Raw genomic sequence first — 112,857 nt, forward strand, 5'->3', positions numbered from 1 at the left:
GACAGCATCGACCACATCTTCACGATGGAGGCGTTCTACTACGCCAACGACCCCCACGAGGCCCTGCGAGAGGTCGCCCGCGTCCTCCGGCCCGGCGGCACCTTCTTCTGTGCGGTGAACTACTACGAGGAGAACGTCCACTCCCATTCGTGGCAGGACAACATCGAGGTCGAGATGACGCGCTGGTCTGCTCGGGAGTACCGCGAGGCCTTCCGCGAAGCGGGCCTCTACGTCGCCGAGCAGGACAACGTGCCGGACCGCGAGACCGAGATTCCGGACGAATCGGAGTTCCCGACCGACAGCTGGGAGACGCGCGAGGAGATGGTCGAACGCTATCGGGAGTTCGGGACTCTGCTGACGGTCGGCGTGGCCCCCTAAAACTCCGGATTCGGATTCTTCGCTACCCTTACTTCTCTTTACTCGTCTCGCGCGCGAAGTCGTAAAACTCGTCGTTCGGGCGCATGTCCGCCATCGAGGCCATCCGGTTGCTCAGGTTGAAAAACGAGGTCACGCTCCCGACGTCCCAAATCTCCTCGTCCGAGAGGCCAGCCTCTCGCAACTCGTCGAGGTCGGACTCGGTCACGCGGCCCGGTTGCTCGGTCAGTTTCACCGCGAAGTCGAGCATCGCCCGGCGGCGCTCGGAGAGGTCGGCGGCGCGGTGGTTCGTGGCGAGTTGGTCGGCCAACTTGGGGCGCTCGCTGTAGAACCGGCAGAGCGCGCCGTGGGCGACCACGCAGTAGAGGCAATCGTTGACGCCGCTGACGGTGACGACTATCATCTCGACCTCCTCGCGGTCGAGCGGCGTGTCCTCGACCAGCGCGTCGTGGTACTGGAAGAACGGCCGGAAGTGACTCGGCTTGTAGCCGAACGCGCGGAAGACGTTCGGCGTGAATCCGGCGCGCTCGGTCTCCTCCTCGATGCGCTCGCGGAGGTCCTCGGGCAGGTCGTCGGCGTCTGGTACCGGGAAGTTCGTCATGGGTTCGTCGGACATAGGTGTGACTGACGACGGGTCGGCAGATAGTTCTCACCCCGCGTCGGCGTGACGGCGCGTCGGTGAGTCGGCGCGTCTCACAGGTTTGCGCTCGGGTCTCGACCGGAAACCGAACCGACGACCGGTCCCGCGCTCAGATTCCCCGAACCGTCTCGATGACGCCCGTACTCTCCAGCGTCATCCACGCGAGAAAGACGAGATAGAGGCCGAGAAGGGCGTAGGCCTCGGCGTCGGTGAGTTCGAGGTGGGTGCGGGTGACGACGACGAACACGAGGGTCGCAAAGGCGAGGAACCCCATCATCGGGATGGCCGCGAGGAAGTTGACGGTCGCCGACCCGGCGAGGAGGACGCCGACCGGGATGGCGACCAACAGGTTGAACGTGTTGCTCCCGAGGACGTTCGTGAGGCTGGTGACGCTCTCGTCGTTCTTCGCGGCGTTGATGCTGACGAACGCGTCGGGCAGACTCGTCGCGGCGGCGATGACCGTCAGGCCCCACAGGAAACTCGGGGTGTCGAACACCGCGCCGAAGCCGAGCGCGGCCCGGACGATGCCCTCGACGCCGACCGCGATGAGGACGAGCGAGACCCCGAGGACGGCCCACTCCCGGCCGGAGTTCACGTCGACCTCCTCGGTCGGCACGTGGTCCTGCGTGTCCTGATACTGGAGGAAGACGTACACCCCGTAGGTTGCGAGGGGCATGACGGCCAGCGCGGGGGTGAGAATTGCCGCCGAGTTGGTGCCGCCGGGGACGTAGGTCGCGCCGAGCGCGAACGTGATGAACAGCACGAGGACGCTGATGATGTAGAACTGGGCGTCCTTGTGGACGATATCGCGGGTCACTTCGAGCGTCTCGCTGGCCAGCGCCGAGAACGCGGGGATGACGAGCAGATTGAAAATCGCGCTCCCGACGATGGCCCCGACGCCGAGGCCGAACTCGCCGTGCAGGAGCGTGCTGATGACGACCGAACTCAGTTCGGGGAAACTCGACCCGATGGCGACGACGACGGCCCCGTGGACCGCGACGGGGAGTCCGTAGTGCTTGCTGAGTCGCTCCGCGGAGCCTTCGAGGAGTTCGCTCCCCTTCCAGATGACGCCGGTCGAGACGACCGCCAGCAGGAGATACCAGAGGACGGGATTCATCGCGTGGATAGTGGGAGTCCTCGCTAAAGCCGTTGGTGGAAGGCTCCGAATACAGACTCGCTACGCCTTCTCTCCCGCGCGAATCTCGACCTCCAGCCAGTTCTCCTCGGGCGGAAGCGGGCAGGCGAACGTCTCGCTGTAGGCGCAGAACGGCGAGTACGCGAGGTTGAAGTCCAGCACCATCTCGTCGGTGTCGGCCAAATCTCCCTCGGCCTCGAACTCCATGTAGCGACCGTCTTTGTACGTCTGCTGGCCGGTCGTCTTGTCGCGGAAGGGGACGAACAGGCCGTCGTCGTCGGCCTGCTGGCGGTAGCCCGCGAGTTCGTGCGAGTCGGTGTCGTCCCCCTCGCCGAGGTCGAAGTGAAGCGTGGCGACGCGGAGGTACCGCTGGGGTCGCCCCGCGCTGACCTCCATCTCGACCGGTTCCGGCTGGTCGTGGTACTCGACGCTCGCGGTCACGCGGTAGTCCGGATCGGGGTCGAAGTAGTCGAGGCCCTCGAAGTCGTCGCGCTCCTCCGGCGGAATTGGCGACTGCGGATGGTCGGCGAAGAAGTCGTCTTTCTCCTCGCGGTGGGCTTCGAGCTGGTCGCGCCACTCCTCGGCGTCGAAGTCGTCCTCGGAGTCGTCGGAACCTGCGTGATTCGCGCTGTCGGTCATGGTCGGCCGTACTCGTTCGCGCCGGGTAACGCTTCTCATCGTGCGGTCCCTGAAGTTCGTCGTAAAGTCGAGTGATGCGCACACCGACCGCCCGTGACTGGCGTAGAGAAATATTTACTCATCTCAGGGAGACGTATAGATGCAGTAGAATGGCCTCTGCAATGCTCGAAGAAGGAACTGTCTGTATGTATAGATAGTCTGTGGTATGAAAACCAGCACGGTGCGGCAACACCGCGCGATACAAATGAAAGTCTGGATTATCTCTCTACTGTTGGTTGTGCTGATGCTGTCGTGTCTCCTCGGTCTTCGGTTAGTGCCGAGCCGTTGGGACTGTGTTGACCTGAAAGTCAGGCCTTGGGGTCTGACTGTGTCGGCGGAGGGTACCGACGACCCTGAGTAGGGGCGAGGGAAACCCGCCTTGGTGGGGTTGCAATTACAGTTATGTACTCCAGCAGTCGACAACGAGAACGCGGGCCTTTTCCCCTCGCTCCCCCTACCAGCGGTATGGCAAAACGCGAGCAGTTCCTCGCAGGCGAGCGCCCCGAGGACGTGGCAATCTTCCTCGCGGACTCGTTCGTGGACGGCGACGGCGACGGATTGGCGAAGCACGGCGAGGAGGTCGAGGACGGCGTCGTCCTCGTCGTCGAGGGCGACCAAGGGCGAAGCGTGTTCAAGACCGCGACTGGCATGGACGCGATGGGCTTCGCAAAGCAGGCGATGGGCACCGAGGGCGGCGAAATCGCGCGGGACCTCTCGGGCGGCGAGTGCCCCGACTGCGACGGCGGCGCGAAGTTCGTCTTCGCCTTCGCCGAGGAGCAAAACGAGGAGGTCGGCGACCTCTACGCCGAGGGCGACGTGATTCACGCCTACTCCTACTGCGAGTGCGGCACGGCGTACTCGGACAAGTGGGTCGCAGGCGACGAAGAGTAGATTTGGTTCGGCTCTGTCGAGCATACTCCCTTTTCGATGTCGTATTCAGATAGGCCACAAAACGGCGACTGAGGCTTCGAAAGCCCTCGCGCGGTTCGCGGTCGGTTCAGCGGGATATTCTCGGCTTCGCTCGCCTCGAATAGTGGCCTACTGCGCCGACCACGGCGGACGCGAACCGCGCTCGCCCTTTCAGTCCGCCAGGCTGTCGGCTGGATGGCCGAGCGTCTGCCGGTGGTGGTCGAAGAACGGCGTGCGCTCGGAATCGTGACAAGTGCTAGCCCAAGTCGTTTTCCCGTTCTCTCTCGCAGGGCCGTCATGGGGGACTACGAGCGAGTCGCAATCGAGAACTGGAAGGCTATCGTGAGCCACCTCCGCGAGTTCGCCGCGGGCGGCGAGGTTTCCGAGAGCGGCGAGGGCATCGAGATTACGGTCGGGAGCGCAACTTTCCTCGTCACGAGGGACGGCCGGGTCGCGGCCGGAATGGCCCTCCACGACTTCGAGGACGGCGGCGTCGAGGCGCTCTACTTCGACCACGACGCCGAGGCAATCCGCGTCGAGGGCGGCGACCTCTCCTACGAGTTCCGGAAACCGTGAGCCGCGGTTTCCGCCCTGCCGCCCACCCGACTCCCGGCCCGCCAGCCCGTCGTCGTAAGCGGTTCGTTCGTCCGGAGGTTGAAAAATGATAGCGCAGAATGCCCGGCCCATGAACGGTGGTCCGAATACGTCGGATGCACTCCCGCCGGACACGTCGGCGACCGAGGCGCTGGAGAACGCGGTCGAAGAGTCGCGCCGGGAGTACGACAAGAAGGTCGAGACGATGGAGGAAATCGACGACAAGGCGATGCGGAGCGTCCAGACCGCGGTGATTTTGGTCGGGTTAGTGGTGTCGGCGGTCAGCGTCGGTGGTCCGGGTGCTGTCGGGGAAGCTACGGTGTTACCGGTTCTCTTTGGAGCGCTCGGCGTCGTGGCCTTGGCTGTCTCGATTGTTTTCGGCATCGGTGTCTATTCCGTGACCGAATACCCGACTGGCATCAGTTCCGTGCATCGAGACGAGGCCACTACTGGTGGCTATACTAAAGACGAATGGGTGGTGAGTGTGCTGGACAACTACGACGAGTGGTCGGCTATCGTTGCCGAAGAAATCGAGCGAATGGCTACGTACTTCGAGTTCGTTCAGCTCTTTCTCTCGTTTGGCGTCGTTTCGCTTCTCGTTTCGGCGAGTATGGTTGTCTTCCGGATAGCATACGGAGTTCGGCCGTTCCTGATTTTCGTTGTCGCCATCGTCTTGGTCACGACAGTCCGAACCTATTTAGTCTATAAGGACTAAGAAGTCGGCATGGTTAAATCACGAAAGACGGGTAGAGAACTCGAACCCTCTTGGATTCAGAAAGGAACGCCACGTGCGAGAAAGTTCTTCGCCAAACTCGGCATCACGTCGGCGCGGTACGACCGCCAGCAGAAGGAAGCAGAGAAGGACCCCGAAGACGGGTAGTCAGTTTTCGTCTTCCGTCTCTGCTTCGTCTGCGCCCTCTTTGCCTTCCTCGTCCCGCGCCAGATTGTAGAACGCCTCGATGATGACCTGCTTGGCGGTCGCGCCGCGGGTCGTCCAGTGGTGGGCGTAGTCGAGCATGTCGTCGTAGATTCGGGGTTTGCAGCCCGCCGCCTTGGGGTGGCCGCCGCCGTTGACCTGCCGGGCGACTTCGTGGGCACGCTCGAACTCGTCGGTGCCGCGGATGGAGGCGCTTCCGGAGGGTTTGACGATTACTGCGGCGTCGGTGCCCTGCTGGCGGAGGGCCTCGGCGACCTCGTTCTGGGAACACCGGCCGTAGGTCACGCCGACGGTCCACGGGCCGATCTCCTCGATGTCGGCGCGGGCGACCGCCTTCTCGATGAGGGCGTCCTTCTCGACGCGCATCTCGGCGAGGAACTCCTCGACGTCTTCTGGCAGGTCCGCGCCGTGTTCGGCGACGGCGTCGATGTACTCCTCGGGTTCGGCCCAGTAGGAGAAGTCCGCGAGGTCGTCGCTTCGCTCGTCGTCTCGAATCCAGAGGTCGTGGTCGCGGGTGACTGCCGCGAGTTCCACGAGGTAGTCCGGAAAGTCGTAGTCGATGGAGCGGACCGCCACGTCGGCGGTACACTCCTCCTCGCTGTCGCCGACGACCAACTCGACGCCAGCGTCGCGGACCGCGTCGGCCACGGGGTCGGTCCACTGGTGGTGGTCGTACCAGAGGACCTCGCCCGCCTGCTCTACGAGGAGTTCCAGCGACTCGCCCACCTCGTCGTAGGTGTCGGGACAGAGGTCGCAGACGAAGACGGTCGCGCCGGGTTCGCTGTACTCCACGACCCGCTCCAGCGCGTCTTCGAGGTCGTGGGGCCCGGCGTCGATGAGCGCGCCCTCGCCGTAGGCCTCCCGGACCAGCGCGGTGCAGGCCAGTCCGTCGGCGTCGGGGTCGGCCACGACCGCCACGTCGGCCCCGGTCAGGGTCGCCTCGGCCTCGGCCTCCTCTTTGGCCTCCTCGACCGAGTCGGGCACGAAGAAGCCCTCGCCCGGCAGAATCGACTTGCGCTCGATAGAGAGGTTGTCGTCGTCGATGACGTAATCTTTCATGCCTTTCCTTCCGGGGGGAGCGCGGAAGAATCCTCGGTTGTCGGGCGACGCGAGGCGTGTGGCGTGGTAGCAGGCCAACCGCGGCGGCGGATGCGCTCGGTGGAGCAAACCACGGGCAAACGCTCGGTGGAACAGACCACCGGGACGCGCTTGACTGACCAAACCACGGGCAAACGCTCGGTGGAACAGACCACCGGGACGCGCTTGACTGACCAAACCACGGGCAAACGCTTGCCGGAACAACCACCGTGGGTGGGGTGAAGGGGCCGGTCGCTCGCGTTTAATTTAGTTGCTGGTCGGCCTCTATCCGGGCCGGGCGGTGTGGAGAGGCCCGGATATGCCGACCAGCGACCGCGAGCGGCCGGGGGCTTCAAGAAGACGAAAACACACTGGTTCTGCGGTTCACACCGGTTCTATTGTCGGCAGTTGCAGCCTCACGTCCTCCAAACCCACTACCCTTCGTCTTCCAGTTGCCGAACGGTCAACACAGGAACCGGGCAGGACCGGACCACCCGCTCGGCGACGCTCCCGATGAGGAACCGATTCTCGCCGTGGCGACCCCGCGTCCCGGTCGCCACCATGTCGGCGTCCTGCTCGCGGGCGTACTCCGTGATTTCGGCGGCGGGGCGACCCTCGCGGACCGCGGTCGTGACCTCGCGGTCGGCGTGGTCCCGGACGGCGTCGAGGGCCTCCTCTCCCTGCGATTCGAGCGCGCTGCGGAGTTCGTCGCGTAGCTCCTCGGGCGAGGAGTCGACTTCGCCGGTGTCCACGACGTAGAGGGCGTGAACCGAGGCGTCGAACCGCTGGGCGAGGTCGAGCGCGACTCGCACGGCGCGGGTGACGCTCTCCGAGCCGTCGGTGGCGATGACGACGGAATCTATCATGGCAGGTGCTACTGTCGGACGCCTCTTAAACCTCGGTGACGGGGCTGCTTCGGGGCCGGAGTACGATTCTATTGGGCTATAGATTTGTGTAGATTTCTTTAGCAAATGTATTTATTTCTTTAGTGAATTGTCTTATTTCTGTCGTCGGTTCGAGGAGTGAGTCTGAGAGTCGAGACAGAAACGCAAGGAGCTATCGAGACGCGGAAAAAGTGGCGAGGGAGCTAGCTTCAGGCTTGAGCCGAGGAGTCACCGCAACCGCCCCGCAACAGCGACCGCGGGCCTCACACCTCCCCAACCTCTTCCTTCACTCCCTCACTACGTTCGGTCGTTCAGTCATCCACCGGCAGAGACAAGCTCTGCCGAGCCTGCGGTCGCTACGCTCCCGCAGACCTCGCACGCCGATGGCGCGGCGACGAGACGCCGACAGACAAACCGCGTCTGTCGAGCCGTCGGTCGCTTCGCTCCCGACGACGCCGCGCCAGCGCGCGCCGACTCTATCATTCGACCGACTACCCAAAACACCCCACAGAAACCGACGAGTCGGCAGAGCTACCACGAGTTCGAGAGACGGCGCGGACCCGCGCCCCGGTCGAGTCTTCGACTGCTAGCCCCTCGCCGTCCCGCCGTCGCGTCCGCTGGAAAAGTGGAAAGGTATTTGCCCGCGGACCTACCACTTCCGACTAATTGTGAGTGACTTACTGTCAATCTCGAATCTGCGGACGCAGTTCAACACCGAGCGCGGTGTGGTCGAGGCGGTAGACGACTTCGACCTGACCATTCGGGAGGGCGAGACGGTCGGTCTCGTGGGCGAGTCGGGGTCCGGCAAGAGCGTGAGCGCGCTCTCGCTGATGCAACTCGTGGACGACCCCGGCCGGATTGCGAGCGGCGAGGCCGAGTTCTACCACGAGGAGCTAACGGCCGACTTCGCCGAGCGCTATCCCGGCGGCGTCGGCGACTTCGTCTTCCCCGAGGAGGGGTACCTCGACCTGCTCTCGGCTCCCGAGAACGCGATGCGCGAGATTCGGGGCGGCGAGATGAGCATGATTTTCCAGGACCCGATGACCTCGCTCAACCCCGCGCTGACCGTGGGTGAGCAGGTCGCAGAGAGCCTGCGCCTCCACCAGTACGGCGGGCGAAAGAAGGACTCGTGGTGGAACGCGGTCCGGGAAATCGCGCCGAGTCTCGGCGGGAAGGACATGGACGAGGAGGTCCTGCAGGATACCATCGACATGCTCGAAGAGGTCGGCATCCCCGAACCCACCGAGCGCGTCGACGAGTATCCCCACGAGTTCTCCGGCGGGATGCGCCAGCGCGTCCTCATCGCCATCGCGCTGGCCTGCCAGCCGAAACTGCTGGTCGCGGACGAACCGACCACCGCGCTCGACGTGACGATTCAGGCCCAGATTCTCGACCTCATCAACGAACTGCAGGACGAACTGGGCATGTCCGTCCTGTTCATCACCCACGACCTCGGCGTCGTCGCCGAGACCTGCGACCGCGTGGCCGTGATGTACGCTGGCGACATCGTGGAGGTCGGTCCCGTAGACGAAATCTTCCACAATCCGAGCCACCCCTACACCTACGCGCTCCTCGAGTCCATCCCGCGCGAGGACAAACAGCGCCTCACGCCCATCGAGGGCAACGTGCCGGACCTCATCGACATGCCCGAGGGCTGTCACTTCGCCGACCGGTGCCCGTGGGCCCAACCCGAGTGTACCGAGGGCGAGATTCCGAACCTCCAGCACGGTCCCGAGGAGGTGGACCACCGCGCGAAGTGCATCCTCGAAGACTTCGACAGGAGCGAGTACGGCGAGGACCGCGAGGGCATCACCACCTCGGACCACGACATCGGCGACCGACTCCTGCACGTCGATGGCATGAAGAAGCACTTCTCGCGGGCCGACGGCATGATAGACGAGTGGCTGGCCGACGAAGTCGAGAGCGTCAAAGCCGTCGACGGCGTGAGCTTCGACATCTACGAGGGCGAGACGGTCGGCCTCGTCGGCGAGTCCGGATGCGGCAAGTCCACCGCGGGTCGGACCCTGCTCCACCTCGAAGAGCCGACCGAGGGCAAAATCGTCTTCCAGGGCACCGACCTCTCGGAACTCGACCGCGAGGAGTTGCGCGACAAGCGCAAGGACATGCAGATGATTTTCCAAGACCCGCTGTCGAGCCTCGACCCCCGAATGACGGTCGGCCAAATCATCATGGAACCGCTGAAAATCCACGACCTGCCGGAGGAGGCCCCGCCGGAGGGAATGTCGAAGAAGCAACATCGCCGGAACCGGGTCACGGAACTCATGGAGGCGGTCGGCCTCGAACCGGGCCAGTACGACCGCTACCCCCACGAGATTTCCGGCGGTCAGCGCCAGCGCGTCGGTATCGCTCGCGCCCTCGCCGTGGACCCCGACTTTATCGTGGCCGACGAACCGGTTTCGGCGCTCGACGTGTCGGTGCAGGCCCAGATTCTGAACCTGCTGGAGGACTTGCAGGAGGAGTTCGGCCTGACGTACCTGTTCATCGCCCACGACCTGAGCGTCGTCCGTCACATCTCCGACCGCATCGCGGTGATGTACCTCGGCGAAATCGTGGAGGTCGCCGAGACCGACGAACTGTTCGCCGACCCCAAGCATCCCTACACGCAGGCCCTGCTGTCGGCGATTCCGGAACCCGACCCCCGCATCGACACCGACGACCGCATCATCCTCGAAGGCGACGTGCCCTCGCCCATCGACCCGCCGTCGGGGTGTCACTTCCGGACGCGGTGTCCCCAAATCATCCCGCCGGAGGACATCGACATCGACCAAGAGGCCTACCGCAGCGTGATGGACTACCGCGAGCGCGTCGAGGACGAGGCAATCGACCTCGACGCCGTGTGGGACCAGGCCGCCAGCGGCGACGGCGCGCAGGCCGAGACCGCAACTGCCGCAGACGGCGGGCGACCCGCGGCTTCCGAGCAGGCGTTCGAGCAGGTCCTCTGGGACCTCTTCTTCGACGTGGAACCAGAGGGCCGTCCCCGAGAAATCGTCTCTGAGTCGTTCGACCTCCTCGCGGAGGACGACTGGGACGGGGCGGCGTCGCTCCTGCGCGAACACTTCGAGAGCGTCTGCGAGCGCAAGAGTCCGGTGCTACAGGACGAGGCCCACCCCTCGGCTTGCCACCTCTACGACCAACCCGACTCGGTGTGAGTTCGGCGACGCTCCGCTAATTCTGTTTCCGGCAGTTTTCGCCCGCGATGGTTCCGGCCCGAGAGGAGTTTTGAACTAATCGAACCGCCCGCCAAACCCCTCCCGTACGCTTTTATCCAAAATCATTGATGATATAGTCGGATGACTTCAAACGACACATCCGTTTCAAGGCGGAGCTTACTGAAAGCGGCGGGCGGCGCGGCGGCGTCGGCCTCGGTGGCAGGGTACCTCGAAACCGACACCGAGGAGGCCCAACAGCAAGGGGGCGGCACGCTCACCTTCGCCCGGGGGAACGACTCGGGCACGCTCGACCCGCAGAACACCACCAGCGGCGAGGACGTGAAGGTCACCAACCAGATTTACGACCGGCTCATCGAGTTCCGGCCCGGTACCTCGGAACTCATCGCGGGGTTGGCGACCGAGTGGAACCTCGAAGGTCAGCAGACCACGGTGACGCTTCGGGAGGGCGTGACCTTCCACAACGGCGACGAGTTCACCGCCGACGACTTCATCGCCACGTATCGGCGGTTCACCGACTCGAACTACGAGTACTATCCGGGCGACGACTACGTCTCGTCGTACGGACCGTTCACGCTCGGTAACTGGGTCGATAGCATCGAGAAGAACGGCGACTACGAGATGACCATCCAGTTGCAACAGCGGTACGCGCCCTTCCTCCGGAACCTCGCCATGTTCGCGTCGAGCGTGCTGTCCGAACAGGCGATTCAGGAGCGCGGGACCGACCTCAGCACGAACCCGATGGGGACCGGCCCGTTCGTGTTCGAGAACTGGGACCAAGGCAACCAGCGCATCAGGCTGTCGGCCAACGACGACTACTGGGGCGAGGGGCCGAACGTAGACGAAGTCGTGTTCACCGCGGTCGGGTCGAACACGACTCGCGCCCAGACGCTCGTCTCGGGCGGCGCGGACATCATCGACGGCCTCGGCGCGCAGTCCGCCCAAATTGTCGAGGGGGCACAACAGGCGGAGTTGCTGGAGACCGAAGGCATCAACATCGGCTACATGGCGTTCAACATGGCCCGGGTCGAGGCCTTCCGCGACAAGCGGGTCCGACAGGCCATCAGCTACGCCATCAACACCGAGGCAATCGTCAACACCATCTACCGGGGCATCGCGGTGCAGGCCAGTCAACCGATTCCGTCGAACCTCTTCGGCTACAACGAGGAGTTAGACCCCTACCCGCACGACCCCGAACAGGCCCAGCAACTCCTGAACGATGCGGGGTACGGCGACGGCTTCACCTTCGAGTTGGCGACCTTCCAGAACCCGCGGGCCTACAACCCGTCGCCGATTCAGGCGGCCCAGACGGTCAAATCGAACCTCAGCGAGGTCGGCATCACGGTCAACATCAACCAGCAACCGTTCAACCCCTTCCTGAACTACACCAGTACCGGGAAACACGACGCCTGCTTCCTCGGGTGGATGACCGACAACGCCGACCCGGACAACTTCTACTACGCCCTGCTCCACCCCGGCGTCTCGCAGGACCAGGTGCCGCAGGGCCAAGACTGGGTGAGTTGGGATACTGAGGGCTTCAACACCCTCGACGTGGCCGCGTGGGCCAACACCGAGTTCATGGACGTGACCGAGCAGGCCCAGCGGACGTACAACCAACAGGAGCGCGCCGACCTCTACAAGCAGGCGGCCCAAATCGCCCACGAGGAGGCTCCGTGGGTGTTCATCGACCACGCGAAGGAACTCCGCGGCGTCGGTAACAACGTTCAGAACTTCGTTGTCGCGCCGATTGGCGGCCCCTTCCTCAAGCAGGTCAGTCTGTCGAACTGACCGGCCGACTCTAATTCTTCGACCGTTTTCCGAACAAAAACTCGATAGCGAGTTATAGCTCTATTTTTCTCCCCTTACAGGTCCGGCATACTTATGTGGGAGGTGTGAGCATGGTGGCCTATGGCGACAGATGACAATCTGAAGCGGCGCAGTTTCCTGAAAGCGGCTGGCGGTGCGACTGCCGCGGCCACGCTGGCCGGGTGTACCGGCGACGGCGAAGGCGATGCGACGACGACCGAGGAAACCACCGAGTCCGGTGGCACGACCGAGGAGTCCGACGAGACGACCGAGGAGTCCCAGAGCTCGGGCGGGACCCTCACGTTCGCTCGCGGGAACGACTCGGGGACCCTCGACTTCCAGAACACGACCAGCGGCGAGGACGCCAAGGTCACCAACCAGATTTACGACGGTCTCATCGAGTTCGAGCCGGGCGAGACCTCGCTCAAGGCCGGACTCGCAACCGAGTGGAACGTCGAGGGCAAGACGGTCAGCCTGACCCTCCGCGAGGGCGTCAAGTTCCACAACGGCGACGAGTTCACCGCCGAGGACTACGTGGCGACCTACCGACGCTTCGTGGACGAGGACTACAAGCACTACCCCGGTACCAAGTACGCCTCGGCCTACGGTCCCTACGCGCTTGGTAACTGGATTAGCTCGGTGAGCAAGGAGGGCACCTACGAGGTGGCTATCGAACTCAACAAGCCCTACGCGCCCATCCTGAAGAACCTCGCAATGTTCTGCTCGAAGGTCCACTCGCTTTCGGCCATCGAGAAGTACGGCAAGGACCTCGCAAAGAACCCGGTCGGGACCGGCCCGTTCAAGTTCGAGAGCTGGGACACCGGCAACCAGCGCATCCGTCTGTCGGCCAACGACGACTACTGGGGCGAGGAGAAGGCGAAGGTCGACGAACTCGTCTTCACCGCAGTCGGCCAGAACAGCTCCCGCGCCCAGACGCTCGTCTCGGGCGGCGCGGACATCATCGACGGCCTCGGCGCGCAGTCCTCGAAGGTCGTCGAGAACTCCGACAAGGCCGAACTCCTCGAGATGCCCGGCATCAACGTCGGCTACATGGCGTTCAACATGTCGAAGTTCGAGCCCTTCCGGAAGAAGAAGGTCCGGCAGGCCGTCAACTACGCCATCAACACGAAGGCTATCGTCAACACCATCTTCAAGGGCATCGCCTCCGAGGCCAGCCAGCCCATCCCCTCCAGCGTGATGGGGTACAACGAGAACATCGACCCCTACCCGCAGGACCAGGAGAAGGCCCAGAAGCTCCTCGAAGAGGCCGGACACGGCGACGGCTTCGAGTTCGAACTGGCGACGTTCAAGAACCCGCGGACCTACAACCCCTCGCCGGTTCAGGCGGCTCAGACGGTCAAGTCGAACCTCAAGGAAGTGGGCATCACGGTCAACATCAAGCAGATGCCGTTCAACCCCTTCCTCGACTACACTAACAACTACAAGCACGACGCCTGTTTCCTCGGCTGGATGACCGACAACGGCGACCCGGACAACTTCTACTACGCGCTTCTCCACCCCGGCGTGGACCGGAGCGCGGTGCCGGACGGGCAGGACTGGATCAACCCGGACAACCACGACAACGTCAACACGCTCGACGCCGCCGCGTGGGCCAACACCGACTTCATGAAGCTCACCGAGGAGGGCCAGTCCACCTACAAGACCAGCGAGCGCAAGCCCAAGTACCAGAAGGCCGCCGAAATCTTCCACGAGGAGTGCCCGTGGGTCGCCATGGACCACGCCAAGATTCTCCGCGGCGTCCGCGAGAACGTGAAGGGCTACACCGTCGCGCCTATCGGCGGTCCCTTCCTCAACCTCGTGTCGCTCGAACAGTAAGTCAGCCCGGCTGACCCCCGAACACCCGTTTTCGCTCGCCGGAAGTCGCCCGACGACGACACGGCGGTAGCGAGCCTTTTTTGACCCCTGCGGTCAATTCTGCGAGTGAATGATTTCCAAGCGGTTCGTTATCAAGCGACTCCTACTGCTGGTCCCGGTGCTGTTCGGGGTGGCGACGTTCGTGTTCGCCATCCTGCACCTCGCACCCGGTGACCCGGCACGGGTTATCGCGGGTCAGCGAGCGTCCGAGGAGTTCGTCCGGCAGGTCCGGACGGAACTCGGACTCAACGACCCCATCTGGGTACAGTACGGCCGGTTCCTGCTGGAGGCGGTCCAGTTGGAGTTCGGTAACTCCTACCAGATTCAGAAGGGCACGCCGGTCAAGCAGATTCTGCGCTACAAGCTCCCGGTCACGCTGGAGATGGCCCTCTACGGCCAGTTCCTCGGCATCCTGTTCGGGATTCCGGTCGGCCTACTGGGAGCCATCAAACAGGACGCCATCAGCGACCACGTGACGCGAATCGGCGCGCTGGCGGGTATCAGCGTCCCGATTTACTGGAGCGGCCCGCTCCTCATCCTGCTGTTCGCGCAGGTGCTGGGCTGGTTCCCGGCGAGTGGTCGCATCGCCTCGACGTTCGACATCAACCCAATCACGGGTGTCATCACGTTCGACACGCTCGTCCGGGGTAACTTCGCGGCGTTCGAGTCCGCGGCGATGCACCTGTTCCTCCCGGCGGCGGTCATCGGCATCTACTCGATGGCGCTCATCTCGCGGATGATGCGGTCGTCGATGCTGGAGGTCATCCGGCAGGACTACATGCGGACCGCCCGCGCGAAGGGCCAAGGCTCGAAGATTACCATCCTGAAACACGGCTTCCGGAACGCGCTCATCCCCGTCGTGACGGTCATCGGCATCCAGTTCGGCACCCTGCTCGGCGGTGCGGTCCTGACCGAGACCGTCTTCGGGATTGCGGGCATCGGCACGCTGCTGGTGAGCGCGATTCAGGTGGGTGACTACCCTGTCGTGCAGGGAACCGTCCTGATGTTCGCGGGCCTGTTCACGCTGGTGAACCTGCTCGTGGACGTGACCTACTCGTATCTCGACCCGAGGATTGAACAATGAGCACCGAAACCCAAACCGAGGACGTGGGCCAGCGCGGAATCGTCGAGCGACTCCGCGCCTCCCCGTTCCTCTCCGAACTGCTGTCGAATCGCCTCGCCGTCGCGGGACTGACGATTATCTTTGCGATGGTCGCAATCGCGCTCTACTCCCGGCTGTTCGTCGACCTCGGGTCGGTGACCCAGAGCCAAATCGGGACGAACCCGAACCTCGCGCCGCCGAGTTGGCTCTCGAAGAAGACCGCCATCACCGGCGAGTACGGCACGTTCGCCTACCCGTTCGGCACGGACATCCAGTCGCGGGACATCTTCTCGCGGGTCCTCTACGGGACGTGGCTGGCGATGAAGTACGGCACCATCACGGTCGGAGCCTCGACGTTGCTTGGGGTCGGCCTCGGCATTCTGGCGGCCTACTACGGTGACATCACTGACAACGTCATCATGCGGACGATGGACGTGCTGTTGGCCTTCCCGAGTCTACTGCTGGCGCTGGCGCTGGTCGCCATCTTCGGCACCGGCCTCTGGAAGGTCGTCATCGCGTTGACGCTGGTGTACACGCCGCGGTTCGCCCGCGTCGTCCGCGGTGCGGCGCTGAAGGTGCTGGAAGACGAGTACATCGAGGCCACCGAGGCCCTCGGGGCGAAAGACCCCCGCGTCATCGTCCGGCACATCCTGCCCAACTGCCTCGCGCCCATCACGGTCCAGTCCACGCTCAACTTCGGACTGGCTATCATCGACCTCGCGGCGCTCTCGTTCCTCGGGTTCGGTGCCGAGGCCGGGACGCCCTCGTGGGGCCTGATGCTGTCGAACGGCGTGAAGAACGGCCTGCTGACCGGCGACTGGTGGTGGTCGTTCTTCCCCGGTCTGTTCCTCGCCATCACCGTCCTCGGGTTCAACCTGCTGGGCGACGGGATGCGCGACGCGCTCGACCCCCGGATGCGCGAGACCGTGGACTGACCGATGCGTTCGGGCGATTCGACCGACTCCGACTACTCTCCTCGCGGCGAGGAGGCCTCCGGCGGCGACCGGACCCGCGACGACTCGCCGACCCCCCGAGAGCGCGCCCGGCAACTCGGCCGCGCGCTCCTGCTGGGCGCGATGCTGGCCGCGATTGCGGTCCCGATACTGGTCGCCTCGGGCGAGTCGGTCCGGTTCGCCAGCGAAAAAGTGTTCGCGGTCGGCGCGCTCGTCTTCGGGTTCTCGCTTCTGGGCTGGTCCGGGTCTGTGTTCGCGGGCAGAGGCATGGAGAACTTTCAGCGCCACATCGGCGGGCGCTCCGACTGGTCGGAGGCCGACTCCCGGCGCGCGATGACGGTGCTGGGAAGCGTCGGTGTCGGCGGGATGCTCGGCGCGAGTCTGGCGACGATGGTCGTCGGAAGCGTGGTGTAGGGCGCTTTTTCGTTCTGTTTCCGAGAAGCCGGAGTTAAATACTGCAACACATTACTTGTCGGTTAGTGAATATTCGTGCGGAAGGTACAGATACGTGAGTCGTCAGGTAGGGAAACTCGTCGCGCTCGACACGTAATCGGCATCGACGAATCCGGATGCCCGATGGGTGACGACGAACCGTTTTCGTTAGTCGCAGTCCGCTGTCCCCGGAGTCGGAGCGAAGAACTCGCGGAGTTACTCGTCTCCTGCGAACTCGCCCCGTGGCGTGCGAAATCTCAAGGGTTGGCGTCACGGTGTTCATCGGCAGAAGAGCGGTCCCGGCGCGTTGAACGATTCATCGAAGCATTGTCCGCGCGCGAGTTCGATTGGGCGATGACGTTCGGGTGGGAAAGGGTTACCGTCGACGTGTGTTCCGCCGCCGTCTGTCTACTCTCCAAAAAGACGATTACCAAATCTCACGAATCGTATGAAGGTAGTTCTGTGTTAGTTCCGGACGGGACTGAAGACACTTACGGGAAGAATCAGGAATACCTCCGAGTACAGGCGTCGACGTTCTTCGGAGGAAACTTTCAATCTAACTTCGGTTCGGTGTACGTGAGCGCACTTCCGAAGGCCGATTTGACGTACCCGGAAGTGATGGCCGCGGACTTCATTTCGGGGTACGTGAGAGAACGAGTCGAACAGGGGCGGATAGATCAAATTACGGAACTCGACGGCTGTGTCGGGTGGATAGACGAAAACTGGCGAGAACCAGATACAGACCCCGCTTCGTTCTACGCGATGGGGTCGCTAACCGCGGACTACGGTAACGTGGAAAAGACACGCATCGTTTCGTGGATACGAGGAAAGTGTCCGGAAAGCCCCGATTACGACGGTAGCAATCAGTACCCCGGGATTCTCGACCAGCTCGAACGAGAGTCGCTAAAGGAGTACCTCGGGGCGTTCGAGTACTAGAGTAAACGGATGTCAACAGGTCGTAGGCCATTACCCCACGACCCTAACCGAGTCACCCCCGAGGGTTCTAGCCAACGGGTCTGACTCGCATCCTCAACTACATGTTAGTCCTGTTGAAGTATAACCGTTATGGTCACACGAAGGGTTCTTGGGTCAGTTACATTGGATAACCGATGTAACACAGTAACTGAAACCCCCTCAGTTTAGTGGCCTGTTCGATATACGCCCGTCTATGAAAGAAGTCGCTCGACAAGCCATCGCCGTCGGACTCGGGCTCGCGTTCGTCCTCTGGCAGGCCGCTCAGGAACCCGCCCGCGCGTTCGCCGCGATTCTGGCGGTCAGCGCACTCGGCTACGCCTTCGCCCCCGTCATCCGCGACGGCGTGGCGTGACCGACGCGAGCGACCGAATAGCAATCAAATCATTTCTTTAAGATATAGTTTGGTTGCTCTTAGAAATATTCTATTGGCCGCCTGCCCCCTCGAAGTGGTCCGCAAACCAGTCGGCCGCCGCGTCGGCGACCGCCTCCAGTTTGCCGGGTTCCTCGAAGAGGTGGGAAGCCCCCTCGATAACGGTCAACTCCTTCTCGCCGGTCAACTGCTCGAAGCCACGGCGGTTCAGCGACAGGACCGCGTCGTCCTTGCTCCCGACGAGGAGCAACGTCGCGGCGTTGACCCCCGAGAGCGCGTCTCCGGCGAGGTCCACCCGACCGCCGCGCGAGACCACGGCGGTCACGTCGTCGCAGTCGGCCGCGGCCCGGAGCGCCGCGGCCGCGCCGGTACTCGACCCGAAGTAGCCAAGCGGCAGGTCGGCGGCGTCCTCCCGGTCCCGTAGCCAGTCGGTCGCCGCCAGCAGTCGCTCGGTCAGCAGGTCGATGTCGAAGCGCGTCTCGTAGTCGCGGTCTTCCTCCTCGGTCAGCAGGTCGAACAGGAGCGTCCCGAGACCCCGACTTCGGAGTCGCTCGGCGACGAAGTTGTTCCGCGGGCTGAACCGCGAACTGCCGCTGCCGTGCGCGAAGACGACGATTCCCGACGCCTCCTCGGGGACGAGGAGTTCGCCGTCGAGCGTCACGCCGTCCGCCGGAATCGTGATTTCTCCCCCACGCATGGCTACGTAGTCGCCGTCGGAGGTGGTAAGTCTCACGCCGAGTCGAGACTGGTTGGTTCGAGTTACGGCGCGGCGAAACTGGAGCGACGGGGGTCCGAGCAAGGCCCCGTCAGCGGAGGCCCCCTTCGGAAGGCCTCCCAGTAGGAGGTCTATCATCGATGACCTCCCGGGTTTCCTCGGCGGACGAGTACCCAAGTGGTTGATGGTCGTTCGAGAGCGGTGCGTCAGTCGGCGGGAGTTCGCCGACAAAAACCCCTACGACAGATGAATACATAACGGCGACTTTCTGGGCAACTCTTTCACTCTCCCGAGACAAAACTGGCTATTCGTTCAAAGGGAACGAATCCAAAAAGAGAAATTACAAAAACCTACTTCGTCGATGTCCGCTCGCTTGGCAATCGTTGACTTCCCTTACTCGCGGACGTTTTCGCCGACCGGCCCGCCGAACTCGCCGTCGGTCACTTCGTCGTACTCGCCCGCGTCGTAGACGACGTTGCCGCGGACCATCGTCAGTTCGGGGAACACGCCCTGCATGCCCTCGAAGGGCGTCCATCCGCACTTCGAGTGGAGGTCTTCGCCGCGAATCTCGCGGGCGTCGTCGGGGTCCACCAGCACGAGGTCGGCCATCAGGCCCTGCTCGACCTTCCCCTTCCGGGTCAGGCCGAACACGTCGGCGGGGTTAGCCGCGGTGATGTCCCGAACGCGCTCGTAGCTCAGATTGTCCTTCCGAGCCTCTTCGAGGAGAAGCGGCAGGGCCGTCTCGACGCCGGGCACGCCGCTGGGCGCGTCCCAGATGCCGGCGTCCTTCTCCTCGCGGGTGTGGGGCGCGTGGTCGGTCGCCACCATGTCGATGGTCCCGTCCGCGAGGCGCTCGAACATGGCTTCGCGTCGGTCCTCGCTCCGGAGCGGCGGATTCATCCGCCCGAAGGTGCCCAACTCGTCGTAGTCCTCGCGCGAGAGGAAGATGTGGTGGGGCGTGACCTCGCAGGTCGCGTCGCCGTCCTTCGCGGCGTCCACGCCCTCCGGCGTGCTGGTGTGGGCGATGTGGACGTTCGCGTCGGCCTCCTCGCCGATTTCGACCGCGCGCTCGACTGCGGCGGCCTCGGCCTCGGCGGTCCGGTAGGCGCTCCACGCCTCGTAGTCGTCGCCGGGGCGCTCCGTGGCCTCCTCGTCGAACAGGTCGGCGTCCTCGGCGTGGACGGTCACGACCCGGTACTCGTCGGTCGCGCGCTCGACCGCCTCGCGGAAGAGGTCCTCCTCGATGCCCATGTCGCCGGTCGAGTCCGCGAGGAAGACCTCGCCGAGCGCCAGCAGGGGCCGGTCGAAGAGTTCGTCGGGGTCCCAGTCCTCGGTCACGCCGCCGTTGATGCCGTAATCGACGTAGGACTCCTCGGCCAACTCGGCCTTCCGGTCGAAGCCCTCGCCGTCCACGGTCGGCGGGTCGGTGTTCGGCTGGTCCACGACGGTCGTGACGCCGCCCGCGGCGGCGGACTTGCTCCCCGTCTCCCACGTCTCCTTGTGGGGGAATCCGGGCTGTCGGAAGTGAACGTGGGTGTCTATCATCCCGGGCAGGAGGAGCTTCCCGGCGGCGTCGATGGACTCGCCCGAGTGGGTCAGCGTCGAGCCGACGCCCGCGATGCGGCCCGCGGACGTGTCGATTCGCACGTCCACTTCCCGACCGTCGGCGAGCGTCGCGTTCCGAATGGTAAGCATTGGGGGTTGGTTCGGGGGTGGGCGTCCTAAGCCTCCCGATATGGCTTCTGTGGATATGAGGTTGTGTGTTCGAGTGAGCAGTCGAGAGTCCTGACGGAACCGTCAGCTCGGTCGTGAATGTGTTTTAGAAAGCCCCCGCCCGGTCGCGGTCGCTCAGCGACATATCTGACGGACGTAGTTGCGTCAGATAGGGGTCGCTGAGACGACCACGGGCCTGTCGGCCCGCGACCGGGCGGCCCCTTTCAGTCCACCCAGACTGCCGGTTCTTCCACCGAGCTTTTGCGGTGGATTGGGCCACCGGGTGCTTTCGGTGGTTTGGGCCACCGGGTGCTTTCGGTGGTTTGGGCCACCGGGCGTTTGCTGGTGGAATGGGACACTGGTCGCTCTCCGGTGGATTGTCGCACCGACCGCCGCCCGAACCGGTCGGCGGTCGTCCCGCAAAAGCGTGTCAGTACTCGGTATCGGGTTCGACGTCGGCGACGTCCGCGACCGAGACGATTTCCGGCTGGTCGCCCACCAGCAGTTCCTCGATGGTCCGGGCGACCTCCTCGGGGTCGTCGCTCCCGCCCGCCTCGGCGACGCTGCCGACCGACTTCGCCTCGAAGGCGACGTCGAGCGCGGCGTAGACCGGTTCCAGAACGTCGGCGATCTCCTCGTGGTCGCGGACCACAACGACGCCGGAGATCAGCGCCGCGTTCTTCCGGACGCGCTGGGCGACCCCGACCAGTTTTCCGTCGCGCTGGAGCGAGTAGTCGCCCGGGCAGAAGCTCGCCTCGGGTTCGCCGCGGGCCGCGGGCACCCCGAGTCGCCAGAGCGCCCGCTGGAGGGCGCGGGTGGTCTCCTCGTAGCGTTCGTCCATGCCGACCCGCATGTCGTCGAGCGAGACCACCTTGGCGAACGCGAGGGTGTTGCCGGTGTAGGCGACCGCTCGACCGCCGACCGACCGCTGGACCGGCGTGAACCCGCAGGCGTCGGCGACCTTCGTCGCAACCTCGTAGTCGTCGGCGCGGGCGTCCCGCCGCCCGAAGGCGAGTTGCCGGTGGGGCCGCCAGACCCTGACCGACTCCTCGCCGGTTTCGGCGGCGCGTTCGAGCATCCCGGCGACGACCTCCCGGTCGGCGTCCCGACTCGCCGCCCGGCCGCGAAGTACGCGCATGACCGACCTTTCACATTCGGAGTACCTAAACCCTCGCGTCTCCGAGAGGTGGACGATGGTCACGGTCGGCCCCGAACTCCTCGAACGCTTCCCGCGGTTCTCGCTGTACAACTCGCCGTACGCCGCCCACGAGGAGGGGTGCGCTATCGACCTCTATCCCCACGAGGGCGACTGGCGAGAGTCCGAGAACGAGACGGACGACGACGCCCGGGAGACCGCCGCGCCGAGTCCGGTCGCGGGCGAAGTCGTCGCCACGCGGTCGGTCTCCGCGCCGCCGAAACCCTACGCCGCCGAAGAGGACCACCTCATCGTGGTCGATACCGGCGACTCCCTCGCCCGGATGCTCCACGTCGAGCCCGCGGTCGAACCCGGCGACGAAATCGCCCGCGGCGACTCGCTCGGCGAGATGGTGCGCTCGGGATTCTTCGCGCCGTGGGTGGACAACCACATCCACCTCGGGTTTCGGGACTCGGACGCCAACCCCTTCCGGGCCTCGGGGTCGCTTCCAATCGAACTCGCAGACGCCCTCGAACTCGCTGGCGTCCCGTGGGACGGCCGCGGCGAGGTCCTCGCCACGGCCGAGACCTACGCGATTCTCGACGCGCCGGACCACCCCGCTTCCGGAAAGCGATTCGCTGGTATCGCCCCGGAAACCGGCGGAGTTCTCGACGGCGGCCTCCCGCACTACGACGGCGGCGGGGTTCTCAGAAGCGACTCCGGAGGAGAACCCGTCTCGCTCGCGGGCCAGCGGGTCGGAGCCGCCGCCGACCGGACGATAGAGTGGGACGACGTGACGGTCGAGGCGAACGGGACGCCGATTACCGGCCTCTCGTTTTTCTTCGCCCGGGAGGCGCTCGGGGCGAAACTGGTCTGTCCCGAGGTCGACTTCGAGGTGGGCGAGCGCGTCGAAGTGGCGTTCGCTCGCTGACTTCCGCCGAGCGCGCGACGGTGTTTCCGTTGTCGGAAGCGAACTCGGTTCGGCCGTTCCGGGCCTGAAAACCTCCGACCTCGTGCCGACGTTTCCGACCTCCTGCATGAGTTGTCAGACTCGCTTCCCTACTTTCTAAGGGCGAAGGTACATCCTCTGATGCTTCATCTACGTGAATATGGGAGGGAACGGTTTGGAAGAAAGTGGTTTCACTCACCCGGCGAACGGAGAGGGGTGCGATAAGTCGGCGGACGGGCAAGCGATAGAGCGCGAGGAGCTTTCGACGCGGGAACTCGACCAGACGTTCGCCGCGCTGACCGACTTCCGACGCCGGATGGTCGTCCGGTACTTCCGGAACTCACAGGACCGAGTGGCGACTATCACGGACCTCGCGCGCTACGTGGCGAACCGGGCCGAGGACGCCGACTTCGAGGACGTCGTCGTCGCGCTCCACCACAAGGGCGTCCCGAGTCTGGTCACCGCCGACGTCATCGAGTACGACGCCCAGACGGAGACGGTCCGGTTCGTCGGCGACGAGCGAATTTTCGAACTCCTCGACTGGGCCGACGCCGACTCCGGTTCGAGTTCCGCGACGGACGACTCCCGCGCGAAAGACCACCTCTCGGACGCGCTCGTGGCCGACGACCCGGTCGAGAAAGACTACTTGGTTCGGCAGGCGCTCCAGTACATCTACTTCGACGACGAGTAGCGGGTCTCTCGGTTCTCAGAGCCGTCATCCGTGCGCTTGCCGGTGTTGGTCCTTCAGGCGCTGGTACTGCTCGTCCTCGCGGACCTGCTCCCACTTGGCCTCGAATCGCTTCGCTATCTCGCGCTTCTCGTCGTCGTACCACTCCTGCGGTTCGCGCTCCTTCCCGCCTTCGTACTTCTGCCCGCCGGGGTACTTGGCGTAGCGCATCGCCCGCGTGTACCCCATCTGGAGGTACTTCCGGGCCAAGTCCGTCCCGACGAAGTCGCCGTCCCGCTCGTACTGCCGGAACTGCTCGAAGATGATTTCGGCCGGCTCCTCGGCGGCGTCGAGGCTCTTGACGGCCAGTTCGCCAAGAGTTCGTCCTTGTAGGACTGGACCTTGAACGCCCCCTGCTTGCCGCGGCCAATTTCGTACTCCTCGGGGTTCTCGCGGAAGTTCACGTCGTACTCGGGGTCGCCGGTCTCGGAATCGTCGGTCACAGATAGACCGAAGTGCCCGAGTCACTCGAACTCGATGGCCCCCTTCGTCGTCACCTCGCCGAACAGGAAGTCCGAGTGCCCGACCGCGTACTCCTTGTGTTCCTCCTCGATGTAGCCAAGCGCGTCCTCGACCAGCACGGGCCGATAGTCTCGGAGTCCGGCGCTCCCCGCGGTGTGGAGGACGCAGACGTTCGCCAGCGTCCCACAGATGAGGAGGTCGTCTATCTGGTGGTTGTCGAGATAGCCTTCGAGGTCGGTCTGGTAGAAGGCGTCGTAGGTGTGCTTGTCTACGACGTGGTCCTCCTCGCGCACGTCGAGGTCGTCGTGGAGTCGCGCGTCCCACGAGCCTTCGAGGACGTGTTCGCCCCAGCGGTCGAACTCGTCGTAGTAGTGGTTGTCCTCGAACTGCTCGGGCGGATGCACGTCTCGGGTGTAGACGACCGACGCGCCCGCCTCTCGCGCGGCGGCGACAACTTCGGTCACGTCCGCGAGGGCGTCTTCGCTGGCCGGTGCGTAGAGGCTCCCGTCCGGGTGGCAGAAGCCGTTTTGCATGTCCACGACCACGACCGCAGTCGTTTCCGGGTCGAAGCTCATACGCTACCGTAGTCGCTTGCGGTCGAAAACGTTTTCTGACGGTCGGGAGCCACAGGTCAACGGTCGAGTCTCGCAGGCGGTCGCTGCCTCCCGAGGCCCCCATCGCGGAGGAGGGTTGATTTCATCCGTCTATCAAGAGCTTTTTGAGCGTGTAGGCCTACGTGACGGTCACAGGAAATGCGCACGACAATCGCAATCGCGGTCGTTCTCATGCTCGTCGTCGCGGGGTGTTCGCAGGCCCCCGGTGCGGGACCGACGACCGATACGGAAGCCACTACGACCCAGCCAGTCGCTGGGACCGACACCGGCCAGTCGGGGTCGGACGCGACCACCACCGACCAGACAGAGCAGGTGGTGAAGCCCGACGACCCCGAGACCGACGTTCTCGGGTGGGAAGCGGGCTACTGGTACAACGAGACGCTCGACGTGAACCCCGAGGACGGACTCAACGACACCGAACTCAACGCGACGGTCGCTCGCGCGATGGCTCGCGTCGAGAAGGTCCGGCAACTGGAGTTCAAAGAGCGGGTTCCGGTCGAAATCAAGACCCGCGAGGAGTTCCGGAAGAATAGCGGCGATAGCTCGACGCCCGCCAATCGGCGGCTGTTCGACAACGTGAAGTACGAATCGCTGTTCATGATAAACGAGTCGACCGACTCGCTCGCGGTCCAGAACCGCAACTCCGGGTCGTGGGTCGGCGGATTCTACAGTCCGAGCGAGAAGCGTATCGTCGTCATCTCCGAGAATTCCACGACGCCGAAGCTCGACGAGATTACGCTCTCTCAGGAGCTGTTCCACGCGCTTCAGGACCAGCATTTCAACATCTCGGGCTACGACCAGTCCACGCGCGAACTCCACAACGCGAAGGACGGCATCATCGAAGGCGACGGTAACTACGTCGATTATCTCTACTCGCAGAAGTGCAAAGAAGAGTGGAACGGCGACTGCCTGACCCCCGACACCACTTCGAGTTCGGACGGCGGTCTCACCAACCTCGGTCCGTACCTCATCAAGTTCCAGCCCTACAGCGACGGCCCGCCGTTCGTCAAGGCCATCCACGAGCGCGGCGGCTGGGAAGCGGTCAACGAGGTCTACAAGAACCCGCCCGCCAGCACCGAGCAGGTCATCCACCCCGACAAGTACGGCGAGGACCAACCCGCCGACTTCTCGATTCAGGACGAGACCAGCGACGGCTGGAAGCGCCTCGAACTCAAACACCGGCCGAGCTACGGGAGCGTCGGCGAAGCTGGCATGTTCACGATGTTCATGTACCCCTACTACCCGAGTCAGGGCCAGACCCAACTCGTCCCCGCGCGGGACTTCTTCAACACGAAGCAGGGGTCCAGCGAACTGCGCGAGTTCGACCCGCTGAACTACAACAGCAGCTACTCGGCTGGCTGGGACGGCGACAGGCTCGCGGTCTACACCAACCCCGACGCGAAGGCGAACGAGACGGGCTACGTCTGGAAATCCGTCTGGGACTCCGAGAAGGACGCCAAAGAGTTCGTCGAGGGCTACCACAAACTGCTGAAGTACAACGGCGCGAAGAAGGTCGACGGCCGCGCCAACACGTGGAAGATTCCGCAGGACAAGGAGTTCAACGACGCCTTCTACATCGAGCAGAAGGGCGACACGGTCGTCATCGTGAACGCGCCGTCGGTCGAGGACCTCTCGGGCGTCCGGCAGGGCGCGGCACCGAAGCAGTAGCGACGATTCGCGGTTTTCTTTTTCGGCGCAGTGAGAAGCGTGATTACGTCTTAGAGACAACTAAGCAATTTTTAAAGAAATAAATTTGTTTCCTCGGCGTAGCTCGACGGACGCTCCCGAAGACGCGACGACAGGCCGACCAACCGCCAGCGGACGCCCGGCCGACCAATCCACCGGCGAACACTCAACTGAGCAACCACCGGCGAACGCTCGCCGAAACATCCGGCAGGGTGGGATGAAGGGGCGAGGGCTTCAAGAAACGTTCACTATCCCCGAATTGCGGCCCCCTGACGACTGGTTCGAAGACAACCCTATTTCTCGATGCAATTCCCTCGCCGCACCATCTTTTCTCGGATACAAGCGGGAGCTTTTTCGCTCCGGCGGCAGAACGTCTCGCCATGACTCTCCCGAGGTGGTGGCGGTGAGCGACCGGTTCGACGTAGTCTCGGAGGCGGCCATCCGCGACGGGACGGCCACCGACGCCTACTTCCTGCGGACCGAGGAGACCCTCGAGGCGGCCGCCCGGAACCCGCGCGTGGTCGCCGAGGTCACTCAAGACCAGTTCCCGACCGGCGAGTTCGACGTGCTGGCGGGCCTGAAAGACGCCGCCCGACTGCTCGAAGGCTTGCCCGTAGATGTGGACGCCATGCGCGAGGGGCGACTGTTCGACGGCGGGCCGGTGATGCGAATCGAGGGCGACTATCTCGACTTCGCGCGGTACGAGACCTCCCTGCTCGGGTTCCTCTCTCACCAGAGCGGGGTCGCCACGGCCGCCCTCGAAGCGCGGCGGGCCGCGCCCGACTCCTCGGTGCTGAGCTTCGGCGCGCGCCACGTCCATCCCGCAATCGCGCCGATGATAGAGCGCGGCGCGCTCGTCGCGGGACTCGACGGTTTCTCCCACGTCGCGGCGGGCGAGGTGCTGGGCCGCGAGGCCAGCGGGACGATGCCCCACGCGCTGGTCATCGCCTTCGGCGACCAAGAGGAGGCGTGGGAGGCCTTCGACGAGGCGGTCGCGCCCGAGGTCCCCCGCATCGCAATCTGCGACACCTACTCCGACGAGAAAGACGAGAGCCTCCGCGCCGCCGAGGCGCTCGGCGACGCCCTCGACGGCGTGCGACTCGACACGACGAGTTCCCGCAGAGGGGACTTCCGCCACATCGTCCGCGAGGTCCGCTGGGAACTCGACGCCCGGGGCTACGAGGACGTCGAAATCTTCGTCAGCGGCGGCCTCGGTCCAGACGAACTCCGGAACCTGCGGGACCTCGCCGACGGCTTCGGCGTCGGCGGCCACGTCAGCAACGCCGACCCGCTGGACTTCGCGCTCGACATCGTGGAGTTGGACGGCGACCCCGTCTCCAAGCGCGGCAAGCTCTCGGGCAAGAAGCAGGCCTTCCGGACGCCCGACGGCGGCCACCACGTCGGTCTGGCCGACCGCGCCGACCCCGAGAGCGGCGAGGCCCTGCTCGAACCGCTGATTCGGGACGGCGAAATCGTCCGCGAGTTCGACGTCGACGAGGCGGCCGAGCGCGCGCTGGAAGACGCCGAGGCGGTCGGCTTCCGCGAGGAGACGTAGCTCCTCGCTATCGAGAGTGCGGTATCTGGTAAAATTACGGCAAGCTACGGGGCCTTACAGCTCTTCGACGGTCCCTTCGGGTTCGCGCTCGCTGAAAACCTGCCCGTCGAACAGCGTCACCATCACGTCGTCGTCCTCCCACGCGCCCTTGGGGAGGTTGGCCTTCCGGCACGTCCGGTCGAGATACTCGAAGACGCTCCAGTTGTTCTCGATGGGGAGCGTCGGGTACATCCACGCGTGTTCTCCTCGCCCCTCGATGGCGACGCCGTGGGTGCCGAGTTCGATGTCCTCTACCGGGTCCTCGGTGAACTGGGTGTCGCGGACGACGCAGACCGAGATTTTCAGGTTCGGAAGCTCCGCCTCCTCGACCTCGGAGCCACACGAGGTGTCGCTGGCGGCGCTTATCGCCGAGTCCACGATGAGGTGACCGAGTTGGTCGGTGCCTTCGTAGGCTCCGTCGCACCCCCGCAGTCGGCCCCGTCCTCGGGTGGACGCGAGCCGGACGAACACTCCCGTCCGCGCGTAGAACGCCTCGCGCATGCTACCGGGCTGTTCGCGCTGCCCGTTGATGACGTAGGATTCGACGGATTCGCGTGCAAGTTCTACGGCCCGCGTGCCATCCTCGTAGGAAAGAGTTACTGCCTGAGCCTGTGCCATACATGAACCCGTTAGGCTGGAAGTACCTTCAAGTCTTCCCTTCAATACTAAACACGGAAATGTCCCACTACGTTTCACGTGGGACAGGATATCACGGGGTAACGGCCTCCTCTTTGCGGGGTAATCTCGGATTTCGCCGCTCGTACCCTCGGCTCACCGAATTGCTTAAACCGGGCCGGGCGCTACGTTCGGTTGGCAGAGGGAGCCGAGTTCCCGCGAGCGGTCTGGGTTCGCCAGAGCGCCCGTGAGGAAAGTCCCCCCACCGTCCGGGCAGGCGACCGGACGCAAGTCCGGAGCGGGAGACCGCTGGCTCTGGAACAGAAACGAGACCCCTCTCCGCGACCGATGAGGTGCGCGAACCCGAACCGACCGAAGGCTCACGCCGAGTGAAGGAACGGGGAGTTGACCCACAGAGGTAGCGTTCCGGCCTCGCCGGAACGCACGTGGTGGAACCACGCGCGTGGCGAAGTCACGCGACCGGAGAGAACGGATGGAACGGCGAAACCTCGCTGGTGCAAGTCCGTGCGGATTAGGTAGCCCGGACGACTGTGCGGACGCTCAGCCGAATACTCGGAAGAACAGAAGGGGGCTTACTCCCCTCAGCCGCTTTCTACCCGACCAGCCGTGGCGCTCGTCTCTCGCGTGTCTGCGGTGTCGCTCACATCCCTGCCTCTCGTGTCCCTGTATGTTCTACGCGCTATCCCAACACGACGACTAAGAGCGCGAGCCCGACCAGCATCTCGGCCGCGAGGACCGTGACTGCGGCCCCGATTTTTAGGGTATTTGCTTCCGGTCCCGTCTCGAAGGCGCTCATCGACTACGATTTGGAAGCCTTTCACAATAAGTCGGACAGACAGTTGGTCATTGTTCGCGGTTACGACCGGTCCGTAACGCAATGAACGCTCGTGAACGGTTTCTCGCCGGAGGAAACCTGAGCCTTACTCGAAAGGAACGGTGGCTTGCGCGGACGTTAACAACTAAACCGCGATTTGTTATTAATGACTCCTACCTGAGGCCGGTTTCATGATAGGACCATTAATAACGTCTGAGTGACTACGTTCAGCCGATGACGACCGACGACCGCGAGGAGCGCGAGCGGACAGTCCGACTTTCGGTCCCCGAGATGGACTGCCCCTCGTGCGCGAAGAAAGTAACCGGGAGCGTCGAGCGACTCGACGGGATACGCGAGACCGACCCGGCCCCGACGACCGGCACGCTCTCGGTCACCTACGACGCCGAGGAGACCGACGACGCGGCGGTCCGCGAGCGCGTGGAGGCCGCCGGGTACGACGTCGAGTCGGGCGACGGCGACGAAATCGGCCTCTCGGTGCCCGAGATGGACTGTCCCTCCTGCGCCGGGAAAGTCGAAAGCTCCCTCGACGGAGTCGAGGGCGTCGAGTCCTTCGAGACTCGCCCGGCGACCGGCGAGGTCCGGGTCAAGGGCGACGCCGACCCCGAGCGCGTCGCCGAAGCCATCGAGGGCGCGGGCTACGAAGTCGCCGACAGCGAGGGCGACGACTCCGGCCCGGACGTGGCCGGACCGAGCGAGGTCTGGAGAAGTCCGCGAGCGCTCAAGACGTGGACCGGGGGCGCGTTCATGCTCGTCGGCCTGCTCCTCGAGTTCGTCCTCACGAGCGCCGACGCGCTCCTGTTCTCGGCGCTCGGGCGCGGGTTCCACCTCTCGTCGGTTCTCCTCCTGGCGGCGGCCGGAATCGCCGGGCAGGAAATCCTCCGGAACGGCTACTACTCCGCGAAGAACCTGAGCCTCGACATCGACCTCCTGATGGGAACCGGGGTCCTCGCCGCGATTGCGGTCGGTCTCTACTTCGAGGCCGCGACCCTCGCGGTGCTGTACAGCGTCGCGGAACTCCTCGAACGTTTCTCGATGGACCGCGCGCGCAACTCGGTCCGAGAGCTGATGGACCTCTCGCCCGACACCGCGACGGTCAGGCGCGCACAGGGTGAACAAACAGTCCCCGTCGAGGAGGTCGCCGTCGGCGAGACGGTGGTCGTCCGCCCCGGCGAGAAGATTCCGGTGGATGGCCAAGTCACGGAGGGAACCAGCGCGGTGAATCAGGCCCCAATCACGGGCGAGAGCGTCCCCGTGGACAAGACCGAGGGCGACGAGGTCTACGCCGGAACCATCAACGAGGAGGGATACCTCGAAGTCGAGGCGACCGCCGAGGCCGACGAGACCACTCTCTCGCAGGTCATCGAGTTGGTCGGCGACGCCCAGCGCGACCGGACCGACCGCGAGCAGTTCATCGAGAAGTTCGCGGCCTACTACACTCCCGTCATCGTGGTCGGCGCGCTCCTGACCGCCTTCGGCCCGCCCCTGCTGTTGGGCGGGGAGTTCCGCGAGTGGTTCGTCCGCGGTCTGACCCTGCTGGTGGTGGCCTGCCCCTGCGCGTTCGTCATCTCGACGCCGGTCTCTGTGGTCTCGGGCGTCACGAGCGCGGCCCGGAACGGCGTCCTCGTCAAGGGCGGCCCGCACCTCGAATCGATGGGCGCGGTCGAGGCGGTCGCCTTCGACAAGACCGGGACGCTGACCGAGGGCGAACTCGCGGTCACGGACGCGGTCCCGCTCAACGGCAACGACGAGGCCGACTTGCTCCGGTGCGCCCACGACCTCGAACGCCGGAGCGAACACCCGATTGCTCAGGCGATCGTAGAACACGCTCACGACACGAGTAATCCCCACGACGAGGAGGGCGAGGACCGACCCATCGAGAACTTCGAGAGCCTGACCGGCAAGGGCGTCCGCGCGGACCTCGACGGCGTGACTCACTACGCTGGCAAGCCCGCGCTGTTCTCGGACCTCGGATTCGACTTGGAACACGTCCACCTGAGTACTGACGGCGGGCAGATTGCGGAAGTGGCAGAGAGCAAGTGCGAGGGCCGCGAGGACTGTCTGGACCTGCTGGCCGACGTGGTGCCGCGGTTCCAGCGCGAGGGTAAGACGGTCGTCCTCGTCGGCACGGAGGACCAACTGGAGGGCGTCCTCGCCATCGCCGACGAGGTTCGTCCGGACGCGAGAGCGACGATTGGGGCGCTTCAGGACCGCGGCGTCGAGTGCGTCATGCTCACGGGCGACAACGAGGGGACGGCCCGCGCGGTCGCCGAGGAGGTCGGCGTGGACGACTACCGGGCCGAACTCCTGCCCGAGCAGAAGGTCGAGGCCGTCGAGGAACTCACCGAGCGCCACGGCACGGTGGCGATGGTTGGCGACGGCGTGAACGACGCCCCCGCGCTGGCCGCCGCGACGGTCGGTGTGGCGATGGGCGCGGCCGGGACCGACACCGCCATCGAGACGGCCGACATCGCGCTACTGGGCGACGACCTCCTGAAGGTGCCGTACCTCTACCGATTGTCTCGGAAGGCCAACAATGTGATTCGCCAGAACATCTGGGCCAGCCTCGCGGTCAAGGCCGTGCTGGCGGTCGGCGCGCCGCTGGGACTGGTCTCGGTCGCCGTGGCTATCGTGGTCGGCGACATGGGGATGAGTCTCGGCGTGACGGGCAACGCGATGCGACTGGCGCGGGTGGAACCGGAGGAGTGACTGTCGTCGGAGAGGCGCGGGAATTTCTCAATTGTTCTCCGAAACCAGTAATATCGCGCCGAGAATTATCGTGACAAATCCGATAGGGACGACCAAATGAAGCGAGTCGTTAAGCAAGACGAGGAACGGATGTAGAAAGGGAGAGACCAGTATCACGGTTCCGATTGCGAGGAGTTTCTCGTAATCCTCCATGGTTGGCAAGATGCAATTCGACTCACCGTCTGCTCAAAAATATGTCGAATTTCGTGGCTAACTGGACTGGGGAAAAGCGTTCATCCGCCCAACGCCGGATGACTTCCCCGAATCTCCTCGATTAACTCCGTCACGTCCTCGTCGGCCTCCTCGTCGGGCGTCAGCGGCGTCTTGCCGTCGAAGATCTCGTGGACCTCGGCCACGCTGGACGAGAGGGTGTCGAGGCCGTAGCCGCCTTCGAGGACGAACGCGAGGGCCGCGCCCATCTCGTCGGCGAGGTCCCGAACGCGGTCGGTCAGCATGCCGTAGCCCTCCGTCGAGACGCGCATCCGCGAGATGGGGTCGTGACGATGGGCGTCGAACCCCGCGCTGATGAGCAGGAGGTCCGGGTCGAACGCCTCGAAGGCGGGTCGAATCAACTCGTCGAAGGTGTCCCGGTAGTCGGGGTCGCCAGCGCCCGCCGGGAGCGGGACGTTGAGGGTCGTTCCGTCGCCTGCTCCCTCGCCGGTCTCCTCGATTTCGCCCGTGCCGGGATAGAGACCCTCCTCGTGGAGCGAGGCGTAGAACACGTCGCCAGCCTCGTAGAAGATGTCCTGCGTGCCGTTGCCGTGGTGGACGTCCCAGTCGAATACGGCGACGCACTCGGCGTCCCGGTCTTCGATGGCGTGGCGGGCCGCGACCGCGACGTTGTTGAAGAAGCAAAAGCCCATCGCGTCGTCTTCGAGGGCGTGGTGGCCCGGCGGTCGGCCGAGCGAGAATGGGGTGTTCCGGCCGTTCTCGCCGTCGAGGGCGGCGTCGGCGGCCCAGCAGGCCAGTCCGGCCGACTGGAGCGCGGCCTCCCACGTCGCGCGGACCGCCACGGTGTCGGGGTCCCAGTTCCCGCCGCCCGACTCGCAGAAGTCGCGGAACTCCGCGACGTAGTCGCCGTCGTGGACCGCCTTCACGCAGTCGGCGGTGGCGGCGTCGCCGTCGACGTACTCGACGCCGTGCTTTCGCGCCAGTCCCTCCCTGATGGCGCGAAGTCGGTCGGGGTTTTCGGGATGGCGCTCGCCGGTGTCGTGAGCGAGACACTCCTCGCTGTAGCCGAAGTTCATGAATTTAGGCGTCGGTGGGGTCCGACCGCGGGGGAGATTCGGTAGTCGATGGCACGTCTATCATTGGAACGTAACGGAATTTAACCGCTTCGCTCCCGTCGAATTTTTGGCGCGAGTCCGGCGCTCCAAATTAACTCCGGGAGGTCACTCGAACAGCTTGAAGTACGTCTCGATGTCTTCTGCCTTGACAGTTCGCCGGTCGGCGTGGCGCGCGAGGGTCGCCGCGGCCTTGGCCACGTTGTCGGCGTAGTCCTCGAGGATGTCCGCCAGCGCGATGCGGGCGTCCATCGCCACGCGATAGCTGTCGTCGATTTCCAGCCGCGCGATGCGGTCGACCGGCGCGACGGGGAGTTCGAGGTCGTCTTTGTCCACGACCTGCTCGACGCCGAAGTCCTCGCTCATCAGGGTCTTGCGCCCGTCCGCCGTGGCGTGTTCGGCGGCGTCCTTGGCGAGGTCCGCGCCGTGGTCCTGAATCCGACGCGCTAACTCCTCGGCGGCGTCGGCGCTGACTCGGAGTTCGTCTGCATTCCGCCTGATAATCGTGTCTACCGGTGCGAACGGCAACTCGACGCTCATGTTCCAACCCGCGAATCTCGCGCCCTTAGTTCTTTCCGAAGCGTCTTTCGAGGGACCTGCTTCCGTTTTGGAAGGTTTTTGGCAGGGTCTCGATGCACAGGGCCGGTGCGCCGGGTGGGATTCACCGGGAGATTTCTGGGCCCTCAGGCGTTCTATCCGCCAATCCGGCGCGCGCTGGCGCGAGTTCATCTCGCGCCATCGTCGCGCGAGGGATGAGGACCGCAGGCCCGTGGCCGAGGACCGCAATCGGTTGGGGAGGGTGTGGCCCGCGGTCGCGGTGCGGGGCGGTGCTGTGCGGAAACTCCGAGGCTTCGGCAATAGCTAGCTTCTCGTCGTAAACAACTTTGTTCGCAAGGAGCCACCGCCGACTCCCAAACCGAGCTGAGAAATAAGTAGGAAGCTAAAGAAAACAAAATAAATTCTTAAAGATAACTAACTATATCCACATCCATCGATTCGACCCCGAACCGCCAGCAGACCTAACCGTGTCGCTAGCCAACAACCTGCCATGTCGGACGACAATCCTCACGAGCGAGACCGCGAGATGGCGAAGGAAAAGCGAGCGCCCGGCGAGGAGGAAGGAGAGGCCGACGACGAACAAGCCGAGGCCGAGCAGGCCCGCGAGGAGGACCTCGAAGACGAGACGCGCGTCGAGCAGGACGAGGCGCGCGAGGACGCCGCCGCCGAGGAGCAGAACATCGACAACCACCGCGACGAGGAACCGCTGAACAACTGACGCGGTCGGTTCGAGAATTGACCGTCCGGTTCGACAGCAGAAATAATCTTTCCACCTGTTTGAGGATACTATTCCGATGAGTTACTAGAACAGCGACGGTGGTTTCGAAAGCCCTCGCGCGGTTCGCGGCCGCTCTGCGGGATATTTCCGCGCCTCACCGCAACGCATCGGCGCGGAAATAGTGGCCCGCAGAGACGACCACGACGAACGCGAACCGCGCTCGCCCTTTCAGTCCACCAGGGAGCGGCTGCGTCACCGAGCGAAATGCGTGGAGAGGAGTATGAGCATCGCTCTGTTTTACCGATAAAAACCGCCGTCAGAACACGTCGTCGGCGTCGAGCGTCCCGTCGCGCAACTCGCCGCGCGCGGTAACTTTCTCGCCGAGGGTCACGTCGGCGTTCGACTCGACGCTGACGGTCTCCTCGCCGTCGTCCAGAATGATGGGGTTGCCCGCTTGGACGACGGTACCCGTGAACTCGACTTGTTCGCCGGTGGCTTTCTGTCCGCCGGTGGCTCGGGCACCGCCGTTGCTCGCGGTTTCGGTAACGTCGGCCGCGCCGTCGCCTTCGTCCCCGCCCTCGCCGCCGAAGGCGTCGAGGCCGGTGCCCCCGCTTCCGCCGCTCTCGTTCCCGCCGCTCCCGGCGTCGCTCGCCCCCGAGGGGTCGGCCTCGCCGAGGACGGTCACGGTGGCCTGCCACCCCGCGGAGCCTTCGATGTCGTCCTGCCAGCCGTCCTGAATCTCCAAGTCGGCGATTTGGATTTTGTCGCCCGGCGCGATGTCCTCGTCCGCCTTCTCGCCCCAGAGCGCGACCCGGAGGTCGCCGGTGTCGTCCTGCACGCGGATGTTCCGGACTTGGCCCTCCGAGCCGTCGTCGCGGTCGAAGGTCCGCTTCTCTTGGGTCTCGCGCACGACGCCGCCGATGTCCACCTCGTCGCCGATTTCCAGATTCTCGATGTCGGCGGTGTCGGGGACGTACTCGATGTCCTCGTCTATCTCCTCGACCGCGCCGCGGTTGCCGACGTGGAGTTCGAGGCTCCCCTCTCGCTCGCGGACGTAGCCGTCCACGACTTCGACCGAGACGCCGGGATTCAGGCGCTCGACGGCCTCGGTGCGCTCGTCCCAGAGGGTCACCCGGATGCGCCCGGTCGAATCGCCGAGTTTGAGGTTGGCGACTTTGCCCTCCGACCCGTCGTCGCGGTCGAAGGTGCGAATCGAGTCGGTGTCCAGCACCTTCCCGCGGAGGTTCACGTCCGAGAGACCGAGCGAGAGGTCCTCGACGCGGTAGGTGTCCTGTACCTGCACGTCGATGTCGGTCTCGTCGTCGGGTTCGGCGTCGTTGACGTTGACCTCCACGCCGTTGTACCCCTCCTTGGGGCGACCCGCGATGCGGAGTACGTCGCCGACTTCCAGTTCCTCCTCGCCAGCGTCGGCCTGCTTGTCCCAGAACGTGATGCGAATCGACCCCGTCTCGTCCGCGACCTCGACGTTCAGCACCCGACCGTCGTCGCGGTCCTCGTCGTCGCGCTCGAAGGTCCGCACGTCGCCGACGCCCACGACCTTGGCGACGAACTTGACCTCCTCCATGCCGGGTTCGATGTCGGCGATGCTCTCGACCTCCCCACCTTCTTCGTCTAACTCGTGGGCGATGAGCATCGCGGCCGTCTCCTCGTCTGCGAGACCGCCCATCTGCTCGACCTTCTCCTCGACCGCCTCGCGGAACTCCTCCAGCGACACGTCGGTGTCGAGGTCGGCGTAAACGTCCTCTATCGCGCCCATTGTTTTTCTCGAAAACTGGTTGTGGGCGCTGGTGTATGTCTGTGTCGGTACGTCATCGTGAGACGAGTTGGTCCCGTCCTCGGATATAAATTCTCGGCCGGTATCCGACTCGAAACTCGGGGGCGCTTTCGCTCGGACTCGACGCTACTCCGATTCGACGGTCGCAACGGTCTCGGTCTCACCCGTCGCTTGGTGGACGACCCGGACCTCGGCGGGCAGACCGCCCTCGAACGTGAACGTCGCCTCGTAGTCGATTTCCACGATGCACTGAGCGCACGCCTCGGCCCCTTCCTTCTGCATCGAGGCCACGGTCACGTCGAGCGTCCCCGCCTCGGGGTCGTAGCTCGCGTCCGCGAGTTTCGCCACGTAGCAGGCGTTCGACCCCGAAATCGTCCCCTCGACGGTGACCGTTCCACCGTCGCTCTCGAAGGTGACGCTGGCCTCGTTGGTCGGCCGACCGCAGCCGCTGTCGAGGAGCCTGAACGACGAATCGGCGAGCGTCGGGCGCTGTGTCGTGGCCGTCGTCTGCGTGGTTTGGGTGGTCTCCGTGCCTTCTGTGGTTTCCGTCCCCTCTGTGGTCGTCTCGCCCGCTTCTCCCGCAATCTCCTCGTACTGGCTCAGACACCCGCCGAGCGACGCGGTCCCGAGTACCGCCCCGAAGCGCGTGAGTAGTGTGCGTCGGTCCATACAGAGCGCCACAACGTCCTCTTTCAAATGATTCACGGATGGAAAAATGAGCCCTTGTGTTTGCGTCGCTGTGCCACTACGTAATCAGACCGTAACCCCTATTAATGGAACCGGCATACGTAGAGATGAGTCCTGATAGGGTAGTGGACTATCCTCTTGGCTTGCGGAGCCAGGGACCGGAGTTCAAATCTCCGTCAGGACGTTTCTGCCGCGACGCAACACCGCGAGAGCCTTTTATGGCTCTCGCAACCCCGCGTCGCGGAAACTCCATCGCGGAGATTTGAGCAGGGAAGTCGCATGCCCGGAAGCGCAACGAAGTGAGCATCCCGGGCCGTCTTCACGAGTTCAAATCTCCGTCAGGACGTTTCTGCCGCGACGCAACACCGCGAGAGTCTTCTATGGTTCTCGCAGAACTGCGCCGTTTATGCGCCTACCGGAGATTTGAGCAGGCCAGATGCATGCCCGCGCAACGAAGTGAGCAGGAACATCTGGACGAGTTCAAATCTCCGTCAGGACGTTCACTTCGTTCACGCCCTGACGTGCTTCACGCTCGCACCGGAAGACAAACAGCGTCTTCCGAGTCTTGCTTCGCTTTGCTCAGCAAGACTCCGCTCGCGTGAAACTCCGTCAGGACGTTTCTGCCGCGACGCAACACCGCGAGAGTCTTCTCCGCCGTCTCGACTCGAATCCCGAAGAGACCTTCCCCGCCGAACCCGAACCCCGAGGAGATGAGAGACCACCTCCGGGCCGGAGTCGCAATCTACAACGACGGCGAGTTTCACGCGGCCCACGACGCGTGGGAGGAGTACTGGCTCGGCCTCGAACGCGACACCGACGACGAGCGATTCCTCCACGGTCTCATCCAGTTCACCGCGGCGGTCCATCACGCCCAGAGTGCGAACTGGGCGGGCGTGCAGGGGCTGGCCGAGAGCGGCGCGGCGTACCTCGCGGCCCTCCCGGCCGACTACCGCGAGGTCAACGTCGGCGAGGTCCGGGCGTATCTCCGAGCAGTTGCCGCGGACCCTGAACACGTCGAGCGCGCCGCGCCTCCTCGGCTGACCCACGAGGAGACGGCTCTCCTCCCCGAGGACCTGCGCTTCGAGGCCAGCGCGGTCGTCGCCGAGGTGCTGGCCGAGGAGTACGGCTACGACGAGGAAATCGTCGAGAAGGCAGTCGAGTACGCCCGCGACGACCTCGACGCCGAGCGCGCGACCAGTCAGTTCGTCACGTTCGTCATGGACTTCGCGCGGGACGCCGCCAATCGCGGCATCATCTTCCAGCGAATGGAGGGCGCGGTGGGCAAGCGCGACCACAAGGAAGAGGACGTGGAAGGGCTCTTTGACTGACGGAAGCTTGACCAACCGGCCGATTCGGCCGACCCGCTCCCGGCAAGTCGTTATCACATTCTGTAACCGGAGAAATACTTATTCCGTTCCCGTTCCCCACTCCGGCCATGCGTCACGCTGGACTCAAGGCTCGCATGGTACTCTCCGGAGTCATCGTCTTCGGATTCTACGCGCTGATGGCGCTCTTTCTGCGGGGCATCTTCGGCCTCCCGGTCGTGTTGGCCCTCAGCGTCGTGTTCGCCGTCGCGCAGTACAAGCTCGGCAAGTGGCTCTCGCTGCGCGGAGTGAACGCCCAAGACCTTCACGAGACCGAACACCCCGAGATTCACGCGACGGTCGAGCGACTCAGCGACGAGATGGAGATTCCCAAGCCGCGACTGATGATAGGTCAGATGGGCGTGCCCAACGCCTTCGCGGTCGGTCGGAAGGGCGCGGGCACCGTCGTCGTCTCCGAGACCCTGCTGGAACTGCTGGACGACGACGAACTGGAGGGCGTGCTGGCCCACGAACTCGCCCACATCAAGAACCGCGACGTGGTGATGATGGTGCTTGGCCAGAGCGTCGCCCAGATGCTCGGGATGGTCACCTTCTGGGTCGTCGCGCTCTCGGACGACGGCATCGCCGCGACCATCGTCGGGTGGATTCTCAGCGCGGTGGTGCAGGCGCTGGTCTCGGTGTTCGTCCTCGCCATCTCCCGGCACCGCGAGTACGTCGCCGACAGCGACGCCGCCGAGTACACCGGCAATCCCGAGGCGCTGGCGTCCGCGCTGGCCAAAATCGCCGAGGTCGGTCGCCACGACGAGGCCCCGGACGTGAGCGACCGGGTCGGCGCGCTCTGCATCTTCGGCGGCAAGCGCGGCCTGCTGGCGACGCTGTTCGCCAGCCACCCGCCGATGGAGAAGCGAATCGACCGACTGACGCTCGAATCTCGCATGGAGCGGGTCCTCGAAGAGGAACTGGGCGAGTCGTTAGAATAGGACGAAGCTTCTCGGACTAGTTCGACTTTTCAGCTTTCGTTCGTGGCGACTTCCGCATTCGGGAACTCAGCAGAGTTGTCCTGCGGGTCGTAGCCGAGTACGTCCTTGGCGCGCTCGATGGAGTAGTACTTCCGGTCGTTGTCCGAGATGCCGTAGACGATTTCGTAGTCGTAGTCGGCCTGCAGACACCGGTCGAAGAGGTGGGCGCAGTCACGGTGGGAGAGCCACATGGCCTGCCCGCGCTCGTAGTCCTTCGGCGGGTGGTTCTTGGTCAGGTTGCCGATGCGGACGCAGACGACGCTGAGGCCGTACTCGTCGTGGTAGTACCGACCCAGAATCTCGCCGGTCGCCTTGCTCACGCCGTAGAGGTTGCTCGGTCGGGGAAGCTCCTCGCCGTCGAGGCGATACTCGTCGTGGGGCCGGTACATCTCGGGGGTGCGCTCGTCGGTCTCGTAGTTCCCGACCGCGTGGTTCGACGAGGCGAACGCGACCTTCTCGACGCCCTCGTCTTTGGCGGCCTCCAAGACGTTGCGGGTGCCGTCGATGTTGTTGTTCAGCACGCTGTTCCACGGGGCCTCTGGGCGCGGGTCGCCTGCGAGGTGTACGATTGCGCCGACGCCCTCGACGGCCTCGCGGACGGCCTCCTCGTCGGTGATGTCGGCGACCACGAACTCGTGGTCGGTGTCGCGCGTCGGCGGGTCCCGGTCGAGCAGTCGCCAGTCGTACTCCTCGCCGAGGTCCGAGAGGATGGCCTGCCCGACGCGGCCTTCCGCGCCCGTAAGCAGGACTGGGTCGTCCATTCGAGTGAAGAGAGGGAATGGGGCGATAAGTAAGGTGCGATTCGTCCGGAGGTCAGTTCTTCTCGGCGAGTCGCGGGAGGAGTTTCTCCCGACTGAGGTTCACCGCGAACGCGAGTGCGACGAATCCCATGACCGCGAGCCAGACGCCGAGGAGGCTGTCGCCGCCGGAGAACTGCTGGATGCTGTTGTACTCCACGACGAGGCCGACTATCGACAGCGCGAGTGTTCCGAGCGCGTAGGCAACGACCGCGAGCGCCTCGCCCCCAAACTCCATCAACAATTCGTACATTATCGGGATAGAGGAGGCAGTATATAAATAGGACTTTCGAATCCCTGCGTTCGGAAGGTTTTTATTTTCTGATAGAGGGATCGGAGCCGTGGGACGATACGGTGACATCGACTACCAACGGACGACGAAACTTGGCTTTCTGCTGAGCATCGCGCTCTTTGCCATCGGTGCGGGCGCGGAACTCTCCGCCGCGGCGATGCACGTCTCGCTTCTGGCGTGGCAGGACACGCTGTTCACCGACATGGAAATCGTCGGCACGCTCGGGGCGCTCCTCGTGCCGCTTTTCTTCGGCATCATCCTGCCGCTGACGGAGTGAAAGACGGAGAACGAGAGAGTCAGGAGAAGAGAGGCCGAAAATCGAGAACCGAATCAGGCCAGTCGCGCGAACGCGAGGTTCCCGCTGATGTTCTTGATGTAGACCTGCACCACGTCGCCCTCTTGAGCACCGGGGACGAAGATGGTGTACTTGCCTTTCTCGGCCACGCCGTCGCCCTTGCGACCGGTGCCGGTGATTTTGACCTCGTAGGTGCTTCCCTCCTCGACTGCCTCGCGGTTCTGGTTCTGCGAGGAGGTCGAGCGCTTGGTGACGGGGCGGAAGGCACCGCACGCGTCACACCGGAGCATCAGGTTGCGGTTCTCGCGGACGAGGCGGGTGTCCGGCAGGCCACACTCCGAACAGAGGACGAACTCCTGTACGTAACTGTCGAGCGCGGCGTCGAAGTCCGACCCGGAGAAGGTCCCGTTGTAGCGCGCGCGGCCGTCTTCGAGCTTCCCGTTGGTCCCGAGCTCGCGCTGGAGCGCGCTGTGGATGTGTTCGATGTCGCGGCCGAGCGCGTCGGCGATGTCGCCGAGGTTGGTGAGTCGCGTGAACGCGCCGTCTTTCTGGGCGTTCGCGTCGGGGTAGCTGAATCGCTCGCCTTCGCCTTCGAAGTCTGGTGTCTCGTCCATCGCACGGTTGAGGTTAGATGCGTAGTCCATAGGCGAATCAGGTGTTGGACATTAAAAGGCGTTCCGTGTTGGGGAGACCCACAGCGCGTCGCACGGACCGGGAGTCGGGACGACCGTAATCGAACGCGGCGGACCGGGCGGCTTTTTTCGTCGGCGCGCGTCGGTCCTGGCATGGATTCTCCCGACTCGACGGACGCCGATTCGGCACCGACCGACCGCGACTCGGCCTGCTTCGAGGCCGGAATCAAGTTCGGCGCGCTCTACCACCAGTTCGCGGGCACGCCGGTCAGCCCCGACTCCTCGGCGAGCCTCGAAACAGCCATCGAGGAGTCCATCGAGAACCAGCCGTTCTGCGAGTCCGTGACCGTCGATATTCTGACCGAGAAGTTGGAAGCCGAAATCGACCACGGATATACGGAGCTTACAGGCCGGTTCATGGAGGTCGAAATCGTCGTGGACCACGAGGGCGTCGAGGTCGTCACCTGCATGGAGATGGAGGACGGCTATCCGCTGATGAAAGTCGAGTCCGTAAGCGATGAATAGGTTGGGGTAAAGAATTATTTTGATATTTCTAAGAGTTGTATTTCTATTCCTAGAAAACAAGAAGCTGTCTTTCCGTTCGGGGAGCGTCTCGACAGCAGACGCCGCGAAGACAGCAATTACCGACTCACGGAAGACCGCACCGCAGACCGACACCACACCGCGACCGGCGACTGCACGGACGCGTTGAGCTAGCTTCAGGCTTGAACACAGGAGTCTCCCGCCCCGCAACAGCACCACCCCGCAACAGCACCACCCCGCAACCGCACCGCGCCCCGTACCTCCCCGCCCGCCCTGCGCTCGCTCTGCTCGCGCAGGACGGCCGCGACCGATTGTCAGTTCCACCGAGCGTACCCGTGGCTGGCCCGATTCAGGCTTCGCTCGGTGGAGCAACCGCCGTCCTTGGCGTCTGCGTGAGCGAAGCGAACGCAGGCTTGGAAGACGCGGTTTGTCTTCCAGCGGACTGAAAGGGCGAGCGGGGTTCGCGGCCGAAGGCCGTGGTCGTCTCCGGTGGCTCTATTCGTGGACCGGGCGGTGCCGAGAGGTCCGCGAATATCCGCCGGAGCGACCGCGAACCGCGCGAGGGCTTTCGAGGACACCGCGGGCCGGTCTGCTTCTGCGGTTCCATGCGCGAGGGCTTTCGAAACCACGGCTCCGGCTACGTCTCCAATAGTCGGGACTTCCAGAATCCGAATCCCCCGGCTACAAGACCACACACACCCTTCCTACCGACATGAACCTCTTCGATTCGACGTGGACCGAGGCCGACGCGGTCGAGACGGACCTCGCGCTCCTCCCCGTCGGAAGCACCGAACAGCACGGCCCGCACGCGCCCCTCGGCACCGACGCGTTGACCGCCGAGGAGGTCGCTGAAAAGGCGGCTGCAACGTACGACGGCGAGGTAGTCGTCGCGCCCCCGATTCCGGTCGGCGTGGCGGAGGAACACCGCCAGTTCACCGGGACGCTGTGGGTCAGCCCCGACACCTTCCGCCAGTACGTCCGCGAGACGGTCGCCAGCCTCGCCCATCACGGCTGGGACCGCGTGGTCCTCGTGAACGGCCACGGGGGCAACGTCGGCGCGCTCCGCGAGGTCGCGGGGACAATCGTCCGCCACGACGCGGCCTACGCGGTCCCGTTCACCTGGTTCGAGGCGGTCGGCGACCACAGCGACGACATGGGTCACGGCGGCCCGCTCGAAACCGCGATGCTCCGCCACGTCGCCCCCGAGTTGGTCCGCGAGGAGCGCGTCGAGGAGGCCAGCGAGGGGGCCAGCGACGGCTGGGGCGAGTGGGTCAGCTACGCGAATCTGGCCTACGACTCGGCGGAGTTCACCGAAAACGGCGTCGTCGGGGACCCGCGAGACGGGCCAAAAGAGCGCGGCGAGGAGCTGCTGTCGCTAGCTGGCGAGGCGCTGGTGTCGCTGCTGGAGGCGGTCGAGTCGCGGGACGTGACGCTCCCGCCCCACAAGTAGCGAGGCGATTCAAGTAGCGCGGCGATTCGATTACTCGGCGGCTTCGGCCTCTTCGGCGTCAGCGTCGTTCTCGTCGGCTTCCTCCGCTTCGTCAGCCTCGCTCTCGTCGGCCTCCTCGTCACCCTCGTCGGCGTCGGCCTGCAACTCCTCCAGCGTGTTCTTGAGGCCCGGCACCGTGCTGGCGAGGTCGCCGACTTGCTCTTTGGCGTCCTCGATGTCCTCGATGGCCTCCTCGACGCGCTGGATTTCGGCTTCGAGGTCGTCGGCGTCCTCGAAGGCGTCGGCGCGGGTGCCCATCGTGTACCACTTCTTGGCGTCTCGGAGGCTGTCGGCGGCGTCTCCGGCGTCGAGCGCCGACCGGAGCGCGTTGAGCGCGCCGAGGGTGTTGTCGGCCTCGACGTTCCAGATGTCGTCGGCCTCGGGGAGCGCCTCGCTGGCTTCGTCGAGGCTGGCCTCCACGTCCTCGCGGACCTCGTTGGCCGCCTCGCCGAACAGCTCGTCCTCGTCGAGTGTCGATTGGCTCATACGTTCTCGTTTGACGCCGGACCTTTTAAAACCACGCCCGAAACCGAAAGTGAAACCCGGCTACTCGCCGGGGACCGTTCGACGCGAATCGAAAGTAACGACCCAATCGCCGCCCGGCGGGACTCCGATACCTGCCCCGGGAGAATACTTATCAAGCGCCATGATTAATGAAAACATATGGAAGACATTTTTGTCGGACGACTCATGTCATCGCCGGTCGAAACGGTCTCCCCCGACACGGAGGTCCACGTGGCCGCCGAGACGATGATAGACGAGAACATCGGGTCGGTCCTCGTGACCGACGACGAGGGGCAACTGCTGGGAATTCTCACTGCGACCGACTTCGTTCACATCGCGGCCGAACAGCGCTGGGCCACCGACGCCACGGTCGAGACGTACATGACGACCGACGTGACGACCACCGACGCCAACGCCGAGGTGCGGGACATCGCGGACCTGATGATAACCGAGGGATTCCACCACGTCCCGGTCGTGGACGACGAGGAGGGCGTCGTCGGCATCATCACGACGACCGACATCACGGCCTACATGTCCCACGTCCAGACGCCGAGTCCCTCGTAATCTGTCCTCACTTTTCCCGAGCGTCTGAAAACCGGTCTTCAGCGTAGCGCGTCCGCCGACCACCGACAGGTTTCGCTCGGCGAACCAACACAACCCTGGTGGAATGAAAGGGCGACCGCGAACCGCGCGAGGGCTTTCGAGGCCTTTGTCGCCTCTAGTGGCTCCCCCGAACACTCCACCTCGAAAAGGGCCATACGCCTTATTCGAGTTCGTAGTGTAGCCCCGCCATGAGCGAATCCGGCGACGACAGCCGAGAGATGGGACTCGAACTGGGCGACCTGAAAGCCGACCTCGAAGACGCCGACTACCCCCTCGACGCCGAGGAGCTAATGGAACAGTACGGCGACTACGAAATCGGCCTCCCCGACGGCGAGGAGAGCTTTCGGGAGGTCATGGTCACGGGCGGCGACGAGACCTTCGAGTCGGCCGACGAGGTCGAGCAGGCCATCCTGAACCGGGTCAGCGCCGAGGCGGTGGGCCGACAGGGCTACTCCGACCGCGGCGCTGGCAACGAGGGCGAGAACACGGACGAATCGTTCTAGGAAGCGTTCTCTGCACTCCTTTTTGAACGACTGGTTCGGGAGACGAGGTTTCGAAAGCCCCCAGTTCGCTCGCGGTCACGCGAACGAAGTGAGTGTGACCGCGAGCGAACTGGCCCCTTTCAGTCCGCCCACGGTGGATGATTGACCGAGCGTTCGCTGGCGGTTGACTGGCCGAGCGTTCGCTGGCGGTTGACTGGCCGAGCGTTCGCCGACCTCGAAATGTCCTCCTTTGGCGGAAACGCTAACCCCTCGGCGACTGAATCGCCGGGCATGGTTCGCGTCCTCTCGGATTCCGACGTGGCGGAGTGCCTCGACCTCGGGGACTTGCTCCCGGTGGTCCGCGAAGCGTTCGTCAAGCAGGGCCGCGGCGAGGTCGAGCGCCCCGAGCGCCCGCACTTCCCGGTCGGCGTAGGGCTGGGTGGGGCGGACGCTGGCGACAGTTCCGAACCGAAAGGCACCGGCCTCGTAATGGCCGCCTACCTCCACGGCGCGCGGTTCTACGCGACGAAACTGGTCGGCGTCCACGAGGAGAACGCCGAGCGCGACCTGCCGACCGTCAACGCGCAAGTCGCGCTCACCGAGGCCGAGACCGGCCTCCCGGCGGGCTACCTCGCCGGGACCAGAATCACCAACGCCCGCACGGGATGCATCGGCGGGTTGGCGGCGCGCGAGTTGGCCGCGGGGCCGGTGACGCTCGGCCTCCTCGGCGCTGGCACGCAGGCCCGTTGGCAGGCCCGAGCCATCGCGGCCGCGACGGACCTCGAATCGGTCCGGGTCTACTCGCCGAGCGACTCGAAACGAGAGTGCGCCGACGATTTGCGGGAGGAGTTGGGCGTCGAGACCGAGGCGGTCGAATCCCCGGAGGAGGCCGTCGCCGACGCGAACGTGGTCGTCACGGCCACGACAGCCACAGCGCCGGTCTTCTCCGGCGCGGACCTCAACCCCGGTACCCTCGTCGTGGCGGTCGGGGCCTACACCGCCGAGATGCGCGAGCTGGACGCCGAGACCTTCGAGCGCGCGAGCCGGATTTTCGCGGACGTGCCCGAGGAGGTCGCCGAAATCGGGGACGCGCTGGAGGCCGGAATCGAGGAGTCGGACCTGACTGCGCTCTCGGAGGTCTTCGAGGACCGGGCGGGCCAGGAGTCCGACGACGAAATCATCGTGGTCGAGAGCGTCGGGACCGCGGTGCTGGACGCCGCGACCGGGGAGTACGTCTTCGAGGAGGCGGAAAAGCGGGGAATCGGCGAGGAGGTCGAGCTGTAACCGCTCAGTTATCGCGTCGGTTTTCTTCGAGTTCTCGCGCTCGTTCGTTAATTTTGGAGAGTTCACGCACTCTCTCGCTCTCAGAGCTACCGTGTCCGACCCGGACCGACAGGTCTAGCGGAGACGGGATAAAACGACTCCCACTTGCCTCCTCGCCGGACGCTTCGTCGGTCTCCTCGTTGCTTCCGAAGAGGGCGAGGAACACCTCCCAGACGTTGAGGGCCATACGCCTCGTGCAAGACGTAAGAAGTTAAGTGTTCGTCTGAAGACGGGAGTGAGCCGTCACTTCCCGTCGGTTCCCGTCGTCTCCGACAGGTCCGGGTCGGTCGCCTCGGAAGTCGGCCCGGCGGGCGTCTCCGTCGCGTTCGAGGTCTCTATCTCGTCGGGCGTTTCCGCTTCCTCCTCGTCGATGACCGTCTCCTTCCACGTCCCGCGGGTGAACCAGAGCGCGGCCGCGATGGCTCCGAGCGTGTTCCCGAGAGCCATGCCTGTCCAGATGCCGGTTGCGCCCATTCCGGCGACGAACGCCAGATAGTACACCGTCGGCACCCGGCCGACCCAGAGCGCGACCATCGAGAAGCCCATCGCCGTCTTGGTGTTACCAGCGCCCCGATAGGCCCCGAGCATGACCTGCAGGACGGCCATGAAGGTGAACTCGACCGAGCGAATCCGGAGGTAGGTCGAACCCTGCCGGACCGTCTCTCGGGCGGCCTCGGTCCCGGTGGCCATGAACACCGAAACGATGGGTTCGGGGAACAGCGCGGCGACGATGGCGACGACGAACATGACCGCCGCGCCGACTTTGGCGGCGATCCAGACCGCGCGCTCGGCCCGGTCGGCCTTGCCCGCCCCGAGGTTCTGGCCGACCATGGTGTTGGTCGCCCGGCCCAGACCCATCGCCGGGAGGAAGACCAGCGAGGCCAGCCGGTTGCCCAGCCCGTAGGCCGAGACCACCGGCGGCGCGAACTGGACCACCATCGCGGTCAGGGTAATCATCGCCAGCGCGCTCATCGACTGCTCGACGGCCGAGGGCACGCCGATGCGGACGATGTCCCAGATGTAGCCGAGGTCCGGCACCAGATAGTCCACCTCCACGTTCGGCCCCGCGCCAGCGACGAACAGCACGTAGAATCCCAGTACGCTTGCGACGGCCCGCGAGAAGATGGTCGCCAGTGCCGCGCCCTCCATCCCCATCGCCGGAAACACCGCGCTCTCGACGCCCAGCGAGGGAATCGGTCCGAGGCCGAAGATGAGCAGCGGGTCCAGAACCACGTTGAGCGCGACCGAGACGGCCATCACGCGCATCGGCGTCCGGGTGTCGCCGTAGCCTCTCATCAGCGACGTGAACACGAAGAAGCCGAACAGGAAGGGCAGGCCGAGGAAGAACACTTCCATGTAGTCGCCCGCCAGCGGGACGACCTGCTCGGTGGTCGCGCCCTGACTCGGGAGCGCCGCCAGCATGGGTTCGGTGGCGAAGTAGCCGACGACGCTCAGCCCGACCGCCAGAATCGTGACGAACGACAGGATTTGGCCCGCCACCTTGCCCGCGGACCCCTCGCTGTTCGCGCCGGTGTACTGGGCGACCAGAATCGACCCGGCGGTAGTGAACCCGCCCGCGATGGAGATGAGGAGGAAGATGAGCGGAAACGCGAGGCTCAGCGCGCCCACCGCGTCGGCCGACAGGCGTCCGAGCCAGAACGTGTCGGCGATGTTGTACGTCACCTGCAGAAGCTGGATGACGACGATAGGCCACGCGAGGCGGAACATCGGGCCGAGGAGGCCGCCCTCGGTGATGGTGTCGTCGGGGCCTGTGGCGTTCATGATACTTCGAAACGAAACGGGTGTTTTTGAAGGTTGTGGGTTGGTCGAGAGTGACGATTCGCCGTGAACGGAAGCGTATGACTTGGATAAGTAAGGTGATGATAAATCGGTTTCCGAGGTGCGATACCGTGAAACACATCAACATGGGCCTTCCCTCACAACCCGCAAGCCGCAATATATTTTTAGGTGTACCTAAAATTCGAGAGTGAGAACCGTGTTCCGAAGTACGGTTGAACAGAGTCACCCCCCGCATATAGATTTTAGGCTAGCCTAAATTACAAGAACCAGAGGAGATAGAAATACTTTTCAATTTTTAGGTTAGCCTAAAACTCGTGAAGCGACGAACCACACTCCGAGTCGTACAGGTGACGAAGCGACCCGCAAACGCCCCGGAGGCGGTCTGAGATGTCCTACGCGGACGCGTCGAACGACCGACTCCTCGACAAGCAGGCCGACCGGGAGTCGAACGCGCGGAGCTATCCCCGCTATCTCCCGATGGCGATTCGGGAGGCCCGAGGCGTCGAAGTCACCGACGCCGACGGTAACACCTACTACGACTGTCTGGCCGGGGCGGGCACGCTCCACCTCGGGCACAACCACCCGGTCGTGGTCGAGGCCATCGAGGAGGCCATGGCGAACGACCGGCCGATGCACACCCTCGACATCACGACGCCGATCAAGGAGGCGTTCGTGGACACGCTGTTCGATAGCCTCCCCGAGGAGTTCGCCGACTCCGCCAAAATTCAGTTCTGTAGCCCGGCGGGCACCGACGCGGTGGAGGCCGCCCTGAAACTCACCAAGACCGCGACCGGGAATCGGTCGGTCCTCTCGTTCCGGGGCGGCTACCACGGGATGACCCACGGGTCGCTCGGTCTCATGGGCGACACGAGCCCCAAGGAGGAGGTCCCCGGCACGATGGGCAACGTCCGCCACCTGCCGTACCCCTACCCCTACCGGTGCCCCTTCGGTATCGGCGAGGAGGACCACGAGGTCGCCAGCGAGTACGTCGAGCGCCTGCTGGCCGACCCCGAGCGCGGCTTCACCGACCCGGCCGCGATGGTCCTCGAACCGGTGCAGGGCGAGGGCGGGTCGATTGCGCCGCCCGCCGACTGGCTCCGCGAGATGCGTCGCATCACTCGGGAACACGACGTGCCACTCGTCGTGGACGAGATTCAGTCGGGGCTGGGCCGGACCGGCGACCTCTACGACTTCGAGCGCGCCGGCATCACGCCCGACGTGGTGACCCTCTCGAAGGCGGTCGGCGGCGGCCTGCCCCTCGCGGTCGTCCTCTACGACGAGGAGCTAGACGAGTGGGAGTCGGGCGCGCACACCGGCACCTTCCGGGGCAACCAGTTGGCGATGGCCGCCGGGAAGGCCACCATCGAGTACATCGTCGAGAACGACCTGCCGAGCCGCGCCGAGGAGATGGGCGCGCGACTTCGGAGTCACCTCGATGCGGCCGCGGAGAACTTCGCCGAAGTCGGCGACGTTCGCGGTCGGGGTCTGATGCTCGGGGCCGAGATGGTCGATGCGACCGCCGAATCCGACGGTCTCGGCGCGCACCCGCCGGACGCCGACCTCGCCGAGGCAGTCCAGTCGGAGTGTTTCGACCGAGGGCTCATCGTGGAGCGAGGGGGCCGCGAGGGCGCGACAGTCCGATTCCTCCCGCCGCTCGTCGTCTCGAAGGACCAAATCGAGGACGTCGGCCGAATCTTCCGCGAGGCGGTCGCGGCCGCCGTCTCGACGCAGAACGAACGGGCAGAGGGGGTCCGCGCGTCGCCATGACGAGCGCCGACGACCTCTTCCTCGGTACCGAGGCCGGAAACGACGCCTACCGAGACGCCGTCTCGCGGGCCAGCGAGGCGGTCGTGGACGCCTTCGCTGAGAGCGCGACCCCCTACTCGGGCGCGGCCGCCGAGCGACTGGACGACCGGTTCGCCGAGCGCGAGTGTCTGCCCGAGGAGGGCCAACCGCTCGCCGAGACCATCGCGGAAGTCGGCGACGAGGTGCTGGCCGACTCGGTCGGCGTCTCGGACCCGAGTTGCGTCGCGCACCTCCACTGTCCGCCGCTGGTGCCCGGTCTCGCGGCCGAGACCGCCATCTCCGCGACCAACCAGTCGCTGGACTCGTGGGACCAGAGTCCCGCCGCGACCCACGTCGAGCGCCGGATGGTCGAGCGACTCTGCGAGTTGTTCGGCTACGGGCCAGCGGGCGACGGCGTGTTCACCAGCGGGGGCACCCAGTCGAACTTCCAGGCCCTCCTGCTGGCGCGCAACTGGTTCGCCCGCGAGCGGTTCGGCCGCCGCGTCAAGGAGTCGGGCCTTCCACACAATGCTAAAGCGATGCGAATTCTTTGTTCGGAGGCGGCCCACTTCACCGCCAAGCAGTCGGCGGCCCACCTCGGCCTCGGCGAGAACGCGGTCGTCACGGTGCCGACCGACGACGGCTACCGGATGGACCCCGAGGCCCTCGACGCGGTCCTCGCGGACCTCCGAGAGCGCGACCGGAAGCCGTTCGCGCTGGTCGGGACCGCGGGCACGACCGACTTCGGGAGCATCGACCCCCTCGACGCGCTGGCCGACCGGGCCGAGGAGCACGACCTCTGGTTCCACGTCGACGCGGCCTACGGCGGGGCGCTCGCGCTCTCGGAGACCCACCGCGAGAAGCTGGCCGGAATCGACCGCGCCGACTCGCTGGCGGTCGATTTCCACAAGTTGTTCTACCAGCCCATCAGTTGCGGGGCGCTCCTCGTGGGCGACGGCGACTACTTCGACCTGATTCGGCGGTCGGCCGCGTACCTCAACCCAGAGGAGGGCGGCCTCGACGCGCCGGACTTGGTCTCGAAGTCGGTCCAGACCACCCGGCGCTTCGACGCGCTGAAACCCTACGTCACCTTCCGGACGCTCGGTCGGGAGGGGCTGGCCGAGATGGTCGAGTCCACGCTCGAACTGGCCGACGAGGTCGCCGCCCTGCTCTCGGACGCGCCCGACTTCGAGTTGGTCAACGAGCCGACGCTCAACGCGGTCGTCTTCCGGTACCGGCCCGAGGGCGTCGGCGACGACCGGGTGGGTCGGCTCAACGCCGCGCTCCGGGAGGCCCTCCTCCGGAACGGCGACGCCGTGGTCGGCCGGACCGAGGTCGGCGGCACGACCAGCCTGAAGTTCACCCTGCTGAACCCCAAGACGACCGTCGAGGACGTGGCCGACGTGCTCGACGCCGTGCGGAACCGTGCGCGAACCATCACCGCCGCGAACCGGACACTGAGACGATGAGCCAGAGCGACACCACTCCGACGACGAATCCGACCGAGGTCGCGGAATCCGCGACGTTGCACAGCTTCCTGAACTGCTACCTCCGAGAGACCGGCGACTACGAGGTCGTGGACGCCGAGGAGGTCCCGGTGCCGACGAACGGCCGCGAGCAGGTGATTCGGGCACCGCTGCCCGAGCAGGCTACGACCCTGTACGTCCCGCTCCGGTACCTGTCGCCGACCGACCGCCACCTGTTCGACCTGCCGGGGTACTACCGCCGAGATACGGAGGACACAGAGGACGAGGCGCTCGAACTCGACTACGTCACGCTGGCCTCGCTGGTGACGAAGGAACTCTCGATTGCTCGGGACGAGACCGGGAACCGCGACGAACTCCTCCTCCGGGCCCTCAAGAGCTGCAAGAACGTCGCCCGGTTCGTGGAGGCCCGGCAGGACGACGCCGACCAACTCTACGGCTTCGACACGACCTTCCGGGAGGCCGAGCAGTCGCTGGTCTTCGGCCACCTGCTCCACCCGACGCCCAAGAGTCGGCAGGGCATCGCGCCCCACGAGTCGCCGACCTACGCGCCCGAGTTGGAGGGGTCGTTCCCGCTCCACTACTTCCGGGCCGACCCCGAGTTGGTCTGGCAGGACTCGGCGCTCTCCGCGACCGCCGAGGTCGATACCGGCGGCGCGGAGTCCGCCAGCGAGTGGGTGAAGGCCGCGCTCCGCGAGGACCCCGCGGTCCCCGACTCGTTCGTGGAGACCCACGTCGAGAGCGACGACGTGCTGATTCCGCTCCACCCGTGGCAGGCCGACTACCTCCTCGAACAGGACCGCGTGCGCGAGCGTCTGGGCGAGGGCCTCGAATCGCTCGGGCAGGTCGGCCGGGAGTTCCACCCGACGAGTTCGGTCCGGACCCTCTACGCGCCCGACGCCCCCTTCATGGTCAAGGCGTCGCTCAACGTCAAGATTACCAACTCCGAGCGCACCAACAAGCGCCCGGAACTCGACCGAGGAGTCGCCATCGCACAACTGCTGGACACCGAACTCGGCGACGACCTGCGAGAGCGTTTCCCGAGCTTCGACATCGTTCGGGACCCGGCCTCGCTCACCCTCGACGTGGGCGAAGGGGCCGACGGCGAGTCCGAATCCGGCTTCGAGGTCGTCCTGCGCGAGAACGTCTTTCGGGACGGCGGGGAAGACGCCGACGAGAACGACGCCCGGAACGCCGGTCCCGTAGTCGCGCTCTGTCAGGACAGAATCGCGGGAGACGGCTCGCGGCTGGGCGAAATCGTCCGGACGCTGGCCGACCGCGAGGGGCGTTCGACCGAGGCGGTCAGTCGGGACTGGTTCCGCCGGTACCTCGAAATCTCGCTCCGGCCGATTCTGTGGCTCTACCTCGAACGCGGACTGGGCGTCGAGGCCCACCAGCAGAACGGCGTCCTCGCGCTCGACGAGGGCTATCCCGACGAGTTCTACTACCGGGACAATCAGGGCTACTACTTCCCCGAGTCGAAGTACGACGAACTGGACGACGTACTGCCGGGGGTCGGCGAGCGCGCCGACACGATTTGCCCGGACGAGGTCGCCGACGAGCGCATCCGGTACTACGTCGTGCTGAACAACCTCTTCGGCGTCGTCAACGCCTTCGGGAGCGCCGGACTGGCCGACGAGCGCGACCTGCTGGAACTCCTGCGCGAGGAGTTGGAGTACTGCCGGAGATTCGACCGCGATTCGTCCTCGCTCCTCGACGGTCTGCTCGAATCCGAGACCCTGCCCTGCAAGGCCAACCTGCTGACGCGGTTCCACGACATGGACGAACTGGTCGGGTCGCTGGAGAACCAGTCGGTCTACGCCGACGTGGACAACCCCATCGTGACCGCGGTCGAGACGGCGAGCGGGAGCGAAGCGGACGCCGCCGACGAGACCGCCCGCGGTGCCGACTCGGAGGTGACGCCGCGATGACCGGCCCCGGCGGCATCGTCTCGGCCCCCTACGACTTCCAGACCTACGACGAGGAGATAGACAAGACCGTCTCCTTCCGACAGGCCGAGATGGACGACTTGGGGATGCTCCACTCGTGGCTGAACGAGGACCACGTCCTGCCCTACTGGCAGTTGGACGACCCCCTGCCGGAGTTCCGCGACGCGCTGGCCGAGAAGTTGGCCGACGACCACGTGACGCCCTACGTCGGCCTCCTCGACCACGTGCCGATGAGCTACTGGGAGTGCTACTGGGCAGCCGACGACCCCATCGCCGACTACTACGACGCCGACCCGACCGACCAAGGCATCCACCTCCTCATCGGCCCGCCGGAGTATCTCGGGCAGGGCTACGCCGAACCCCTCCTGCGGGCCGTGACCCGGATGCAGTTCCGCCACGGCGAGACCGACCGCATCGTGACCGAACCCGACGTTCGCAACGAAGTCGTCCACCACGTCTTCGAGCAGTGCGGCTTCGAACCGCAGTTCGAGTTCGAGATGGAGGAGAAAGATGCCCTGCTGATGATCTGTGAACGCGACCGATTCGAACAGGAGGTGGTCGCATGAGCGACATTCACGACGTTCTCGGGGTCGGACTCGGCCCGTTCAACCTCGGTCTGGCGGCGCTCCTCGACGGGGCGAACCGAGAAGAAGAAACCGACGTGGACGCCGTCTTCCTCGAACAGGACGCCGAGTTCGCGTGGCACGAGGGAATGTTAATCGAGGGCACCACGCTCGAAGTCCCCTTCCTCGCGGACCTCGTGACGATGGCGGACCCGACCAACCCCCACAGCTACCTCAACTACCTCCGGGAGCGCGACCGCCTCTACGAGTTTTACTTCTACGAGACCTTCCAGATTCCTCGCCGGGAGTACGACGACTACCTCCGGTGGGCCGCCGAACGCCTCGATTCGTGCCGGTTCAGTCGCCGAGTCGAGGATGTCGAGTGGAAAGACGGGGGCGACGAGGACAACGAGGCCGACGCGGATGGAGACGGCTACTACCTCGTCACCGCCCGGAACCTCGACGCCGACGAGGAGCTAACTTTCCGCGCTCGGAACCTCGCGCTCGGCATCGGAAGCCAGCCCCACGTCCCCGAGAGTCTGCGGGGTCACCCCGAGACGGACGTGTTCCACACCTCGGGCTACCGGTTCCGGCGCGAGCGATGCCTCGACGCCGACTCCATCACAGTGGTCGGGTCGGGCCAGAGCGCGGCCGAGGTCTTTCAGGACCTCCTTCAGCACCAGCCAGAGGGCGACTATCGACTCGACTGGCTCACGCGCTCCGAGGGCTTCTTCCCGATGGAGTACTCGAAACTCGGGCTTCAGCACTTCACCCCCGAGTACGACCAGTACGTCTACGACCTCCCCCAATCGGTCAAAGACGACCTGATTCCGAATCAGGACCTGCTCTACAAGGGCGTGGACCCCGAGACGAGCGCGGAAATCTACGACCTCCTCTACCGGCGGTCCATCGGCGACCGCGACCCGGACGTGGGCCTGTTCGCCATGACCGAGGTCCGGGACATCGAAGCAGTCGGCGACGCCTACGCGCTCGACTGCCGCCAGTGGCAGGCCGACGAGTCGTTCGTCCACGAGAGCGACGTCGTGATTCTCGGCACCGGCTACCAGCGCCCGATTCCCGACTTCCTCGCCCCCATCGAGGACGCCATCGAGTGGGACGAGCAGGGTCGGTTCGGCGTCACCGAGGACCACCGCCTCGAAATCGACGTGGCGGGCGACGTGTTCCTCCAGAACGCCGAACTCCACACCCACGGCGTGGGCGTCCCCGACCTCGGGTTGGGGTGCTACCGCAACAGCCTGTTCGTAAACCGACTGGTCGGCCGGGAGGTCTACCCCGAGGAGAGCGACACGGTGTATCAGGACTTCTCGGTCGAGCGGTTCGCCGAGCGCGCGCCGAACGCCGCTCGTCACTCCGCTCGCCAGCGCGAGAGCGAATCGACGCCGACCCCGACGCAGGACGACTGACCGACGACTGACCGACATTCAGATTGAGAAAACTACAACCATGAATCCGAACGACGCCACGCTGACCGACGCACTGGACGCAGAGATTTGGGAGACGGTCGAGACCCGACTCCTGACGAAGATGCTCGAGGAGTTCGCATACGAGGACATCCTCTCGCCCCGGAAGGTCGAGACCGGCGAGGAGCGCGCAGTCTACCGGTTCGACCTCGGCGAGACGGCCTACCGGTTCGAGGCGACCGAGCGACTGATGGACAGCCTCCACGTCCACGACGAGACGGTCGAGCGCCGCGAGGACGGCGAGTGGAAACCGCTCGGCGACCCCCTCCGACTGCTCCGAGACCTCGGCGAGAACCGGGACCTCGACGGCCTGACCGAGGGCAACTTGGTTCGGGAGTACAAGCGGACCCTGCTGGCCGACGCCCACATCGAGGCCAGAAATCGGGACCGCGGCGACGACTTCGACCCGCTGGAGTTGGACTACGCCGAACTCGAAGGCGAGATGGAGGGCCACCCGTGGATCACCTACAACAAGGGCCGACTCGGGTGGGGCTACGACGACTACCGGGAGTTCGCCCCCGAGCGCAAGAACCCGGTCACACTCTCGTGGGTCGCGGTCCGGAAGTCGAAGGCCACCTTCGTCTCCTGCGAGGGAATCGACCACGACTCGCTGGTCGAGAGCGAACTCGGCGACCGCTACGACGAGTTCCGGAACCGGCTCTCCTCGCAGGGGCTGGACCCGGACGCCTACTACTTCATGCCGGTCCACGACTGGCAGTGGGACAACAGCGTCGTCCCGCTGTTCCCCGACGACATCGCGGCCGACGACATCGTCCCCCTCGGCGAGGGTCCCGACGAGTACCTGCCACAGCAGTCGGTCCGGACCTTCGTCAACGTGGACGACGACGAGAAGCACCACGTCAAGGTGCCGATGAAGATTCTGAACACGCTGGTCTGGCGCGGCCTGCCCGGCGAGCGGACCGAACTCGCGCCGACCGTCACCGAGTACATCAAGGGCGTCTACGAGGAGGACGACTTCCTGCAGGAGGAGGGACTGGTCCTCCCCGGCGAAATCGCGGGGCTGAACTACGACCACTCGGACTTCACCGACATCGACAACTCGCCCTACCAGTACCACGAACTGCTGGGCGTCGTCTGGCGCGAGTCCATCTACACCTTCCTCGAAGACGACGAGCGCGCCATCACGCTCTCGTCGCTGATGCACGTCGATGGGGAGGGCGTACCCTACATCTCGCGGCTGGTCGAGGAGTCCGGCCTCACGCTCGACGAGTGGCTCGAACAGTTCTTCGACACCGTCCTCCCGCCGCTGCTGCACTTCCTCTATCGCTACGGGACGGTGTTCTCGCCTCACGGCCAGAACACGATGCTGGTCGTGGACGAGGGCGTGCCCACCCGCCTCGCGGTCAAGGACTTCGTGGACGACGTGAACGTCAGCGACCAGCCCCTGCCGGAACTCGACGCGCTCGCAGACGAGATGCACGAGGTCCTCCGGAAGGAACCGCCCGAGGGCCTCTGTCAGTTCATCTTCTGCGGGCTGTTCGTCTGCGTCCTCCGGTACGTCGCCGACGTGCTGGCGGTCCACGAGGACTACCCCGAGGAGGCGTTCTGGACCCACGCCCGCGAGGCAATCCTCGACTATCAGGCCCAGTTCCCCGAACTCGAAGACCGGTTCGAGCTGTTCGACCTCCTCCAGCCGGAGTTCACGAAGCTCAGCCTGAACCGCAACCGCATCTTCGACTACGGCTACGACGACGCGCCGGGCCGACCCCACGCCTCCGAACACGGCACGGTGACGAACGCGCTCCACGAGGTCGCCGACGAGCGCCCCGACTACGCGACGACGCCGAGTCCGGCCGACGACTGACGGGACAATCGGCGAGCGCGGAGTCGAACTGCCAACCCAGTTCGACTCCTCGCTTTGGTCCGGCAACTCGGCGGTCGCCGCTCGCGCCGCCGGAGACAACAAAATATTTGTTTTAAACATAATTACATTTCCTTAAAATAGGAGTATATTTGTCTAACGGCGGGAGGACGCGAAAAAACGTATCGAGCGCACTTCTGACGCGGGGAGACGGCACCGGAGCGAAAGACCGAAACCACCGCCGGAGAAACCCTGACGCGATGTCGAACGAGCCACGAATCGAGCGGCTCAGAGTGTATCCCGTCAAATCGCTCGACGGTATCGAGTTGGACTCGGTGGGCGTCCGGTCGAACGGGACGCTGGCGCACGACAGGACGTTCGCGCTGTTCGACGCCGAGGGCGAGGTCCTGAACGCGAAGCGCGACGACCGGTTACACGAGATTTCTGCGGACTACGACCCGGAGACCGGCGTGCTCGCCGTCGATGCGCCGTCTGCCGAACCGGCGCGGTTCGACCCCGCGAGGAGTCCGAGCGAGGCCGAATCGTGGTTCGAGGACCTCCTCGGCGAGGAGGTGACGCTCCGCAGGGACACCGAGACCGGACTCGTGGACCGCCCGGAACTCGGCCTGTCGGTCGTCAGCACCGGGACTATCCGGACGGTCGCGTCGTGGTTCGACGAGTTGACCGTCGAGGGGACGCGCCGCCGCCTCCGGACGAACGTCGAGGTCTCGGGCGTGCCCGCCTTCTGGGAGGACCGACTCGTCGGCGAGGACGCGCCGGGGTTCGAGGTCGGCGGGACGCGTTTCGAGGGCGCGATTCCCTGCGGTCGGTGCGTCGTCCCCGAGCGCGACCCCGATACCGGGGACCCCCTGCCGGAGTTCCGCGAGCAGTTCGTCCGGAACCGACGGGAGACGTTCCCCGAGTGGGCGGACGAAGACGCTTTCGACCACCTGTTCGCACTCACGACCATCACGCGCTTCTCTGGAGAGTCCGACGGGACGCTCCGGACCGGGGCGTCCGTCGAACTGGTCGAGGAGTAACGAGTTCGGCGGCCCGATGGGGGTCAGTCTTCGGCCTCGAACGCCGCTTCGAGGAGGCGTCGAGCGTCGTCCATCCGGGCCTCGCGTTCGGCGGGCGAACACTCGAACGACAGGCGCTCTTCCTTCACGACCTCGTGGATGCGCTCGACTCGCTCGTCGGGGACGTCGTGGTCCTCGGGAAGCGTCGAATCTATCCACTCGTCCACGCGGTCGTGCCACTGCTCGCTACCGTAGGTGCCGGTCTCGACCGACCAGTCCCAGTAGTCGGCGATTCCGTCCCAGTGTCCGCGGTCCCGTCGCCGGTCGCGGATAACCGACTTTGCGACGCGAGCGCCGTGGCCCGCCGCGATGAGGACCTGATGCGGTTGGCCCGAGAGCCACCCGGCGACGTAGAGGCCGTCGACGGGCGTGCGACCGGTCGCCTCGTCGCAGTCGACCGGATGGTCCCCTTCCTCGTGAAACGTCCCGCCGTCGAGGCCGGTCAGGTAGTCGGCGTTGTACGCGGAGGCGGCGACGACGTACTGTGCGCGGACTGCCGCACCGTCCTCGGTTTCGACGCGGAACTCCTCGTCGTCGCCGACGACCGCCGTCACGAGGTCGTCGACGACTTCGGCACCCTCGTACCGGGCGTGAGCGCGGCCCAGTCGGAGGAAGGTCGCCGGGTCCACGGCGAGGAACCCGAGGTAGTTCTCGATGGAGTAGGACCGTCGAATGGCCGACCCGCCGCGGTCGAACACCACCGTATCGAGGCCGTAGCGAGCGGCGAACACCGCGGCCGCGAGACCGGACGCGCCGCCGCCGACGACGACGAGGTCGTAGTCGTCCGCGTCGGGCGAGGCCGTTGGTTCGTGAGGTGTCTCCATCTCGGAAGGTGACGGGGATTACGCCGTGACGATGGAGGCGAGTTCGTCGCGGTCGAACAGCTTGCCCGAGAACTTCTCGGGGAAGTAGCCGGTCGCGTACCGCTCGACGAGGAACAGATGGTGGAGCGGGCCGGGGTAGATGGGACCGCCGCGGAACACCTTGCCGTTCTCGACGGCGCGGAGCTGCGAGGCGACCTCGTGGTTCTTCATGAACTTCAGGACGGTGTTCTCGAACTCCTTGCGGGTCTTGCCCTCGTGGCCGCGCAGGAGGATAGAGTCGGGGTCGACTTCCAGCATCGTCTCGTAGTCGATGGTCCCGCGGTCGCTCTCCGAGAGGCCCTGAACGCCCGTGCCGGAGAGGGCGTCCGTGATACCCACGTCGTGGAACGCCTTCTTGTTCGTCCCCTTGCCGCTCAGCCGGTAGGGGTAGAACGATTCCGGCTCGTTCTTGGCCTGCCAGCAGAGGAGCGCGTTCGGCCGACTGTTGGGGCCGGGGAGCTTCGTCTGTACGTCCGTGATGTACTGGTCGTGGAAGGACTTGAGACGCTGGAACTTCTCCTGTTCTTGGTGGACCTGCGCGACCTTCTCGAAGGCCTCGTACAGCGTGTAGTACTGGTAGTCGTGCCACGAGTCGGTCCGCCGGAAGATGGCGTTCCCGAGGAACGGAGCGACGTTCTCGCGGACCTCGTCGATGTCCGAGGATTCGAGCTTGAACGCGTTGTTCTCGACGAGCCACCGCGGGTCGATCATGTGGAGGTCGCTGTCGAGCTGGTAGAACACTTCCTTCGAGATGCCCGCGTCGCCGATGAGCTTGGTCAGCGAACTCTTGTCGAGGCTCACGCCGTCGAGTTCGCCGTAGTGGTCGGTGTGGTACCGGGAGGGAAGCCCGATGCTGGTTATCGTGTCGCCGTGTCCGAGGGCGACCGCCATGTCGGCGTAGTCGGGGAAGTAGTGAGCCACCGACTCCGGCGGCTTGTCGAAGGTCACGTCCCCGGCCGGTGCCATGTTCACCGTGTAACTCGCGTCGGCCGCCGTGGTCGTCTCCTCGGTCGTGTCCGACTCCGTGGTAGTACTGGCCTCCGCCGTCGTTGTCGTCGTCCCGTCGTCTTCCGTCGAGGAGCCGGCACAGCCGGCGAGTCCAGTTGCGAGCGCACTCGCGCCGATTCCCACGAACTGCCGTCGATTGAATCCCATACGAATTAGGCCAGCCTAAACCTATATAAGCGCACCGGAATTTAGGCAGACCTAAATCAGAAGCTACTAACTACTCGAAACCACAGACCCGAGTCACGGAGGACCCTACGTGCCCACCGACGCCACCGAGACGCAGGCGAGCCAGGACCGCCGAAACAGTTGGATAGACCGCTCGCTCCTCGCGCTCGTCGGGGCCAGCGTCGCCGTCGTCTTCGCTGGCGCAATCGTTCAGGTCCGATACGGGTCCTACGAAATGACGCTGGTCGAGGTGGTCAAGACGCTCGTGAACCCGAACCTCCTGTTCGACCTCCAGACGTGGCGGGCGATACTCCTCGGCGAGTCCTTCCCGGAGATGTCGAACCAGTCGCTCATCGTCTGGAACATCAGGATGCCCCGCATCCTCGTCGCGGTGTTCGTCGGCGCGAACCTCGCCGTCTCGGGGGCCATCTTCCAAGCGGTCACGCGCAACGAACTCGCCAGCCCCTACATCCTCGGGGTGAACTCGGGCGCGGGCTTCGCCATCCTGCTGGTCCTCATCCTGTTCACGGGGCTGTCGGCCTACGTCCCGCTGGTGGCGGCGCTGGGCGGCGCTGGCGCGTTCCTGCTGGTCTACGCCATCGCGTGGCAGAACGGCACGAGTCCGGTCCGGTTGGTCCTCGCGGGCATCATCGTCAACACCATCTTCAACTCGCTCCAGACGGGGCTGTTCTTCTTCGCGCCCTCGACCGGTGCCTTCCAGAACGCCCTCTCGTGGACCACGGGGTCGCTGACCGGCGTGGACTGGGAGCAAGTCCGCGTCATTCTGCCGTGGACCGCGGCCACGCTCACCCTCTCGCTGGCGGGTGCCCGACAGCTCAACGTCCTGCTGCTGGGCGAGCGAACCGCCCAGTCGCTCGGCATGTCGGTCGAGCGCGTCCGGTTCCTGCTCTCGGCGGTCGCCATCGTCGGCGCGTCGGCCAGCGTCGCGGTCGCGGGACTGGTCGGCTTCGTCGGACTCGTCGTGCCCCACCTCGTCCGGACCGTGGTCGGGAGCGACTACAAGCGCCTGATTCTGGGGTGCATGTTCGCCGGTCCCGCGCTGATGGTCGCCGCCGACGTGTTCGCTCGACTGGCGCTCAGCCCCACGCAGGTCCCGGTCGGCATCGTCACCGGCCTGCTCGGCGGACCGTACTTCCTCTACCTGATGCGCAAGCACGGGAATCTCAGCGAGTTCTGAACGTTCGACTCGACGGCGAGAACGACAAAACAGGGATTCTGTCCGTTACAGCGACCGCTTGGGGACGATTTCGGGGTCGGGGGTGTAGGTGACCGCGGCGTCCACCTCGAACACGTCGGCCAGCAGTTGCTCGGTCACGACTTCGCGGGGCGGCCCCCAGTCGTAGGGTTCGCCCTCGTCCAGCGCGACGAGGTAGTCGGCGAACCGGGCGGCCTGCGCGATGTCGTGGAGGACCACCGCGACGGTGACGCCCTCCTCCTCGTTGAGCGTCCGGACGACCTCCATCACGCGCAACTGGTGGTGCAAGTCGAGGAAAGTGGTAGGTTCGTCGAGCAGGAGGACGTCGGTGTCTTGGGCGAGGACCATCGCAATCCACGCGAGTTGCTTCTGGCCGCCGCTCAGGTTCCCGACCTCCTCGTCGCGGATCTCCTCGACGCCCGCGAGGTCGATGGCGCGCTCGACGGCCTCGCGGTCCTCGTCGGTCACCGAATCGAAGAATCCGCGATGGGGGTACCGACCGTGGTAGGCCAAGTCCTCGACCGTGATGCTCCCCGGGGAGTCGTTCTCTTGGGAGAGGAGGCCGAGTTCGCGGGCGAGTTCCTTGTCGCCGTACTCCTGAATCGCCCGCCCGTCGAGGACGACCGACCCCGCCTCGGGTTCGAGGTGGTTCGAGAGGGCTTTGAGCAGGGTCGATTTCCCCGACCCGTTCGGGCCGACGAGCGCCGTGATTTCGCCCTCCGGCACGTCGATGCGGTCGCACTCCACGACCGGTTCCTCGGTATCGGGATAGCCGAGCGCGAGACTCTCGGCGTGGAGAACGCTCGCGGCGTCCGACTCGCGTTCGACCTCCCCGCCGTCGAATACTTGTCTGCTCGCTCGCTCCTCGGCCGTGTCTTCCGAATCAGAGTACGTGGACATCAGGTATCACCGTTCCTCCTCGCCCCGCGAGCCATTGCTGGCCGAGATTTTAGGTGGCCCTAAAGAAAACGTTTTGGATTCGCGGACGGGTTGCGGGTCGAGGGAGAGCGAGGGGCGGTGGGCCTGCTGGCGGTGTTGCGCTCGACGGCGCTACTTCCTACGAGAGACCCGACTCCGCCGAACGGTGACGGACGCGCGTCACGGATATGAGATAGAAATGTACGTCTTTAATATACGGTCCAATTCTATAGAGATGAATTTGGTTGTTACCGGTCAGTCTCTCGGCGGGAACGGGATTCGGTCGCCTCTCGTCGCTCCTCGACGGCGGGGCCGACCACGGTCCGCTCCGGTTTGTCGGCAGTTGCTCCCTCCGCGGCGACGTCTTCTCCTCGCTCGGAGCGAGCGAGACCGAACCGGCGGAGGGTCTTGCGAACGTCGCGGACGAACACGTACAGGGGAACGGAGACCGCGACGAGGAGACCGATGAGAACGAGATTCGCCGCGAGGAAGAGGTCCACCAATCGACCGACCGGCCCGAGCGGGGCGAGGACGCCCTCCACGGCTCATCGGAAGCGACCAGACACCGAACTCGTCGAGCAAGAATAGTCCGACGTAGAGCAACCCCAAGTTGAACAGCAAGAGGAACGGCACCGCGGCGTACCGAAGCCACGCGCTCATCTCCCGGTAGAAGTAGTTCGAAATCATCCAGTCGGGGACGCGGGTCATCGGCGTCACCGCCTGAATGTCCTTGAGCCAGTTGTTCTTCCCGCGCCCCGAGAGTCGCCCGGCGCGACTCGTGATTCGCCGCTCGTGGGTGGCGAGCAGATGAACTGCTCGCCGTAGTACTCGCGGCAGAATCACGGGCGGCATGGGCGTTCGTTCGGGTCGGGAACGTTGGGTTCCTTTCTGGTGGTAGAGTTTCCCTTCCCAAATCTCACTCGAAGCTCTGACCGTCGAGCAGTCCTCCTCTCGTTCGACGAGGTGCCAAACCCTTATATGGTGTGTAAACTATTACGTCTGATGTAACAAAGATGCGCGTCGAGATACGACTGCCCCTCCCCGACGACCAGATCTTCAGGTACGAGGCGATGGACGACATCCTCGAAATAGCGGCGCAGAATCCGACCGACGAGTTCACGAACAGCGAACTACAGGAACTCACCGGATTCGGCGGGCCGAGCGTCTCGAAGGCGCTCTCCCTGCTCGAAACGCTCGGACTAGTCGTCCGGCGCGACAGCGGTCGGAAGACTCTCTACCGAATCGAAGAGACGCGACTCCGCGAGGCCGACGACCCGCTTCTGGAGATTCCTCAAGCGGAGTTCCGGAAACCGCTCCGCGCGTTCGTGGAGCGAGTCACCGACGAGGTGGCGTCGGTCGCGGGAGTCGTTTGCTTCGGGAGCGTGGCGCGCGGCGAGGCCGACCGCGTGAGCGACATCGACGTGTTCGTGCTGGTCGAGGCCGACGACGAGTTGGTGCGCGCGCGCCGTGCCGTTTCGGACGTGAAGCGCGACCTCGAAGCGGAACCCATCGACGGCCAGCGATACGAGTTCGAGGTGTTCGTCGAATCCGACGAGAGCGCCCGAAATCGGGATGAAGACCTCCAGCCGATTCTCAAAGAAGGGATTGTCTTGTACGAGACCGAGACCTTCGACCGAACGAAACGTGACGTGTTCGGAGGAGAGGGCGAATGACTTCGAACGAACTGGAGGAGGCACTCGGCGATGCGGAGGACGCCTTCCAGCGCAGGCCCGAGAATCCGGAGGTCGGATTGGAGTACGTCTCCGATTCGTCGGTCCTCCAGTTGCGGAAGGCGTGTCGGCTCCTCGACGCCGCGGGCTTTCTCCTCGACCGCAACGGCCACTTCACGGTCATCATCGAAGCGTCGTTCGTCGCCATCGAGCGGTCGATACAGTTCTACGTCGAGGAGAAGGGGTACGACGTCGCCGGTCAGCGCCACACCGAAGTTTACGACGTAGGTGTCCGTGCCGGGTTATTCTCGCAGGACGTCGCCGACCGACTCGAAGCGCTCTGGGTCGAAAATCGGTCGGAGTCGTACTACCGGACGGGCATCGCCGGAGAGTATCGCGCCGAGACGGTCGTCTCGCTCGCCGAGACGCTCCACGAGGAGGTCGTCGCGCTGACACGGACACGGGACTGCCTCTGCGAGTAATCGACTCCTCTGTAATTTAGATGCTCTCGTTCGGCAGCCGAACAAAAGGGAGAGATGTCGAAACGCCCATTTAGAGCCTTTAGGGTGTGAAACTGCCAAAATCAGGCGATGAGAGTGCGACGGGCGGCATGGGTGTTCGTTCGATACGCGAACGCCGAATTCCTTTTGGATAGTTCAGGGTCTAATACCGGTGTTCAGAAGACCACCTGAAATCAGTAGTTCGTCATACTCTCAGTGAACGAACTACGACCGGGCACCGATAATCTCGAAGATTCGAGTTGCTCTGTAGTAGTTCTGCCGTCCCGACGTTCCGACCTCCTCCAGAACACCATCGTCTACCAGCCGATTCACGAGACGGTTCGCAGTCACGTATTCGCCTTCGATGGCCCCCTGTGCCTGTGAGATAGTCAAATAGGGACGCTCGAACAGGTACATTACTAACGGGAGGATGTTCTCCGAGCGAGCAGCCTGATATCGTTCCGTGTACTCCTCGCGGAGGTCGACGAGTTCGTTCGCTCGTTCTCTTGCCTCGACTGCCTGCGACCGAACACCTTCGAGGAAGAATTTCAACCACGGAATCCACTCGCCGCGCTGACTCACCGCGAGCATCCGGTCGGTGTACTCCTGTTTGTACTCGTTAAAGAACGAACTCAGGTAGAGGTACGGTTCAGGTAGCACCCCATCTCGTTGCAGGAGAAGGCTGATGAGCAGTCGACCGAGTCGGCCGTTCCCGTCGAAGAACGGATGAATTGTCTCGAACTGATAATGGGCGAGTCCTGCTCGGAGAAGCGACTGCATCGCTCGGTCCTCGTTCAAGTAGTCGAGCAACTCGGTCATCCGGTTTGGAACTGCTTCCGGTGGCGGTGGAACGTAGCGTGCCTCCTCAAGGAACGGTGTCCCGCCGATGTAGACCTGACCGTCCCGGTACTGACCGGGTCGTTTCTCTTCACCGCGAACGTCGGTGAGCAACCGTTCATGCATCGAACAAAGAAGACTCTCAGTTAATTCGGGAGAATCCTCAATTTGCTCTCGGCCGTAATTGAGAGCGCGGAGATAGTTCTGCACCTCTTTGACGCCTTCGCGGTTTTCGTCCTGAACGAGCTGTTCGCCACCTGCCTCGTACGCATACAGATCGGAAAGGGTGGCTCGGGTCCCCTCGATGCGGGCGGATTCGAGCGCCTCCTTTCGAACGAATGGTTCGATGAGGACTCGATTATCACCGACGCGCGGACCGATACCCTTTAACTCGGCCACGGCGGCCGCAGCGTCGGCGACGGGTGAAAGTAGTTCGCCGGAGTCGAACTCTGGCGGTAACGGGTCGGGGTCGAAGGCAACGTAATTCGGTTTATCACCAATCGAGACCAAGCTACCGGGAGCGTCTTTTTCGAATGCGTCCCGTTCCATTCTACCCGGTGTTGTAGTACCAAGTATAAAAATGCCCGCACTACAGTTTCACTTTCCCCTTGTTTCTGAAGCTCACTTGCTGACTACCTTCATTGCTGTAGTAGAAAACAGGCAATCTCTCACGAAACACCGATATCTGAAAATCACTTGCAAACACTATTCACTACTGTAACCGAGTACGTGTAGTCTTTCACTAAACGTCTACTTCTGAAAGTCACTCTTCTACTGCACTCATCGTTGTAGCCACACACCTCTCAGTATTCGGCTATTCTTGTTTTCTGCAAATCATCCGATGTCGGGCATCGGTAGGCGAATTTCGCTGATGAGTTCGTTCGAGTATCGAACGAAGAGGAAGAATCTCGAAACACGAAATTAGAAACAAGAAGCTCTAAGGGGCGAGAAATTAGCGGGTGAGGCGTTTACGCGGGCGGCATGGGATTTGAACCCATGACCTCTTGGTCCGGAACCAAGCGTTCTGTCCGCTGAACTAGCCGCCCTCGTACAAAGATACTCCGCTCGCAGGCTTAATCGTTGTGATAGCCGCAACTCATAGGGATTATCGTAGCAAGTCATCGATTCGTGGGACTATTCTCGGCGTAATCGAGCGACAGCACTCCACGCTAGTCAGTAACTCTCCGAAGTTCTACGATAATCCCTATCAGTCCTCGGCGACGGCCGGGTCAGCTTCCGGTTCGGCCTCGACCGAGCCGTCGGACGAGTCGCTGTCGATGACGGCCTGCTTCCACGTCCCGCGGGTGAACCACGCCGCGGCGGCAATCGCGCCGACGATGTGGCCGAGCGCGACGCCGACCCAGATGCCCGTCGGGCCGAGCGTCGTCTCGAACGCTAGAATGTAGACCGCGGGCACGCGGATGACCCAGAGGGTGATCATCGAGAGTGCCATGGCGATTTTGGTGTTGCCAGCGCCTCGGTAGGCGCCGACCAGCACCTGAAAGATGCCGATGAAGGCGAACTCGACCGTCCGGATGCGGAGGTACTCCGAGGCGTACTCGACGGTTCTGGCGGCCTCGCTGGTGCCGGTCGCCATGAAGACCTCGACGATGGGTTCCGGGAAGAGCGCGGCGAGGAGTGCCAAGGCGAACATCACGCCAGCGCCGACTTTGGCCGCGAGTTTGACCGCGCGCTCGGCCCGGTCGGCCTTGCCCGCCCCGAGGTTCTGACCGACCATCGTGTTCGTCGCCTTGCCGAGGCCGACCGCGGGGAGGAAGACCAGCGAGATGAGTCGGTTTCCGAGTCCGTAGGCCGCGATGACCGCCGGTTCGAAGGTGACAATCATCACCGTCAGCATCACCATCGCCAGCGCGCCCGCCGACTGTTCGAGCGCGGCGGGAATCCCGATGCGAACGATGTCCTCGATGTAGTCGAGGTCCGGCGCGAGGTGGTCGAGTCGAACGTCGGGGCCGGTGTCAGTGAAGAACAGCACGTACACCCCGACGAGGCCGCCGACGGCGCGCGCGAGGAGCGTCGCTATTGCCGCGCCCTCGATGCCCAGCTCGGGGACGAGCGCGCCCTCGATGCCGAGCGCGGGAATCGGACCCACGCCGAAGACGAGGACGGGGTCGAGGACGACGTTCAGGACGACCGTAATCGCCATGACGCGCATCGGCGTCCGGGTGTCGCCGTAGCCTCGCAGGAGCGCCGAGAAGGCCAGAAAGCCGAACATGAAGGGCAGTCCGAGGAAGAAAATCTCCATGTACTGCTCGGCCAGCGGGACGACCGTGTCGGCGGTGGCGGCGTCGCTCGGGAACAGCGAGAGCATCGGTCCCGCGCCGAAGTGGCCGACGACGCTCAGGAGGACGCCGATGGCGACCACGAAGCCCAGCGTCTGGCCGCCGACCTTCCCCGCAGAGCCGTCGCTGTCCGCGCCCATGTACTGAGCGACCAGCGTGCTTCCCGCGACGTTGAAGCCGCCGCCGAACGCGATGAGGAAGAAGATGAGCGGAAACGCGAGGCTAATCGCGCCGACCGCGTTGGCCGAGTACCGCCCCAACCAGAAGGCGTCGGCGACGTTGTAGGCGACCTGCAACAGTTGCGTGACCACGATGGGCCACGCGAGATGGAACAGCGGGCGTGCCAGCCCGCCGTCCGTGATTCCGTCAGACTGCGTCGATGTCACTATCCATTCTCAGAACCGCTTAGGATTTTAATGCTTTGGGTTGAAATTGGCGGCCAGCGTCGGGAAAAGAGCCGAATCGGTCAGCTACGCGACCGTCAGGGCGTCTCGTTCGTTTCGAGGCTGAAGTCGTCGGTCGGGTAGGCGGTACACGTCAGGATGTACCCCTTCTCGACCTCGTCGTCGCCGAGCGTCTCGTTGTTGCTGTGTCGGACGTAGTCGTGGGCGTCGCCGTCCTGCACCTTGCCACCGCACGAGAGACACTGACCCTGCCGACAGGCGTAGGGCAGGTCCCAGCCCTCGTCCTCGCCAGCTTCCAGCACGGTCTCGTTGTTGGCGACTTCGATGGTCGAACCCTCGTTGACGTACTCGATTTCGAAGTACTCGACCTCGTCGTCCGAGATGGCGGCGGGGTCGAAGCCTTCTTCCTCCTCGCCCTCGCCTTCGAGTTCACCCTCGGCACCAGCGCCGCCGACGGCGACCGCGCCGCCACCGCCGCCGATGGAGCGATTCATCGGCTCGGGGAAGTCAGTCTCCGGCACGGTCTCGGCCCGCCGTTCGAGCACCTCTTGGGAGATGTCGTCGGGGATTCGCCACTCGGTGCCGCCCGAGTAGTGAAGGGCCACCGCGATGAGGACGAGCGTCAGCCCGAGTCCCAGACCCAGTGCGTCTACCATGCGCGAGACTACGGAAGGGTGGTTTAACAGCATTGTGATTGCCATCCGGAATAAGACCGATTGTGTTCGGGTCTGGGGCGGTTGGAGTGGCGAGGCAGTCGGACGAGGAATCTGTCGGGTGGTGGGTACGATTCGGTCAGTACGACCTGACGATACGACTAGACCATCTTACCCTCACCCGACCGACTCATTATTTCACCACTCCGGCGCGCGCTGGCGTGACCTCGTGTCACGCCATCGTCGCGCGAGGGACGAACGACCGCGCGAAGCGCGGGAGTGAGGAGGCTGGGGAGGCGTGAGGCACGCGCTCGGTGGAACGTTCTACCGGCAAACGCCCGGCGACACGAACCCCCACGGGTGGATGAAGGGGCCGCCCGGTCGCGCAACGCTTGGTCGTCTCTGCGGGCCACTATTTCCGCGCGGGCGGCGCTGAGAGCGCGGAAATATCCCGCAGAGAGACCGCGACCGGGCGGGGGCTTCAAGAAGTGTTCACGGCCTCAGTTGCTGCTGAGTCAGTCATGACCTCAGTTGCTGTCGAGTCGATAACGAGGCAAACCGACCGGATGGGATTTTCCGGAGAGACCCCCGAGACGGACCGACGAAAGTTTATCCCGAATCACGCACCAACCTCCGGTAGATGACCGACGCGACCGACTACGACCCGGTTCAGTGCCCGGCGAGCGACTGCACGTACCGCGACAGGATTCGCTCGGTCGCCGGACACGTCAGCCGACGGGACGACGACGCCCACGCGTGGGACCGCCTCGGCTACGACGGTGCCCGCGACTTCGTGATGACCGAGAAGCGCCGCCAGCACGGCGGCCCCGAATCCGAGGAGACCAGCCAAAACGCGGCGTTCGAGAAGGCGAGCGGTGGCTCCGAAACTGCGGCCACCGACTCCTCGACCGCCGACGACTCCGCGACTGAGGCCGAGGAGTCCCGCTCCCCCGGCACGCCCCACGACGCGCCCGAGGTCGAGGAGTCCGACTTCGAACTCGGCTTCGAGCGCGACGCGCTGGTCCTGCTCGAACTCGCCCGGAAGTACGACCTCTCGTCGCTGGACGACCTCGGGACCGCCCAACTGGCCGACCTCTACTCCCTGCTGGCGGATTTGAAGAACTCCGCCGACGACGCGAGGAAGGAGGTCCGCGACGAACTCCTCGAACAGGTCCACGAGGACGGCACCGTCTCGGCCGATTTGGGGAGCGTGAACCGCACGACCTACCAGTACCGCCGGGTTCGAGACGAGCGAGACGTCCGCAACGCGCTGGCCGCCGCCGACGTGGACCCCGAGGAGGTCCGGAGTTTCGACAAGTCGAAGCTCAGAGACGCAATCGAGGAGTCCGACTTGGACGAGGACGCGGTGTTCGACGTCGAGGAGCGCCCGCAGATTCGCATCTCCGAGTCGAACGACGACCGCCGCAGGGAGCGGTTCGAGCGGTTGGACGACGAGATTCGGTCGCTGGCCGAGGAGTGAGTGGAACTGGAAGAAATAACTACCTATGTTTTAGAAACTATTTAGTATATCTAAGCATCTTATATGTGTCTTGGTTACAGCGACGATAGTTTCGAAAGCCCTCGCGCGGTTCGCGGTCGCTCAGCGGGATATTTCCGGACCTCGCTTCGCTCGGCCCGGAAATAGTGGCCCGCTGAGACGACCACGCCCTTCGGGCGCGAACCGCGCTCGCCCTTTCAGTCCGCCGAGGAAGTCGGTTGCTCCACCGAGCGACGTGCGTGGATGGCGGCCCGTAGCTGAACACCACCCGCTCCAACTCCGAATCAACAGCTATTTGCCGAACTCGGTTCCTACTCGTTCCGGGATGTTACTTCAGGGAACGGTCGTCGCCGACGCCGGAACGGTCTACGAGGAGGGAGCGGTGGTCGTGGACGGCGACGAAATCGTCGCCGTCGGCGACCGCGAGGAGCTAATCGAGACCTATCCCGACCGCGAGCGAAAGGAGTACGACCTCCTCGCGCCGGGCGTGGTCGGCGGACACGTCCACTCGGTCCAGTCGCTCGGCCGGGGCATCGCCGACGACACGTCCCTGCTGGATTGGCTGTTCGACTACGTCCTCCCGATGGAGGCCGGACTCGACGCCGAGGGCATGCGAATCGCCGCGGAACTGGGCTACCTCGAACTCCTCGAATCGGGCGTCACGACCGCCATCGACCACCTCTCGGTCCGCCACGCCGACGAGGCCTTCGAGGCGGCGGGCGAGTTGGGCATTCGCGCCAGAATGGGCAAGGTGCTGATGGACACCGAATCGCCCGACGGACTCCTCGAAGATACGCAGGAGGGCCTGAAGGAAACCGAGCGCCTGATTCGGAGATACCACGACGCACACGGCGGGCGAATCCAGTACGCGGTCACGCCCCGCTTCGCGGTGAGTTGCACCGAGGAGTGCCTGCGAGGGTCGCGCGAACTCGCCGACGAGTACGACGGCGTGTACATTCACACCCACGCCAGCGAGAATCAGGACGAGGTCGCCACCGTCGAGGAGCGCACCGGCCGCCGGAACATCGAGTGGCTCCACGAGGTCGGCCTCACCGGCGAGGACGTGGTGCTGGCCCACTGCATCTGGACCGACGAGCAAGAACGCAAACTGCTGGCCGAGACCGGCACGCACGTCACCTACTGCCCCTCCTCGAACATGAAACTCGCCTCGGGTATCGCGCCAATCGTGGACTACGTGGACCGAGGCATCAACGTCGCGCTGGGCAACGACGGCCCGCCCTGCAACAACACGCTCGACCCCTTCACCGAGATGCGACAGGCCAGCCTCCTCCAGAAGGTCGAGCACCTCGACCCGACCACCACGCCCGCCGAACTCGTCTTCGAGATGGCGACCGAAAACGGCGCGAAGGCCGCGGGCTTCGAGAACGTCGGGAAACTCCGGCCGGGGTGGAAGGCCGACATCGTGGGCATGACGACCGACATCACCCGCGCCACGCCCCTCCACGACGTGTTCTCGCATCTAGTCTTCTCCGCGCACGGCGACGACGTGGCGTTCACGATGGTCGACGGACAGGTGGTCTACGAGGACGGCGAGTTGCAGACCGGCGACGCCGACGCGATTCGGCGGCGAGCGCGGGAGTACGACCTGCCGGTCGAGACCGAGTAGGACCCCGCCGACTACGGGCCGACTCTGGCGTTCGACGCGAGGCCCGCGCTCGCTCCGACCGACTCCGGGTCGAACATGGCGTCGAACAGCTTCTCCTCGGCGGCCCGGAGGTGCTGGAGGAAGGTCGATTGGGAGATGTCCATCAGGTCGGCGACCTCCTCGCCGGTCGTCTCCCGCGGCCAGTCGAAGTAGCCCGCGAAGTGGGCGGTCTGGAGGGCTTCGAGTTGCCGGTCGGTCAGTCGCTCTTCGACGCTCGCCCGGAACTCGCCAGCGGTCTCGGTCTCGCGTTCTCGCTCGCGCTGGGCCACGAGGTCCGCGTTCGGGTGCTGTCGGCGCACGGCCTCGACCACGTTGCGAACGTCGCCGGTCCGGGGGAGTTCGGCGGTCACGCGCCCGCCGTCGCTCCCGGCCGACAGCGACCGGACGACGCACCCGCGCTCGGCGAGGGTGGCGACGACCGACGACTCGGAGACCGCGAACCGGAACACCCCGGCGTCGTCGCGCTCGGAGACGGCCTGCACGGCCGCGATGTCCGAGGAGTCGGCCACGTAGTCACAGACCTCCTCGGCGGCTGCGCCGCGGACCGTGAAGTACTCCACCGGGTCGCCGTCGCTCCCGACCGAGAGGCGTTCGAGTTCGAGGTCGCAGTCCAGCGCCGAGGCGAGTTCGAAGAACGGCCCGTCCTCCTCGGCCATCCGGAAGGTGACCGCCGTGACCGTGTCCGCGACCAGCGAGCGCTTGCTCTCGACAGCGTTGACGGCGTAGGCGATGGTCTCGCCGAGTTCGTCCAGCACGGAGGGGTCCACGGCGTCGAGCGCGCCGGGGTCGGCGGCGTGGACCACGAGCGCGCCGTAGCAGATGTCGCGGTAGGTGAGCGGTATCGCCAGCGTGGCCGCCGAGTCGCCCGGCGCGATGCAGTCACCGCTTTCGGCGGAACGAGCGACCGCGGTCACGCCCTCCGAGAGCGCGCGGTCGACCGGCGTCTCGTCGGCGTCGTTGACCGCCGAGACGACGCCCTCCAGCGCGTCGTCGCCGAGTCCGGCGCGGGTCCGAGCGCGGACCGCGCTGTTGACCATGTTGCGGGTCGCTATCCACGCCGAATCGTAGGGGCCGGTCTCGGCGAACTGCTCGCAGGCGGCCTCCTCGACCGCCTTGCGACTGTCGGCCTGCACGAGGCGGCGGTTGACCTCCCGGAGCACCTCGTTGGTCTCGTTGAGGCGTTCGAGGCGCTCGTTCTGGTCGCGGATGCGCAGTTCCCGCTCCTTGCGCTCGGTCACGTCGGTATCGACCGCGACGTAGCGGTCGGCCTCGCCCGCCCCGTCGGTGATGGGCGCGATGGTCATGTCCACCCACCGGAGGTCGCCGTCCCGATGCTCGTTGATGATTTCGCCGTCCCAGACCTCACCGTCGGTGATGGTGCCCCAGAGGTCTGCGTAGAACGACTCGTCGTGTTCGCCGGACTTCCAGAGGCTCGGGTCCTCGCCGACCACCTCCTCGGGGTCGTAGCCCGTGACCGACTCGACGGCCGGGTTGGCGTACTCGATGGTGCCGTCGTCGTCGGTGAGGAAGATGGCGTGCCCGGCGTGTTCGACCGCCTTCCGGAAGCCCCGGAGCTCCTCGTTGGCCTCGCGGAGTCGCTGCTTGATTCGGTCTTCCTCCTCGACGTAGGTCGAGAGGTAGTGGACCGTCGCCACCCCGAGGAGGCTAACGGCGAGGCCGGGGAGTTCTTCGAGGCCGGTCGTCGCCCCGGCCAGCGCGGTCCAGATTTGGCGGGAGGCCATCAGCGCGAGCATGACGGTGAGGAAGCCGAATCGGCGGTCGCCGCTCCGGTAGAGGAGCGCCAGCGAGTAGCCGACGCCAGCGACCCGGAGCGCGACCGAGGACGCGAGGACGAGACTCACGTCCATCGTGCCCTCCTCCGAGGTAGCTCGGGCCGGGGGAACTCCGGCGCGCGAACGTGTTCGGTCATATCTACAACTGGTTCGTCTTCCCCCTAAAACCGAGAACCCCGTTTTCAAAACGTTGGAATCGCGGTTTCCCGGGGCTTTAGCGTCCGATTCGGGGCGAATCGGACGCCGGGCGCAGTGGTTCGGCGACTCAGTCGCTCGGGCCGACCCAAACAGTATCGGTACTCTCGGCAGGGGGGTCTTGACCCGCGAGAAGGTGCCCAACAGTATCGGTAGTACGCTCAGTCCCCTGGGACCTGTAGGTCTACGTGTGATGACTCCGAACCAGACGCGGCGCGGACGACCCTCACGAGTCGGGAGGTGGTCGAGATGAGTCGCGCCGACGGGTCCGAGGCCGCGAGCGTGCCCTCGGTGCCGGACGCGGACGTCCTCGACGGGATGGTGGACGACGAAGCGCCGGACCCCCGCGAGGAGCTAGCGAAGACAGAGTACCGGACCGACCTCGGCCTCGCCATGGCCGAGGACGCCAAGCGCGTCGCCAAGGGCGAACTCTCGGGCGACGCCTACTGGGAGAAGTACGACGAGGCCGCGGAGGCCGAGTTCGGCGACGACTACCGAGAGACCCCGAACCCCGCCATCGACGCCGACGGCGCGCGCCAGACCGTCTCGCGCGAGACGGCCGAGAATCTGGGCTGTTCGGTCGGGTCGATGGCGTCGGTCGCCGAGTCGATGGCGAGCGAGGCGGGCGCGGAGGGCGAGGCGGGAGACGCCCCCGCGGGCGACGAGAAGTGGGGCATGGTCATCGACCTCCAGAAGTGCGTGGGGTGTGACTCCTGCACGGTGGCGTGCAAGGCCGAGAACCGCACCCCGCCGGGGGTCTCGTACAACGTCGTGATGGAGGAGGAACACGGCGAGTTCCCGAACGTCACGCGCACCAACGTCCCCCGGCCCTGCATGCAGTGTGAGAACCCGCCCTGCGTGCAGGTCTGTCCCGTCTCGGCGACCTACAAGATGGACAACGGCGTCGTCAACGTGGACTACGACCGGTGTATCGGCTGTCGGTACTGCATGATAGCCTGTCCCTACGGCGCGCGGTACTTCGACTTCGGCGACAACTACGACGACGAAGTGATTGGGAGCGGCGAGGTCACGAGTCCGGAGTACGGCGTGGACCGCGGTCCCCGAGAGGACGGCAAGTCCCCGGTCGGTAACGTCCGGAAATGTAGCATGTGCATGCACCGACTGAACCGCGGCGAGGAGCCTGCCTGCGTCGAGACGTGCGTGGGAGACGCCCGGAACGCGGGCGACCTGAACGACCCCGAGAGCGAGGTGTCGGAGCTGGCCGAGTCGAACCGGTCGTTCCAGCTCAAGGAGTCGGAGGGGACCGACCCGAACGTCTACTACCTCAAATAGGACCATGGCAACCAACACGCTCGACTACGACCCCGGTTTCCGGAACGGACGGTTCCGCGTCGCGTGGTACGCCCTGTTAGCGGTGCTGCTGGCGGTCGGCGGGTGGGCCACGTGGCGTCGCATCAGCGTCGGGATGGCCTCGACGAACCTCACGAGCATCTCGCCGTGGGGCGCGTGGGTCGCGTTCTACATCTACTTCGTGGGCCTGTCGGCAGGGGCCTTCCTCGTCAGCACGCTGGCGAACGTCTTCGAGGTCGAGGGACTGGAGAAGATAGACCGCGACGCGCTGTTCGCGGCCATCGTCAGCATGGTGGTCGCGCTCCTGTTCGTCTGGACCGACCTCGGCCGGATGGACCGGATGTACCACCCCTTCCTCTACCGGCAGGCGACCTCGGCGCTGTCGTGGGAGGTCCACGCCTACGTCGCCTACATCGGCGTCCTCGTGACCGAACTCTACTTCTCGATGCGCATCGACCTCGCGCGAGTCGCCGAGGAGACCGAGGGCTGGCGCGCGAAGCTCTGCGGCCTCCTCACGCTCGGACGGCGGGAAACGTCCGACGAATCCCACGAGACCGACGAGCGGTGGCTCAAGCGCGCCGGACTCCTCGGCATCCCGCTGGCCGTCTTCATGGTCCACGGCGGGACCGGCGTGCTGTTCGCGGTGGCGAAGGCACGGCCCTACTGGAACAGCGGCCTGTTCCCGGTCATCTTCGTCATCTCGGCAGTCGTGTCGGGCACCGCGATGGTGTCGGCGCTGTACGTCCTCCGGGCGAAACTCCTGACCGGCGAACGGCTGGACCGCGCGCTGATGGACCGCCTCGGCAAACTGCTGGCGGGGTTCATCGCCGCCGACGCCGCGTTCACCGCCATCGACGCGCTCATCGCGCTGAACAGCCTCCACCCCCACGAGGTCGAGACGTGGCTCATCGTGCTGTTCGGCGAGATGTCGTGGTCGTTCTGGTGGTTCATGGTCGGTTGCGGGTGGGTCCTGCCGCTGATTCTGCTGAGCAAGCGCTCGTGGCGTCGGTCGCCGGTTCCGCTGACGGCGGCGGGCCTGAGCGTCGTGGCCGGCATCGTCGCGGTCCGGTTCAACATCGTGGTGCCGCCCCAGATTCTGCCCGTGATGGAGGGCTTGCCCCACGGGTCGTACTTCCCGACCGCAATCGAGTGGCTGACCTCGGCCGGAATGATTGCCGTCGGCCTCCTCATCTACTCGCTCGGCGCGGAGGTCCTGCCGCTCCGACCGCTCGACGCGCCTGAGCCGACGGGAGCGACCGGAGGAGGAGGCGAGGAGAACAGCGCGGACCAGACGACCCCCGCCGCCGCGGACGGCGGCATCGCCGAAACCGGAGGTGACGACCGATGAGTTCAACCGACGACCCAGACATAGACACCGAGAGCGCAGACGCAGACGCATCGTTCACCAGACGCGACTTCGTGAAAATCGCGGGCGGCGTCGGTGCTGTCGCCGCCGGTAGCACCGCGAGCGTGAACCTCGACACGACCGACCTCTGGACCGACAAGGAACAACACTACGTCGGCACCGACTTCGGCGACTACGGGGCCGAGGACGTGATTCACACCACCTGCGGGCAGTGCAACACCTTCTGCCCCATCAAGGTCCGACTCGCCGACGAGAGCGGCACCGGCCGGTACAGTTCGCTGGTCAGGAAGCTGGCTGGCAACCCCTACTCCTTCCTGAACACTCAGCCGTTCTCGCAGGTGCCCTACGACAGCGACCCCCAACAGGTCGCCACGGGCGACTTGGAGGGGACCGGCGACGTGGCCGGAGACCGCTGGTCGCTGTCCGGCGCGCGGATGTGCCTGAAGGGACAGGCCGGAATCCAGACCGCCTTCGACGCCTACCGGGTCCGCAAGCCGATGAAGCGGGTCGGCCCCCGCGGGTCGGGCGAGTGGAAGACCATCTCGTGGGAGCAGGCGATTGCAGAGATTGTCGAAGGAAACGAGGAGTTAGGCCATCCCGGTCTGCGCGAACTGTGGGGCTACGCGCCCAAAGAGAAGGTCATGTCCGACTGGGAGGCCGTCCAGAACGGCGAGATGGACAAAGAGAAGTTCGACCGGAAGTGGGAGGACGCGCTCATCGACACCGACCACCCCGACCTCGGACCGAAGGCCAACCAAATCGTGGACGTGGGCGGCTTCCGCCGGAACTTCATCCGCGCTCGGCTCTGGAAGCAGGGACTGGGGTCGCTCAACAGCGTCCACCACGCCGGGACCTGCGGAATCTCTAGCGTGATGGGCAACGTCCGGTCGTTCGGCGGGAAGAAGAAGCGCCAGTACGCCGACATCGAGAACTGCGAGTACCTGCTGGTGTGGGGGACCAACCCGCTGGTCGCCAACAAGGGACCGACGTGGCTCGCGCCCAAGCTGACCAACGCGATGGAGGACGGGATGCGCATGGACGTGGTTGACCCGCGCCTCTCGAAGACCGCCGAGAAGGCCCAGCAGTGGGTTCCGGTCGAACCCGGCGCGGACGCCGCCCTCGCCATGGGCATGGCCCGGTGGATAATCGAACGCGACCGCCACGACGTCGATTACCTGCGCAACCCCTCGAAATCGGCCGCGAGCGCCGACGACGAGCCGACGTGGAGCGACGCGACCCACCTCGTCCGGGTCGACGCCGAGGCACAGCCGAAGGCTCGCTCCTCGGACCTCGGCCTCGTCACGGGTGACGCCGACGCCGCAGACGAGTTCGTCGTCGTGGACGCCGAGACGGGCGAACCCGTGCCCGCCGGAGACGCCGACGCCGCCGTCCTCGACGTTGACCTCACCGTCGGCGGCGAGCGCGTCCGGAGCGCGTGGTCGCTTTACCGCGAACGCGTCTTCGAACACACTGTCTCCGAGTACGCCGACATGGCTGGCGTCGCGCCCGAGACCATCGCGGAGGTCGCCGACGAGTTCACCAGCCACGGCAAGCGGGCCGCCATCATGTCCTATCGCGGCCCGGCCAAGCACGCCAACGGCTTCCAGAACCAGCGCGCCATCGCCACCCTCCAGCACCTCGTCGGCAACTACGACTGGAAGGGCGGCCAGATGACGCCCTACGCCGGGTTCGCCACGATGTCGGGCCGGTACGAACTGGGCGAGGTTCCCGACGGCCACTCGCCGTGGGGCGTCCCCCTGCTCCGGGGCGGCGTCAACTACGAGGAGACCTCGCTGTTCGAGCGCGACGACGGCTATCCGGCCGAGCGCCCGTGGTTCCCGGTCGCGCCGCCCTACGCCGCGCAGGAGATTTACGGGAGCGCCAAGGACGAGTACCCCTACTCGGTCGAGGCGCTGTTCCTGCGGCCCTACTCCAACAACCACGTGATGGCGGTCGCGGGCGGGGACAAGATTCCCGAGGTGCTGAAAGACACCGAGAAGATTCCGCTGTTCGTCGCCAGCGACACCGTGGTCGGCGACACCAGCAAGTACGCCGACTACATCCTGCCCGAACCCACCTACCTCGAACGCTGGGAGAACTTCGGCACCTACCCGAACAAGCGACTCGCCGACGAGAAGATCAGCCAGCCGAGCGTGAAGGTGGTGCCCGACGCCCGGCCCTTCGAGGAGGTCCTCATCGACATCTGGAAGGAGATGGACCTGCCGGGCGTCGGCGAGGACGCGATTCCGGACGCCGACGGGAACCTGTGGTCGCTGGACTCCTCGGAGGACTTCTACCTCAAACTGGTCGCCAACATCGCCTACGACCGCGAACCGGTCGCGGACGCCAGCGATTCGGAACTCGATACCTTCCGGAAGGCTCACGAGAAGGGCCTCGGGAAGCACTTCGACCTGAAGGAGTGGAAGTCCGCGGTCGAGCCCGAGGAGTGGCGCAAGGTCGTCACGGTCCTCAACCGCGGCGGCCGGTTCGAGGAGCCGATCGAAAACTACGACGAGGCGTTCGCCGAACACGGCCACGACTACGACTACGCCGAGCGCTACGGCGACCGGTCGAACGCCTACGACGGCGACCACCTGCGGTACAAACTCGGCGCGCGCGCCGACTTCTACAGCGAGGTCGTCCCGAAGGGCAAACACTCCTACACCGGCGAGCGATTCGACCCCCTGCCGAAGGTCGAGGACGTGCGCCACTACGACGGGTCGGTGCAGGCCGAGGTCGTCTCCGACGAGGACCCCGAGCGCCCGCTCCGACTGGTCAACTGGAAGCCCCGGACGCAGGGAGCGACTCGGACCCAGAACAGCCCGTGGCTCCGCGAGACGCGCCCGGAGAACCCCCTCTGGATGAACCCCGAGGACGCCGACGAGCGCGGCATCGAGAACGGCGACCGCATCGAAATCGACGCCGGACGCCGCACCGTCGAGGCCGTCGCCATGGTCACGAGCGGCATCCGGCCCGGCGTCGTCGGCGCGATGTGGGGCTGGGGCCGCGAGGGCGACGGCGCGGTCGCCGAGACCATCGACGGGAAGACCCGCGAGGCGGTCGAGCGAGACGGCCACACGCCCTACGAGTTCGACGAGCCGATGCGCGAGGAGGCCGCCTACGCCAAGGGCCGGGACGCCGGGTTCGCCATCAACCACGTCCAGCCCCTCGACTCGGAACTCGGCGACGTGGGCCTGAGCGACCCCGTCGGCGGGAGCAACGCCCAGTACGACGCCTTCGTGGACGTGACCAAGCGAGGTGAGGGCGAATGAGCGGGACGGCCGACGAAGGTGGCGACGCGGACCTCCCCGCGACCGACCCGGAGTTCCTCCGGATGCGCGCCCGGACCTACGACCTGCTGTCGGCCTGCCTCGACGGCGACGCGGGCGCGCTGGTCGAGGCCGCCGAGAACGGCTACTTCGTCCAGCTCTCGGCGGTCTTCCCGGTGGACATCGACCCGGAACTCCTCGCGGAGTACGACGAGGAGGCCCTCGAAGTGGGCTACGACAACCTGTTCGCGGTGCCCGGCCCCCACTACGTCCCGCCGTTCGCCTCGGCGCACGCCGCCGACGCACCCCGTTCCGACGACGCGACAGCCAACTACGAGTCGGACTCGGCCTACCACGCGGGCGACGACGGCGAACTCCTCGGGGAACCCGCCGCCGAGTTCGCCGAACTCTACGACGCCGTGGACTTCGAGCCGACGCGGGGCGACGGGATTCCCGACCACGTCGCGGCCGCCTTCGAGTTCCTCGGCGCGCTGGCTCAGGCCGAGGCCGACCGCCGGAAGGCCGGAAATATCGAGGAGGCCGAGGCGCTCGCCGACCTCCAGCGCCGGACGCTCGACCGCTTGGGCTGGCTGGACGAGTTCCACGAGCGGGTCCGCGAGGCCGACAGCGCGGAGGGAGCGTTCGCCCGCATCGTCGGCGTCGCCCGGACGTTCGCGGCGTGGGACGCTCGGTCGGGCATCGGCGCAGCAGAAGCGGAATCGCCAGACGACCAGCGCGACGCGACTTCGAACCCGGACAACTCTCCGAACCCAGACCCATGACCGACGCAATCACCCCCGACGACCTGCGCGACCGACTCAGTAGCATCGACGACCCCGACCTCGGCGACGACGTGATTTCGACCGGCCTCGTCCGCGAGGTCTCGGTCGGCGACGGCACCGCCAGCATCGACCTCGCGCTCGGCGCGGTCCACTCGCCGACCGAGGAGGAACTGGCCGACGATGTCCGGGGCGCGGTTCGGGAGGCCGGACTCGACCCCGACCTCTCGGCGACGCCCGAGCGAAAGCCCGGCGCGGAGCAAGTGCTTCCGGGTGTGGACGCCGTCATCGCGGTCGCCTCCGGCAAGGGCGGGGTCGGGAAATCGACCGTCGCGTCGAACCTCGCGGCCGGACTCGCCGACCGCGGGGCCAGCGTGGGCCTGTTCGACGCCGACGTGTACGGCCCGAACGCGCCCCGGATGCTCGGCGTCGAGGCCGCGCCCGAAATCGAGGAAATCGACGGCGAGAAGCGCCTCGTGCCGCCCGAGAGCCACGGCGTCGAGGTCGCCAGCGTCGGGTCGCTGGTCGGCGACGACGACCCGGTCATCTGGCGCGGCCCGATGGCCCACAGCGCGCTCACCGACCTCTTCGACGACGTGGCGTGGACCGGCCTCGACTACCTCGTGGTGGACCTCCCGCCGGGGACCGGCGACGTGCAGATGTCGGTCCTCCAGACGCTCCCGGTGACGGGCGCGCTGGTGGTGACGACCCCGCAGGCGGTGGCGACCGACGACACCCGCCGGAGCATGCGCGCCTTCGGCGAGTTCGACACGCCGGTGCTGGGCGTGGTCGAGAACATGCGGACGTTCGTCTGCCCCGACTGCGAGAGCGCCCACGACGTGTTCGGCGCGGGCGGCGGCGAGGAGTTGGCCGACGAGACCGGCCTGCCCTACTTGGGGTCGGTCCCGCTCGACCCCGCGGTCCGAGAGGGCGGCGACGACGGCGCGCCAATCGTCCTCGGCGAGGGCGAGACCGCCGAGACCTTCCGGAATCTCGCGGGCCGGGTCGCCGACAAAGTGGGCCTCCTCCGGCGGCACCGCCGGATGAAGAACGTCGCCCGACCGGAGGAGGTCGCGCCGTGAAGGCGGAACCCGTCGCGGAGAACGCCGACGCGCCCGCCGCAGCGACCGGCGTCGTCCTCGCTGGCGGCGCAAGCACTCGCTTCGGCGAGGCGGACAAGGCCGTAGCGACCCTCGACGGCCGACCCCTCGTCGGTCGCGCGGTCGGGGCCCACCGCGCCGCGACCGGCCGCCCGGTCGTCGTCGCGGGCGGGGGCGACGAGAAGTGCGACCGCCTCGCTGAGGTTGTCGGCGGCGAATCGGCCGCGTTCGTGACCGACGCATCCGGGTATCGGGGACCGCTCGCTGGCCTCGTCGCCGCGGCGCGAGAAACCGCGGCCCGCGCCGTGGTCGTGACGGGCTGTGACATGCCGCTGGTCGCGCCGAGCGCGGTCCGGTGGCTGGTCGGGGTCGCACAGCGCCACCTCGGGCGGGCCGACGCGGTGGTCCCCAACGACGAGGAGGGGCGAGCGCAACCCCTTCTCGGGGTCTACGACGCCGAGTTCGCCGCCGACCCGCCGGTCGAAGGTGACGCGGGACTCCGGGCGCTCCTCGGCGCGGGCGAGACGCGGCGGGTCTCGCCCGACGAGGTGCCCGATAGCGTCCCGCTCGCGCGGTCGTGGACCAACGTGAACACCCGCGAGGAGTTGGCGGACCTTCGGGCGACGGGCGCGGAGTGACGTAACTGTCGGGTCGTGGTGAGTAGATAGCAATTAAATCCGTTGTTTACCTTGTTTTTGTACGTACTAAAGAAATCTATAGATTTATTTCGGGCGAGAGACCCGTCACGCGCGAGACGCGACCGCATCGCCGAGGTCCGGCGCGCTCGCCTCGAAGCCCTCGTCGCGTAGCTCCTCGGCGAAGTCCTCGCACCGGTCGCCGTGATTCACGAGAATCTCGGCGTCTCGGTACGAGTCGAGGAGCTCGAAGAGACCGTCCCTGTCGGCGTGGGCCGAGAAGTCGTGGGCCTCGACCTGCGCGCTGACGGGCATCACTCGGCCGTCGATTTCCGCGCGACCCGAGTCCAGCAGTTCCCGGCCGGGCGTCCCCTCGACTTGGTAGCCCGTGAACGCGATTTTGTTCGTCGGGTTGGCTCTGATTTCCGGGACGTAGGTCATCGCGGGACCGCCCGAGAGCATCCCGCTCGTCGTCACGATGACCGTGTTCTTCTCGGCGATGCGTCTGCGCTGGCCGTCCCGGCCGTTCACGAATCGGGCGTTGGATTTCGCGCGTTGGAGGGCGTCGGCGTCTCTGACGAACCCGGGGTACTGGCGCGCGATCTGTGTCACTTTCTGGCCCATGCCATCGACGTAGCAGTCGAGGTCGTGGGCTTCGCAGACCATCAGCATCTCTTGGGTCCGGCCGATGGCGAAGGCTGGAACCACAACCGTGCCACCTTCCCAGATGGTTGTCCGGACGCTCTCCGCAAATCGCTCCTCGACCGCGCTTCGGGGGTCGTGGTCCACGTCGGAGTAGGTCGATTCGGTAATCACGATGTCGGCGTCGGGCCGGGCCGTGGTTCCCGAGAGGAGTTGCGTGTCCTCGGTGTGAAAGTCGCCGGTGTAGAGCAGTCGAGTGTCGCCGTCGTCGATAAGGACGTGTGCGCTCCCCGGGATGTGTCCGGCGTCGTAGAAGGTGATTTCGTAGCCCGCGGCCTCGAAGGTCTCCCGATAAGCGTGCGTCTCGGAGACCTGACTCATGCGCTTGATTTCGGTGTGGGTGAACGGGCAGTCGTAGCTTCCGCCGTGGAGTTTGAGCGTGTCCTCGGCCAGCACGCGGGTCAGGTCGCGGGTCGGGGGCGTCCAGTGGATGGGCGGCCGGGCGTCGCCCGATAGCAGAGACGGAATCGCGCCGACGTGGTCGAGGTGGCCGTGGCTCACCACGACCGCGTCGGGGTCGGGGTTCCCGACCGGGAACGAGGGCGGGTTGCCCGTCGCCATCCCGTAGTCGAGAAGCAGGGAATCGTCAACGAGGACGGCGCTCCGGCCGATTTCGCGCGCCCCGCCGAGAAACTCGATGTTCATTGGCGGTCCGTAATCGGCCGACGCCTTTTCGTCCGTCGGTTGCAGTTCAGGGTCGCCGGGCCTTCTCAACGCTCGGCGCGAACCCGGTCGGCCGCGTCGGCCATCGTCTCGACGCGGAGGCCGTGGGACCGCCGCCGAGTGGCAACGTGCGAGAGGACTGCGTCGAGTCTGGCGAAATCGCGGGGACCGCGAACGTCGTGGGGGTGGAGCCACACGTGGAAGACGCCCTCGGTCCGGGCGGCGGCGTCGATGCCCGCGACTGCGCGTCGGACCACCGGGTCGGTCGTCACCCGGCCCAGAATCGACCGGGCGAGACCCTGAAAGTCGAACAGGTACAGCGACGCCGGGACGTTAACCAGTCCGTACTCGTCCACCTGCGGCGTGACGACCGGCGGGACGGGGCGGCCGACGACGCCGCTGGCGAGTTTGGCCGCGCGCCGCCGAATCGGCCCGCGGTCGGCCCGAGCGGGCGCGACGCCGCGATAGCAGTCGAACCCGTGGTCGGCGAGCAAGTCGCGGTAGCCCACGCGGTTGACCGGGAAGACGAACGACGACTGGTCGAACCCCCGCGCGGTCGCCGCCTCGACCGCCGCGGCGAGTTCGTCGGCGACGAAGGCTCGGTCGGCGCGCTCGTGTTCGAAGTGGACGTGAGTGAAACCGTGGCTCGCAATCTCGTGGTCTACGTCTGCGCTGGCGACCGCGTCCACGAGGCCGTTTCCGAACCAGAGCCTCTCGGCGGAGATGTCGTCGGTGGCGGCCTCACAGCATCGCTCGCCAGCGGGATGGCCGGAGTGGAACTCCTCGCAGGCGTCCAGCATGAGGTGGCCGGTAATCGCCCACGTCGCGGGAATCTCGTAGCTGTCGAACACCTGGCAGAGTCGCCGCCAGACGCCGCGAGCGTGGCGGAGCGTCCGCGTCGGCGGCTCCGAATAGTGGTGGAAACCCCAGGCTAACTCGGCGTCCAGCGAGACTATCACCGACCCCATCGGTCTCCCCTCCCTCCTCGTTTTCCGCCGTCGCGTGACGTTCGGGCCATCAGACGGACCTCGGGGGCCGAGACGGGTTACTACTCAGACGGTAACGATCGGGCTGGAACGTTTCGACGATTGCAGTCGTCTCTCCCGGCGGGAAAACGAACCGTTCGAACCGCGTTACGGAGTTAGGCGGCGAGTAGTATAGTGGGTCCAGCGAGAAGAAGCGAGCGATGAACGACCACGGGAGGAGGACCGTGAGTGAGAGTGCGGAGCGCGCCGACGCTGATTCGGCCAACGCAAACTCGAGCGACGAGGAGTACACCGTGCGACCGTACGAACCCGACGACGAGGAGGCCTTCCTCGACCTGTTCGAGGCGGTCCTCGGGGGGCAGATGGGCGAATCGTGGTTCGACTGGAAGTACCGGGCGAACCCGTACGCCGACCACGTCCCCATCTACCTCGCCGAGACCGACGGCGAGGTGGTCGGCGCGCGGGCGTTCTTCCCGCTCGCGCTCCGGGCCGACGGTGCCGACTACCGCGCCTTCCAGCCCTGCGACACGATGGTCGCGCCCGACCACCGGCGGCAGGGCCTGTTCACCCGGATGACCGAGGCCGCAATCGACCGGTACGCGGGCGAGGTGGATTGTTTCTTCAACTTCCCGAATCACCTCTCGCTCCCCGGAAATCTCAAACTCGGGTGGGAGGTCGTCGCCGAGCGAACGACCTACTACCGGGTGCAGAACCCGGCCGGACTGCTCGGCAGCGACGCCTTCGAGTCCGCCGGGCGACTCGCCGAACCGCTGGAATCGGTCGGACGGCTGGCGGCCGAGTCGTACCTCTCGGCCCGGGACTGGCGCGCGCCCTCGACGGACCGATTCGAGTGCGAGTGGCACGACGACGCTCCGCCGGGACTCCTCTCGTCGGTCGGTGACGAGGAGACGCCCCGGAGACTGCACGTCCCGCGAGACGAGGAGTTCTACCGCTGGCGGTTCGGCAATCCCAAGTGGACCTACCGGACCGTCGTCGCGCACGACGGGAATCCTGCCGCGGCGGTCGTCGTCGCGTCGCGGACTCGCCGGGACGGGTCCACGCTCGTCCAACTCGCCGACGTGGTGCCGCTGGTCGGCGGGCGGCGGAGAGAGCGCGCGCTGTCGGCGCTCCTGCCCGAGATTCTGGCCGCCTACGACGACGCCGACGCGATACTCGCCCCGGGCGACAGTCTGGCCGAATCGCTGCTGTCGGCCCACGGCTTCCACAGCGACCGCGAGCCGCCGCTGTCGTGGGTCTCCTCGCCGACTGTGCAGGTCGCTCGCCCGGTCGCCGAGGACGGCGACTGGACGATTCGGGGGCGGTCGCTCACCGACCCGGAGAACTGGCGACTCGCGCTCTGCGAGATGGACAGCGCGTGAGGAGAAGCGGACGAGTGACGAAACCGCTCGGAGGGTCAGATTTCTTCGCTTGAATCGCCGACGTAGACGTACGTCTTCGACGTTCGCGGCCCCTCGACCTCGATTTCGGGGAGGACCGCGAGCCACGTCCGTATCGCGCTACTCCGGCGTCGAACGCTCGACTCCGAGAGGTCGGCGGTCTCCTCGGTTATCAGGTCGTCTATCTCGGCTTTGGTGAGCTCGCCAGCGCCCGCGACCGCCGAGCGAACGCGCTCGACAAGACCGACACTCCGGATTTTGCGCTGGAGTATCGTCTGGGCCTCGGACGACTCGGGCGTCGCGTTCAGGTAGTCCGCGCCCGTCGGCGTCAGTCCCCACCGCTGGCGGTCGTCGCCCGCGGTTGACGGCTCTTTGCGAGCGAGACCGAGGACGACCGCCGAGTTGGCGTTGATACGGGCGTGACGGTCTGAGAGGTCGTAGTCGGTGAACTCGGCGGTCCAGCGACGGATGCTCTCGACGGTTCCGTCCGTGGCCCGAATCGCCCGGAGCGCGTCCCGAACCCTGTCGAGGTTGTTACCGAGAGGCACCTCGCTCGCGGGAATCTGCTCGTCGCTCTCCGAGAGGTTCCGCCAGAAGTCAGGGTCGAGGTCGTAGCTTCCGTCTGTCTGGGTCACGCCGATGCCGGTCCGGAGCATCGACTCGGTGAGGTCCGCGCCGGAGACCAGTTGTATCGGTAACTCCTCGGCGGTCTTTCTCGCGGGACCGCTGTAGGAACTCGTGGTGACGAAGGTGCCGAGACTGTAGTCGTTCTCGGTGAGCGCGCCAGCGAGGCGGTGGACGCGGTCGTTTCCGACGACGTTGCCCCGACCGTACCGCTTGACCTGCACGCCGAAGTCGGCGGCGAACCAATCGTAGTCGAGTCGCCCCTCGATGTCGATACCGCCGTCTTGCGAGGCAGGGGTGACCGCCAGACTCGTCGTCCGAAGGCTCCGGTCGAGGACCGCCTTGCAGAGGACCTCGAACTCCTGCGGCGAGAGTTCGAGCAGACGGTCGAGCAGTCGGTCCTGCGCCGCCGAGGTAGCCATGTCGGAGCGTAGTCAGACCGACGATCTAAGTTTTTCGTGGTCGATTCGAGGTTGTCTTTATAAGTGCGACCAACCGACTACTTCGCTCGGGGCGACAACCGACTCCTGGTGGACTGAAAGGGCGAGCGGGGTTCGCGGGCCGGAGGCCTGTGGTCGCCTCAGCGACCCCTATCGCGGACCGGGCCGTGCAGAGAGGTCCGCGATATGTCGCTGAGCGACCGCGAACCGCGCGAGGGCTTTCGAAACTGTAATTCCAGATTCGTTCGCTTATCTACCCACTCCTGATCGGCAAACTGCTCTCCTCGACAGAATCCTCAAAAGTCCCCGGACCGTAATCTTACCTACCGAATGGCCCAGACACTCGACCTTCCGAACGGGGAGACCGTCACGTCCGAAGACGTGTTCCTCTACAACAACTACCCGTATCGCGTCCGCTTTCCGGACGAGGAGGCCCGAGCCGAGAGCGACTACGAGTTCGAGTTCTCGCCGCTCTACTGGGGCGGCGGCGAGATGGACATCCCCTTCCGCGACCGGGAAGCGCTGGTCGAGCAGTGGGGCGAGGACTCGCGGGGCACCATGACCGGCGAGGAGTGGGACGAGTGGCTCCGCGAGGCCCGCGGCGACGACCGCTTCGGCGACGACGAACTCGACGCGCTGGCCCGCGAACTGCCCGGTTCCGGCGGCGGTGGACTGGTGGACCGACTGCGTGACGCGCTGTCGCTGTGAGTGAGGGGGTCGTGGCCCGGATGAAGAAGCCATGATGCGGGTGAGTTGACACCCTCCCGCCCTAACGGGCGAGGATTCCCCGAAGGGGAGTTTGAGGTTCCGTGTTTCCTCGGGGTTCAAGGACGCTTTCGCGTGACCCTTCGACGGTAGCCGTCCAATTGTGACCGAGGACGTACATTGCAACGGGTACAGCCCTGTCAATGGGGCCTTCCCATCCAGACGCGCTGGACGCTTCGACGGGAATACCGCATCCCTCCACAGTCGGGTATTTGGCCGACTGGGGACCGCCATTCGCGTCTCCATTACGAGGACGTGGCGGGCCGGTTCTGATTTTGTTACCCACCACGGTCGCTGGTCGAAGACCAGTAGACGGTGAAACCGTCATGCCGTGCGTGGGGAAGACCATCACTTTGTGGTAGGAGCGAACCCCATATAAAATGAGGATTCCAAACTCAGGCCGTGCTATCGTCGGTGGTCTGTGTCATCGACTGTCGGATTCATCCCCGCCCTAAAGCGCGGGGCTTTCTCCTCGTACTTCCGTAAAGCATCAAAAGAACCGTATAGGTGGAAGTTCAAAGAGTAGGTAATGAATACGAAGCTCCTCCCGTTAGCGCTCCTCGAAGCTAACGAGACGGAACCAATCGAGGGAATTACTCGATTTATGAAGTTGGTATTCCTCGCCCAAGAGGAGACGCTTCAAGAGGAGTTCTACGAGTACGAGGCGGGGCAGTACGGACCGTACTCGAAGTCGCTGTACGACGACATCGACCGATTGGAGGCCCGAGGATTCATCGAGCGAACCGACAGAGAGACGGCAGACGACAAGGACGACGAGCAGGTGTACGTGTTGACCCAAAAGGGTAAGCGGACCCTCGAAGAGGCCCGAAATCGGTCAGACGAGTTCCCCGAAACGTTAGAAGACCTGAGCGACGTGAAAGGCCAGTACAACTCGATGGACCTCTGGGAGTTGCTGGAGTACGTCTACGGCGAGTATCCGGAGATGGCACGGAACAGTGTGCTGGATATCGCTACAGGGAAAGCCGCGTAGTGTTACTCACCGCGAACTGCGTCTTCCTCGTCGGGGTCGGAAGCGGCCGTATCTGCTTCTTTGGCGAAGTTCTCTAACTCTGCCATTTCGGCGTCCGCGTCTGCACTCTCCGCTTCGCTACTGTCAGATTGCTCTGCTTCGCTGGCATCTGCGTCCCGAAGTAACCACTCGGAGACACTTCCAGTTTCGTCCGCAGTCGTCAGTTTGTCGAATTCGACGTGTGATATGTCCTGGTTGTGGAGGTACGCTTTCCCGGTGTAGCGGTACGTGTCGCCGATGGAACCGTCTTCACCCCGAACGACTCGTCGAGGGTTTTCCAACAGAATATCGCGGTTGACGCTTATCTCGCCTTTGTCCTCGACTCTGCCCCAGAGTTCGTCACCGGACTGCATCCGGACCCGAACCTGATACTCCTCGGCGTCGAGTTCAGATTCGATTTCGGAGAAGAACTGGTACCAGAGTCCTTTCCGACTTGCGACAGTGTCTCCGCCGAAGTCTAAGACGCCGAGAAGCGCCCCGACAAGAAGAGACACCCCCAGAATATCAAGATACACTACGATTCCAACGAGAACGTCGTTCCAAATCGGGGACAACGCGGTAGTCGTCAGCGGGTGCAACGCTAGAACGCTGAACCACGTGTAGATGATTCCCATCGAGGCGAGACTGACCCCGAAACTCAGACCAATCGTATCGACGCGGTTTAGCCAGTCTGCTCGGTCGGCTATCAGTAGCCCGAGTTTTACGCCAGCGAGTCCGGGAAGAAGAAAGACAACTAGCGAGACGAGATTCAACCCCAACGAGAGACCGCTTGGCATCTACGTGCAACTGAGAGCGGTCCGTTTTATAAAGTGACCGAAACGTGTCTATATCGACTACTCAATCGAACGAGTTTTAAAGACGTGGTAGTCACGTAGTCTATATTTCTGAGAGGAACTCTTGGGTCCGCGCCGCGACCTCGGACCGGAAATCGCTCAGGTCTACCGACGACTGTTCGTGGAACAGTCGGTGGTACTCCTCGCGGGCGATGGCCTCGACCACGCGCTCGTAGACGGCGTCGAAGGTGACGGGCCGCCCGGCGGATTCCAACCTGCGAGCAACCGCCTCGACTCGCTGGCGGGTCGCGTACCGCTCGGCGAGTTCGTCGGCGGGGGCCGAAAGCGGTTCGGCGTCTGGTTCACTCTCGAAGTCGGGATGACGAATCACGGCGCGCTGGCCGGTCTTGTTCCGGACCACGACGCCCGCGGCGGGGCCGTCGTACCACGCCGAGGACGGAACCTCGTAGCTCTCGGGACTGAAGTCGATTGCGCGGGCCTCCTTCTGGAAGACGTTGACCGAGTCGAGACCGAGGCGGTCGTAGACCCGCTCGACCGAGTCCGGCGGGAGGAAGCGCTCCTCTGCCCCGTTCCACACGTCGAAGCCCAGAATCGAGGGGGTGCGCCCCCAGTCGTAGTCGATGGCCCGCCGGACCGTCGCCTCGGCGAAGAAGACGACCGAGGAGAGGTCCTCGACGGAGGCCCGGAGCGCCTCGCGGTCGAACGACTCGCGGGCGTGCCGGACCGCGTGGTGGTAGGCCAAGGGCACGTCGTCGGTGTCCGACCCGTAGACGCGCTGCCGGTCGCCGAATTCGAGGACGCCCGACTCCCGGAGGCGGAAGCGAAGGTGCAGGCCGTCGATTCGCTCCTGAATCCAGAGGTGGCCCGCGTCGAACAGGTCGGCCGGGGCCTCCTCGGCGCGCGGGACCGGCGGGAACTGCTTCATGGCGAGTCCGTTGTCGCGGGGACGGGGTAAGCGTTGGTATCCGTGAATGAAATTATTTGTTTAGTTATTATTTTCATTTCTTAAAGACGTATATACGATTCTTCCGTCGTCCGGTTCGGCGACCGGTTCCGAAATCACACCCCGAGCGGAAGCCACTCCAGCGTCCAGAGCGCCACCATCCCGACCACGATGGTCCAGAGCATGCTCTCGGTCCGCCACGCGACCACCGCCGCCAGCAGACCCGCCAGCAGTCTCGTGTTATCCGCGCCGAGCGCGAGCGTCCCGTCGAGGTAGACCAGCCGCGGGGCCACGATGGCGGTCAGGACCGCCGCGGGCACGTACTTCAGCGCGCGCTCCAACCCCGACGGGACCTCGTCGAGTCGCCCGAACAGCGCGATGAACGAGAGCCGGATGGCGAAGGTGCCGAGACTGGCCGCGAGGACGACCAGCCAGATGGACGTGTCGCCGAGCGGTTGGGTCGCAAGCGGTTGACTTGCGAGCGGTTGGGCGGTCACGACTGCTCTCGCACCTCCTCCGACCCTGCGCCGACGCCTTCCGCCAGCACTCCGGCGACGATACCGCCGAGCGCGGCGACCAGAATCCCGACGTTGAACGGCAAGCCGACCCCCACGATTGCGAGGAGGCCCGCCACGACTCCCGCGAGGTACGATGGCGCGTCGTCCAGCGCGGGAAAGAGCAGGCCCATGAACAGCAGGGGGATGGCGAAATCGAGTTGCCAACTCGACGGCACTCGCGCGCCGAAGACGATGCCGACGACGCTCGACCCGACCCACGTCGCCCAGAGCGGGACGGCGGTGCCGAGGTAGTACCACCGGCCCTCGCCGGTCGGGTCCGGCGCGTTCGGCCCCTCGAACTTGGCGACCGAGAGCGCGTAGGTCACGTCCAGCAGGAAAAACGAGACCACCAGTTTCCACCGCGCCGAGAGGTCCCGGAAGTGCGCGCCGAGCGACGCGCTGTACATCAGATACCGCAAGTTGACCACCAGCGCGGTCAGGACGACGACCGTCAGCGGCGCGCGCTCGCCGATCAACTCGACCGCCGCGACCTGCGCCGCCCCGGCGAACAGCATCCCCGCGAACGCGGCGGCCTGCACCGGGTCGAAGCCCGCGCCGACCGTCGCCACTCCGGCGATGACGCCGAACGGGACGTTGGCGGGGAGCGCCGGAAGCACGTCCCGAACGCCGGAGCGAAACGCGGAGCGAGCATCGGACCCGGACGACATGCCCGTAGCTACGGGCGAGCGCCAGCAAGAAGGTTTGCGAAGCGGTCAGACAGGTGCGATTCCGTGGAAAAATTTATCTCTATCGGGATAGAATTTTTCTATCTACTCATAAGTGTGAAAATACAATATATATGGCTAGAAAACCCGTGCCGTCGAGTACCGGTCGCCTGATTCTCGCGGTCATCCTGTCCGGACTCGCACTCCTTCCGAAACTGCTCGCCCTTCCGGGCCTTCGATTGCTTAACGACTCGATTTCGATAACGGTCGTAACCGTCCTCGTCCGTGAGTTGTACCCGGCGGCAGGCGTCGGTTTCCTACTCCTTTTGAGCTATCTGGTCTTCGCAGAGTTCGTACGGGAGGGCTCCTCGAACGCGTCGGCGTTACAACTCTCGATTTCTTCGGTTCTCGGGCTTTCGCTTGCGATCGGGTACGTTCTCTTCTCGCTCGCGCTGTGGATTGACAGCTGGGTAGTCCAAGACGTCGCACACGGAGTCATCATCTCGGCCTCTCGAGCCATCTACATGTCGCCTGTCAGAATGGTCGTAGACCCTGTCACGGTTCGCTCCGTCGAAATGTCCCTCGTGAGTACCGTCAACTCTGTCCACCGCCTCTTTGTCCGGAGTTCCGCTCGTTCGACCCGGTGGCCAGCCTACCTCTTCGTGTCGTACCTCGCCGTCGCTGAGCTCTCGACAAGAACTGGGTGGCTCGATGGGGCCTCTCGAACGATGCAGCTCACAGTCCGCGCCGTTGCTGCAGTATTCACGCTGATTTACGGTCTCGTGCTTGCTCATAATTTCTTCCCTACTCCCGATACTCTTCCGTGGCGCGCTCCGACCATCTCCCTCTGGCTACTCGTTCATACCAGCATCTCTGCCCTCGTCCTCACTCTTCTTCGGCCGGTCACGACGACTGAGACCGACCAGTCGCGTCCGTTCGTTCCGGCGACCGTCGCCGTATTCCTCCTTCTCGGTATCGTTATCGCCGTCATCGACGGGCTGTACCCGCTTCCGGAGGTGTTGCTAATCGGTTCGGTTTCCGCGGTAGCGGTCGGTCGCTGGCTGTCGGTACCGAGACTACGCCGGTTCACCGTTCGTGCCGCCGATGTCGAAACACAACTCCTCGAGGGACTCGCGGCGGCATGGTCGGAACCAGAGCGCCTTTTCGGCTTGTTCGTGGCGTTCGAGGGATTTTGGCTCGGTGGCCGGGTCGTCTGGATGGTGCTATTCAGCATCGGAAGCCCGTTTTCGAGTTCGGTGGAGCTATCGCCGCTGGCGGCGGTCCTGCTCGTCGTTTTGCTTTCCCCGGTCGTGTTAGCGGCGGGCTACTGGATGTGGTTCTGGACGTATGAAGTTCGACGCCACGTAAGGTCGGCCGACACGCCCGAGCGCCTCCCGGACCTGCTCGTGTTTCCGACGATGGCTATCGCGTCGTTCCTCGTGGCTAACCGACTATTTGAGATACATCTCGTCGTCGGACTCTTCGCGGTCGGTGGCGTCTTACTCGGTCTCGCCGGTATGCGGTGGAGCGTTCGCGCTCGGCGTTCGGGTCGGTCGTTCCCATGGTCTGAGGACGACCACGTGATGGCACTCGCGTTCCTCGTCCAGTTCGGCGGCCTCGAACTCGCGTCCCAGATTTCCCCGAGTTCCTACGATTCGTCGGGGCCTCACCTTCTGGTGTTACTACTCACGCTCGTCCCACTGTACTGGTATCCGAAGGTACGCCGAGACGGTGTCGGACCGATTCCGTCACTTCCGGCGTCGCTCGGTATCGTCGCCGTCGTTACCGCAGTCGTGACGCCGTATGCCGCTCGGTTCGAGCCATTCGTCATTTTCAATAGCGGTCTTCTCGGCGTCGCCGCAGTCATGTTGGCGTGGTCGATGACGCTCCGGGATGCCTTTACTGCGGTTCGCTGAGATAATCGCTGTCTCACATCGACAGACGGCCGGGTGACTACACAATCGCTCAGACGAATTTCGAAATCGTCCGCTCCAAGCCGTCACGAATCGCGTCCGGGTCGGTCTCTCGGACCGTCAGACTCGTCTTGGACTCGTCGGTTTCGGCCAACTCGCTCAACAGGCCACCCCGGCGGTCGATTTCGATGAACAGCGTTAGCTCCTCGGGCCTCTCGGACACCACCAGTTCCACCTCGTCCAAGTCGCCCCGGAAGGGACCCGCCTGCGGGCGGAACTCGAATTCTTGGACGAACCGGTTGCCGGTGCCGTACCGGTCGTAGGGGTCGGCCTCGCACTCGACGCTCCGGAACGAAAAGCCGAGGTCCTCCATCGCGTCGAAGACCGCCTGCAAGCGCGGGGTCGGTCGCACGTCGAGGTAGTCGGTGTCCTCGGGGTCCACCGCCCAGTCGATGTCGAGTTCGGTCTCGACCCACACGTCCACGTTGCCCAGCGTCACGGGCGTCCCGTAGGGAATCTCGATTTCGACCGAGCGAGTCTCCTCTCGGTCGGGTTCGATGGTCAGGTCCTCGGTCAGGGTGAACCGGTCGATGTCGGCCTCCTCGTACCCCTCCTCGGTGGCGTACTTGGTCTCTAACTCGAAGCGAATCGCGCCGACCTCCTGCTCGGCGGACCCGCCGCTGATGTTGACTTCGGCGCTGACGGTTTCGCCGGGCGTGACGGTCGCGGAGGGCAGGACGGTATCGACTGTCGCGTTGCCGATTCCGACGGAAGCGAGAACTTTCTTCATGACTTCGGACTACTCCTCGTCGCCGGAGGTCGTGTATCTTTCGCAGACGAGATAATCTCTACCACGGAGCGAGTCGCTCGCGCCCACTCTGACCGCCTCTCGGCCACAAGATTCATTAGACATGATACTAAATGTACGTATTTGGGACAATATCGAAAAGTAAACTAAACACTAACGACTGATTTTTTGTTACATGTCCGTCGTAGAGAACACGGTCGAACGCGTCACAGGTAGTAAAACAATCGTCCATCTCGCGTGGTTGCTCGTCCTGCTCCTCGTGGAGACGGTCCCCGTCCTCGCCGGAAGTGGTTCCGGAAGCACCGGTCCGTAAATCTACTTATTACCCAGCCATTCGTGGACTAACATCAGCTTCCCATCGATTATTAACGGCGTGTGGGGCGGGTTATTGTGGATGTCAGCGATGCGTTCTTTCGTCGTCTCGAATTGATACGGTCCGGTAGACAGAAAGTGCGGTCCGTCGTCGAAATACGTCGTCGAAATACCGCCGATACTGTGGTCTCTCGTCGGATAGCCGTAACCAGTTAGCAAGAAGTGTTCACCGTCGCTGGGTTCGACCGTATACAGCAACGGAACCACGTCGTCAGTCTGAGTCAGGGTGAAACCGGGGTCACCGATAGCGATGTACCGTGACCCGACGAACGTGGACTCGCGGGTGATGGCGAGCGCGCTCCCGATACTGAATCCCGCCTGAAACAGTTTCGCCAGCGTCTCGCCGAGTTCGACCGCGGCGGGGTTTCCGACGTTGCCGAGACTCACGATACCACCGTGACAGCCAGCCTCGACCAGCGCCACGCCTTGGTTGTGCGACCGACAGGCGTTGAGGAGGAACGCTTTCATTCCGGCCTCGTCGAGGGTCTGGGCGTCCACCATCCCGTCCGAACACTCGAATCCTCGCCCGTCGATGTGACCGACGTAGTGGAAGAGGTCGGTCGGCGCTTGCAACAGCTCTCGGAGTTCGTCGGTCGTCACGTCGAAGTGGACGCTCGGGTCGAACGAAATCGTCTCCCGCGGTCCGTACACCTCCGCAATCGCGTCCCACTCCTCGCGCATCTGTTCGTCGTTACAGACGACCGTAATGTCGATGACGCCCTCGCTCGCGTCCTCTGATTCGTGGCCGAACGCCTCCCGAAGCACTTTCGTCCCGCGAATCGGCGTGCCGTCGCCGACCCACGCCTGTTCGAGGGCGTCCGCGTCGGGCATCTGGACGTACTCGTCGAGCGGCGGAACGCCCTGTCTCGACGGCGGACTGGCGTCTCTATCGGGGCTTCGGGTCGCGTCCGAGTCCGACAGCTCGCCTCGCTTGAAGTGGTCTATCGCGTCGCGGGTCTCGCGCATCTCCTCGGACTCGTCGTAGGTCGGCTGGGGCGGCGTCCGGAGAATCGAGAAGTCGTTAAGCAAGTACGGAAGGACCTCGACGTTCTCGGCGTCCGGTCGGACGTAGGTGACTCGGTGCCACTTCGGCATCGTCTCGGTCAGCGTCGAGTATGGGACCGAAAAGTACGCCTCCAACTGCTCTTCCAGCGGTGCGTCGTAGAGGGTCTCGAAGTCGAGATTTACGGACGGTTCGAGTTGTTTCCGGTTTGCCAGCTCGATGGGATAGAGTCCTTCGGTGCGGGTGAGACAGTCGAGGAAGAACGTCCGTCTGAGAGTCCGGACTACCTCGTCCTCGAACCCACCGCGACCGTCGAAACGGTGTTCGAATCCGCCGACGGTCAACCGCGGCGTCTCGCCCGGCACGACGTCCGCGCCGAAGTAGTAGGCCAGCGGTGCAACCGGGTAAATCGCATCGAGCGTCGGCGGAATCTCGATGGTGACGCCGGTATCGGGCACGTCGAGTTCGTCGGGAATCGACAGTTCGTCGCCGCGTTCGATTCGGGGCGGGTGTCCCCGGAGCGTCGGCCACGACCGCTCGCAAGTCGTCGTCTTGAGACCCGACCCGAACGTCGAAACCGCGGCCATCACGTCTTCGGGGTCGTCGGTCGTCGTGACGGTCGCTTCCGGCGACTCGTGAAACGACCGCACGCCGATTTCGACCGTCGCCTCGCGGTCGAACTCGAACCGCATCGATTCAGTGTCCGATTCGACGCTAATCCCGGCATCGACGCGAAGGTAGAGTTTGAGAGGAGCAGTAAGTTCGAGCAGATACTCGCCGGGCGGAAACTCGACCGATACGTCGTGGGCGAGGTCCGCGATTACCTCGTCGGCGGGTTGGCGGACGTAGGTCAGTACCATGTACGGCAGTCGAATGGCGTCAGTTTCGACCGCCGCCGCGGACGTGACCGGGAACCTGAACGAGTCCGGATCGGCGGACGCCAACTCGACCGGAGACTCCGTCAGGAAGATAAACCGGCGGGTCTCGATGGGGTCTACGACCTCGAATCCGGTGGAATCGTCGAGCGTGTCGAACCTCGGTGGCATCTACAACCTCCTGGGGACAACCTGTTTCCGGCGTGTGGCGATTCGGCTACGAAACATCTCGGCCGGGGGTACTCGAACTTTTCGCCTGTCAGAGGGGAACCCACGGCATGGTCGCGTCCGACTCGGGGAGGTGCCACCGCTCCTCGGCGCGGTGGGGTCGCGGCGAATCGCCAGACGAGTCGGTCGCACACTCGATCGTCGTTCGAAGCTCGACGACGGCGTCGAACTCCTCGACGAGTCCCTGACAGGTGTCGCTGTCGTAGGCTACCGGCAGGACGTAGTGGGCCATCGCGTCCCGGTCGTGGACGCGGTCGGTGACCGCGCGGAGGAATCGGCGCACGGCCTCGCGGTCGTAGCGGTCGAGCAGCGGTACGAGCGAATCGACCGACAGGCGGACCGACGCGGGGCGGTGGCTCCGAACGCCGAAGGCGTCGAGCGCCGAGACGAGTTCCCGCCGGAAGGCTTCGAGGTCGGCGTCGCTTACGTCCACTTCGGGGATGGCCTCTCCGAGGACGGTCGTCTCGGGCGCGGTGGTGTCGGCAGTAGGGGTGTCGGGTGCGGTGGTGTCGGGTGTAAGGTTGTCGTACGCGGCGGTGTCGGCGGTAAGGTTGTCGGGCGCGGCAGTGTCGGCAGTTCGCTGTGACCCGACGGCGTGGGTGACGATTTTCGTCGTCTCCGAGCGCGGGCGCGGCGCAACCTCGGCCGACGGAAGCCTGTCGCGGACGCTCTCGGGGGTCGCGTCGGTGAGTCCGAACACCCGCCAGCGACGCGCGTCGGCGTCGCCGAGCATGCTCTCGCTAGCCCGGGTGAAGAGTTCCCGGGGCACGTCACCGACGACCAGCAGATTACAGCCCTCGCGCTTGAGTCGCCGGAGTCGGGACTGGAAGACCGCGAGGTCCTCCTCGGACGTGTCGGCCCCGCATTCGTTTCCAGAACCGCTACCACTCATTTAACGGCAATTTACGGTTCACGGGTTATAAACTTTCGTCAATCGGCGGCGTTTATCCGAGCAGTTCCAGAAGCGGTCGAAAGGAAGACACGTCTGGAGTGGGCGCTGACGGGTCGGCATCGTCCGGGAGACTCGATTGACTTTTTGCCATCGGGCTACCAAGTCTAAGTCGTGACGGAAAGAGGCTTCACCACCGACGGCAGTTGGAACGCACTGTATCTGGACGGCGAGTGGGTCGAGGCGGACGACCGCGACACCATCGCGGTCGAGAACCCCGCCACCCGCGAGGAGATTACCGAGGTACCCGCGGCGACCGAGGAGGACGTGGACCGCGCCTACGAGGCCGCGGCCGAGGCCCAGGAGTCGTGGGCGGCCACGTCCGTCGAGGAGCGCAACGCGGTCATCGAGGACGCCATCGAACTGCTGGACGAGAAGCGCGACGAGATTCTGGAGTCGCTGGCCATCGAGTCCGGCAGCGCCAGCGCCAAGGCGTTCGCCGAGTGGCAGACCGCCAAGGGCCTGTGCCACCACTCGCTGGGCTTCGGCGAGCAGATGGGCACCGAGACCAGCGAGTCGATGATTCCCGGCAAGGAAAACGAGGTCGAGCGCGTCCCCGAGGGCGTCGTCGGCGTCATCTCGCCGTGGAACTTCCCGTTCAACCTCTCGCTGCGCGCCGTCGTTCCCGCGCTGGCGACCGGCAACAGCGTCGTGCTGAAGCCCGCGTCTTCGACGCCCGTGATTGGGGGCCTCCTCATCGCGCGCATCTTCGAGGAGGCGGGCCTGCCCGAGGGCGTGCTGAACGTGATTACCGGCCGCGGCTCGGACGTGGGCGACCGGATGGCCTCCCACCCGGAACTCGACGTGATGGCGTTCACGGGGTCGACCGAGGTCGGCAAGCGCGTCGCCTCGCTGGCGGGCGAAGCCCTCGCACTCCCCGCGATGGAACTCGGCGGCAACAACCCGTTCGTCGTCACCGAGGACGCCGACGTTGACGCCGCGGTCGATAGCGCGGTGTTCGGCTCCTTCCTCCACCAGGGCCAAATCTGCATCTCCATCAACCGCCACCTCGTCCACGAGGACCTCTACGACGAGTACGTCGAGAAGCTCGCCGAGCGCGCCGAGGCCCTGCCCATCGGCGACCCGCGGGAGCGCGAGAACGTCATCGGCCCGGTCATCGACGAGGGCCAGCGCGACGACCTGCTCGAATACGTCGAGGAGACCGTCGAACAGGGCGCGACCCTCGAAACCGGCGGCGAGGCCGACGACCTCTTCTTCGAACCGACGGTCCTCTCGGACGCCGAGAACGACATGGCCGCGGCCTGCAACGAACACTTCGGTCCGATTGCACCGGTCATCCCCTTCTCGGACGAGGACGAGGCGGTCAAACTCGCCAACGACACCGAGTACGGCCTCGCGGCGGCGGTCCACACGGGCGACCTCGACCGCGGACGCGACCTCGCCGACCGCATCGAGGCTGGCATGGTCCACATCAACGACCAGCCCGTCAACGAGGAGCCCGCCGTCCCGTTCGGCGGCATGAAGGCCTCGGGCATCGGCCGCTACGACGGCGACGAAATCTTCCACGAGTTCACCCAGACGAAGTGGGTGTCGGTCCAGAACGAGACGCGCGACTACCCCTTCTGAGACCACCTTTTGCGACCACCTTTTGCGACCACCTTTTTTCTTCGTCGGGTGTCCTCGGGCGTGACCTGCGGTCACGCCCTGCGGGCACCGCTCCTCGAAAAAATGTGGATCAAAAAAGGGCCGCTCGCTCGTCGCTTCGCTCCTCGCTCGCGGTAGAGAAGCTAGTTCGGTCCGCACCGCTCCGCACAGCACCGCGCCGCTCCGCAGGTGAGTTTTTCGGCGTCGTGAGCCGGTGAATCATCCACCCGGCGCGCGCTGGCGCGGCTTCATGCCGCGCCATCGGCGTGCGAGGGACGAGTGAGCGAAGCGAACGAGGAGGCTGGGGAGGACGAGGTGCGGTCGCGGGGCGGTTGCGGTGACTCCTCGGCTCAAGCCTGAAGCTAGCTTCTTCCGCTCTTCCGACTTCGTCTCGCGCTCCGGCAAGAAATCTCGCGCACATCCAAAATTCGTAGCAAAATTGGTGTCGAGGGTATTAAAGATAGGAACACAATTACTAAACAAATATTTCTAATTCTTAAACATAACTAAAAGTACCTACACCAGCACTCACAATCGCGCATCTTCAGACTCAAGTGACCGCCGCGACCAGACACCACCAATGAATCCCGTCTCCGACCCGTTTCGCGTCGCCGTCAAGGACAGCGCCCGCGAGGCCAACAGGGCCGTCCGGCGACTCGTGCGCGAGGAGGGCGACCGACTCGACTTCGACTCGAAGGCCGAGGCCCACCGTCGCGCCCGGAAACTCTCGGCCGACGACGAGACGGTCAAGGTTCAGCGCGCCGCGCCGAACGACCCCGACGAGGTGGACGGCTACCTCGTGGCGTGGCCCGAGCGCAAGCGGTGGGACCCCGAGGGGTCGCCGACCGAGGGGTTGACCTTCGACACCGAGGCCAACCAGTACGGCGCGCTCGGCGAGGCCGTGATTTTCTCGCCCGAGGTCAACCCGCCCCTGCTGACCCACTTCGCGCGAGTGGACGCCGACCTCGCCGAGCGCGAGGCCGACGACGTGCGCGTGGAACTCGACCGCGACCCGGACCCCGTGACCGTCGGCACGAGCAAGCGGTGGGAACCCGACTGCCGCGCGGTCGTGCGCCTCGGGCCGAACCGCCCGGTCCTGACCGAGTACTGGTGCGAGGTCAAAGCGGGCGACGGGTCGTTCGAGCGAAGCCAGCGCGAGGCGATGGCCGCGAAGGCCCGCGAATCGACCGTCCTCAAGATTCGCGTCGAGTTGGACGACCTGCCCGAGAGCTACACCGCGTGGGTCCGGAGAGTCGAACCCGGCGAGGGCGGCGGCGAGGACGAGTCGTATCGAATCAACGCGAGTCTCGGTGACTTCTCGTAGGACACCGTTTCTCAGAACCTGACACCGGAGCGGGCGATGAGAACGGAGTCGCCCTCCTCGGGCGTCCATTCGATTTCAATCGTCTGCCCGTCAGTTATCGAAGTTCCCTTTCCGCCGCTAATCGTCAGCGTATCGTCAGACTCTACGGTTTCCGTCCATTCGTTGACCTCCTCGTTGTACTTCGAGGCCGCGACGTCACCAGACTCGAAGGCGGTAGTTCCATCGACGGTGACGGTGAGCCGACTTGCGTCGATAGAATCGCCGCCGTGATGCGTGACGGAAACGCTGCCCACACCGTCCTGCTTCGTGTACTCGAAGGTGAACGAGGCCGCAGGACTGCTCCAAGCCGACGGTGACTCCGTTGCGTCTGCCGAAGTCTGTTCGTCATCGGAGCCGTGTCCACCCTCGGTCGTCGTTTCTCTCGCCGACGGCTCTGTCGTCCCTTTCGTTGCCGGTTTCGTCGTCTTCTCCGTCGTCGTGGTTCCGGACGCGCCGGTCCGGTCCGCGTCGCCGAGACAACCTGCACTCGTAGCGAGAAGGACCCCGGCTACGGCTTCGATATACTGTCGTCTGTGAGTCACGTCTTTGAAGCCGAAGACAGCGATAATTTGTCTTTTGGTTGACTCCTACCGCCGCGTCCCCGACCAGACCGTGAGGACTGCGACCGCGAGCGCGCCGACCAACCACCCCAGCAAACCGACGACGCTCGCCGCGGGGGAAGCCGCGGGCGCGCCCGACGCAATCCCGCCGACCACCGTCTCCAGCACCAACCCGCGGAAGGCGCTGTTCGGACTCAGCGCGAGGAGAACGTCGAGTCCGCCCTCGGGGACGATTCCGCCCGCGAGGCCCGCGACGATGCTCGCGTCGAACCCGACCACCAGCGCCACGCCGAGCGCGATGGCGACGACGAGGCCCGAGCGCGTCGTCCCGGCGGTCGTGGACACCGCCAGCGCCGCGGCCATCAGCACCAGCGCGAACAGCGACGTGAGCGCGACGAACCGCAGGTAGACCAGCGGCGAGTCGGTCGCGCCGTGGGAGGCGATGACCTGCGTCCCGACCCCGCCGAACGCGGGCACGAGGAGCGCCACCGCCAGCAGAGGCGCGACCACCGCGACCAACAGCGCCGCGGCGCGGCCCAGATACACCCCGACGACGAACGTCGCCCGCGAGACGGGGTAGGTCCGAATCACGTCGAGTTCGCCGCGCTCCTCGTCGCCGAGGACCGACCGGTAGCCAAAGGCCAGCGCCAGCGCGGGCACCAAGACCTCGACCGGCGTGAGGAGGTCGAGTACGAGGGGAACGTAGCCGATTGCGCCGGCGGTCCACGCCAGTACCGCCACGACGAGCGCGAACCCGCCGGACAGCGCGAGGAAGGCCCGCGTCCGGACGACGGTGTTCAGTTCCCGACCGACGACCGCGAACGCCCGGTCGAGCGACCGGCGATTCACTCGTCGTCACCTCCGGGGGCTTGGACGCCCGCGGACGGCGCGGCCGAGTCGGCCGCGCCGTCCGCGTCCGTTTCACCGACCGCTTCGCCCTCGCGGTCCGCTCCACCGATGCTGACCGCGCCCTCCTCGCCGCCCGTGAGTTCGAGGAAGGCCCCGCGGAAGTCCTCGGCCTCGGTCCGGGCCACGAAGTCGGCGGGCGACCCGGACATGACCACGTCGCCGTGGTCGAGCAGCAGCACGTCGTCGGCCTCTCCGGCCCCGGTCAGGTTGTGGGTCGCCAGCAGAATCCCCATCCCGTCGTCGGCGAGGTCCGCCACCACGTCGAAGACGTACTCGGTCATCCGGGGGTCCAAGTCGCCGGTCGGTTCGTCCAGCACGACCAGTCCGGGGTCGCCGAGGATGGCCTGTCCAACGCCAAGCAATCTCGTCATCCCGCCCGAGAGGGCGTCAACTCGTCGGTCGGGGACCTGCGACAGGCCGACGCGGTCGAGGACGGCCGACACGTCCACCTCCTTCTCCAGCAGGTCGGCGTAGAACTGAAGCGTCTCCTCGACGGTGAACGCCGGGCGGAAGGCCGGACTCTGGGGCAGGTAGCCGATTCGACGCCCGCTGTCGGGCGACCGCTCGATTTCCACCCGGCCCTCGTCGGGGTCCAGAAGTCCGAGGACCGCCCGCAGGAGCGTGGTCTTGCCCGACCCGTTCGGCCCGACCAGCGCGGTGACGGTCCCCTCCGCGAGCGAAAACGAGAGGTCAGAGAACACGTCCACGTCGCCGAACGAGTGGCCGAGACCCTCGACTTCGAGGACCTGCGTCTGGTTGCGTCCCTCCGATACCTCTCGCTCGCTTCCGGACTGAGTGTCGTCTGTCATTGCGCTCCTCCTGTCTGATTCGTCTCGGTCGCGTTCGTCCCACCGGTCTCCGCGGCGACGACCGCGGGCCGGACCGGGTCGGCCAGCGGTGCCTCGTCCACGACCCCGGTCGGCCGGAGGCCGGGGACGACGCCCTGAAGCGCCCGGAGCGCGGACAGCGCGGGCGAGTTCGCCAGCGTCTTCGCGCCGGAGACCTCGTCCACCCGGCTATCGACCGGGCCGCTGGGGTGGAAAGACCGCTCCAGCACGCCGTCGCCGTCGGTGTCGCCGCCGGGCGCGCCCGACCAGTAGTTGCCCCGACCGTCGGCGGTCCAGACCCGGAGGGGACCGAGCGTCGAGGAGACGTACTCGTCGTTGGCCGCGAAGTCGTTCTCGGTGACCAGATTGGTCGGAATGAGCGACGAGGCCCGGAAGCCCACGTCGTTGCCGACGACGACGTTGCGCTCGTAGATGGAGGTCTTGGAGGGCGCTTCGATGCCGTAGTGGTTGTTCACGACCACGTTCTGTGCGACGTAGGACGCCCGCCCGCCGACGTTGACCCCCGAGTAGCTGTCTCGGACCTCGTTGCCGACGATGAGGTTGCCCTCGGGCCGAGTCATCACGACCACGCCCATGTCGGCCCCCGAGACGGTGTTGTTCGCCACCAGCGCGTCCGAGGTGTACATCTCGTGGACGCCGAAGCGCATCCCCTCCTCGCCGACCATTCGGTTGTTCCGGACCACGATGCCGTCCGAGAGGTGGGTGTAGACGCCGTCGCGCCCGCCGACGAACGTCGAGTTCTGGACGACGAGTTGCGAGCGCATCACCATCACGCCCATGAAGCCCTCCTGCCAGTTGTCGCTCCCGTTGACTCGCACGTCGTCCACGACGGCGTGCTGGCTCCAGCGCACGACGACCCCGTTCGCCGGGGTGTCCACCGTCACGTTCCGGACCAGCGACTCGTTGGCCGAGTCGAGGGTGACGCCCGCGTCGCCGTAGCCGTAGCCGAGCTGGACGCGGTAGTCCCACTGGCCCGACCGCTCGGTCGAGACGTTCTCGGCCGAGAGGGTGCCCCCGACGCCGGAAATCCGGAGGTCGGCGACTGCCACGCGCGAGGAGATCGCGGTCACGACGGTTCCGTTCCCGTCACCTCGGAGGTGCGTCGCGTTTCCGGCACCCCGGAGCGTCAGGGGCTTGTCGATGGTGACGTTCGCGTCGTAGGTCCCCGGCGGGACACGGACAGTAGTATTGGGCGGGGCGGCCTCGACCGCCGCCGAGAGCGTCGGGGCGTCCTCGCCGACCACGACCGAGACCGGCCGGTCGAGGAGGTCCTCGGTCTCGGCGACTCGCTCGTCGGCCCACGAGTGGCGACTGGTGACCTCCTGCTGGAAGGCCTCGCGTGTCGCGGCCCCGGTTCCGAACGACATCGAGCGGACCGCGTCCCAGCGCCGAATCTCGCCGCCGTACTCGTCGGCGAACTCCTCGGCGGCCGACTTCGAGGAGTACGGTACAATTGATTCCCCCGCGGGCGTTCGGGCGCGACTCCCGACGACGAAGTACGCCTCCTCGGCGGCCACCCACCCGACGTAGGCCGAGGCGTCGTCGGGTTGTCGGAGGAACCCGTCGTCGCCGACCTGTAATTGGGCATTGGCGTAGTCGCTGACGTAAATCGTGAGCGGGACGCCGAACTGGCGGGCGTGGCCCTCGCGGCCGAGTTCGTCCACCAGCGAGGTGACGCCGTGGTAGCCGACGACGTAGCGATACTGGGAGTAGAAGACCTGCGCGCGCGGAATTTCGATGCCTCGCTCGCGGGCCTGCACGGTCCCGGCCGCCGTCATCCCCATGTCGATGGTGTCGGAGAACGGGGCGGGGTCGGGGCGCTGTGCGCCCACGTCCACGGCGAACGAGGCGCTACTCACCAGCAGGAAGGCGAACACGACGGCGAGGACGTGTTTCGGGTTCATCTCGGTTGGGTGACGACTGTCCGGAGTTCCCGGGGGAAAGCGTCTCGGGAGAGTGTAGACGCCGCTCCCTTTTACCCCCTTCTCTCGATTTTCAGTTCCTGAGAAATGGGCAAGGTGTATTGCTCCGCTGGCCCGAAGGCACGCACATGGACTCTCGGGACAGAAACGGACCTCGACACCACCACACGCCCGACCACAGTCACGACTGTAGCGGTCACAATCACGACCACGGCCACGACCAGACCACCAATGGTGGCACCAGCGAGCGACGCCGGAACGTCCTCCGGGCGGGCGCGCTCGGCATCACGGCCTCGCTCGCGGGGTGCCTCGGCGGTCTGACGGGAGACGGCGGCCAAGCGCCCGCGGCGGTCTCGCTCGCCGGAGGTCTCGCCTGCGACGTCTGCGGGATGGTCATCGAGAAGCACCCCGGCCCGAACGGCCAGATTTTCTACGCGGACGAGAGTCCCGAGGGCCACGACAACCCGGCGCGCTTCGACTCGCTCAAGCAGTGTTTCTTCCCGTACAAGCTCGAACACGACCAGATGGGCTGGAACCTCGACGCGGCCTACGTCACCGACTACTCGTCTGTGGAGTACGACGTCTCGACCCAAGGCGGCGCGACGACCATCTCCTCGTTCACGAAACCCGAGTCGTTCGCCCGCGCCGCGGACCTCAAGTACGTCGTGGACAGCGAGGTCGAGGGCGCGATGGGGCCGGACTTCATGCCCTTCTCCGAGGAGGACGACGCCCAGTCCTTCGCCGACGAGTACGGCGGCGAAGTCGTCGAGTACGGCGACATCGGCGAAGGCCTCATCGGGAAGTAGAGCCGCGCTCCCGCATCGCATCGGCGCTGACTTTCTCGACGGCTTCGTGGTCCACCTCGACCGCGACCTCGTTTCGGCGCATGAACGGCGGGGTCCACGGGTCGTCGTACTGGAGGAGCGTCGGGCGCGTCCGGGGTTCGATACCCCGCGCGTCGAGAGCGTCGAGGAGGGCGTCCCGGTGCTCGCCGACGCGCTCCTCGGTCGCGTACCACGAGAAGGACTCGACCGCGAGCGTCCGGGGCGGCTCGACCGCCAGTCGGACCGCGGGATTGGTCGGAATCGGCGCGTCGCCGGGACCGTAGTCCGCCGGGAGGTAGAACGCCATCGTGACCTCGCCCGCCGCTGACCGGGTACGAACCGGCGTCGTCATCGAAATCTCCTCGCTCCCGGGGTTGACCCCGCTCCGCTGGGTCCGGACCGGCGCGGTCATCGGGAGTTTCGCGCCCTGCGTCGCCACCGGCGAGGTCATCTCGACCTCGTCGCCGGACTCGTTCTCGCCGGAGATGTACCGGAACAGCCGGTTGAACGCCTCTCGCTCGTCCTCGGCGGTGGTCTCGGCGAGGACGAGTCGCGGGTAGCGCCGGAGTTCGACGCCGTCGAACTCCGCGACCGCCTCGTATGGGACCTCCTCGGTCGAGCGGTCCACGTAGGCCCCCCAGCCGACCCACGCGGTGAATAGTGCGCCCGCAGTCCCGAGTAGTGCCTTGGTTCGAGTTCGCATAGGTGCGGTACGGCGCAGATAGGCAAAAGTCCGCGTCCCGCATTCGTCTCTACTGACGTGAAATCTATCACACGAGGACAGTCGTCGTCCGGGTGTACTTCGGCTTCGGTATGCGTCCAAAAAAAAGGGACGACTTGAGGGCTACTCGGGAATGAGGTACTCCGGATTGCAGGAGGCCGTCGGGGTAGTGTGGTACAGCGTCTGGTTCGTTATGCCGTCGATAGACTTGAACCCGAACTCCGAGGAGGCATCGAGAATCTGGTTTTGCCACTCTGAGGCCTTGGCCTGGTTGTAGATGTCGATGCGGGCACCAGCGGCAGTTTCCTGTGAATCCGGCAGACCAGCGTCGTAGGAGTCCATCGGAATGTGCCAGTCGACACCGTCGTAGTTGGCGGTGTCCGTCACGCTACCGGAGTCACCACTAAGCTTCATCTCGATAGCCGCCTTGGTCATCGAGAGATACGGGTCGAGTCCAGCGATAACGTCGAACGCGTCACCGACTTCGCTGGGGAGGTTGAAGTCCCCGCCGGAACTCATCTCGTCCTCGGTCGGGCTGGGCGCGCTGAATTTCTGGTAGAAGTCGTCGTGAGGGTTTGCGATACCGAAGTTCGCGTACCGGGGATAGTAGGCCTTGTACGAGTCGTCCGGGACGGGGTCGAAGTAACCCTCGAGATGCCAGCGGTTCGTGTCCTCGTAGTGAATCTCGTCGTAGGGGAGTTCGAAGCCCGAGACGTTGTCGAAGCCGTGGACGGCGAACTTGTACGTTCCGCCGTCGGTAGCATCGACCGAGTCACCGTCGAGGGCACCGACATCGACTGACACCATTATTTCCACCTCTCGAGACTGCTGGTCAGTTCATCGACGATGTCGCTCTCGCTCTGGCCCGATTCCTTCCGCTGGAGGATGAACCCTCGCTTGGGAGCGTTCACACCGTAGTCAGTGATGCCAGAGATGTTGCCACCGTCAACAGCGGTCGCGTACACCTGTAGGGGCTTGTTGTTCCGTTCGTGTTCACCACGCTTCTGGAACGCGAAATCGCTAAGCGTGGCATTCGCGTGTTCGTTGTGCGCGACGTTCGTCGCTCGCTGGTTGATGGAGAACGACTGACCGTTGAGGTCCACCTTACCGACTAGGTTCTGGTGGCGCTCGGTGATTCGGCCAGACGCCGTGCCGCGGTAGTCCTTGGTCTGGGGGTCGTAGACGATTCCGACGTATTCGTTCGAAGGCTTCGCTGCACCGACTCGAGTAACGAGTCCGGAGCCGAAAAGAGCCGCCGAACCCGTCTTCAGGGCAGCGCGCCTTGTTTTCGAGATGTCTTGAGACATCATTTTCTCCAACGAATGTATGAAATAAGTATATTTCTGAAGAATACTGGTAATTAAAATAATCTGGAAATAGAAATATATTTTATCTATATATGTATTAGGGATGTTATTTTGATACGGGCGAAGCTAATTCATCCACGGCTAACCTCGTTTAGAACGCTTCTAACTACCAAATAGAGTAGTTGGAAAGAGACGGTGTGCAGGCAGCCAGGTGAAAGTAAATAGAATAAACCATAAATTCTGTCCGGTTCTAATTTTTTCGATGATGGGGGAACCCCACAAGATTCATATCTGAAGGGTCAGTCGTGAACACTAATGTCCCCATCGTCCCGACGCGAAGTCCTCCAACTCGGGGGAACTCTCGCCGCCGCATCGCTAGCTGGCTGTTCGTCCCTTCCGTTCACCGACCAGCGACTCACGCTAACAGTGCTTAACTTCGATTCGTCCCCACACTCGCTAAGGGTCGAACTTCTCCAAACGAAGAACCACGAATCGGTATACCAGAAGAAATTTCAGCTCGAACCGCCGACCGGAGACGACGCGGCGTCCGAGATACAGAAATCCGAAATCGCCGAGAGTCGCGCCTACCTCGTTCGCGCGTCGCTCGACGATGTGGGCAAGTCCCACTACCACTTCGTCCCGAATCCTGACTGTCAGGGCACGGATAACCCCGACGAAATCGTCGTAGAAGTCAACCAACGCGACGACAGCGAACGCCCGTACATCACTTTCCTCCGGAACGGAACAATTCGGTGTAGCTGAGACCGAGGCGGCCGACGCCGAAACGAAATCCGCCATCACGGGCGCTGGCTTCGGGTGTCAGCACGCGACCTGACCCGCAGAGCTCGGCCGAATCACTTCGACGTATTTTTAGGCAACATCCCCCTTCTTACCCGTATGGCAGACTTTCAGGTCGTCGTCGCGGACCCCGACTCCGGGGCGACTTACCAGCGCGACGTGGACGGACAGGACGCGAACCGATTCCTCGGCAAAACCATCGGCGACGAGGTAGACGGCGGCGCGCTCGGCCTCGACGGCTACACGGTCGAGATTACCGGCGGCTCCGACTTCGCCGGTCGCCCGATGCGCGGCGACGTCGCGGGTCCGAACCTCAAGGAAGTCCTCCTCGACGGCGGCGTCGGCTACGAGCCGTCCCGCGACGGCGAGCGCAAGCGCATCACCGTCCGCGGCGGCGAGGTCAGCGACGCTGTCGCCCAGCTCAACGTCAAAATCACCGAGACCGGCGACGGCGACGTCGAGGAGCTCCTCGGCGAAGGCGGCGACGGCGACGAAGAGTAGATTTCGACCGTAGACGTTTTCTCTCTCACCCTCTTAGCGCCGACAGTATTCGTCATGGCCGACCGCATCTCTAGCGACCACTCCTCGCTGACGACCGTCCGCGCGACCCTCGTCCGGAGCGGCGGACTCGACCGCCCGAAGGTAGAGATTTCCGCCGAGGACGCCGAGAAGTTCCCCGACGGCGAACTCGTCCGCATCGTCGCCGACGACACCGAGTACCGCGCGCACATCGAGTCGCCGCTGACCGCCGAGGGCCGCGAGATTCGGGGCCTCTACGAGTCGCCGACGCTGGCTCGCAACCCCGAGGACGGCGAGAACCGACTCGAAGACTGGGCCGACGGGACCGACGTCGAGTTCGGCCAGTCGGTCCTCGTGGACGTCATCGAGGCCGGATTCAAGTACGGCCTGCGCGAACCCGGCGAGCGCGCCTTCTACGAGGCCACCGAGTCGCCCGACGACAGTCTGGCTAATATCGCCGAACAACTCGACGGGTAGGCCACGGGAGATTTCCCGTCTCGCCCGACGGGGGCAGAGACGTTTTGCCGCGTGCCACCATGCAACAGGTATGGGGGTTCGAGACGAGGCCGAGCGCGTCGTCAGAAACTCGTGGCGAGAGGTGCAGGCCGAAGACATCACGTTCATGGCCGGGAGCATCGCCTACCACGCGTTCGTCTCGATGCTCCCTCTGCTGGTCTTCCTGCTCGTTGTCCTCTCGGCGGTCGGCAACGACGCGTTCACCGCCGAACTGGTCGATGTCACCGAGCAGTTCCTGACGCCCTACGCCCGCGACCTGCTGGTCGAATCGCTCGACGTGACCTCCGCGAGGACCGGCGTATCGCTTCTGGGCGCGGTCACCCTGCTGTGGGGCATCTCGAAGATTTTCCGGAGCCTCGACATCGCGTTCTCGAAGATTTACGACTCCCAGCACCGGACGACGGTTCTGGACCAAGTCGAGAACGCGCTGGTCGTCCTCTTCGGCCTCGTGGTCGCGGTCCTCTCGTTTCTCGCCGCCGGAACGATATTCTCGCTGTTTCCGGACCTGCCATACCTGCCCGTTCTGAATCCCCTCGTGCTACTCGCGGGCCTCGGAGTCGCGTTCTTCCCGATTTACTACGTCTTTCCCGACGTGGACGTGACGCCCCGAGAGGTCCTGCCCGGCGTGATCTTCGCCGCGCTCGGGTGGACCGCGCTGGAGGCCGTGTTTCAGGCCTACGTCTCGTTCGCGGGTCGGTACGAGGCGGCCTACGGCACCCTCGGGAGCGCCTTCCTCCTGCTCATCTGGCTCTACTTCAGCGGCCTCATCCTCCTGCTCGGCGCGGTGGTCAACGCCGTCCTCGCGGGTCGGACCGGCGACCGGAACCCCCTCGACGAGACCGTGGCCCGGAGAGACCGCGAAGCAGCCGAGAGATTCGAGACCAACACCGAAGTCGACGGCGGTGGGGCCGCGACCGACCGCGAGGCGCTCGAACACTCCTATCGGGAACTCGGACGGGCCTACGAGCGACTCGACGCCGACGGACGGCGACTCGAACGCCGGGTCGAGCGACTGGAAGCCGAGAACGACCGGCTCGAACGCGAGAACGACCGCCTCAAGCGCGAGAACGTCGACCTGATGCGGCGACTGGCCCGGCGTCGCCAGTCGGTCTGGGAACGGGCGAAGCAGTGGGTGTTCGGCGAATAGGAAACCGAGAGGTGAATCGAGAGAAGAAAACCGGGACAGGGAAAGCCGTCAGTCCGCGTAGAACGCGGTCAGCATCTGCTCTAACTCGGACTCGCCGTCACTCTCCTCGGAGACGTTCGGTTCGTCTTCGTCCGAGAGCGGGTCCGCGGGGTCACGTGCGGAAGGCTGGTCGCATGTCACGTTTGGAATCCATCGGAGTGTAGAGACTCTGGTAACTTTAGTATGTTGTGGTGATTTTGTGCATGGGAATTACTGTCACTAGATGCGGAAAATAACGGAGGAGAGCGAGAGCCGAGGAGAGAGGAAGCGTATCGGTCTTTCAGGCGTTCTGGACCTGCTGCAGCACTTCGGGGGCCTCCGCTAAGGCCTCGTCCAGTTTCTCGGCGTCGGGGCCGCCGCCCTGCGCGAAGTCCGGCGGGCCGCCGCCGCCCCCGCCGACCTTGCGGGCGAGTTCGCCGACGACCTCGCCAGCGTTGACGCCGACGCCGTCGGGCACCGCGACCACGAACGTCGCGCCGTCGGCACCGCTTCCGATGACCGCGATTTTGCCCTCGTCCGCGAGGGCGTTGGCGGTCGCCCGGAGTTCGTCCATGTCGGCGTCGAGGCGCTGGATGACCGCGGTCGAGTCGCCGACCTCGACCTCCTCGCCGCTGCCGCCGCCGGAGGCCCGCGCCTCGGCGAGTTGCTCCTTGAGGTCCTCGATTTGCTTGCCCCGGTCCTTCCACTCGTCGAAGAACCGCTGGGCGGTCTCGGGGACCTCCTCGGGGGCCACGTCGAGGATGTCGGCCGCCTCGGCGAGCGCGGTCTCGGTGCGCTGGGTGGCCTCGATGGCGGCGTCACCGGCCGCGAAGGTGAGTCGCTCGACGCCGTCCTGCACGCGCTCGGTGTTCAGAATCTTGATGGTGCCCACGTCGCCGGTCCGGCGGACGTGAGTGCCACCGCAGGCCTGCACGTCCTCGGAGACGTGGATGAGCCGGATGTTCTGGCCCGCCGGGATGCCGCCCTGATAGAGGTCGAAGCCGTACTCCTCTTCGGCCTCGTGGCGGTTGGGCCACTCCTGTTGAACCGTGGTGTTCTCCATCACGAGTTCGTTGGCGACCATCTCGATCTTCTCTTTGGTCTCGCGGTCGATGCGCTCGTAGTGGCGCACGTCGATGCGAGAGCTGTCGATGCCCTTCTGGGCACCCGCCTGCCGGACGTGTTCGCCCAGCACCTCGCGGGCCGCGTGGACGACGAGGTGAGTCGCGGTGTGGTGGCGCATCAGGCGGCGGCGGCGCTCGCGGTCGATCTTCCCGCGGACGATGTCGCCCTTACCGAGTTCGTCGTCGGTCCGGTGGAGGATGACGCCGTCCTCGATTTGCACGTCGCTGACCTTCACGCTCGTATCGTCGGTGGTCAGGGTCCCGCGGTCGGCGGGTTGGCCGCCGCCCTCGGGGTAGAACATCGTCTGGTCCAGCACCACGTCGTACATCGTCTCGCCGTCGTCGCCTTCGCCCTCGCGCTCGAACACGTCGAGGACGACGGCCTCGAAGTCGGTGCCGTACTGGTCCTCGTAGTACTGGCGCTCGGTCTTCGGGAGGTCGGCGAGGCGGTCGTCCTCGTCTTCTTCCTCCTCAAAGGCCTGCCCGCCGTCGTGGCGCGAGGCGACGACGCTGTAGAAGTCGTCGGGGACGTCGACCTCGGTGCCGAAGTCTGCGGCTATCTCCTCGACCATGTCGGGTTGGATGCCGTGGGAGTCGTAGAGTTCGACCAGTTCGTCGGTCGGAATCGGCTGGCCCTTCTCGGCGTACTCCTTGGCGAGGCGCTCGACCCGACGACCGCCCTGTTCGAGCGTCTCGCGGTACTTCTCGACCTCGGTCCGGACGATGTCGCGGATGGTGTCGCGGTTCTCGTACTCCAGTCGCTCGGC

104 protein-coding genes, 2 tRNA genes, 1 other RNA gene and 1 pseudogene (2 of these 108 cut by a window edge) are annotated in these 112,857 nt (G+C 65.1%); 58 read left to right on the plus strand and 50 right to left on the minus strand.

What is annotated here, in order from left to right:
- Positions 1-378, plus strand: the 3' portion of a protein-coding gene (locus EPL01_RS00295) for a class I SAM-dependent methyltransferase (RefSeq protein WP_135823275.1). It extends 303 nt beyond the left edge of the window; the window shows 378 of its 681 coding nt (coding positions 304-681); its start codon lies beyond the left edge, outside the window; its stop codon occupies positions 376-378.
- A 28-nt stretch (positions 379-406) separates the two neighbouring features.
- On the opposite strand, the gene EPL01_RS00300 is transcribed toward EPL01_RS00295, so the two are convergent.
- The 3 genes from EPL01_RS00300 to EPL01_RS00310 all read right to left on the minus strand — a co-directional run bounded on the left by EPL01_RS00300 (position 407) and on the right by EPL01_RS00310 (position 2,789).
- Positions 407-991, minus strand: a complete 585-nt coding sequence (locus EPL01_RS00300; protein ID WP_210424023.1) for a peroxidase-related enzyme — start codon at positions 989-991, stop codon at positions 407-409.
- Between the two features lie 133 nt (positions 992-1,124).
- Positions 1,125-2,132 carry a sodium:calcium antiporter gene (locus tag EPL01_RS00305; RefSeq protein ID WP_135823276.1) on the minus strand — a complete coding sequence of 336 codons (1,008 nt, stop codon included), beginning with the start codon at positions 2,130-2,132 and terminating at the stop codon, positions 1,125-1,127.
- Positions 2,133-2,192: 60 nt separating this feature from the next.
- Positions 2,193-2,789 (minus strand): DUF1684 domain-containing protein, encoded by a 597-nt coding sequence (locus tag EPL01_RS00310; protein ID WP_135823277.1) that lies wholly within the window; start codon positions 2,787-2,789, stop codon positions 2,193-2,195.
- A 504-nt stretch (positions 2,790-3,293) separates the two neighbouring features.
- Between EPL01_RS00310 and EPL01_RS00315 the strand changes: the two genes are divergently transcribed.
- The 4 genes from EPL01_RS00315 (at position 3,294) to EPL01_RS21310 (ending at position 5,211) form a co-directional block, all read left to right on the plus strand.
- Positions 3,294-3,719, plus strand: a complete 426-nt coding sequence (locus EPL01_RS00315; protein ID WP_135823278.1) for a DUF5807 family protein — start codon at positions 3,294-3,296, stop codon at positions 3,717-3,719.
- A 315-nt stretch (positions 3,720-4,034) separates the two neighbouring features.
- The gene (locus tag EPL01_RS00320) at positions 4,035-4,313 is read left to right on the plus strand and encodes a hypothetical protein (RefSeq protein ID WP_135823279.1); all 279 of its coding nucleotides are present in this window, start codon (positions 4,035-4,037) and stop codon (positions 4,311-4,313) included.
- An 85-nt stretch (positions 4,314-4,398) separates the two neighbouring features.
- Positions 4,399-5,046 carry a hypothetical protein gene (locus EPL01_RS00325; RefSeq protein ID WP_135823280.1) on the plus strand — a complete coding sequence of 216 codons (648 nt, stop codon included), beginning with the start codon at positions 4,399-4,401 and terminating at the stop codon, positions 5,044-5,046.
- Between the two features lie 9 nt (positions 5,047-5,055).
- Complete coding sequence (locus EPL01_RS21310) at positions 5,056-5,211, plus strand: hypothetical protein (protein ID WP_168215770.1); 156 nt, start codon at positions 5,056-5,058, stop codon at positions 5,209-5,211.
- Here EPL01_RS21310 and EPL01_RS00330 read toward each other — a convergent pair whose 3' ends face one another.
- Entirely contained in the window at positions 5,212-6,327 is a 1,116-nt protein-coding gene (locus tag EPL01_RS00330; RefSeq protein ID WP_135823281.1) for a DHH family phosphoesterase, read from the minus strand.
- A 452-nt stretch (positions 6,328-6,779) separates the two neighbouring features.
- Positions 6,780-7,211, minus strand: a complete 432-nt coding sequence (locus tag EPL01_RS00335; protein ID WP_135823282.1) for a universal stress protein — start codon at positions 7,209-7,211, stop codon at positions 6,780-6,782.
- Between the two features lie 686 nt (positions 7,212-7,897).
- On the opposite strand from EPL01_RS00335, the gene EPL01_RS00340 reads away from it, so the two are divergent.
- The 8 genes from EPL01_RS00340 (at position 7,898) to EPL01_RS21315 (ending at position 17,912) form a co-directional block, all read left to right on the plus strand.
- Positions 7,898-10,399, plus strand: coding sequence for an ABC transporter ATP-binding protein (locus EPL01_RS00340; protein WP_135823283.1), 2,502 nt, complete (start codon positions 7,898-7,900; stop codon positions 10,397-10,399).
- Positions 10,400-10,540: 141 nt separating this feature from the next.
- Positions 10,541-12,205 (plus strand): ABC transporter substrate-binding protein, encoded by a 1,665-nt coding sequence (locus tag EPL01_RS00345; protein WP_135823284.1) that lies wholly within the window; start codon positions 10,541-10,543, stop codon positions 12,203-12,205.
- Between the two features lie 120 nt (positions 12,206-12,325).
- Entirely contained in the window at positions 12,326-14,059 is a 1,734-nt protein-coding gene (locus EPL01_RS00350) for an ABC transporter substrate-binding protein (protein WP_135823285.1), read from the plus strand.
- Between the two features lie 109 nt (positions 14,060-14,168).
- Positions 14,169-15,182, plus strand: coding sequence for an ABC transporter permease (locus EPL01_RS00355; protein WP_135823286.1), 1,014 nt, complete (start codon positions 14,169-14,171; stop codon positions 15,180-15,182).
- Entirely contained in the window at positions 15,179-16,135 is a 957-nt protein-coding gene (locus EPL01_RS00360) for an ABC transporter permease (RefSeq protein ID WP_135823287.1), read from the plus strand. The genes EPL01_RS00355 and EPL01_RS00360 overlap by 4 nt, the downstream gene beginning before the upstream one ends.
- Before the next feature lie 3 nt (positions 16,136-16,138).
- The gene (locus EPL01_RS00365; RefSeq protein ID WP_135823288.1) at positions 16,139-16,567 is read left to right on the plus strand and encodes a DUF7268 family protein; all 429 of its coding nucleotides are present in this window, start codon (positions 16,139-16,141) and stop codon (positions 16,565-16,567) included.
- Between the two features lie 162 nt (positions 16,568-16,729).
- Entirely contained in the window at positions 16,730-17,521 is a 792-nt protein-coding gene (locus EPL01_RS00370) for a hypothetical protein (RefSeq protein WP_135823289.1), read from the plus strand.
- A gap of 232 nt (positions 17,522-17,753) precedes the next feature.
- Entirely contained in the window at positions 17,754-17,912 is a 159-nt protein-coding gene (locus EPL01_RS21315) for a hypothetical protein (protein ID WP_168215771.1), read from the plus strand.
- A 70-nt stretch (positions 17,913-17,982) separates the two neighbouring features.
- Here the strand turns inward: EPL01_RS21315 and EPL01_RS00375 are convergent, their stop codons facing one another.
- From EPL01_RS00375 to EPL01_RS00385, 3 genes are all read right to left on the minus strand, one after another.
- Complete coding sequence (locus tag EPL01_RS00375; protein ID WP_135823290.1) at positions 17,983-18,627, minus strand: dienelactone hydrolase family protein; 645 nt, start codon at positions 18,625-18,627, stop codon at positions 17,983-17,985.
- Positions 18,628-19,038: 411 nt separating this feature from the next.
- Positions 19,039-20,340, minus strand: a complete 1,302-nt coding sequence (locus EPL01_RS00380) for a dihydroorotase (protein WP_135823291.1) — start codon at positions 20,338-20,340, stop codon at positions 19,039-19,041.
- A gap of 448 nt (positions 20,341-20,788) precedes the next feature.
- Entirely contained in the window at positions 20,789-21,496 is a 708-nt protein-coding gene (locus tag EPL01_RS00385; protein ID WP_135823292.1) for a lipoate--protein ligase family protein, read from the minus strand.
- Between EPL01_RS00385 and EPL01_RS00390 the strand changes: the two genes are divergently transcribed.
- Together EPL01_RS00390 and EPL01_RS00395 are read left to right on the plus strand one after the other, a co-directional pair.
- Positions 21,495-22,424, plus strand: coding sequence for a DUF8155 domain-containing protein (locus EPL01_RS00390; protein ID WP_246045593.1), 930 nt, complete (start codon positions 21,495-21,497; stop codon positions 22,422-22,424). The two genes, EPL01_RS00385 and EPL01_RS00390, sit on opposite strands and share 2 nt — an antisense overlap.
- 193 nt (positions 22,425-22,617) lie before the next feature.
- Positions 22,618-23,133: a DUF7344 domain-containing protein gene (locus tag EPL01_RS00395; RefSeq protein WP_135823293.1), complete on the plus strand. Its 516-nt coding sequence runs from the start codon at positions 22,618-22,620 to the stop codon at positions 23,131-23,133.
- A 24-nt stretch (positions 23,134-23,157) separates the two neighbouring features.
- Here the strand turns inward: EPL01_RS00395 and EPL01_RS00400 are convergent.
- Positions 23,158-23,612 (minus strand): annotated as a pseudogene (locus EPL01_RS00400) (DUF4385 family protein).
- Between the two features lie 21 nt (positions 23,613-23,633).
- Complete coding sequence (locus EPL01_RS00405) at positions 23,634-24,206, minus strand: cysteine hydrolase family protein (protein ID WP_135823294.1); 573 nt, start codon at positions 24,204-24,206, stop codon at positions 23,634-23,636.
- 177 nt (positions 24,207-24,383) lie between these two features.
- Here EPL01_RS00405 and EPL01_RS00410 point away from each other — a divergent pair, with 177 nt between their 5' ends.
- A complete protein-coding gene (locus tag EPL01_RS00410) occupies positions 24,384-25,913 on the plus strand; it encodes an Hvo_1808 family surface protein (protein WP_135823295.1) in 1,530 nt (509 codons plus the stop codon).
- Between the two features lie 421 nt (positions 25,914-26,334).
- Positions 26,335-27,486 carry a nicotinate phosphoribosyltransferase gene (locus tag EPL01_RS00415; protein ID WP_210424024.1) on the plus strand — a complete coding sequence of 384 codons (1,152 nt, stop codon included), beginning with the start codon at positions 26,335-26,337 and terminating at the stop codon, positions 27,484-27,486.
- A gap of 54 nt (positions 27,487-27,540) precedes the next feature.
- On the opposite strand, the gene EPL01_RS00420 is transcribed toward EPL01_RS00415, so the two are convergent.
- Complete coding sequence (locus EPL01_RS00420; RefSeq protein ID WP_135823297.1) at positions 27,541-28,143, minus strand: TIGR00296 family protein; 603 nt, start codon at positions 28,141-28,143, stop codon at positions 27,541-27,543.
- A 194-nt stretch (positions 28,144-28,337) separates the two neighbouring features.
- Here EPL01_RS00420 and rnpB point away from each other — a divergent pair.
- Together rnpB and EPL01_RS00430 are read left to right on the plus strand one after the other, a co-directional pair.
- An RNA gene (gene rnpB / locus EPL01_RS00425) (RNase P RNA component) lies at positions 28,338-28,748 on the plus strand.
- A 461-nt stretch (positions 28,749-29,209) separates the two neighbouring features.
- Positions 29,210-31,702: a heavy metal translocating P-type ATPase gene (locus tag EPL01_RS00430; protein ID WP_135823298.1), complete on the plus strand. Its 2,493-nt coding sequence runs from the start codon at positions 29,210-29,212 to the stop codon at positions 31,700-31,702.
- 272 nt (positions 31,703-31,974) lie between these two features.
- Here EPL01_RS00430 and EPL01_RS00435 read toward each other — a convergent pair whose 3' ends face one another.
- Both EPL01_RS00435 and EPL01_RS22320 read right to left on the minus strand, forming a co-directional pair.
- Positions 31,975-32,988 carry a histone deacetylase family protein gene (locus EPL01_RS00435; RefSeq protein ID WP_135823299.1) on the minus strand — a complete coding sequence of 338 codons (1,014 nt, stop codon included), beginning with the start codon at positions 32,986-32,988 and terminating at the stop codon, positions 31,975-31,977.
- Between the two features lie 144 nt (positions 32,989-33,132).
- Positions 33,133-33,564: a histone family protein gene (locus tag EPL01_RS22320; protein ID WP_135823300.1), complete on the minus strand. Its 432-nt coding sequence runs from the start codon at positions 33,562-33,564 to the stop codon at positions 33,133-33,135.
- Between the two features lie 508 nt (positions 33,565-34,072).
- Here EPL01_RS22320 and EPL01_RS00445 point away from each other — a divergent pair.
- A complete protein-coding gene (locus EPL01_RS00445) occupies positions 34,073-34,300 on the plus strand; it encodes a hypothetical protein (protein ID WP_135823301.1) in 228 nt (75 codons plus the stop codon).
- A gap of 316 nt (positions 34,301-34,616) precedes the next feature.
- On the opposite strand, the gene EPL01_RS00450 is transcribed toward EPL01_RS00445, so the two are convergent.
- Positions 34,617-36,077 (minus strand): single-stranded DNA binding protein, encoded by a 1,461-nt coding sequence (locus EPL01_RS00450; protein ID WP_135823302.1) that lies wholly within the window; start codon positions 36,075-36,077, stop codon positions 34,617-34,619.
- A gap of 144 nt (positions 36,078-36,221) precedes the next feature.
- The gene (locus EPL01_RS00455) at positions 36,222-36,764 is read right to left on the minus strand and encodes a hypothetical protein (RefSeq protein WP_135823303.1); all 543 of its coding nucleotides are present in this window, start codon (positions 36,762-36,764) and stop codon (positions 36,222-36,224) included.
- A 129-nt stretch (positions 36,765-36,893) separates the two neighbouring features.
- Between EPL01_RS00455 and EPL01_RS00460 the strand changes: the two genes are divergently transcribed.
- The 3 genes from EPL01_RS00460 (at position 36,894) to EPL01_RS00470 (ending at position 39,087) form a co-directional block, all read left to right on the plus strand.
- Positions 36,894-36,966: transfer RNA gene (locus EPL01_RS00460), tRNA-Arg, on the plus strand.
- 526 nt (positions 36,967-37,492) lie between these two features.
- On the plus strand, positions 37,493-38,110 hold the full coding sequence (locus EPL01_RS00465) for a DUF309 domain-containing protein (protein ID WP_135823304.1): 618 nt from the start codon (positions 37,493-37,495) through the stop codon (positions 38,108-38,110).
- A 107-nt stretch (positions 38,111-38,217) separates the two neighbouring features.
- Positions 38,218-39,087 carry a M48 family metallopeptidase gene (locus EPL01_RS00470; protein ID WP_135823305.1) on the plus strand — a complete coding sequence of 290 codons (870 nt, stop codon included), beginning with the start codon at positions 38,218-38,220 and terminating at the stop codon, positions 39,085-39,087.
- Between the two features lie 29 nt (positions 39,088-39,116).
- Here the strand turns inward: EPL01_RS00470 and azf are convergent, their stop codons facing one another.
- Both azf and EPL01_RS00480 read right to left on the minus strand, forming a co-directional pair.
- The gene (gene azf / locus EPL01_RS00475; RefSeq protein ID WP_135823306.1) at positions 39,117-39,887 is read right to left on the minus strand and encodes an NAD-dependent glucose-6-phosphate dehydrogenase Azf; all 771 of its coding nucleotides are present in this window, start codon (positions 39,885-39,887) and stop codon (positions 39,117-39,119) included.
- A gap of 52 nt (positions 39,888-39,939) precedes the next feature.
- Entirely contained in the window at positions 39,940-40,176 is a 237-nt protein-coding gene (locus EPL01_RS00480) for a DUF8151 family protein (protein ID WP_135823307.1), read from the minus strand.
- A gap of 88 nt (positions 40,177-40,264) precedes the next feature.
- Here EPL01_RS00480 and EPL01_RS00485 point away from each other — a divergent pair, with 88 nt between their 5' ends.
- A complete protein-coding gene (locus tag EPL01_RS00485) occupies positions 40,265-40,492 on the plus strand; it encodes a DUF7860 family protein (protein ID WP_135823308.1) in 228 nt (75 codons plus the stop codon).
- Positions 40,493-40,545: 53 nt separating this feature from the next.
- On the opposite strand, the gene EPL01_RS00490 is transcribed toward EPL01_RS00485, so the two are convergent.
- Positions 40,546-41,154 carry a translation initiation factor IF-2 subunit beta gene (locus EPL01_RS00490; RefSeq protein WP_135823309.1) on the minus strand — a complete coding sequence of 203 codons (609 nt, stop codon included), beginning with the start codon at positions 41,152-41,154 and terminating at the stop codon, positions 40,546-40,548.
- Between the two features lie 141 nt (positions 41,155-41,295).
- On the opposite strand from EPL01_RS00490, the gene EPL01_RS00495 reads away from it, so the two are divergent.
- Both EPL01_RS00495 and EPL01_RS00500 read left to right on the plus strand, forming a co-directional pair.
- Positions 41,296-41,667, plus strand: a complete 372-nt coding sequence (locus EPL01_RS00495; RefSeq protein WP_135823310.1) for a dihydroneopterin aldolase family protein — start codon at positions 41,296-41,298, stop codon at positions 41,665-41,667.
- A gap of 730 nt (positions 41,668-42,397) precedes the next feature.
- Positions 42,398-43,135, plus strand: coding sequence for a creatininase family protein (locus EPL01_RS00500; protein WP_135823311.1), 738 nt, complete (start codon positions 42,398-42,400; stop codon positions 43,133-43,135).
- Positions 43,136-43,165: 30 nt separating this feature from the next.
- Here the strand turns inward: EPL01_RS00500 and EPL01_RS00505 are convergent, their stop codons facing one another.
- On the minus strand, positions 43,166-43,660 hold the full coding sequence (locus EPL01_RS00505) for a DUF5790 family protein (RefSeq protein ID WP_135823312.1): 495 nt from the start codon (positions 43,658-43,660) through the stop codon (positions 43,166-43,168).
- Between the two features lie 177 nt (positions 43,661-43,837).
- Here EPL01_RS00505 and EPL01_RS00510 point away from each other — a divergent pair, with 177 nt between their 5' ends.
- The 3 genes from EPL01_RS00510 (at position 43,838) to EPL01_RS00520 (ending at position 46,047) form a co-directional block, all read left to right on the plus strand.
- Positions 43,838-44,242: a CBS domain-containing protein gene (locus EPL01_RS00510; RefSeq protein WP_135823313.1), complete on the plus strand. Its 405-nt coding sequence runs from the start codon at positions 43,838-43,840 to the stop codon at positions 44,240-44,242.
- Positions 44,243-44,469: 227 nt separating this feature from the next.
- Entirely contained in the window at positions 44,470-44,784 is a 315-nt protein-coding gene (locus EPL01_RS00515; protein ID WP_135823314.1) for a DUF5789 family protein, read from the plus strand.
- Positions 44,785-45,054: 270 nt separating this feature from the next.
- Entirely contained in the window at positions 45,055-46,047 is a 993-nt protein-coding gene (locus EPL01_RS00520; protein ID WP_135823315.1) for an ornithine cyclodeaminase family protein, read from the plus strand.
- A 4-nt stretch (positions 46,048-46,051) separates the two neighbouring features.
- On the opposite strand, the gene EPL01_RS00525 is transcribed toward EPL01_RS00520, so the two are convergent.
- Entirely contained in the window at positions 46,052-46,273 is a 222-nt protein-coding gene (locus EPL01_RS00525; protein WP_135823316.1) for a hypothetical protein, read from the minus strand.
- Between the two features lie 56 nt (positions 46,274-46,329).
- Positions 46,330-47,868: an MATE family efflux transporter gene (locus tag EPL01_RS00530; RefSeq protein WP_303646381.1), complete on the minus strand. Its 1,539-nt coding sequence runs from the start codon at positions 47,866-47,868 to the stop codon at positions 46,330-46,332.
- Positions 47,869-48,273: 405 nt separating this feature from the next.
- Between EPL01_RS00530 and EPL01_RS00535 the strand changes: the two genes are divergently transcribed.
- The 7 genes from EPL01_RS00535 to EPL01_RS00565 all read left to right on the plus strand — a co-directional run bounded on the left by EPL01_RS00535 (position 48,274) and on the right by EPL01_RS00565 (position 58,010).
- Positions 48,274-49,653, plus strand: coding sequence for a diaminobutyrate--2-oxoglutarate transaminase (locus tag EPL01_RS00535; RefSeq protein WP_135823317.1), 1,380 nt, complete (start codon positions 48,274-48,276; stop codon positions 49,651-49,653).
- Positions 49,650-51,140 (plus strand): pyridoxal phosphate-dependent decarboxylase family protein, encoded by a 1,491-nt coding sequence (locus EPL01_RS00540; protein ID WP_135823318.1) that lies wholly within the window; start codon positions 49,650-49,652, stop codon positions 51,138-51,140. The genes EPL01_RS00535 and EPL01_RS00540 overlap by 4 nt, the downstream gene beginning before the upstream one ends.
- Positions 51,137-53,086, plus strand: coding sequence for an IucA/IucC family protein (locus EPL01_RS00545; RefSeq protein ID WP_135823319.1), 1,950 nt, complete (start codon positions 51,137-51,139; stop codon positions 53,084-53,086). The genes EPL01_RS00540 and EPL01_RS00545 overlap by 4 nt, the downstream gene beginning before the upstream one ends.
- A complete protein-coding gene (locus EPL01_RS00550) occupies positions 53,083-53,670 on the plus strand; it encodes a GNAT family N-acetyltransferase (RefSeq protein ID WP_135823320.1) in 588 nt (195 codons plus the stop codon). The genes EPL01_RS00545 and EPL01_RS00550 overlap by 4 nt, the downstream gene beginning before the upstream one ends.
- The gene (locus EPL01_RS00555; RefSeq protein ID WP_135823321.1) at positions 53,667-55,091 is read left to right on the plus strand and encodes a lysine N(6)-hydroxylase/L-ornithine N(5)-oxygenase family protein; all 1,425 of its coding nucleotides are present in this window, start codon (positions 53,667-53,669) and stop codon (positions 55,089-55,091) included. The genes EPL01_RS00550 and EPL01_RS00555 overlap by 4 nt, the downstream gene beginning before the upstream one ends.
- 40 nt (positions 55,092-55,131) lie before the next feature.
- Positions 55,132-56,973, plus strand: coding sequence for an IucA/IucC family protein (locus tag EPL01_RS00560; protein WP_135823322.1), 1,842 nt, complete (start codon positions 55,132-55,134; stop codon positions 56,971-56,973).
- Positions 56,974-57,230: 257 nt separating this feature from the next.
- Entirely contained in the window at positions 57,231-58,010 is a 780-nt protein-coding gene (locus EPL01_RS00565) for an MOSC domain-containing protein (protein ID WP_135823323.1), read from the plus strand.
- Between the two features lie 23 nt (positions 58,011-58,033).
- Here the strand turns inward: EPL01_RS00565 and EPL01_RS00570 are convergent, their stop codons facing one another.
- Both EPL01_RS00570 and EPL01_RS00575 read right to left on the minus strand, forming a co-directional pair.
- Positions 58,034-58,873, minus strand: a complete 840-nt coding sequence (locus EPL01_RS00570) for an NAD(P)-binding domain-containing protein (protein ID WP_135823324.1) — start codon at positions 58,871-58,873, stop codon at positions 58,034-58,036.
- 18 nt (positions 58,874-58,891) lie between these two features.
- Positions 58,892-60,067 carry an ABC transporter substrate-binding protein gene (locus tag EPL01_RS00575; protein WP_135823325.1) on the minus strand — a complete coding sequence of 392 codons (1,176 nt, stop codon included), beginning with the start codon at positions 60,065-60,067 and terminating at the stop codon, positions 58,892-58,894.
- A gap of 109 nt (positions 60,068-60,176) precedes the next feature.
- Here EPL01_RS00575 and EPL01_RS00580 point away from each other — a divergent pair, with 109 nt between their 5' ends.
- Positions 60,177-61,283, plus strand: coding sequence for a FecCD family ABC transporter permease (locus EPL01_RS00580; protein ID WP_135823326.1), 1,107 nt, complete (start codon positions 60,177-60,179; stop codon positions 61,281-61,283).
- A 45-nt stretch (positions 61,284-61,328) separates the two neighbouring features.
- Here EPL01_RS00580 and EPL01_RS00585 read toward each other — a convergent pair whose 3' ends face one another.
- Together EPL01_RS00585 and EPL01_RS22135 are read right to left on the minus strand one after the other, a co-directional pair.
- A complete protein-coding gene (locus EPL01_RS00585) occupies positions 61,329-62,201 on the minus strand; it encodes an ABC transporter ATP-binding protein (RefSeq protein WP_135823327.1) in 873 nt (290 codons plus the stop codon).
- Between the two features lie 266 nt (positions 62,202-62,467).
- A complete protein-coding gene (locus tag EPL01_RS22135) occupies positions 62,468-62,761 on the minus strand; it encodes a hypothetical protein (protein WP_246045595.1) in 294 nt (97 codons plus the stop codon).
- A gap of 471 nt (positions 62,762-63,232) precedes the next feature.
- Here EPL01_RS22135 and EPL01_RS00595 point away from each other — a divergent pair, with 471 nt between their 5' ends.
- Entirely contained in the window at positions 63,233-63,892 is a 660-nt protein-coding gene (locus EPL01_RS00595) for a nucleotidyltransferase domain-containing protein (RefSeq protein WP_135823328.1), read from the plus strand.
- On the plus strand, positions 63,889-64,371 hold the full coding sequence (locus tag EPL01_RS00600; RefSeq protein ID WP_135823329.1) for a DUF8154 family protein: 483 nt from the start codon (positions 63,889-63,891) through the stop codon (positions 64,369-64,371). Before EPL01_RS00595 ends, EPL01_RS00600 begins: the two co-directional genes overlap by 4 nt.
- A 243-nt stretch (positions 64,372-64,614) precedes the next feature.
- Here the strand turns inward: EPL01_RS00600 and EPL01_RS00605 are convergent, their stop codons facing one another.
- The 4 genes from EPL01_RS00605 to EPL01_RS00620 form a co-directional block, all read right to left on the minus strand.
- Positions 64,615-65,775 carry a Fic family protein gene (locus EPL01_RS00605; RefSeq protein ID WP_135823330.1) on the minus strand — a complete coding sequence of 387 codons (1,161 nt, stop codon included), beginning with the start codon at positions 65,773-65,775 and terminating at the stop codon, positions 64,615-64,617.
- A gap of 424 nt (positions 65,776-66,199) precedes the next feature.
- Positions 66,200-66,272: transfer RNA gene (locus EPL01_RS00610), tRNA-Arg, on the minus strand.
- 161 nt (positions 66,273-66,433) lie between these two features.
- On the minus strand, positions 66,434-67,912 hold the full coding sequence (locus EPL01_RS00615) for an MATE family efflux transporter (RefSeq protein WP_246045596.1): 1,479 nt from the start codon (positions 67,910-67,912) through the stop codon (positions 66,434-66,436).
- Between the two features lie 95 nt (positions 67,913-68,007).
- The gene (locus tag EPL01_RS00620) at positions 68,008-68,586 is read right to left on the minus strand and encodes a 2Fe-2S iron-sulfur cluster-binding protein (protein WP_135823331.1); all 579 of its coding nucleotides are present in this window, start codon (positions 68,584-68,586) and stop codon (positions 68,008-68,010) included.
- A 637-nt stretch (positions 68,587-69,223) separates the two neighbouring features.
- On the opposite strand from EPL01_RS00620, the gene EPL01_RS00625 reads away from it, so the two are divergent.
- Positions 69,224-70,063, plus strand: a complete 840-nt coding sequence (locus EPL01_RS00625; RefSeq protein ID WP_135823332.1) for a DUF7983 family protein — start codon at positions 69,224-69,226, stop codon at positions 70,061-70,063.
- A 343-nt stretch (positions 70,064-70,406) separates the two neighbouring features.
- A complete protein-coding gene (locus EPL01_RS00630) occupies positions 70,407-71,708 on the plus strand; it encodes a 5'-deoxyadenosine deaminase (RefSeq protein WP_135823333.1) in 1,302 nt (433 codons plus the stop codon).
- An 11-nt stretch (positions 71,709-71,719) separates the two neighbouring features.
- Here EPL01_RS00630 and EPL01_RS00635 read toward each other — a convergent pair whose 3' ends face one another.
- Positions 71,720-73,615 (minus strand): bacterio-opsin activator domain-containing protein, encoded by a 1,896-nt coding sequence (locus EPL01_RS00635; protein ID WP_210424025.1) that lies wholly within the window; start codon positions 73,613-73,615, stop codon positions 71,720-71,722.
- Between the two features lie 369 nt (positions 73,616-73,984).
- Between EPL01_RS00635 and EPL01_RS00640 the strand changes: the two genes are divergently transcribed.
- The 6 genes from EPL01_RS00640 to mobA are packed head-to-tail and all read left to right on the plus strand — an operon-like array spanning position 73,985 to position 82,198.
- Positions 73,985-75,028 carry a 4Fe-4S dicluster domain-containing protein gene (locus EPL01_RS00640; RefSeq protein WP_135823334.1) on the plus strand — a complete coding sequence of 348 codons (1,044 nt, stop codon included), beginning with the start codon at positions 73,985-73,987 and terminating at the stop codon, positions 75,026-75,028.
- Between the two features lie 4 nt (positions 75,029-75,032).
- A complete protein-coding gene (gene nrfD, locus EPL01_RS00645) occupies positions 75,033-76,394 on the plus strand; it encodes an NrfD/PsrC family molybdoenzyme membrane anchor subunit (RefSeq protein ID WP_135823335.1) in 1,362 nt (453 codons plus the stop codon).
- On the plus strand, positions 76,391-79,684 hold the full coding sequence (locus tag EPL01_RS00650; protein ID WP_135823336.1) for a molybdopterin-dependent oxidoreductase: 3,294 nt from the start codon (positions 76,391-76,393) through the stop codon (positions 79,682-79,684). The genes nrfD and EPL01_RS00650 overlap by 4 nt, the downstream gene beginning before the upstream one ends.
- Entirely contained in the window at positions 79,681-80,463 is a 783-nt protein-coding gene (locus tag EPL01_RS00655; protein WP_210424026.1) for a molecular chaperone TorD family protein, read from the plus strand. Before EPL01_RS00650 ends, EPL01_RS00655 begins: the two co-directional genes overlap by 4 nt.
- Positions 80,460-81,542, plus strand: coding sequence for an Mrp/NBP35 family ATP-binding protein (locus EPL01_RS00660; RefSeq protein ID WP_394346237.1), 1,083 nt, complete (start codon positions 80,460-80,462; stop codon positions 81,540-81,542). The genes EPL01_RS00655 and EPL01_RS00660 overlap by 4 nt, the downstream gene beginning before the upstream one ends.
- The gene (gene mobA, locus EPL01_RS00665; RefSeq protein ID WP_135823337.1) at positions 81,539-82,198 is read left to right on the plus strand and encodes a molybdenum cofactor guanylyltransferase; all 660 of its coding nucleotides are present in this window, start codon (positions 81,539-81,541) and stop codon (positions 82,196-82,198) included. The genes EPL01_RS00660 and mobA overlap by 4 nt, the downstream gene beginning before the upstream one ends.
- Positions 82,199-82,303: 105 nt before the next feature.
- Here the strand turns inward: mobA and EPL01_RS00670 are convergent, their stop codons facing one another.
- Entirely contained in the window at positions 82,304-83,542 is a 1,239-nt protein-coding gene (locus EPL01_RS00670; RefSeq protein WP_135823338.1) for an MBL fold metallo-hydrolase, read from the minus strand.
- Between the two features lie 65 nt (positions 83,543-83,607).
- Complete coding sequence (locus EPL01_RS00675) at positions 83,608-84,528, minus strand: polysaccharide deacetylase family protein (RefSeq protein WP_135823339.1); 921 nt, start codon at positions 84,526-84,528, stop codon at positions 83,608-83,610.
- 242 nt (positions 84,529-84,770) lie between these two features.
- On the opposite strand from EPL01_RS00675, the gene EPL01_RS00680 reads away from it, so the two are divergent.
- Positions 84,771-85,925, plus strand: a complete 1,155-nt coding sequence (locus EPL01_RS00680) for a GNAT family N-acetyltransferase (protein WP_210424027.1) — start codon at positions 84,771-84,773, stop codon at positions 85,923-85,925.
- 35 nt (positions 85,926-85,960) lie between these two features.
- Here the strand turns inward: EPL01_RS00680 and EPL01_RS00685 are convergent, their stop codons facing one another.
- Positions 85,961-86,989 (minus strand): restriction endonuclease, encoded by a 1,029-nt coding sequence (locus tag EPL01_RS00685; RefSeq protein WP_135823341.1) that lies wholly within the window; start codon positions 86,987-86,989, stop codon positions 85,961-85,963.
- Between the two features lie 348 nt (positions 86,990-87,337).
- Between EPL01_RS00685 and EPL01_RS00690 the strand changes: the two genes are divergently transcribed.
- Entirely contained in the window at positions 87,338-87,715 is a 378-nt protein-coding gene (locus EPL01_RS00690) for a hypothetical protein (RefSeq protein WP_135823342.1), read from the plus strand.
- A 661-nt stretch (positions 87,716-88,376) separates the two neighbouring features.
- Positions 88,377-88,763, plus strand: a complete 387-nt coding sequence (locus tag EPL01_RS00695) for a helix-turn-helix transcriptional regulator (protein ID WP_210424028.1) — start codon at positions 88,377-88,379, stop codon at positions 88,761-88,763.
- A 2-nt stretch (positions 88,764-88,765) separates the two neighbouring features.
- Here the strand turns inward: EPL01_RS00695 and EPL01_RS00700 are convergent, their stop codons facing one another.
- The 4 genes from EPL01_RS00700 to EPL01_RS00715 form a co-directional block, all read right to left on the minus strand.
- The gene (locus tag EPL01_RS00700; protein WP_246045597.1) at positions 88,766-89,578 is read right to left on the minus strand and encodes a DUF6338 family protein; all 813 of its coding nucleotides are present in this window, start codon (positions 89,576-89,578) and stop codon (positions 88,766-88,768) included.
- 100 nt (positions 89,579-89,678) lie between these two features.
- Positions 89,679-90,521, minus strand: coding sequence for an RNA ligase family protein (locus tag EPL01_RS00705; RefSeq protein WP_135823345.1), 843 nt, complete (start codon positions 90,519-90,521; stop codon positions 89,679-89,681).
- Positions 90,522-90,655: 134 nt separating this feature from the next.
- Positions 90,656-91,036 carry an AzlD domain-containing protein gene (locus EPL01_RS00710; protein ID WP_135823346.1) on the minus strand — a complete coding sequence of 127 codons (381 nt, stop codon included), beginning with the start codon at positions 91,034-91,036 and terminating at the stop codon, positions 90,656-90,658.
- On the minus strand, positions 91,033-91,764 hold the full coding sequence (locus EPL01_RS00715; RefSeq protein WP_135823347.1) for an AzlC family ABC transporter permease: 732 nt from the start codon (positions 91,762-91,764) through the stop codon (positions 91,033-91,035). The genes EPL01_RS00710 and EPL01_RS00715 overlap by 4 nt, the downstream gene beginning before the upstream one ends.
- 131 nt (positions 91,765-91,895) lie before the next feature.
- On the opposite strand from EPL01_RS00715, the gene EPL01_RS00720 reads away from it, so the two are divergent.
- Complete coding sequence (locus EPL01_RS00720) at positions 91,896-93,677, plus strand: hypothetical protein (protein WP_135823348.1); 1,782 nt, start codon at positions 91,896-91,898, stop codon at positions 93,675-93,677.
- Positions 93,678-93,726: 49 nt separating this feature from the next.
- On the opposite strand, the gene EPL01_RS00725 is transcribed toward EPL01_RS00720, so the two are convergent.
- Positions 93,727-94,464: a sporulation protein gene (locus EPL01_RS00725; RefSeq protein ID WP_135823349.1), complete on the minus strand. Its 738-nt coding sequence runs from the start codon at positions 94,462-94,464 to the stop codon at positions 93,727-93,729.
- A 193-nt stretch (positions 94,465-94,657) separates the two neighbouring features.
- Between EPL01_RS00725 and EPL01_RS21320 the strand changes: the two genes are divergently transcribed.
- Positions 94,658-94,795: a hypothetical protein gene (locus tag EPL01_RS21320; protein ID WP_168215772.1), complete on the plus strand. Its 138-nt coding sequence runs from the start codon at positions 94,658-94,660 to the stop codon at positions 94,793-94,795.
- Positions 94,796-94,797: 2 nt separating this feature from the next.
- On the opposite strand, the gene EPL01_RS00730 is transcribed toward EPL01_RS21320, so the two are convergent.
- Positions 94,798-96,903, minus strand: a complete 2,106-nt coding sequence (locus EPL01_RS00730; RefSeq protein WP_135823350.1) for a CHAT domain-containing protein — start codon at positions 96,901-96,903, stop codon at positions 94,798-94,800.
- Positions 96,904-96,991: 88 nt separating this feature from the next.
- Positions 96,992-97,852 (minus strand): DUF7504 family protein, encoded by an 861-nt coding sequence (locus EPL01_RS21325; protein ID WP_168215773.1) that lies wholly within the window; start codon positions 97,850-97,852, stop codon positions 96,992-96,994.
- 171 nt (positions 97,853-98,023) lie between these two features.
- Between EPL01_RS21325 and EPL01_RS00740 the strand changes: the two genes are divergently transcribed.
- Complete coding sequence (locus tag EPL01_RS00740; protein ID WP_135823351.1) at positions 98,024-99,496, plus strand: aldehyde dehydrogenase family protein; 1,473 nt, start codon at positions 98,024-98,026, stop codon at positions 99,494-99,496.
- 598 nt (positions 99,497-100,094) lie between these two features.
- On the plus strand, positions 100,095-100,838 hold the full coding sequence (locus EPL01_RS00745) for a DUF8081 domain-containing protein (protein WP_135823352.1): 744 nt from the start codon (positions 100,095-100,097) through the stop codon (positions 100,836-100,838).
- Between the two features lie 11 nt (positions 100,839-100,849).
- On the opposite strand, the gene EPL01_RS00750 is transcribed toward EPL01_RS00745, so the two are convergent.
- From EPL01_RS00750 to EPL01_RS00765, 4 genes are all read right to left on the minus strand, one after another.
- On the minus strand, positions 100,850-101,131 hold the full coding sequence (locus tag EPL01_RS00750) for a hypothetical protein (RefSeq protein WP_135823353.1): 282 nt from the start codon (positions 101,129-101,131) through the stop codon (positions 100,850-100,852).
- Between the two features lie 333 nt (positions 101,132-101,464).
- Positions 101,465-102,286, minus strand: coding sequence for an ABC transporter permease (locus EPL01_RS00755; RefSeq protein WP_135823354.1), 822 nt, complete (start codon positions 102,284-102,286; stop codon positions 101,465-101,467).
- On the minus strand, positions 102,283-103,155 hold the full coding sequence (locus EPL01_RS00760; protein WP_135823355.1) for an ABC transporter ATP-binding protein: 873 nt from the start codon (positions 103,153-103,155) through the stop codon (positions 102,283-102,285). Before EPL01_RS00760 ends, EPL01_RS00755 begins: the two co-directional genes overlap by 4 nt.
- Positions 103,152-105,098: a NosD domain-containing protein gene (locus tag EPL01_RS00765; protein ID WP_135823356.1), complete on the minus strand. Its 1,947-nt coding sequence runs from the start codon at positions 105,096-105,098 to the stop codon at positions 103,152-103,154. The genes EPL01_RS00760 and EPL01_RS00765 overlap by 4 nt, the downstream gene beginning before the upstream one ends.
- Before the next feature lie 146 nt (positions 105,099-105,244).
- Here EPL01_RS00765 and EPL01_RS00770 point away from each other — a divergent pair, with 146 nt between their 5' ends.
- Positions 105,245-105,922 carry a nitrous oxide reductase accessory protein NosL gene (locus EPL01_RS00770; RefSeq protein ID WP_135823357.1) on the plus strand — a complete coding sequence of 226 codons (678 nt, stop codon included), beginning with the start codon at positions 105,245-105,247 and terminating at the stop codon, positions 105,920-105,922.
- On the opposite strand, the gene EPL01_RS00775 is transcribed toward EPL01_RS00770, so the two are convergent.
- The 4 genes from EPL01_RS00775 to EPL01_RS00790 form a co-directional block, all read right to left on the minus strand.
- Positions 105,909-106,643 carry an SOUL family heme-binding protein gene (locus EPL01_RS00775; protein ID WP_135823358.1) on the minus strand — a complete coding sequence of 245 codons (735 nt, stop codon included), beginning with the start codon at positions 106,641-106,643 and terminating at the stop codon, positions 105,909-105,911. The genes EPL01_RS00770 and EPL01_RS00775 overlap by 14 nt on opposite strands.
- Positions 106,644-106,784: 141 nt before the next feature.
- Positions 106,785-107,468, minus strand: coding sequence for a hypothetical protein (locus tag EPL01_RS00780; RefSeq protein ID WP_135823359.1), 684 nt, complete (start codon positions 107,466-107,468; stop codon positions 106,785-106,787).
- Entirely contained in the window at positions 107,468-107,968 is a 501-nt protein-coding gene (locus EPL01_RS00785; protein ID WP_135823360.1) for a hypothetical protein, read from the minus strand. The genes EPL01_RS00780 and EPL01_RS00785 overlap by 1 nt, the downstream gene beginning before the upstream one ends.
- A gap of 456 nt (positions 107,969-108,424) precedes the next feature.
- Positions 108,425-108,769 carry a hypothetical protein gene (locus EPL01_RS00790; protein ID WP_135823361.1) on the minus strand — a complete coding sequence of 115 codons (345 nt, stop codon included), beginning with the start codon at positions 108,767-108,769 and terminating at the stop codon, positions 108,425-108,427.
- A gap of 96 nt (positions 108,770-108,865) precedes the next feature.
- On the opposite strand from EPL01_RS00790, the gene EPL01_RS00795 reads away from it, so the two are divergent.
- The 3 genes from EPL01_RS00795 (at position 108,866) to EPL01_RS00805 (ending at position 110,948) form a co-directional block, all read left to right on the plus strand.
- Positions 108,866-109,267 carry a 30S ribosomal protein S6e gene (locus tag EPL01_RS00795; RefSeq protein ID WP_135823362.1) on the plus strand — a complete coding sequence of 134 codons (402 nt, stop codon included), beginning with the start codon at positions 108,866-108,868 and terminating at the stop codon, positions 109,265-109,267.
- 54 nt (positions 109,268-109,321) lie between these two features.
- Entirely contained in the window at positions 109,322-109,762 is a 441-nt protein-coding gene (locus EPL01_RS00800) for a DUF7112 family protein (protein ID WP_135823363.1), read from the plus strand.
- Positions 109,763-109,832: 70 nt separating this feature from the next.
- Positions 109,833-110,948: a YihY/virulence factor BrkB family protein gene (locus EPL01_RS00805; protein WP_135823364.1), complete on the plus strand. Its 1,116-nt coding sequence runs from the start codon at positions 109,833-109,835 to the stop codon at positions 110,946-110,948.
- Positions 110,949-110,996: 48 nt separating this feature from the next.
- On the opposite strand, the gene EPL01_RS22325 is transcribed toward EPL01_RS00805, so the two are convergent.
- The gene (locus tag EPL01_RS22325; RefSeq protein WP_281275319.1) at positions 110,997-111,128 is read right to left on the minus strand and encodes a hypothetical protein; all 132 of its coding nucleotides are present in this window, start codon (positions 111,126-111,128) and stop codon (positions 110,997-110,999) included.
- 139 nt (positions 111,129-111,267) lie between these two features.
- Positions 111,268-112,857: the 3' portion of an alanine--tRNA ligase gene (gene alaS, locus EPL01_RS00810; RefSeq protein ID WP_135823365.1), read on the minus strand. The gene runs 1,203 nt beyond the window's last position; only the last 1,590 of its 2,793 coding nucleotides appear in the window; its start codon lies off the right edge, out of view — the gene reads right to left on this strand; it ends in the stop codon at positions 111,268-111,270.

The sequence above is a fragment of the Halorussus ruber genome, from assembly GCF_004765785.1.
Lineage (GTDB): Archaea > Halobacteriota > Halobacteria > Halobacteriales > Haladaptataceae > Halorussus > Halorussus ruber.

Excerpts from the sequence above, each read along its gene's own strand:
- EPL01_RS00630 (WP_135823333.1), top strand. The coding sequence starts at position 70,407 with ATGTTACTTCAGGGAACGGTCGTCGCCGACGCCGGAACGGTCTACGAG.
- EPL01_RS21320 (WP_168215772.1), top strand. The coding sequence starts at position 94,658 with ATGTCCGTCGTAGAGAACACGGTCGAACGCGTCACAGGTAGTAAAACA.
- EPL01_RS00705 (WP_135823345.1), bottom strand. The coding sequence starts at position 90,521 with ATGAAGCAGTTCCCGCCGGTCCCGCGCGCCGAGGAGGCCCCGGCCGAC.
- EPL01_RS00365 (WP_135823288.1), top strand. The coding sequence starts at position 16,139 with ATGCGTTCGGGCGATTCGACCGACTCCGACTACTCTCCTCGCGGCGAG.
- EPL01_RS00775 (WP_135823358.1), bottom strand. The coding sequence starts at position 106,643 with ATGCGAACTCGAACCAAGGCACTACTCGGGACTGCGGGCGCACTATTC.
- EPL01_RS00585 (WP_135823327.1), bottom strand. The coding sequence starts at position 62,201 with ATGTCCACGTACTCTGATTCGGAAGACACGGCCGAGGAGCGAGCGAGC.
- EPL01_RS00350 (WP_135823285.1), top strand. The coding sequence starts at position 12,326 with ATGGCGACAGATGACAATCTGAAGCGGCGCAGTTTCCTGAAAGCGGCT.
- EPL01_RS00715 (WP_135823347.1), bottom strand. The coding sequence starts at position 91,764 with ATGTCGTCCGGGTCCGATGCTCGCTCCGCGTTTCGCTCCGGCGTTCGG.
- EPL01_RS00745 (WP_135823352.1), top strand. The coding sequence starts at position 100,095 with ATGAATCCCGTCTCCGACCCGTTTCGCGTCGCCGTCAAGGACAGCGCC.
- EPL01_RS00410 (WP_135823295.1), top strand. The coding sequence starts at position 24,384 with ATGCGCACGACAATCGCAATCGCGGTCGTTCTCATGCTCGTCGTCGCG.
- EPL01_RS00730 (WP_135823350.1), bottom strand. The coding sequence starts at position 96,903 with ATGCCACCGAGGTTCGACACGCTCGACGATTCCACCGGATTCGAGGTC.
- EPL01_RS00685 (WP_135823341.1), bottom strand. The coding sequence starts at position 86,989 with ATGGCTACCTCGGCGGCGCAGGACCGACTGCTCGACCGTCTGCTCGAA.
- EPL01_RS00780 (WP_135823359.1), bottom strand. The coding sequence starts at position 107,468 with ATGGTGTCAGTCGATGTCGGTGCCCTCGACGGTGACTCGGTCGATGCT.
- EPL01_RS00470 (WP_135823305.1), top strand. The coding sequence starts at position 38,218 with ATGCGTCACGCTGGACTCAAGGCTCGCATGGTACTCTCCGGAGTCATC.
- EPL01_RS00325 (WP_135823280.1), top strand. The coding sequence starts at position 4,399 with ATGATAGCGCAGAATGCCCGGCCCATGAACGGTGGTCCGAATACGTCG.
- EPL01_RS00530 (WP_303646381.1), bottom strand. The coding sequence starts at position 47,868 with ATGAACGCCACAGGCCCCGACGACACCATCACCGAGGGCGGCCTCCTC.
- EPL01_RS00655 (WP_210424026.1), top strand. The coding sequence starts at position 79,681 with ATGAGCGGGACGGCCGACGAAGGTGGCGACGCGGACCTCCCCGCGACC.
- EPL01_RS00620 (WP_135823331.1), bottom strand. The coding sequence starts at position 68,586 with ATGGTAGACGCACTGGGTCTGGGACTCGGGCTGACGCTCGTCCTCATC.
- EPL01_RS00320 (WP_135823279.1), top strand. The coding sequence starts at position 4,035 with ATGGGGGACTACGAGCGAGTCGCAATCGAGAACTGGAAGGCTATCGTG.
- nrfD (WP_135823335.1), top strand. The coding sequence starts at position 75,033 with ATGGCAACCAACACGCTCGACTACGACCCCGGTTTCCGGAACGGACGG.
- EPL01_RS00380 (WP_135823291.1), bottom strand. The coding sequence starts at position 20,340 with ATGCTTACCATTCGGAACGCGACGCTCGCCGACGGTCGGGAAGTGGAC.
- EPL01_RS21310 (WP_168215770.1), top strand. The coding sequence starts at position 5,056 with ATGGTTAAATCACGAAAGACGGGTAGAGAACTCGAACCCTCTTGGATT.
- EPL01_RS00535 (WP_135823317.1), top strand. The coding sequence starts at position 48,274 with ATGTCCTACGCGGACGCGTCGAACGACCGACTCCTCGACAAGCAGGCC.
- EPL01_RS00430 (WP_135823298.1), top strand. The coding sequence starts at position 29,210 with ATGACGACCGACGACCGCGAGGAGCGCGAGCGGACAGTCCGACTTTCG.
- EPL01_RS00455 (WP_135823303.1), bottom strand. The coding sequence starts at position 36,764 with ATGGACCGACGCACACTACTCACGCGCTTCGGGGCGGTACTCGGGACC.
- EPL01_RS00635 (WP_210424025.1), bottom strand. The coding sequence starts at position 73,615 with ATGGACGTGAGTCTCGTCCTCGCGTCCTCGGTCGCGCTCCGGGTCGCT.
- EPL01_RS00695 (WP_210424028.1), top strand. The coding sequence starts at position 88,377 with ATGAAGTTGGTATTCCTCGCCCAAGAGGAGACGCTTCAAGAGGAGTTC.
- EPL01_RS00360 (WP_135823287.1), top strand. The coding sequence starts at position 15,179 with ATGAGCACCGAAACCCAAACCGAGGACGTGGGCCAGCGCGGAATCGTC.
- EPL01_RS00390 (WP_246045593.1), top strand. The coding sequence starts at position 21,495 with ATGACCGACCTTTCACATTCGGAGTACCTAAACCCTCGCGTCTCCGAG.
- EPL01_RS00720 (WP_135823348.1), top strand. The coding sequence starts at position 91,896 with ATGGCTAGAAAACCCGTGCCGTCGAGTACCGGTCGCCTGATTCTCGCG.
- EPL01_RS00785 (WP_135823360.1), bottom strand. The coding sequence starts at position 107,968 with ATGTCTCAAGACATCTCGAAAACAAGGCGCGCTGCCCTGAAGACGGGT.
- EPL01_RS00310 (WP_135823277.1), bottom strand. The coding sequence starts at position 2,789 with ATGACCGACAGCGCGAATCACGCAGGTTCCGACGACTCCGAGGACGAC.
- EPL01_RS00545 (WP_135823319.1), top strand. The coding sequence starts at position 51,137 with ATGAGCCAGAGCGACACCACTCCGACGACGAATCCGACCGAGGTCGCG.
- EPL01_RS00595 (WP_135823328.1), top strand. The coding sequence starts at position 63,233 with ATGCGCGTCGAGATACGACTGCCCCTCCCCGACGACCAGATCTTCAGG.
- EPL01_RS00765 (WP_135823356.1), bottom strand. The coding sequence starts at position 105,098 with ATGAACCCGAAACACGTCCTCGCCGTCGTGTTCGCCTTCCTGCTGGTG.
- EPL01_RS00565 (WP_135823323.1), top strand. The coding sequence starts at position 57,231 with ATGTCGAACGAGCCACGAATCGAGCGGCTCAGAGTGTATCCCGTCAAA.
- EPL01_RS00345 (WP_135823284.1), top strand. The coding sequence starts at position 10,541 with ATGACTTCAAACGACACATCCGTTTCAAGGCGGAGCTTACTGAAAGCG.
- EPL01_RS00500 (WP_135823311.1), top strand. The coding sequence starts at position 42,398 with ATGAACCTCTTCGATTCGACGTGGACCGAGGCCGACGCGGTCGAGACG.
- EPL01_RS00550 (WP_135823320.1), top strand. The coding sequence starts at position 53,083 with ATGACCGGCCCCGGCGGCATCGTCTCGGCCCCCTACGACTTCCAGACC.
- EPL01_RS00450 (WP_135823302.1), bottom strand. The coding sequence starts at position 36,077 with ATGGGCGCGATAGAGGACGTTTACGCCGACCTCGACACCGACGTGTCG.
- EPL01_RS21315 (WP_168215771.1), top strand. The coding sequence starts at position 17,754 with ATGAAAGAAGTCGCTCGACAAGCCATCGCCGTCGGACTCGGGCTCGCG.
- EPL01_RS00760 (WP_135823355.1), bottom strand. The coding sequence starts at position 103,155 with ATGACAGACGACACTCAGTCCGGAAGCGAGCGAGAGGTATCGGAGGGA.
- EPL01_RS00570 (WP_135823324.1), bottom strand. The coding sequence starts at position 58,873 with ATGGAGACACCTCACGAACCAACGGCCTCGCCCGACGCGGACGACTAC.
- EPL01_RS00600 (WP_135823329.1), top strand. The coding sequence starts at position 63,889 with ATGACTTCGAACGAACTGGAGGAGGCACTCGGCGATGCGGAGGACGCC.
- EPL01_RS00660 (WP_394346237.1), top strand. The coding sequence starts at position 80,460 with ATGACCGACGCAATCACCCCCGACGACCTGCGCGACCGACTCAGTAGC.
- EPL01_RS00300 (WP_210424023.1), bottom strand. The coding sequence starts at position 991 with ATGTCCGACGAACCCATGACGAACTTCCCGGTACCAGACGCCGACGAC.
- EPL01_RS00480 (WP_135823307.1), bottom strand. The coding sequence starts at position 40,176 with ATGTACGAATTGTTGATGGAGTTTGGGGGCGAGGCGCTCGCGGTCGTT.
- EPL01_RS00575 (WP_135823325.1), bottom strand. The coding sequence starts at position 60,067 with ATGGGATTCAATCGACGGCAGTTCGTGGGAATCGGCGCGAGTGCGCTC.
- EPL01_RS00525 (WP_135823316.1), bottom strand. The coding sequence starts at position 46,273 with ATGGCCCTCAACGTCTGGGAGGTGTTCCTCGCCCTCTTCGGAAGCAAC.
- EPL01_RS00805 (WP_135823364.1), top strand. The coding sequence starts at position 109,833 with ATGGGGGTTCGAGACGAGGCCGAGCGCGTCGTCAGAAACTCGTGGCGA.
- EPL01_RS00560 (WP_135823322.1), top strand. The coding sequence starts at position 55,132 with ATGAATCCGAACGACGCCACGCTGACCGACGCACTGGACGCAGAGATT.
- EPL01_RS00510 (WP_135823313.1), top strand. The coding sequence starts at position 43,838 with ATGGAAGACATTTTTGTCGGACGACTCATGTCATCGCCGGTCGAAACG.
- EPL01_RS00540 (WP_135823318.1), top strand. The coding sequence starts at position 49,650 with ATGACGAGCGCCGACGACCTCTTCCTCGGTACCGAGGCCGGAAACGAC.
- EPL01_RS00640 (WP_135823334.1), top strand. The coding sequence starts at position 73,985 with ATGAGTCGCGCCGACGGGTCCGAGGCCGCGAGCGTGCCCTCGGTGCCG.
- azf (WP_135823306.1), bottom strand. The coding sequence starts at position 39,887 with ATGGACGACCCAGTCCTGCTTACGGGCGCGGAAGGCCGCGTCGGGCAG.
- EPL01_RS00690 (WP_135823342.1), top strand. The coding sequence starts at position 87,338 with ATGGCCCAGACACTCGACCTTCCGAACGGGGAGACCGTCACGTCCGAA.
- EPL01_RS00355 (WP_135823286.1), top strand. The coding sequence starts at position 14,169 with ATGATTTCCAAGCGGTTCGTTATCAAGCGACTCCTACTGCTGGTCCCG.
- EPL01_RS00420 (WP_135823297.1), bottom strand. The coding sequence starts at position 28,143 with ATGGCACAGGCTCAGGCAGTAACTCTTTCCTACGAGGATGGCACGCGG.
- EPL01_RS00625 (WP_135823332.1), top strand. The coding sequence starts at position 69,224 with ATGACCGACGCGACCGACTACGACCCGGTTCAGTGCCCGGCGAGCGAC.
- EPL01_RS00725 (WP_135823349.1), bottom strand. The coding sequence starts at position 94,464 with ATGAAGAAAGTTCTCGCTTCCGTCGGAATCGGCAACGCGACAGTCGAT.
- EPL01_RS00770 (WP_135823357.1), top strand. The coding sequence starts at position 105,245 with ATGGACTCTCGGGACAGAAACGGACCTCGACACCACCACACGCCCGAC.
- EPL01_RS00670 (WP_135823338.1), bottom strand. The coding sequence starts at position 83,542 with ATGAACATCGAGTTTCTCGGCGGGGCGCGCGAAATCGGCCGGAGCGCC.
- EPL01_RS00315 (WP_135823278.1), top strand. The coding sequence starts at position 3,294 with ATGGCAAAACGCGAGCAGTTCCTCGCAGGCGAGCGCCCCGAGGACGTG.
- EPL01_RS00490 (WP_135823309.1), bottom strand. The coding sequence starts at position 41,154 with ATGGACTACGCATCTAACCTCAACCGTGCGATGGACGAGACACCAGAC.
- EPL01_RS00505 (WP_135823312.1), bottom strand. The coding sequence starts at position 43,660 with ATGAGCCAATCGACACTCGACGAGGACGAGCTGTTCGGCGAGGCGGCC.
- EPL01_RS00385 (WP_135823292.1), bottom strand. The coding sequence starts at position 21,496 with ATGCGCGTACTTCGCGGCCGGGCGGCGAGTCGGGACGCCGACCGGGAG.
- EPL01_RS00330 (WP_135823281.1), bottom strand. The coding sequence starts at position 6,327 with ATGAAAGATTACGTCATCGACGACGACAACCTCTCTATCGAGCGCAAG.
- EPL01_RS00605 (WP_135823330.1), bottom strand. The coding sequence starts at position 65,775 with ATGGAACGGGACGCATTCGAAAAAGACGCTCCCGGTAGCTTGGTCTCG.
- EPL01_RS00435 (WP_135823299.1), bottom strand. The coding sequence starts at position 32,988 with ATGAACTTCGGCTACAGCGAGGAGTGTCTCGCTCACGACACCGGCGAG.
- EPL01_RS00465 (WP_135823304.1), top strand. The coding sequence starts at position 37,493 with ATGAGAGACCACCTCCGGGCCGGAGTCGCAATCTACAACGACGGCGAG.
- EPL01_RS00700 (WP_246045597.1), bottom strand. The coding sequence starts at position 89,578 with ATGCCAAGCGGTCTCTCGTTGGGGTTGAATCTCGTCTCGCTAGTTGTC.
- EPL01_RS00375 (WP_135823290.1), bottom strand. The coding sequence starts at position 18,627 with ATGCGTGGGGGAGAAATCACGATTCCGGCGGACGGCGTGACGCTCGAC.
- EPL01_RS00795 (WP_135823362.1), top strand. The coding sequence starts at position 108,866 with ATGGCAGACTTTCAGGTCGTCGTCGCGGACCCCGACTCCGGGGCGACT.
- EPL01_RS00555 (WP_135823321.1), top strand. The coding sequence starts at position 53,667 with ATGAGCGACATTCACGACGTTCTCGGGGTCGGACTCGGCCCGTTCAAC.
- EPL01_RS00675 (WP_135823339.1), bottom strand. The coding sequence starts at position 84,528 with ATGGGGTCGGTGATAGTCTCGCTGGACGCCGAGTTAGCCTGGGGTTTC.
- EPL01_RS00370 (WP_135823289.1), top strand. The coding sequence starts at position 16,730 with ATGGGTGACGACGAACCGTTTTCGTTAGTCGCAGTCCGCTGTCCCCGG.
- EPL01_RS00515 (WP_135823314.1), top strand. The coding sequence starts at position 44,470 with ATGAGCGAATCCGGCGACGACAGCCGAGAGATGGGACTCGAACTGGGC.
- EPL01_RS00650 (WP_135823336.1), top strand. The coding sequence starts at position 76,391 with ATGAGTTCAACCGACGACCCAGACATAGACACCGAGAGCGCAGACGCA.
- EPL01_RS00335 (WP_135823282.1), bottom strand. The coding sequence starts at position 7,211 with ATGATAGATTCCGTCGTCATCGCCACCGACGGCTCGGAGAGCGTCACC.
- EPL01_RS00305 (WP_135823276.1), bottom strand. The coding sequence starts at position 2,132 with ATGAATCCCGTCCTCTGGTATCTCCTGCTGGCGGTCGTCTCGACCGGC.
- EPL01_RS22320 (WP_135823300.1), bottom strand. The coding sequence starts at position 33,564 with ATGAGCGTCGAGTTGCCGTTCGCACCGGTAGACACGATTATCAGGCGG.
- EPL01_RS00405 (WP_135823294.1), bottom strand. The coding sequence starts at position 24,206 with ATGAGCTTCGACCCGGAAACGACTGCGGTCGTGGTCGTGGACATGCAA.
- EPL01_RS00445 (WP_135823301.1), top strand. The coding sequence starts at position 34,073 with ATGTCGGACGACAATCCTCACGAGCGAGACCGCGAGATGGCGAAGGAA.
- EPL01_RS21325 (WP_168215773.1), bottom strand. The coding sequence starts at position 97,852 with ATGAGTGGTAGCGGTTCTGGAAACGAATGCGGGGCCGACACGTCCGAG.
- EPL01_RS00520 (WP_135823315.1), top strand. The coding sequence starts at position 45,055 with ATGGTTCGCGTCCTCTCGGATTCCGACGTGGCGGAGTGCCTCGACCTC.
- EPL01_RS00800 (WP_135823363.1), top strand. The coding sequence starts at position 109,322 with ATGGCCGACCGCATCTCTAGCGACCACTCCTCGCTGACGACCGTCCGC.
- EPL01_RS00495 (WP_135823310.1), top strand. The coding sequence starts at position 41,296 with ATGGATTCTCCCGACTCGACGGACGCCGATTCGGCACCGACCGACCGC.